This window comes from Parafrankia sp. BMG5.11, from assembly GCF_004337455.1.
In genome coordinates, this window is the sequence record NZ_SJXI01000041.1 from 1 (window position 1) to 89,904 (window position 89,904).

Sequence of the window (89,904 nt, forward strand, 5' to 3'; positions counted from 1 at the left end):
ACGCGGAACGCGACGTTGGTCGACCAGTCGGTGGTGTCGAAGGCCTTGCGGGCGGCCTTGACCGCGGCGGTGGTCTCTTCGACCGTCGCGTCCGCGGCCTGGCCGATGACTTCGCCGGTCGTGGGGTTGATCGAGTCGACCGTCCGCTCGGTCTCGACAAGCTTTCCGTCGATCAGTAACCGCTTCACAGCCGCTCCTCGTTGATCGCGTGGGCTCCTGGTGGGCCACGGGGGCGCGCCGCTGCCGGTGCGCCGCGGCATGAGCGCCGGGAGCTTTAGTGTCACTACAATAGTGACACTAATTGGACCGTCAACCGGCTTGCGTCGCTCCCGCTGTCCCCGCCACTCCCACTGCCCGGCGTCCGGTCCCGCCCCGGCGCGACAGCCCGAGGAGCCGCCATGAGCCTTCCGGTCGACCAGCACACGGACGGGAGCGATCCAGCCCGGCAGACGCGCCGCTACGACAGCCCGGTGCGCCGGGCGCAGACCGCGCAGACGCGGGAGCGCATAGTCGCCGCCGGGACGGCGCTGGTCCACTCGTTCCCGACCTGGGACTGGCGAGGCCTGACGTTCCGCGCGGTCGCCGAGCGCGCCGGCGTGAGCAAGCGGACCGTGCACCGCTACTTCGCCACCGAGGGCGAGCTGCACGACGCCATCCTTCGCAACCTCGAGAAGGAGGCCGGGGTCGTCTACGAAGGCCTCGACCTGGACAACCTCGCCGACACCGCGGCCGGCGGGCTGGCGACCCTGGACCGCTTCGCCGCCTCGCCGGGCCTGAGCGGGGAAGCCGTCGAGCCCACCCGCGCCGCCGACCGCCGCCGGCGCGAGGCGCTCGCCCGCGCGGTCGCCCCGCCGACGGCGGAATGGACCGACACCCAGCGGCGGATGGCGGCCGCGATCCTGGACATCCTCTGGACCGGGCACGTCTACGAACGGCTGGTCACCGCCTGGAAGCTCGACCTGGACGCGGCGACGGGCGCGGTCACCTGGGCACTGGACCTGCTGGCGGACGGCATCCGCGAGGACCACCGGCCGCAGCCGCGACCGCCCGCGCGGTAACCCGGCTGGGTCAGGCGGGCCGCAGCCGGGTGGCCAGGCCGGCGACGGCCAGCCACACCTCGTCGGACTCGGCGGCGAGCCGTGCGTTGACCTGACCGAGGCGGTCGGCGAACAGCCGCCCGGCGGCGGTCGGCGCCACCGCCCCCGACCCGACCTCGTCCGTCACCGCCACCACCCGCCGGCGCGTGGCGCGCCAGGCCTCGACGAGCCGGTCGACCGCCGCGCCGAAGTCCGGATCGTCCAGCCGGGCCGCCACCCACAGCGAGACGCTGTCGACGAGCAGCGCCGGCCCGGGGGAGCGCAGCAGCGGCTCCAGCTCCTGGGTCTCCACGGTGTGCCACCGGGCCGGCCGGCGTTCCCGGTGGACGGCGACCCGCGCGGCCCACTCGGGATCGGACCCGTCCGGCGCCCACCCGGTGGCGACGTAGACGACCTCGGGCTCTGCCCGCAGCCAGTCCTCGGCCTGGGCGGACTTTCCCGACCGGGTGCCACCGGTGATCAGTACCCGGCGTGGCGCCGCCGTGCTGCCGTCCGGGAGGGCCCCGCCGGGTGGGATCTCCAGGACGCTGCCGTCCGGCGGAGCCTCGGCTCCGATGCGGGCGAGCCGTGCCGTCAGCTCGCCACCGGGCGGGTTGCGGTGGCTGAGGTGGACGGCGAGCACCCGGGTCGAGGGCACGACCGCGCCCAGGCCGCGCAGCTCGGCGACCAGCTCGGCGAAGTCCGGGAGGTCGAGATGCTCCCCGAACCCGGGCCGGTCGCCGTTGTTCTCCTCCAGCAGCACGACGTCGAACGCGCGGCCGGCCAGCGCGGCGAGCGTCGCGGGCGGCAGCGGCACGGCGGTGTCGCACCCGTACAGCAGGCGTGCCCCGTCCGGCGCGGTGACGTCGTAGAGCACCGCCGGCCCGATGCTGTCGTCACCGTGCCGGGCCGCCACCGGGCGGACCAGGTAACCCGGCCCGCCGGGCCTGTGGGGCTCGCCCGGCTCGGTGGGCTCGCCCGGCCCGCCGAGCTCGAGGTGATCGCCGGCGACGGCCGGGAGCAGGCGCAGCGGGGAGCCCTCGCCCGGCTCGGTGCCCTCCCAGCGACACAGGAAGGCCCGGCACACCTCCAGCGCGGCCGGCGGCGCGACGACGTCCAGCGGCTGGTCGGCGACGGTCGACCAGGACCGCCACATCAGCGCCTCCGGGCCGAGGTGGTCGGGATGGGCGTGCCCGACGAGGACGTGGCGCAGCCCCGCCAGGCTCACCCCGAACCGGGACGCCGCCCGCGGCACGTCCGGACCGAAGTCGATGAGCAGCCGGTCGTCGACGAGCACGGCCGTCTGGCCGCGGGGCTCGTGCGCCCGGGCCCATGCGCAGGAGGCGCACTCGCACCACGGGTTCGGCCATCCGTCGGCCGAGCCCGTACCCAGCAGCGTGAGCCGCACCGCGCCGGACCCCGGGCGATCAGGAGTGCGAGTGCGGGTGGCGCTTGCGCTCCCACAGCGTCATCAGCGTCAGGACCACGGCGAGCGCCGCGATCGCGCCGAAGGTGAGCAGGCAGGCGGCCCACCAGACCATTCCCCCGTCGTGGTGCTCGGTTGTCTCGGCGAGTACCGCCGCGGCGGTGTAGGCGGGTGTCACTGGTGCCTTCCTTTCTCCGGGCTGAACCGTGCTGCTCGTGTGTCACTCGCGGGTCTCGACGTTACCGACCTTCGGGTCGCCGGTGCCTTGCTCGTGGGCCGATCCACGGGCTGGCGCGGATCCGTCCCGTCCCGCGGTGGGTCGCGCCGCGGATGAGTTGCTCATCGCCAGCGGCGCGGGACGGCCTCGCGTCCGGTCCGGACGCGCTTTGATGGTGTGGTGGGCATTTCCCGGGGTCGGTGGTGGCCCCGGCTCGGTGGCCGAGGCCGCCGGACGTCGGGAAGGACGTGGACCGTGAGCTGGACCTGGCGGTATGAGGGAGAGGACGGCTCGGTCGTGGCGGTCGGCGGCGCGGACGGGTCGGAGTCGTTCACCAGCCAGGGGGACGCCGAGACGTGGATCGGCGAGACCTGGCGAGAGTTGCTGGATCTGGGCGTGACGCAGGTGAGTCTGCTGGAGGCGGGCCGGCGCGTCTACGGGCCGATGAGCCTGCGCCCGGTGACCTGAGGGCCGTCTCCCCGGCTGCCAGGCCGGCCCCTGCCCGCGGGTAGCAGAGCCCGCGGACCAAGTCCCACCGAACGGGCCCGAACGGGTTGACACCCCCTCGGCTAACAGTGTTAGCCTTACCTCGTTGGCTAACGTTGTTAGCCAACAATCGGAGCCCGAGAAGACAGGGGAGATCACAATGGCGAGCAGCGGCGCGAACCCGATCGGCGACACCCGGGACGACGACGCCCGGCACTACCGGCGGCCCAACTGGTTCACGAACACGTTCCTCAACCGCCCGGTCGCGCTGGTCACCCGGGCCGGGCTGAGCCTGTGGGGGAGCCGGGTGCTCGAGGTCCGCGGTCGCACATCCGGCGAGACCCGGCGGTTGCCGGTGAACCTGCTCACGCTGGAGGGACGGCAGTACCTGGTCTCCGCGCGCGGGCACAGCCAGTGGGTCCGCAACGTGCGGGCCGCCGACGGCGAGCTGGCGCTCGTCGTGGGGCGCCGGCGGGTCCGCTACCGTGCGGCCGAGCTCGCCGGCGATGAGAAGATCCCGGTGCTGCGGGCGTACCTGAAGAAGTGGAAGGCGGAGGTCGGCGTGTTCTTCGACGGCGTGGGCCCGGAGTCGGCCGACGAGGAGCTGGGCCGGATCGCGCCGCGGCACCCGGTCTTCATCCTCGCCGCCGCCTGATGACGGACCTGCGGCTGCCGGCGGCGCCGCGGCCGGCGGACACGGGGCCACCTGCGGACACGGGACTGCCGGCGGACCCGCCGCGGCCGGCCGTGCCGGTTGAGCGGGTCGCGCTGCGCCCGACGCCGCCCACACGGTCGCCGCGGGTGACGGAGATCATCGGCGCGGCCCGGCGCCTGCTGGAGGACGAGGGCGTGGGGTCGCTCACGATGCGCCGGCTCGGCGAGGTGCTCGGCATCCGCGCGCCGTCGCTGTACAAGCATCTGCCGGGCAAGCACGCGGTCGAGGCGGCCCTGGTCGAGACCGCGCTGTGGGAGGCGGGGGACGCCCTGCACCGCGTGGTCGACGGGGCCGGCCCGGGCGACGTCGTCGGCCGGCTGCTGGCCGAGTACCGGCGGTACGCCCTGGCCCACCCCAACCTGTACCGGCTTACCGCGGTCGACCCGCTCGGGCGCGAGGGCCTGACGGCCGGCCTGGAGGACTGGTCGGGTGAGCCGTTCTACCGGGCCACCGGTGAGCCGTACGCGGCGCAGGCCCTGTGGGCCGCGGCGCACGGCGCGGTCGTGCTGGAGCTGGCGAACCGGTTCCTGCCCGGCTCGGACCTCGACCGGACGTGGGCGGCGCTGGCTGCGGCCTTCACCGCCCACTGAACCCCCGGGCGCCGCGCGGTGGCGGTCAGGCCTCCGGCTCGGTGGTCGCCACGCCGGCGAACACCTTGTCGATGCGGGCGAGCAGCTCCGGCTCCAGGACGACGCCGGCCGCCCTGACGTTGTCCTTGACCTGCTCGGGCCGGGAGGCGCCGACGATCGCGGACGCCACGTTGTCGTTCTGCAGGACCCAGGCGATGGCGAGCTGCGCCATCGTCAGGCCGGCCTCCGTGGCGATCGGGCGCAGGTGCTGCACGGCCGTCAGGACCTCGTCGGACATGAAACGGGCGATGAAGCCCGCGCCGGTCGCGCCGGTCGCCCGGCTGCCGGTGGGCGGCGGCTGCCCGGGCAGGTACTTGCCGGTCAGCACGCCCTGGGCGATCGGCGACCAGACGATCTGGGAGATGCCCAGCGTGCGGGAGGTCGGCACCACCTCGGCCTCGATGGTGCGCCACAGCATCGAGTACTGCGGCTGGTTGGAGATGATCCTGTCCAGGCCGAGCTCGGCGGCGATCCGCGCGGCGTCGGCGATCTGCGCCGCCGTCCACTCCGAGACGCCGACGTAGAGGACCTTGCCGGCGCGCACCAGGTCGTCGAAGGCGCGCAGCGTCTCCTCTAGCGGGACCGTCGGGTCGTAGCGGTGGGCCTGGTAGAGGTCGATGTGGTCGGTGCCGAGCCGGCGCAGCGAGTTGTGCGCGGACTCGATGATGTGCTTGCGCCCCAGGCCCTTGTCGTTCTCGCCGGGGCCGGTCGGCCAGAAGACCTTGGTGAACAGCTCGTAGGACTCCCGGCGGACCCCGGCCAGGGCCTCGCCGAGAACCGACTCGGCGCGGGTCTGGGCGTACACGTCGGCCGTGTCGAACGTGGTGATTCCCTCGTCGAGCGCAGCGTGCACGCAGGCCTTCGCCGTGTCGGCCTCGATCTGGTCACCGTGGGTGATCCAGTTGCCGTAGGAGATCTCGCTGACGGACAGTCCACTCCGCCCGAGGCGTCGATGCTTCACACCGGAACACTACGCACCAGCTCCCGGGCCCGGCCAACGTCCGGCCGTGCCTCGTAGTGCCCACCGCCGAGCCGCGAGCCGCCGGTCGCGAGCGACAGCTGTCGGCCGTCAGCTGTCGCCGCGGGACACCCGGGGGCGGGGCATCCGCCAGCGGCGCGGCAGCAGGGCCCGCTGCGCGGCGTAGGCACGCACGCGGACGCTGGAGTCCGGGTACTTCTCGGCCACCCGCCGGCTCACCTGCCGCGACAGCACGATCGAGTCGGCGACCACGGCAACGATCCCGAGCAGCATGACGTAGGTGGCGACGAGCCGGACGTAGGAGTTCGGCACCAGCCCGCCGACGAAGTACACCACCGCCGCGGCCAGGAAGAACGGGCCGATGTTGATCCGGGTGTCGACGAAGTCCCGGGCCAGGACGCGTTCCGGCGCCCGCTCGCGGGGCGGCAGGCGGCTGACGTCGCCGGCCATCATCGCGGCGCGGTACTGCTGGCTCTGCGCCCGCCGGTCCTCCCGCTCGATCTTGCGGGCGTCCTTGCGGTTCGCCGGGGTGCGCACCGCGCCGCCGCGGGTCCGCGCGGCGCGTGCCTCGGACCGCTTCGGGGTTGGCCGGCCCTTGCCGGCGGTGACCCGGGCGCTCGCGCCGGCGTCACCGTCGGCCTGGTCGACCGCGCCGGCGGACGGCTCCTCGTTCTCCGGGCCGGGCGCGGGCTCGGGGCTCCGCTTCTTCAGCAGCGCCATCAGGGCAGGGTCAACATCTGGTCTAGGGCCTTCCGGGAATAGGTCGCGACCTCGGGGTCGACGGTGATGCGGTTGACGGTCTCACCGCGCGCGAGCGCCTCGAGCGCCCACACCAGGTGCGGCATGTCGATGCGGTTCATCGTGGAGCAGAAGCACACCGTACGGTCGAGAAAGACGATCGTCTTGTCAGGATGGCGGTTCGCCAGCCGTTGTACCAGGTTCAGCTCGGTTCCCACGGCGAATGACGACCCGGGCGGGGCCTCGTCCACGACCTTGATGATGTACTCGGTGGAACCGACCAGGTCAGCGGCGCTCACGACCTCGCGCCGGCATTCCGGGTGCACCAGGACCTGTACCCCCGGCACCCGCTCGCGCACCTCGTCCACGCATTCCCGGGTGAACCGCCCGTGCACCGAGCAGTGCCCGCGCCACAGGATCATGCGTGCGTCGCGCAGCTGCGCGCGGCTCAGACCGCCGCCGGGCCGCCGCGGGTCGTAGACCACGCAGTCGGCCTCGGACATGCCCAGCTTGTCGATCGCGGTGTTGCGGCCCAGGTGCTGGTCCGGCAGGAAGATCACCCGCTGGCCGCCCCGCTCGCCGAAGGCCCAGTCCAGAGCCCGCTCGGCGTTCGACGAGGTGCAGATCGTGCCGCCGTGGCGGCCGGTGAACGCCTTGATCGCCGCCGAGGAGTTCATGTAGCTGACCGGCACCGTGCCGGTGGCGACGCCGGCGTCGAGGAGGTCGTCCCAGGCCTGCTCGACCTGCTCGGCGGTGGCCATGTCGGCCATCGAGCAGCCGGCGGCCAGGTCGGGGAGGATCACCCGCTGGTGGTCGGCGGTGAGGATGTCGGCGCTCTCGGCCATGAAGTGCACGCCGCAGAACACGATCGCGCTCGCCGCCGGCCGGGCGGCGGCCTGCTGGGCGAGCTTGAAGGAGTCCCCGGTCACATCCGCGAAGGCGATGACGTCGTCACGCTGGTAGTGGTGGCCCAGGATGAAGACGTCGTCGCCGAGCGCGGCCTTGGCGGCGGCGGCCCGCCTGGCGAGGTCGGGATCAGCGGCCGGGGGGAGATCGCCGGGGCACTCCACGCCCCGTTCGCTCCCCGGGTCGGCGTCGCGCCCGAGCAGGAGCATGGCGAGCGGTGAGGCGGTGACGCCCAGGCGTTCCAGGGCCGGGTTGGTGGTCATGTCCGCTCCTTCGGGCGACCGACCGGGGGCCCGGTCGCCTCGCTCGCTGCTCGTGGCCTCGCTGTGGGCCGCCTGCTAATGGTCGTTCAGACTCTAACTCCGGAACGCCTGGTCTGCGCGAACTTGGTCCGGTCGGGCCCCGGGGGCCTGGTCCGGTCGGGCCCCGGATGGCGGACGGATGTCACTTGCGCGTCGTGGCCGACCCGCGAGTCGCTGGCTACGATGGGAAGCGGATCCTGCCTCGCGGTGTTGAGCAGGAACGGCGGCACAGCAGGTGCCGCCCGTGGGGAGCCGTCGCCCGTTGGCGTCTCCTCGCGTAAGCCGCCTTGGGTACCAGCAAGCCTGGTGAACCAGGCACGTCCACAAGGGCAGGGAGCAGCCCCTATGACCGTGCAGGACACAACCGAGACCGAGACCAGGCCGAGCAGCGTCGTTCTCACCGACACGGCCGCCGGCAAGGTGAAGACCCTGCTCGAGCAGGAGGGGAGGGATGACCTCCAGCTCCGGATCGCCGTGCAGCCCGGCGGCTGCTCTGGCATGCGCTACCAGCTCTTCTTTGACGAGCGCCAGCTCGACGGCGACACGGTGCTCGACTTCTCGGGGGTCAAGGTGGCCGTCGACCGGATGAGCTACCCCTACCTCGGCGGCGCGACGATCGACTTCGTCGACACGATCGAGAAGCAGGGCTTCACGATCGACAACCCGAACGCGCAGGGCTCCTGCGCGTGTGGCGACTCCTTCCACTGATCGGGCGCGGGCGGGCGCGGGCCGTCCCGGTGGGCCGCGTCTCGTCTCCGGTCGGCGGGGGAGGTAGCTGATCCCTCGATACGGAACCCGGTGTGGTGCTTCTTGCCACACCGGGTTCCGCCATTTCCGCCCCTGTTCCGAACGCCCGCCCCTCTTCCGAAACGGTCGAAGGTCGGACGCAGGGTCACTGTGGGGCGACGTCCCTCCGGGGTGCGCGGGGGCTGCCGGTAGGCTGCTCCATCGTGCGTATTGCCGTGACTGGTTCCATCGCCACCGACCACCTCATGCGCTTTCCCGGGCGGTTCGCCGAGCAGCTGCTCGCCGACCAGCTCGAGCGGGTCTCGCTGTCGTTCCTCGTGGACGAGCTCATGATCCGCCGCGGTGGGGTCGCCGCGAACATCTCCTTCGGTCTGGGGCGCCTCGGCCTGCACCCGATCCTGGTGGGAGCGGTCGGGGAGGACTTCGCCGACTACCGCTCCTGGCTCGACCGGCATGGTGTCGACACCGCGTCGGTCTGGGTGAGTGAGATCGCGCACACCGCCCGCTTCGTGTGCACCACGGACAACGACCTCTGCCAGATCGCGTCCTTCTACCCGGGCGCGATGAGCGAGGCGGCCAGCATCGAGCTGCGCCCGGTCGCGGAGCGCCTGGGCGGGCTCGACCTGGTGGTGATCAGCCCCAACGACCCGCAGGCGATGGTCCGGCACACCGAGGAGTGCCGCGAGCGCGGATACTCCTTCGCGGCCGACCCGTCCCAGCAGCTCGCCCGGATGGAGGGCGACGACATCCGTTCGCTGATCGACGGCGCGGCCTACCTGTTCTGCAACGAGTACGAGAAGGCTCTGCTCGCGTCGAAGACCGGGTGGAACGACGAGGAGATCCTCGGCCGGGTCGGCGTGCGCGTCACCACCCTGGGCAAGGACGGCGTCGTCATCGAGGCGCCCGGCGCCGCGGCGGTCAAGGTGCCGGTGGTCCCGGCGCGCTGCACCCCCGACCCCACCGGGGTGGGGGACGCCTTCCGGGCCGGGTTCCTCGCCGGGCTGTCCTGGGAGCTGTCGCACGAGCGGTCCGCGCAGGTGGGATGCCTGCTGGCGACCCTGGTGCTCGAGACGGTCGGCACCCAGGAGTACAGCGCCGATCAGGACGACATCGTGAAGCGCCTCACCGAGGCCTACGGCCCGGAGGCGGCCGCGGAGGTCGCCGCGCGCCTGCAGGCGTTCTGACCCAGGTGTCTCAACCCAGGCGGCGGACGAGGTAGGAGCCCGGCCCAGCGCCGGGTGCGGCGGTGAGCAGGTCGTGGCCCCGCATCCGGCACCAGGCGGCCACGTCGGCCGCGGCGGCCGGGTCGTCGGCGAGCAGCTCGATGATCTCGCCCACATCGACGTCGCCGATCCGCCGCGCGAGCTCGATGATCGGGATGGGGCAGCGCCGTCCGCGCGCGTCCACGACCGCCACCGGCGAGCCGTCGTTCACAGGCCTGCCGCCCCGGCGCGCTCGCGGACGGCGCGCACGGCGGGCGGCAGCGCGTCGAGCAGCGCCTCCAGGTCGGCGTCGGTGGAGTCCCGCCCGAACGACACGCGGAGGTTGCCGTGGGTCAGCGCGCCCATCGCCACCAGGACGTGGCTGGGCGTCAGGGTGTCCGAGGTGCAGCTCGACCCGGAGCTGACGGCGATGCCGGCACGGTCGAGCTCGTCCAGGAGTGCCTCGCCCGCGACGTAAAGGCATGAGAAGGCCACGATGTGCGGCACTCCCACCGCCGGGTCGGCGCCGCCGGGGCCGAGCAGCTCGACGTCCTCGACGAGCTCCGGCAGGCGCCGGCGGAGGCGCTCGGTGTAGCCGGCGAGCCGGGGCGCCTCCGCGTCGATCTCGGTGGCGCGCACGGCGAGCGCGGCAGCCGTGGCGACGACGGCGGGAACGTTCGGGAAGCCGGGAACCCGCCCGTGCTCCCGCTCGTCCGCCGGCAGCGGGTTGGCCCACCTGGTGCCCGTGCGGACGGCGAGGATGCCCACCCCGGGCGGCCCGCCGAACTTGTGCGCGCTCGCGGTGAGCAGGTCCGCGCCCAGCGCGGCGAGGTCGACGGGAACCCGCCCGACCGTCGTCGCCGCGTCGGTGAGCAGCGGCACCCCGCGCCGGCGCAGCGCCCGCGCGACCGCCGCGACCGGCTGGACGGTGCCCACCTCGTGGTTGGCGTGCTGCAGGGCGGCCACGGCCGTTCCCGGGTGGGCGTCGAGCGCGGCCTCGAACGCGGCCGGGTCGGCGCGGCCGAGGCCGTCCACACCGATCGTGACGACCTCGCCGCCGGCACGTTCGTGGCGCTGCGCGGCGTGCAGGACGCTGGAGTGTTCCACGGCACTGACCACAACCACCCGCCCGGCGCGGCGGCGGGCGGCGGCGGTGCCGAGCAGCGCCTGGTGCGCCGCGGCCGTCCCGCTCGCGGTGAAGCTGATCTCGCTGGTCCGGGCGCCGAGGACGCCGGCGACGGTCTCCCGGGCGGCGTCGAGGAGCATCCGCGCGCGGCGGCCCTCGCGGTAGAGCCGTGCGGGGTCGGCCCAGCCGTCGTCGAGCGCGGCGAGCAGGGCCTCCCGGGCGACCGGATGCAGCGGCGTGGTCGACGCGTGGTCGAGATAGGCCGGCACGAGAGTGACGCTACGCCCGTCCCGGAGCAGCTGGCCGGACGTTGCGGGGCCGCGTGGGGGCATTCGCGCAGCCAGGCGGGGCGGCGGGGAAAGGGCTTGCGGGGTGCCGCGAACAATGCGGGTGGCGGATACGCCCGCCGGGAGCTGGAACGCGCCCACGGCGCGCCCGCCGATCTGCCCGGATCAAGGGCTCTCCGGCCCGTCCAGGATGCCCCGCGGGTCGTGTCTCACAGCTCCGGACGGGGCCTGCGGCGAGAAGCTCGTCCGCTGCTGGGATACGCTGCTGCCGCACCATCTACAGCGTGTCGAAGACAGTCGGAAGACGAAGCAGCGAGGCCGGTTGGACCGGCCGGCCCGCGAAGCGTTTACGCGGTCACGAGGCGGTGGCGGGGCTCAGATCTCCTCCGCCGGCCGCGCGGCCGCTAGTCGTGGGAGGCAGGACCTGGTGAGGAGATCCTTCGGTCGGACCCGGCCGTCGCTCGCGGATGTCGAGGACACGCCGATGGCCCCGGCTGACACCGCGGACGCGGACGCGTCGCCGAGCCGTCGGGTTGGGCACCGACGGCCGCGCCGGCGCCGCGTCAATGCGCGCCTGGGCGCCACGCTGGTGGCCGTCGGCCTGCTGGCGACCGCCTGCGACGTCCCCAATTTCGGATTCCCGGACGGTGTGACCAACCACACCCCGCGGATCCTGAACATGTGGCAGGGCTCGGTGATCGCCGCCCTGGCCGTCGGTGTGTTCGTGTGGGCCCTGATCTTCTACGCGGTCGTCGTGTTCCGGAAGCGCAGTGACGTTCTGCCGCGCCAGGTCCGGTACAACCTTCCCGTCGAGATCCTTTACACCGTCGTGCCAGTCGTGATCGTGGCGGGCCTGTTCTACTACACCGCTCGCGACGAGTCCGAGATCACCAAGCTCTCGGACAAGCCCGACGTGACGGTGAACGTCATCGGTTTCCGGTGGAACTGGCAGTTCCAGTACCTGGACACCGGCAAGACCCCCGGCAGCAACCAGGTCGAGGTCACCGGTCGTCCCGGCGAGGCGCCGGTGCTCGTCCTGCCCGAGGGCCGGTCCGTCCGGTTCGTGCTGACGTCACCGGACGTGATCCACTCGTTCTGGGTGCCCGAGTTCCTGTTCAAGCGGGACGTCGTCCCCGGGCGGGTCAACCAGTTCGAGCTCACCGCCACGAAGACCGGGACGTTCGTCGGGCGATGCGCCGAGCTGTGCGGCACCGACCACGACCGGATGACGTTCTACGTCAAGGTCGTGCCGGGTGCCGAGTACGACCGCTTCATCGAGGAACGGGAGAGCGCCGCGATCAGCGCGTCGCCGTCCTCCGGCGTCACCACCGGGAGTGTCCAGTGACCCTTCTGCACGAGTCGCCCGCCGGGCCGGCCGGGCACGCCCATGAGCCGGTGAACCATGAGAAGCCGGCGATCGCGAACCTGCTCGGGTACCTGAGGACGACGTCCCACAAGGACATCGCGATCATGTACTTCCTGACGTCGTTCGCGTTCTTCGTCATCGCCGGCATCCTCGCGGTCTTCATCCGTGGCGAGCTGGCCCGCCCGGGGCTGCAGTACTTCTCCAACGACCAGTACAACCAGTTCTTCACCATGCACGGCACGCTGATGCTGCTGATGTTCGCGACGCCGCTGGCGTTCGCGTTCGCCAACTACCTCGTGCCGCTGCAGATCGGCTCGCCGGACGTCGCGTTCCCGCGGCTGAACGCGCTGTCGTACTGGCTGTTCCTGTTCGGCAGCCTCACCGTGTTCGCCGGGTTCCTGAGCCCGGGCGGTGCGGCCTCGTTCGGCTGGTTCGCCTACGCGCCGCTGAGTAACCAGCTGTACTCGCCCGGGGTCGGCTCCGACCTGTGGGTGCTCGGCCTGACGGTGCAGGGGCTCGGCACGATCCTCGGTGCCGTCAACTTCATCACCACGATCCTGTGCCTGCGCGCCCCCGGCATGACGATGTTCCGGATGCCGATCTTCTGCTGGAACCTGCTGGTCACCTCGATCCTGGTGCTGGTGGCGTTCCCGGTGCTGGCGGCCGCGCTGCTGGCGCTCGCGGCGGACCGAAGGTTCGGGGCCCACATCTTCGACGCCGAGAACGGCGGTGCGATGCTGTGGCAGCACCTGTTCTGGTTCTTCGGGCATCCCGAGGTCTACATCATCGCCCTGCCGTTCTTCGGGATCGTCACCGAGATCATCCCGGTGTTCTCCCGCAAGCCGCTGTTCGGCTACAAGGGCCTGGTGTTCGCCACCATCAGCATCGGTGCCCTCTCCGTCGCGGTGTGGGCGCACCACATGTTCGTCACCGGCGCGGTGCTGCTGCCCTTCTTCGCCTTCCTGTCGTTCCTGATCGCGGTGCCCACCGGGATCAAGTTCTTCAACTGGATCGGCACGATGTGGCGCGGGCAGATCAGCTTCGAGGCGCCGATGCTGTTCGCGGTCGGCTTCCTGGTGACGTTCCTGTTCGGTGGTCTCACCGGCGTGCTGCTGGCCAGCCCGCCGATCGACTTCCACGTCAGTGACAGCTACTTCGTGGTCGGACACTTCCACTACGTCGTCGCCGGCCTGATGTTCGCGGCCTTCGCGGGTGTCTACTTCTGGTTCCCGAAGGTCACCGGCCGGATGCTGAACGAGAAGCTGGCCAAGCTGCACTTCTGGACGCTGTTCCTGGGTTTCAACGCCACCTTCCTGGTGTTCCACTGGCTGGGCACCCAGGGCATGCCCCGGCGGTTCGCCGACTACGGCCCGAACGACGGCTTCACCAACCTGAACACCCTCGCGACGGCGGGCTCGTTCCTGATGGGCCTGTCCACGCTGCCGCTGCTGTACAACCTGTGGTACTCGTACCGCAAGGGCCCGATCGCCGCGGTCGACGACCCGTGGGGCTACTCCAACTCGCTGGAGTGGGCGACGTCCTGCCCGCCGCCCCGGCACAACTTCCGGTCGCTGCCGCGCATCCGCTCCGAGCGACCCGCGTTCGACCTGCACTACCCGGCGGTCGTCGGTAGGGCGGATTACCACGCCACACCGGAACTCGGTCAGGGAGCCGCGCGATGAAGGTAGAAGGCTTCATCTTCAACTTCTTCGGCTTCTTCGCCGGAGCGATGGCCCTGGTCTACTGGTTCTGGGCGAAGGACCCGACCGGGACGGCGGCGCTCACCCTGTGCGCGGGCATGGGCTTCCTCGTCGGCGGCTACCTGGTCTTCACCGGCCGGCGGATCGGCATGCGCCCGCAGGACCTGCCGGACGCGGAGGTCGCCGACGGTGTCGGGGAGCTCGGGCACTTCACCCCGGGCAGCTACTACCCGTTCTTTCTCGCGGCGAGTGCCGCGGTGGCCGCGATGGGGCTGGCCTTCGGTATCTGGATGACCATCCTCGGCGCGGTCCTGACGTTCACCTTCGCCGTGTGCCTGGTGATGGAGAACTTCTGGAACCCGCCGATTCCCGAGGACTGATCGGTACCACCGGTCCGCGCCGCCAACCGGCGGCGCGGACGCGTCAGGGGCCGCGGTTCCAGGTGATGACCTGGAACCGCGGCCCCTGAGTCGTTTTCGGGCGGGTGGGGACGGCCCTGACGGGGCCCTGCTAGACGGAGCCGCTCAAGCCCCGGGCCGTCGCCGCGAGCTGGCTGGCCTCGGCCCAGCGGCTCAGCGCAGCCGCGGCGGCACCGGAGTCGACGGCCTCGGTGGCGCGCCCGAGCTGGGCCGCGATCTGCTCGGCCACCGGGGCGCCGGTGGGGCCGTCCACCGCGACCAGGGTCGCGGCCGCGGCGAGCAGCACCGCGTCGCGGACCGGCCCGGTCTCCCCGCGCAGCACGGCCCGGGCCACGGAAGCGTTGTAGGCGGCGTCCGCGCCCCGCAGCGCGGTCGTGTCCGGCCGGGCGAGGCCGAGGTCGCGAGGGTCGAAGTGCTCCGAACGAACCCGGGAGCGGCGCACCGCCGCGGCCTCCGACGCGCTCCCGGCCACGGAGCCGGCCGTGGAACCCGGCGTGCGGCTGGACGTGGGGTCGGGCGCCTGGACGACCCACACGGTCGACGTGGTGGCCGTGGTGAGTTCGTCCAGTCCGTCGTCGCCGCGGAAGACGAGGCCCCGGGTTCCCCGCTCGGCGAGCACGTCGGCGACGACCGGGGCCAGCCGCGCGTCGGCCACACCGATCGTCTGGGCGCCCGGCCGCGCCGGGTTCGCCAGCGGGCCGAGGATGTTGAACGCGGTCTGCACCCCCAGCTCCTTGCGGGTGGCGCCGACGTGCCGCATCGCCGGGTGGAAGACCGGGGCGAAGCAGAAGGCGATCCCCGCGGCGGCCAGGCACGCCTCCACTCCGGCCGGCGGCAGGTCGATGACAATGCCGAGCTCGGCCAGCACGTCGGCCGACCCGCTCGCCGACGACGCCGCGCGGTTGCCGTGCTTGACCACGGTGACCCCGGCGCCGGCCGCCACGATCGCGGCCATGGTCGACAGGTTCACGGTGTTCGAGCGGTCGCCGCCGGTTCCGCAGGTGTCGACCGCGGCGGCGCGCAGCTCCTCGCTGAGGGTGAGCGGCTCGGCGAAGCCGAGCATCGTGCGGACCAGCCCGCCGATCTCCTGGGCGGTCTCACCCTTGGCCCGCAGCGCCACCACGAAGCCGGCGATCTGGGACGGCGTCGCCAGCCCGCCCATGATCTGCTCCATGGCCCACGCCGTCCGGCCGGCGGTCAGCGCCTGCCCGGCGATCAGGTCGGTGATCAGATCCGGCCAGCTCTCGGCGGTGGCCCGGGCCCTCCCGGCAGCGGTGACGCCCGGGGAGGGGGACTCGGCCGGGGAAGAGGCGGCCGTCGGGAGGGGGGAGGCCGCGGCCGTCGTCGCCCGCGGCTCCGAGGCGGTGCTCGTCATGTCGTGTCCGTCTGCAGTCGTTGTTCGCGTGGGTCCGGTGGCCGGGCACGACCGCGTCGTCGCGCCGGCCGGGTGGTTCGGTGCGGCCTGGTGGATCGGTGCTGCCGGGCGTCAGTGGTGCCGGACGTTGACCACCGGGCGCCGGACGGCGACTCCGCCGGCCCGTGCGCGCAGCAGCCCGACGACCGCGTCGGTGAGCTCGCCCGGGTCGATCGGGTGGCCGACCACCGCGTCCGCCTGCGACCAGGTGGCCAGCCAGCGGTCGTCGCGCCGGGCGACGAGCAGCAGCATGGGCGGGCAGTCGGCGACCTCGTTCTTGAGCTGCCGGGCCAGCCCCATCCCGCCGGAGGGGGTGGCCTCGGCGTCGAGGATGCAGAGGTCCGCCTCGCTGTGGTCGATGGCGTCGATCAGCGTCTCCGCGTCGGAGACCTCGACAAGCTCGAGCTCGTCGAGGTCGGGTGCGGGACGGCGCCCGAGCGCGGCCAGGACGCGCTCTCGGACGTCGGCCTTGCTCGCGTACACGAGGACGGTGCTCATGGCGTCCACGGGCCTCTCGATGGGCGACCGCCGTGGTCGGCGATCGGGAACGACTGCCGGTACCGGCACTGCGCGGGCACCGGTCCCCGCCGGGCGGCCCCGGGCGTCGCCGCGGAGGCCCGGCGCGTGGCGGCGGGTGTCGCACCGTCCCGGTATCCGTCCCGAAGGCTATCTGCTCGCCGCCCGCCAGGCGCGACGCCATCCGGCTTCACGGGACGCGACGGGCGGTGGGTACGGTCATGCCGTTCGGGGGCGGACGCCCGTGGGGTTTGCCATCGGGTGGTGATGCACGCGATACTGAGACTCGTTCTCAATGTTTGTCCGAGCGCCAGTCCCGACGTTCGCCCGTTGCCGCGGACACACCGACACACGGCACCGGGACGCGGGACGAACGCCCCGGGCGGCGCCGACCGATGACGGACGTGATCGATGCCGGAGCGGACCGAACTACGTCTCACCCCCCAGCGCACCCGTGTGCTGGAGGTGCTGAAGGCCGCCGAGGACCATCCGACGGCGGCGGAGGTCTACGAGCGTGTGCGACTCGCGGCCCCCGGGATCGGCAGCGCGACCGTCTACCGCGCCCTCGCGTTGCTCGTCGAGACCGGGCACGCCCTCGAGCTCAACCTCGGGGACGGCGCGGCCGCCAGGTACGACGCCAACACCAGCCGGCACGACCACGCCGTGTGCGAGCGGTGCGGCCGGGCCGCGGACATCGACCACCCCGTCCCGGACGGCATGGTGGCCGAGATCGCGCGCCGGTCCGGTTTCACGATCACCGGGTACGACCTGCAGTTCAGGGGCCTGTGCCCGGAGTGTCAGACCGCCGGCGAGGGCAATCGCCCGGGCCGACGGTAGGACCCGACACCCATCACGTAGGAGGAGTACCGCATGCCGAAGCTTGACGGCACCAAGACCCACGAGAACCTCAAGGAGGCGTTCGCCGGCGAGAGCCAGGCCAACCGTCGTTACCTGTACTTCGCCCGCCGTGCGGACATCGAGGGCCTGACCGACGCGGCCTCCCTGTTCCGCGACACCGCCGAGGGCGAGACCGGCCACGCGTTCGGGCACATGGACTTCCTCGCCGAGGTCGGCGACCCGGCGACGGGCGAGCCGGTCGGCAACACGTCGAAGAACCTCGCCAGCGCCGTGGCCGGCGAGACCTACGAGTTCACCGCGATGTACCCGGGCTTCGCGAAGACCGCCCGCGAGGAGGGCTTCGAGGAGATCGCCGACTGGTTCTCGACGCTGGCCCGCGCCGAGAAGACCCACGCCGGTCGCTTCAAGAAGGCCCTCGACGCGGTGGTCGCCGAGGAGACCGCTGACGCCTGAGCGGCGCGCGGAGCGGGCCCGGGGTCACCCCGGGCCCGCCACCCGGCCCTCTCGGGGCCCCCGGGCATCCGGCACCTCGGCAACACCCGAAAGACCGTTACACCCCGGTACATCCGGTACTCCGGGGATACACCCAGTACGGCCGGACGGCCGTCGAGGTCGATGCGTCCTCGCGACGGGGAGGGAGCCAGCACGATGACGCTGCGCACGATGGCGTTCACCGCCGCCGACATCACCACCGACCACACGGCCTACTCCGCCCAGCGGGTCCAGGCCCGCTCGAGGATGCTCCCGATCCGCGCCGAGCGGCGCGTCCGGGTCGGTGACATCCTGCTCTTCGAGTTCGAGAACGCCGAGACGTTGCGCTACCAGGTGCAGGAGATGGTCTACACCGAGCGGCTCACCGCCCCCGGGGAGGTCGCCCACGAGGTCGAGGCCTACTCGCGGCTGCTGCCGTCCAGCCACGCCCTGACCGCCACGATGTTCATCGAGCTCAACCAGGTCGAGGCCGTGCGCGACGAGCTGGCCCGTCTCTCCGGCGTCCAGCGCCGGGTGGCGCTGGAGATCGGCGGGGTCACCGTGCCCGCCGTCGAGATCCCGGGCGTGGACGAGGACCCCGATCAGCCCAGCGAGACGGTGTCGGTCCACATGCTCCGGTTCCCGCTCACCGACGGCACCAGGGACGCGTTCCGCGACCCGGAGGTCACCGTGGAGCTGGTGGTCGATCATCCCGCCTACAGCGACGCGACCCCCATCGTCGGCGCCGTCCGCCGGAGCCTGATCGCGGATCTCGCGCTGCCGAGCTGACGGCCGCGGCCGCCCATCTCGGGCCGGAGCCGGGTACACGCGGGCGGAGCCGGGTATGCGAGGCCACAGAAGGCACGACTCCCGGATCGACAGGAGCCCGCTGTGACCGACGACGCCAACGACGGGACGACCCGGGCGGGCAATGCCCTGCACCGGCTCGCGCTTGACCACGACGACTCGGCCGCCCTGGGTGCCCTGGCCACCTCCGACGTCCTCGTTCCGGACGTCAGCGACCCGGCCAGGGACAACGGCGATGCCCGTGTGGTGCGGCTGCCCGTCGCCGAGCAGCCCGACGGCCAGCAGTTCGTCCCCACCTTCACCTCGGAGCGGCGCCTCGTCGACGCGCTGCCGAGCGTCGGGCGCTACCGCCGGGTGCCACTGGCCGCGCTGCTGCGGACGTGGCCCGCAGGTGATCTCATGCTTGCCGTCGACCCCGGAACGGAGGAGGGGATCACCCTCCCCGCGGAGGGTGTCCGGGCGCTCGCCGCCCTCGCGGACTGAGCCGTCCGGGCCACCCTCGGCGCGCCGCCCCGCCCTGGGTGAGGGACACAACAACGGGCGGGTTCCCGGGTTACCACCGGACGTGGCCGGCGTCTCGTCAGGTACCAGAACCTGCGTATTAGCAGGAGCTTCGACGCTGAGGAGCAAAATTTCCGGCCGCGCCGGGCCGCGATCCGGGCGTCGTCGACGCCGTGTAGTCCTACCGATTGTCGAACCTACGGTGGCGCGTGCGGCGTCACATGCCAGAATGACCGTCGTGGCCTCAGCCCCTGTCCTCGAGAAGGCTCCTCCAGCGCACCCGGCGGCCAACCGTCCCTCGATGGTCTCGGTCGGCACAGTGGTGTGGCTGTCGTCGGAGCTGATGTTCTTCGCGGCCCTGTTCGCGATGTACTACACGATCCGCTCGGTCAACAGCGGCAACTGGCCGCCGGTCACCGGCGACCCGGCCGGGTCCGAGATCGGGCCCGTGCACCTGCACGTCGCCTATGCGCTGTTCTTCACGGTGATCCTGGTCCTATCCAGTGTGACCTGCCAGCTCGGGGTCTTCGCCGCCGAGCGCGGCGACGTCATCGGCCTGCGCCGCTGGTACCTGATCTCGCTGCTGATGGGGATCGTCTTCGTCGGCGGCCAGGCCTGGGAGTACTTCAAGGAGAACGAGTTCACCCTGGCGTCGCACGGCTACGGGTCGGTGTACTACCTGACCACCGGCTTCCACGGGTTGCATGTGATCGGTGGGCTGGTCGCCTTCGTTCTGGTGCTGGCCAGGTCGACCTACGGGCGGTTCACGCCTGAGAAGGCGACGTCAGCGATCGTCGTGTCGTACTACTGGCACTTCGTCGACGTCGTCTGGATCGCCCTGTTCGCCACCATCTACCTCCTCCAGTGAGCGACATGACCACATCCAAGGCATCCGGAGCCGCGGCGTCCCCGACCTCGTCCGCGGGCGAGGCCGGCAGACCCCGGCTCATCTCGGTGAGGAACGCCGGGCGATCCCGGTCGACCTCCGCGCGCCGCCGACGGCGGTCGTCGTCCATCGTTCTTCTCCTCGGCCTGCTGGCGACGGGGGTGATGTGGACGGTGCTCGCTCCAGGCGGCAACGCGACGGAGACGCCGGACGCCAACGAGGCCGTGCGCCAGGGCCGCGCCCTGTTCCTGCAGGGTTGCGCGACCTGCCACGGGCTGAACGCCCAGGGCTCGACCGAGGGCCCGAGCCTGATCGGCGTCGGCGCGGCCGCGGTGGACTTCCAGATGTCCACCGGCCGCATGCCGCTCGCCGCGCCGGCGGCCCAGGCCGACCGCAAGCCCCCGTCGTACTCGGAGACCCAGATCGACCAGATCGCGGCCTACGTCCAGACCCTGGGCGGCGGTACGCAGGTGCCCGAGTTGACGGAGGCGGATCTCAACGACGCCGACCTCGCCGAGGGCGGTGAGCTCTTCCTCGCGAACTGCGCCCAGTGCCACCAGGCCGCCGGCGCCGGCGCCCCGCTCACCTACGGCAAGTTCGCGCCGTCGCTGAGCCAGGCCACGCCCGAACAGGTCGTCGAGGCGATGCGGACCGGCCCGGAGTCGATGCCGGTGTTCGGTCCCGGTCAGATCAACGATGACGAGGCCGTCGCGGTCGCCGCGTACGTCCGTCACCTCCAGGACACCCCGTCACCCGGTGGTTCCTCGATCGGTAAGTACGGGCCGGTCCCGGAGGGCCTGGTCGCGTGGGTGATAGGCATCGGCGCGCTGCTCGGCGTCTGCCTCTGGATCGGAGCGAGGCAGAAGCTGTGAGCGCCAACCAGGGCCTGACCGGGCCGGAGTCCGCGGACGGCGGCGAGCTGCCGCCGGACTCGCCGGAGCGGCGCATGCACTACGCCGGCTATCAGGGAGAGCCGGCCGACAAATCAGACCAGGACTCGATGAGCAGCATTTTCAAGAGGACCAAGCACCCGGTCGACACGGCCGGGCGCCCCAAGGACGCCACCGACCCCCGGGCCGGCGGCCCCGACGTCCCCGACGCGGGGCACGACGGGCCCGAGGTGCTCGGCACCCCCCCGCACCAGACCGACTCCTCCCGTATCCCGGAGACGACGGTCATGCGCTCGGGCGGGACGTCGACCCTGACCGCACAGGGCGCGGGCGGCGGCGCCGGTGGGGGAGTCACCCCCCGGGCCCCGCACTCCGCGGAGTACGACCGGCGGGCCTCCCGGCGCGCCGAGCGGCTCATCGCCTTCTGGTTCACCATCTCGGTCGTCGGCACGGTGGGCTTCATCGTCACCAACTTCGTCGGCGACAAGCACAAGCAGTACTACACCCCGGCGATGGGCAGCGCCCTCGGCCTGGCCGTCGGCGGCCTCGGCATCGGCATGATCCTCTGGGCCAAGCGCCTGATGCCGCACGAGCAGGCGGTGCAGGAGCGCCACGAGTTCACCTCCTCGCCGGAGGAGATCGCCGTCACCGAGGAGGAGGTCGCCCTCGGCTTCGCCGACACCGGCCTCGCCAAGTACCCGCTGCTGCGGCGCAGCCTCCTCGGCGCCGGAACGGTCCTCGGTGGCCTGCTCGTGGTCCCGCTGCTCAACCTGACCAACAGCAAGCCCGGCAAGAAGTTCGACCACACCCACTGGGTCAAGGGTGCTCGGCTGGTCAACCTGCAGGGCCGGTACGTCAAGCTCGGCGACATCGCGATCGGCGGCATCGAGACGGTGCTGCCGGCGGTGCCGGTCAAGGAGTCCGACGGCAGCATCTCCTACGAGCCCAAGCTGGACATCCACAGCAAGGCCGACAGCACCACGATCCTCATCCGTCTCGAGCCCGGCCTGAACAAGCCGCGCGAGGGCCGTGAGAACTGGGCTGTGGACGGCCACGTCGCCTACTCGAAGATCTGCACGCACGCCGGCTGCCCGGTCAGCCTGTACGAGCAGCAGACGCACCACCTGCTCTGCCCCTGCCACCAGTCGGTGTTCGACGTTCCCGACGGGTGCCGGGCGATCTTCGGGCCGGCCAGCCGCTCGCTGCCGCAGCTCGCCATCGCGGTGGATGACGAGGGCTACTTCATCGCCCGTGACGGGGACTACACCGAGCCCGTCGGCGCCGCGTTCTGGGAGCGCTCATGACCGCCGAACCCGCCTCCGTGACCACTCCGAAGTTCCAGAAGCGGCCGACGCCGGCGCGCAAGGCCAACCGGGCCATCGACGAACGGTTCGGGACGCAGGCGGCCATCCGCCGCAACCTGAACAAGGTCTTCCCGGACCACTGGTCGTTCATGATCGGTGAGATCGCGCTCTACAGCTTCGTCATCCTGCTGTTGACCGGGATCTACCTGACCCTGTTCTTCGACCCGTCGAACGTCGAGATCATCTACAACGGCTCGTACGTGCCGCTCAAGGGCGTCGAGATGAGCCGGGCCTACGCGTCGACGCTGGACATCAGCTTCGACACGCGGGCCGGCCTGGTGTTCCGGCAGATTCACCACTGGGCGGCGCTGATCTTCGCCGCCTCCATCGTGGTGCACCTGCTTCGGGTGTTCTTCACCGGCGCGTACCGCAAGCCCCGCGAGGTCAACTGGCTGATCGGCGTCGGCCTGCTGATGCTGGCCCTGGTCGAGGGCTTCGCCGGCTACTCGCTGCCGGACGACCTGCTCTCCGGCACCGGTCTGCGGATCGCGGCGTCGATCGCCCAGTCCATCCCGATCATCGGGACGTGGGCGTCGTTCCTGGTGTTCAACGGCGAGTTCCCGGGTGAGAACTTCATCCCGCGGCTCTACGTCGTGCACATCCTGCTCGTGCCGGGCGTGCTGCTCGCGCTGATCGGCGCCCACCTGGGCATCCTGTGGCACCAGAAGCACACCGACTTCCCCGGCCCGGGCAAGACCGAGCACAACGTGGTCGGCCACCGGGTGTTCCCGGTGTTCGCGGTGAAGTCCGGCGGCTTCTTCATGCTGACCTTCGCGGTGCTCGCGCTGCTGGGCGGCCTCGCCCAGATCAACCCGATCTGGACGTTCGGCCCCTACGACCCGGCCAAGGTCAGCTCGGCGTCCCAGCCCGACTGGTACATCGGCTTCCTGGACGGCTCCACCCGGCTCATGCCGCCGTGGGAGTTCCGCGGGTGGGGTCACACGATCCCGCCGCTGCTGTGGCCGACGGCGGTCCTGCCGGGCGTCCTGTTCACGCTGCTGGCGGTCTACCCGTTCCTGGAGGCGAAGTTCACCGGGGACAAGGCGTCGCACAACCTGCTGCAGCGCCCGCGGGAGGCACCGACCCGCACGGCGCTCGGCGCGATGAGCATCAGCTTCTACCTGGTGCTGTGGATCTCCGGTGGCAACGACATCATCGCCCACACGTTCAGCATCTCGCTGAACGCGATGACCTGGGCGGGCCGGATCGGGCTGATCGTCGTGCCGCCGATCGCCTACGTGGTCACCAAGAAGCTCTGCATCCACCTCAACGAGCGGGACGCGGAGATCGCCGCGCACGGCATCGAGACGGGCATCATCCGCCAGCTGCCCAACGGCGAGTTCGTCGAGGACCACCGGCCCAAGCCGCCGGCGGTGCCCGACTACCCGGTCGTGCCGAACGACCGGTTCGCGCTCACGGCCGGTGACGGCCACGGCAACGGGACCGGCCAGCACGGCACGGGCCTGGCGCGCCGGGCCGGCAAGGCCGTCGGCGGGTTCTTCACCGAGGAGTCGGAGAAGCCGGCGGACGGCGAGGGCGCAGACTCGGCGGTGGGCGGCGGTCAGACCAAGCACTGAGGTAAGCCACCAGGCTCGACCCGGAGGCACACTCGAGAACAGGCACGCTGAAGCACCGAGGGGCCGTTCCCGTCATCGACGGGGGCGGCCCCTAGCGCTGCGACCCTAGCGTTTCCGCGGCTCGCGGCCGCTCCGGCCGCTCCGGGGGCTGCTGGGCGCGCGCCCGCGTCGGGTGTCGGTGGGGGAGTCGAACCCGCGGTCGAACCCGTTGTCCAAACCGCCGTCGAAGCGGACGTCGAACCGCCGCGCCGCGCGGATCGCGCCGTGCGCCGGCCAGCTCCACTCGCCGTCCAGCCGGACCAGGCGCACGCCGGGCCCGGCCAGCCACCGCCCGATCCGCTCCGTCTCCTCGACCGAGGCGCACGGGGTGGGGCCGGGCAGCGGTCGGACGGTCTCCGCGCTGGCGACCACGGCGTCGACCCAGGGCCTCGGGTCGGTGCCGCGTGGCACCGACGCCGCGGAGACCAGCCGGCCACGGCGGACGACGGCGAGATCCCACCCGGCGTCGGCGGTCGGCGCGGCGGCGACCAACTCGTCGACGCAGGTCAGCGCCGTCAGCCGCTGCATGCGCGCGACGGCCCGCACGTAGGCCGCGAGCCGGTCGCGGACCCCGGCGGCCTCCTCGTAGCGCTGGTCGGCGGACAGTCGCGCGATGCGCCGCTCCAGCACGTCCACGACGGGCCGCGGATCGGCGGTCATCGCGCCGCGCGCCGCGGCGACGTGTTGGCCGTACTCGGCGACCCCCTCCCGGCCGTCGCACGGCGCGCCGCAGCGCCCCAGCTCGGCCAGCGCGCACGCGGCCGTCGGACGGCGCGGCGAGAGCCGGGTCGAGCACTGGCGCAGCGGGATCGCCTCCAGCAGCGCCGTGGCCGCCGACTCGGCCGCCGCCGCGCTGCCGAACGGCCCCAGCGACGTCACACCGTCGCCGACGGAGCGGACCCGGGAGAGCCGGGGGAACGGCTCGTCGGTGAGCCGCAGGTAGACGGCCCGCTCGGGGAACCGGGAGCGGCGGTTGTACGGCGGTTTGTACTCGGCGATCAGCCGCAGCTCGCGCACCTCCGCCTCGAGCGCGTGCGCGCACTCGATCGCGTCGACCCGCTCGGCGATCGCGACCATCTCCGCCATCCGGGTGCGGGGCTCGCTGGCCGTGAAGTAGGTACGCACCCGGGAGCGGACCGACCGGGACGTGCCGACGTACAGCGGGCGCCCCGTGCCGTCGCGGAACACGTAGACCCCCGGGCCGGTGGGCAGGTCGTCGGCGAGGTGCCGCTTGCGCCGCTGGGCGGGGGAGACCCGCGCGCTGTACTCGTGCAGATCCTCGATCGTGGTGACACCCAGGTTGCCCAGCCGCTCGAACAGCCCGTGCAGGACGTCCACCGTCGCGCGGGCGTCGGCCAGCGCCCGGTGGTTCGGCTGGGTCGCGCTACCGAAGAGGGCCGCCAGGGAGGACAGGCGGCAGTCGCGGGTCTCGTCGCGGCTGATGACGCGGCGCGCGATCCGCACCGTGTCGAGATGCTCCCAGGCCGGGGCCGGGTAGCCGCACGCCGTGGCGGCGGCGCGCAGGAAGCCGAGGTCGAACGGGGCGTTGTGAGCCACGAGCACCGCGCCCCGGGCGAACTCCAGGAACGTCGGCACGACCTCGCCGATGCCCGGGGCGGTGGCGACCATGGCGTCGGTGATGCCGGTGAGCACGGAGATGAAGGCCGGGATGGGGGCCGACGGCCGGACCAGGCTCGACATCTCACCGAGGATCTGGCCGCCCCGAACCCGCACGGCGCCGATCTCGGTGATCTCGCTCGTCGCCGGCGAGCCGCCGGTGGTCTCCAGGTCGACGACGACGAACGTCAGGTCCGACAGCGGCCGGCCGAGCTCTGCCAGGCTGGCCTGGCGCGGCACGCCGCCGGTCGGCGCAGGGACTGGGCACACGGCGACACCCTAGGCCGCGGGTACGACAGGATTCGTCCCCGGTCGGCCCGGCGCGGCTCAGGAGAACGGCCGGGCGAAGGCGGTCGGCCCGGCGTTCATCACGCGGAACTCGTTGCCCTCGGGGTCGCGCAGCACGAAACCGGTCTCCCCGTCGGCCTCGTACCGGGCGAGCTGGCGCGCGCCCAGCGACGACAGCCAGCCGATCACCCGCTCCGCGTCGACGGCGTACAGCTCCAGGTGCAGGCGGTTGCCGGCCTTGTCCGCGGTGTCCTGCTCCGGTTCCGGGCGGCGGCCGGCCCGGCGCGCCGCCCATCGTGGTGGTCGTTGCTCGCCTCGGGCGGCCCGCGGCTCGGGCCGCCGCCGGAGCAGGAGCTTGGGCCCGGCACCGGCGGGATGACGCAGGACGGCCGAGTCGCCGCCCTGCTCGGAGACCTCGTAACCGAGGGCGTTGGACCAGAAGCGGACCATCGTGTCCACATCGGTGCAGTCGACGCTGATACGGGCGACCCTGATGCCGTTCGTCTCAAACCACGCCACCCGGAGCATCATTCCGTATGGCCGGGTTTGTTGGCGCACCAGAGTGCTTCCGGCGTGTCCTCCTGGACCTCTTTGTGGGCTATGTTTCCTGTTAGTCGCTATTGCCCGCTATCGTATGGTTTCAAGTGTGATAGTGGATGGTGTGGTCCGCCTGCCGGCCGCGTTCACCAGAGGCTCCCCGGACCGACCGCGACCCCGGCGTCCGTGGTCGGGTGCCGCGCGGTCGATCTCGGTAGGGTCCGGCCATGGCCAGTGTCTTCACCCGGATCATCAACGGCGAGCTCCCGGGCCGCATCGTCTACTCGGACGAGTCGGCGGTCGCGTTCCTCTCCATCGCGCCCGTCCGCCCCGGGCACACGCTCATCGTGCCCCGCCTGGAGATCGATCACTGGATCGATCTGCCGGACGAGACGGTGCGCGCGGTGTGGAGTGCCGCGGCTGTCGTCGGGCGGGCCATCGACACGGTGTTCAAGCCACGGCGGGTCGCGGCGATGCTCGCCGGGATGGAGGTGCCGCACGCCCACATCCACCTGTTCCCGATCGACGCGGAGTCGCAGATGAGCTTCGCGCTCGCCGACCACAACCCCGATCCGGCGATGATGGACGACGTCGCCGAGCGCCTGCGGGCGGCCCTGGCGGAGCCGCGCCGGGTCTAGATCCGGCCACGCCGGGTCCGGAGCGAGCCGTGCCGGTTGTGGCGGAGCCGTGCCGGTTGTGGCGGAGCCGAGTCGAGCTCTGCCACGGGTGCCCCGCCGAGGCCCCGTCCGTGCCCGTTCACCGTGGAACGGGCACGGACGGGGCCCCCTGTCGTCAGAACTGGAACTTCGCCGGCTGCGTCGCGAACAGCGGCTCCCAGGACAGGATGTGGTGACCCGCCGGGGCGTCGATGACCACGTTGCCGCGCACCTTCTGACCGGCCTTCAGGTCGAGGGTGAACAGCTTCGGCTCGACCGTGGTGAAGGAGCCGTCGTAGCGGCTGCCGTCCGAGGTCTGGATGTAGAAGTCGTCCGGTGACGCGGTCGTCTCGCCGCGGATGGTCTCGACGGTCACGTTCAGGATGTAGTTGGCGCCCTGCACCGGCGGATCGGAGTAGTCGGCGGCCGGGCCGGTGGTGCTGCAGATGCTGTTCAGCGTCACCTTGGCCTCGAAGTCGCTGACCGACGAGCTCGCGGTGCCGACCACCGTGCCCGTCCCACCCAGGGTCAGGGTGCCCGCGGGCGGCGCGCCCTGCGGCACGACCGGCGTGCATCCGGCGGGGCCGGCAGGCTGCTGCGGGGCCGTCGTCGTACCCGGGACGGCGGGTGCCGTCAGGGTGGGCACGGTGCCCGGGCCCAGGTTCGTGACCGCCGGCGGCGTGGCCGTCGGCTTCGAGTCGTCGCCGCCGGCCGCGAGGGCGATCACCACCCCGAGGACGATGACCGCGACGACGGCCACCGGAATGATGATCATTGCCGGGTTCCGGCGGGGCCGGGCCGGTGGCGGGCCGCCGGGCTGCTGCCAGTTGCCCTGCTGCTGGGGGAAGCCCTGCTGGTAGCCAGGCTGCTGATAGCCGGGCTGCTGGTACCCCTGCTGCTGGTAGTCGCCTGGCTGTGGCTGGTAGCCGGGCTGCTGGTACCCCTGCTGCTGGTAGTCGGCGGGCTGCTGATACCCGGGCTGGTAGCCCTGCTGCTGGTAGTCAGCCGGCTGCTGGTAGCCCTGCTGGTACTGGCCCTGGGTGCCACCCTGCTGGTAGTCGGCGGGCTGCTGCCATCCGGTGCCGGGCTGGCCCGGCTGCCCCCAGGGCGTATCGGTGCCCTGCTGGGGCCACTGCTGTTGTCCCGCCCCGGGCCACGAACCGTCCGGGTTGGGCCCGCCGGCCGGTGGCGTGCCCCATCCGCCGCCCGCCCCGCCGCCCACGGGCGTGGTGGACGGCCATCCGCCGCCTTCCTGGCCCGGCGCGCCGGTGCCCCACTGCGGCACGGGCGCCGGCGGCGGGGTGGTGGACGGCAGGCCGCCCTGGCCCGCGCCGGGAGCGCCGGCCGCTGCGGGCGCTCCGCCCGCCTGGCCGCCGGCATCCGGTGGCTGTTGCCACGAGTTGTTGGGGGCCCTCCAGGTCTCCTGGTTCTCCGGACCGGGGGAGGGCTGGCCAGGAGGGGTCTGGTCGGTCAACGGGTGTCCTCTCGACGGCCATTGCCGTGTTTCTCTCGAAGTGAGGTATGTGCGGACGGACAGGGCGAGGCTACATAAGCCGGATATCACATGAGACAATGGCCGGCTGGCTCGCGAAATGCGGTAGATGCGGCGGTGCCGTGATGCCCCGGGCCCGCGCCGCCGTGTCCTGTGGCCTGCGGCAGCCCCTCGGCCCCGGCCCACCGGGGGCGAAACACCGCTTCCCGTTGGGATTCGCGGCCGCCGACGCGGACCCTGCGGCGGTGCGTGCCCGTTCGCGGTGGGCTGGGCACGGATTCACCGATGGTGTCCGAAGAGGTCGTGCTGGCCGACCGATACCCTGGACCGTCGCTGTCGTCGTTCGCTCCGGAGTCCCCCGTGCCAGTGGTAATGCCCCGACCACTCGGCCGGCCACGGGGAGTCGGCGTCCGCACCCCCGCCGGCCAGGCCGGGCCCGTCGCATGAACGAGACGCTGCCCGTGGACGTGCGGGCCCAGGTCGTGGTCTACGCCGCCGAGACCCTGGCCGACATCGCCGAAGCGGTCGTCCCCCCGAGCCTGGTCGCCGTGCGCCGGTTCAAGCCGTCGCGCCGGGCCCGGCTGGGCGCCGTCCCGCTGGCGGCCGCGATCGAGCACGACGCGCAGTTCCGCGGCCGGGTGGCCGAATGGGTGCGCCGCACCCACCCCGATCTGGTCGTCGCGATCACCGGGGAGGGCGGCCCGCCACCCGCCGCCCCACCCGCCCAGGTCGCGGCGGTCGCCTACATCCTCCGGCTCCCCGACTGGGAGCAGTTCGTCGAGGAGGCGGCCCGATCGTCCGAGCAGGCGGTCTCCACCGCGCGGCTCGTCGACGCCGAGCGCGAGATCGACCGCCTGCACCAGCAGATCGAAGCCGTCCGCCGGCTCGCCCGCACCGAGCAGGACCAGCTGCGCGGCCAGCTCGACCAGGCACGGGCCGAGGCGGAGGAGGCCCGCCGCCGGCTACGGTCCTCCGCGGACCGCGTCCGCCGCGCCGAGCTCGCCGCCCGGGAGGTGAGCCTCGCCGCCGAGGCCGCCCGGGACGCCGCGCTGGCCTCGGCCCGGGAGAGCGAGGCCGAGGTACGGCGGCTGCGCGCGCGGGTCGGTGACCTCGAGGCCGCCGCCTCGCTGACCCGCCGCGACACCCGCGAGTCCCGCGGCCTGGACGAGGCGCGGCTTCGGGTGCTGCTCGACACGCTGATGGCTGCGGCGAACGGGGTCCGGCGGGAGCTGGCGCTGCCGACCACCGTCGCGCGGCCCGCCGACCTGGTCGACCGCTCCGACAACGGAGCCGCCTTCGACCCGTTCTCCGCGGTCGGTGGCCGCGGGCGCTCCGCCGACGACCCGGCCATCATCGACGACGTCCTCGCCATCCCCGGCCTGCATCTGATCATCGACGGTTACAACGTCACCAAACGCGGCTACGGCACCCTGACCCTCCAGGCCCAGCGGGCACGCCTGCTGGCCGGCCTGGGAGCCCTGGCCGGCCGCTCCCTCGACACCGAGGTCACCGTCGTCTTCGACGCGACGGCGGTGGTGGCCCGGCCGGTCGGGGTCGCGATGCCCCGCGGCGTGCGGGTCGTCTTCAGCCAGCCCGGCGAGCTGGCCGACGACGAAATTGGACGTCTCGTGCGCGCGGAACCCGTCGGCCGACCGGTGGCCGTCGTGACCTCCGACCGCGAGGTGGCGGAGAACTGCGCCTCGCAGGGCGCCCGCACCGTCCCCTCGGACGCCCTCCTGGCCCGCCTCGACCGCTAGCTCTCCGCCGGCCCCGACTTACTCAGCCGCCACGGTTCGTTGACGCTTGGGTGGCGCCGGGTATGGGGGACGGGGTTCGGGCGTCCGGAACTGTCGGACCCCTCACCTAGCGTGGTTCGCGTCGAACTGGTGTCCGGTTCCGCGGTGGTCGACAGGGCTCGGTGATCTACCGGGTGCGGGGAAGACCAGGCGGATCCGGGCGGCGAACCGAGAGGTGAGCACGATGCTGATCGACTGTGATGCGTGCGCCGTGCGAGACGTCGCGTGCGCGGACTGCGTGGTGACCGTCCTGCTGGCCCCGCCGTCCACCGGCATGGAGTGGGACGAGGACGAGCGCCGCGCCCTCGCCGTGCTCGCCGATGCCGGGCTCATCCCGAGGTTGCGGCTTGCCCCCGGCGGGTCGCCGACCGGCCCGGAAACGCCCCGGCCCCTGCCACGCCGCCGCGCCGGTTGACGCCTGGCTGATGCGCTGCCCGGGGCGTGCCCGGGGAGCGGGCGGTGCGGCCGCGTCCGGGAGAGGGAGAGCGCTCTGTGTGCGGGCGGGGCGCTGCGGTGGTGTCCGCGTGGTTGGAGGCGTCCCACCTGCGTCTTGATGGAGGCGATGCGGGAACATGGCGGCGTGCGGGTGCTCGCTGTGACCAATGACTTCCCTCCGCGGCCCGGTGGCATCCAGGCGTATGTGCACAATTTCGCCTCGCGGTTGCCCGACGACGAGATCGTGGTGTATGCCCCTGCCTGGCGGGGGGCCGCCGAGTTCGACGCGGCGCAGCGGTTCCCGGTGGTGCGGCACCCGACGTCGCTGATGCTGCCCACGCCGGATGTCTTCCGTCGCGCGCGGGAGATCGCGCGGTCGGAGAAGTGCGACACGCTGTGGTTCGGCGCGGCGGCGCCGCTGGGCCTGCTCGGGGCGCGGCTGCGCCGGGATCTCGACGCCCGCCGGGTGCTGGCCAGCACGCACGGGCACGAGGTGGGCTGGGCCGCGTTGCCCGGCGCGCGGCAACTGCTGCGGCGCATCGGGGCGACCACCGACGTGATCACCTACCTCACGGACTACACCAGGGGTCGCCTCGGTCCGGCCTTCGGTCCGCATCCGGACCTGGCCCGGCTGCCCAGCGGTGTCGACCCGTCCCTGTTCCGGCCAGGGGAGGGGCGGGACGAGACCCGTCGTCGCTACGGGCTGGGTAGCCGTCCGGTGGTCGTCTGTGTGAGCCGTCTGGTTCCGCGTAAGGGGCAGGACATGCTGATCCGGGCGCTGCCGGCGTTGCGCCGGCGGATCCCGGGCACCGCGCTGCTGCTCGTCGGCGGCGGGCCGTACCGGCAGGAGCTCACCCGGCTGGCCAGGGAGAACGACGTCGCCGAGCACGTGGTGTTCACCGGGTCGGTGCCGTGGGCGGAACTGCCGGCCCACTACGCGGCGGGGGACGTCTTCGCCATGCCGTGCCGCAACCGGCGCGCGGGGCTCGAGGTCGAGGGCCTGGGCATCGTCTTCCTCGAGGCCTCGGCGACCGGGCTGCCGGTGGTCGCCGGCCGCAGCGGGGGAGCCCCCGACGCGGTCCTCGACCAGCGGACGGGGGTGGTCGTGGACGGCCGCGATCCGCGCGCGCTGATCCGGGCCGTCGGCGACCTGCTGGCCGATCCGAACCGCGCCCGCTCGATGGGGACCGCCGGGCGGGCGTGGGTCGAGCTCCGCTGGCGCTGGGACGTCCTGGCCTCGGACCTGCGCGACCTGCTGCTCGCCTGAGCCGCCCGCGGCCGCCCGGCCTGCGCCTGGCCCGGCCATGCTCGGCTGGGGCGTGCGGGGGATCAGGAGGCGGTCCGGGCCCCCGCGTAGATGGATTCCACGGCTGCCGCGTGGCGTTCCATGATGAGGTTGCGCTTCACCTTGAGACTCGGGGTGAGCTCGCCGCCGGCGACGGTGAAGTCGTTCGGCAGGATCACGAACTTCTTGATCGACTCGGCGTGGGAGACGGTGGCGTTCGCCGCGTCCACGGCCTTCTGGACCTCGGCCAGCAGTTCCGGGTCGGTGGCGAGGTCGGCGGGGGTCACCGTCGACGGGTGGTCGTGGGTGTCGCGCCAGGAGGCGAAGGCGTCCGGGTCGAGGGTGATCAGGGCGGCGATGAACGGCCGCTGGTCGCCGATCAGCATCGCCTGGCTGATCAGCGGGTTCTCCTGGATGCGGTGCTCGAGGGGCGCCGGGGCGATGTTCTTGCCGCCCGCGGTGACGAGCAGCTCCTTCTTCCGCCCTGTGATGCGCAGATGTCCGGTCTCGTCGAGGGAGCCCAGGTCGCCGGACCGCAGGAAGCCGTCGGCGTCGAGCGCCTCCTTGGCCGCCGTCTCGTCGTTGCGGTAGCCACTCAGGACCAGGTCGCCGCGGATGAGGATCTCCCCGTCGTCGGCGATACGGATCGTCACGCCGGGCAGCGGCAGGCCGACGGTGCCGATCTTCAGTGAATCGGGCCGGTTCACGGTCGCGGCCGCGGTGGACTCGGTGAGCCCGTACCCCTCGAAGATCGGAACCCCGATGCCCCGGTAGAAGTGGCAGAGGCGTGGGCCCAGCGGCGCGCCGCCGCTGATGGCGTGGTCGATCCGGCCGCCCATCGCGGCCCGCAGCTTGCTGTAGACGAGGCGGTCGAACAACGCGTGCCGGGCGCGCAGCAGGAAGCCGGGCCCGCCGTGGTCGAGGGCCTCGCTGTAGGCGATCGCGGTGGCCTCGGCGGCGTCGAAGATCCGGCCTTTCCCGTCGGCGTGGGCCTTGGCACGGGCGCCGGCGTGCACCTTCTCGTAGACCCTCGGCACCGCGAGCAGAAAGCTCGGGCGGACCTGGGCCAGGTCGGCCAGCAGCGTGGACGTGTCCGGCGCGTAGGCGATGCACCGCGCGCTGTTGATGATGGTGCACTGCATCGTCCGCGCCAGCACATGGGCCAGCGGCAGGATCATCAGCGTGGACGCGTCCTCGGTGAACAGGTCCGGCATGGTCGCCGCGGAGCTCATCGCGTTGAACAGCAGCGAGCGGTGGGCGAGCTCGCAGCCCTTCGGTCTGCCGGTGGTGCCGGAGGTGTAGATGATCGTGGCGATGCTGGCCGCGGTCACCCCGGCCCGCGCGGCGGCGAGCTCCTCCTCGCCGGTCCCCGCGGCGGCCCCGGCCTCGGCCAGGGTGTCGAGCGCGCCGCCGTCCAGGACGAGCACCTCGCGCAGGGTGGGAACCTGGTCGCGCACCGTGGCGACGAGTGCGGCGTTGGCCTCGGTCTCGACGACGGTGAGAACGGCCTCCGAGTCCGACAGGATCCACTCGATCTGGCTGGCACTGGACGTCTCGTAGACCGGCACGGTGACCGCGCCGGCGACCCAGACCGCGTAGTCGACGACCGTCCACTCGTACCGGGTGCGGCTCATGATCGCGACGCGGTCGCCGGGGCGCACCCCGCGGGCGGCGAGGCCGGCGGCCGTGCGGACCACCAGATCGCGGAACTCCCGCGCGGTCACGTCGGCGAACTGGCCGCCCGACTTGTGGCGGACGATGACCTTCTCGGGTGTCCGTGACGCGTTGGCGAACACGGCATCGCTGAGAGTCATGTCATCCGCCACGGTGACTCGGGCGGGAGAGGTGTACTCGCGCACGGGAACTCCTTGGCTGGCGGCGGGCCGTTCGGGGTGACGTGCCGGTGCGGCGCTGATCCGCGACGCTGCCTTCTGGTGCGGCGTGGCACTGAGGTGTGGCACTGATGGGAGGGCGGTCGGTGATCGGAGAGAAGTTGGTCAAGTGACGTTAGCCTGTGAGCGCGGCCACGGCGAGCCGTCCGCGCCCGCTTTTTTCGCCCCCGCCGCGCCGACCCGCCTGTGCGCTTTCGGGTACGGGTGCTGTGGAAGGCACGCGACTCGCCCTAAGCTCTCTCACGTGCGCGTGCATGTGGTGAGCGACGTTCACGGACGGTCGGACGCGCTCCCGGGCGCCGCCGCCGGTGCCGACGCCTTCGTCTGCCTCGGTGACCTGATTCTCTTCATCGACTACTTCGATCACGGCCGCGGGATCATGGGTGAGCTGTTCGGCGCCGAGGCGGTGGGCCGCATGATCGAACTGCGTACCGAGCAGCGGTTCGACGAGGCGCGGGAGTGGTCCAGGAAGCTCTGGGCGGGGGTCGACGGCGACCGGGCCGACGTCGTCGAGGCGGCCATCCGGCGGCAGTACGCGGCCATGTTCTCCGCGTTCCCGACGCCGACCTACCTCACCTACGGCAACGTGGACCTCCCACATCTCTACCCCGACTTCCTGCGCGACGGGATCACCCTCCTCGACGGCCAGACCACCGAGATCGGCGGGCTGACGTTCGGGTTCGTCGGCGGTGGGCTGCGCACGCCGATGAACACCCCGTACGAGATCGACGACGAGACCTACGCGGCGAAGGTGGCCGCGGTCGGCGCGGTCGACGTCCTGTGCTGCCACATCCCGCCGCACGTCCCGGAGCTGGTCTACGACACGGAGGCCCGCCGGTTCGAGCGCGGCAGCGTCGCGGTGCTGGAGGCCATCCACGCGACACAGCCGCGGTACGCGCTGTTCGGCCATGTGCACCAGCCCCTGGTCGCCGAGCTCGAGATCGGCGCGACCCGATGTGTCAACGTCGGTCACTTCAACGCGCGGGGCGCGCCGTACGTCCTCGAGTGGTAGGACACCCGGCCCCGCGCCCGGGTTCCGGTAGCCTCAACGATCGATCGGGTAATCGTCCGGCGGCCCGTGACACGGGTCGCCGAACGGGTGCCGAACGGCCCGCGGAGGCGGGCCGGCGGCACGGCCCGGACAGGACCGGCGGGTCCGACCAGGCCCCGCCGGGGCGATGAGATGTGGAGGTGCTGGCGGCTATGGCGGACCACGCGCAGTCGTCGATCGTCATCGATGCCAGGCCGGCCGTCATCATGGGGGCCATCGCGGACATCGCCGCCTACCCGACCTGGGTCGGCCAGATCGAACAGGCCGAGATCCTCGAGGTCGGCCCGGACGGCCGCCCGCGGCAGGCCCGGTTCCGGATCAACGCCGTCGTCGTGAAGGACGAGTTCGTCAACGAGTACACCTGGAAGGGCGACGAGCACGTCAGCTGGAGCCTCGTCTCCGGCGAGGCGATGTCGACCCAGGACGGTTCGTACACGCTGCGTGATCTCGGCGACGGCAGCACCGAGGTGACCTACGACCTCACCGTCGAGCTCAAGATCAAGATCCCCGGCCTGCTCCGTCGGAAGGTGCAGGGCGGCATCGTCGACGCGGCGCTCAAGGACCTCAAGAAGCACGTCGAGAAGCTCACCGAGAGCTGACCATCCGGTGCGGTGTGTGCTCCTGACGGGCAAGGGTGGTGGTGGGACCACGACGGTGGCGGCGGCGACGGCCACGCTCGCGGCCCAGCGCGGCCACCGGACGCTCCTGGTCTGCGCCGACCCGGCCGCCGGCCTGGCCGGCATCCTCGACCATCCGCTCGGCCCCGGTGAGGTCGAGCTCGAACCCGGGCTGTTCGGCCTCCAACTGGACCTGCGCCACGCGTTCGCCGAGCGCTGGCCGCAACTACGCGCGCTGATCTCGGCCGTGGCCCCCGCCGCCGGTGTCGACCTCCTGGAGGTCGAGGAGCTCGCCGGCCTGCCCGGCGCCCTCGAGGCGCTCACCCTGCTGGAGCTGCGCGACCGGCTCGAGTCGGACCGCTACGACGTCGTGGTCGTCGACGCAGGGCCGGCCAGCGCCGCGCTGCGGCTGCTGGCGAGCCCGGAGACGCTCGCGTGGGGCTGCCGCCGGCTCGGCTCCCCGGACGGCGCGCTCGCCCGCTGGATGCGCCCGTCGCTGGCGCTGCCGGGCCGTCTCACCGGGCGGGTGGCCGCGATCGCCGGGCCCGCCTACGAGGCGGTGTCGTGGCTGGCACGCCTGGCGCGTGACATGCGCGCCCTGCTTGCCGATCCCGTCGTGACCAGCGTGCGCCTGGTGCTGACCCCGGAGACGGCCGCGCTCGCCCAGGCCCGGCGGACCCTGAGCGCCCTGGCGCTGCACGGCATCGGCGTGGACGCGGTGGTCGCGAACCGGGTGATCGCTTCGGTCGGGGGCGACGCCTGGCGGGCCGGCTGGGCGGCGGCGCACCGTCAGCAGCTCATCGAGATCGGCGCGTTCGTCGCGCCGCTGCCCGTCCTCACCGCCGCCTACCGGGCCGGTGAGCCGCTCGGGCTGGAGGAGCTCGCCGCCTTCGGCGCCGCGGCCTACGGAGACCGCGACCCGGCTGCGGTGCTCAGCGTTCACCGGTCCGGCGAGGGGGCGGGCCCGCGGGTCGAGCGCACCGAGGGCGGCTACGCCATGTCGTTCGGCCTGCCCTTCGTCGACCGGTCGGAGGTCGACCTCGCCCGGGTCGGTGACGACCTCATCGTCAGCGTCGGCCCGCACCGGCGGCTCGTCCCGCTGCCCGCCGCGCTGCGCCGGTGTGATGTGTCAGGCGCCCGGCTGGCCGAGGAGCGCCTCGTCGTGTCGTTCGTGCCGGACCCGGCCCAGTGGGTGCGCGCGTGAGCACGTCGGACGGGGTGCCCCGGGAGGTCGTCGGCTCGCTCGCCCAGGAGGCGGCGCTGCTGGCGGCGGCCGTCCGGGACTGGGCGGCGGCCAACGGCGGCCCGGACGCCGCGGACGGTCATTTCGACACCGCTGACGGGCAACCCGCCGGCACGGCACCCACCGGCACGGCACCCACCGGCGCAGCCGCCAACGCCACAGCCCCCGGCGCCGCGGGATCGGACGCGCACGGCGGCCGGGACGGCTCCTGGCCATGCTGCGCCTGCCCGGTCTGCCGGGTTCTCGCCAGTGTCCGGGAGGAGCACGTGGAGGTCGCGGGCCACCTGGTCGACGCGGCAGTGTCACTGAGCGCGGCGGCGCGTGCCGCCTGGACGGTCTGGGGCGCCAGCGGGCACCGCGGCCAGGCCGCGGGCGAACCTGCCGACCCGGCCGGACCGCGACATGGTGCAACCGGCCGGGAGCGTAGCGAAGCGGCCGCCGGGGATCGGGTTCGTCCGGCCGAGACGGGGCACGGTGGCGGCGCAGACCGTCTTCCCGGGCAGGCGGCGGCACCGTACGACAGCGGCGGCCCGGCCGCCCGGGAACGGGGAGCCGGGACCGACCGCGATCCCTTCCCCGCGCCGGGCTTTCCACCACCAGGCTTCCCACCACCAGGCCGGGGCCGTGAGACGGGCGCCGGCCTTACAACGTCCGCGGGGTCGCCCCGACCCCGTGTCCAGAAGATCGATGTGAGGTGAGCGCACAGTGACCACCGGGTCAGCGACCGCCCCCGAGGGGGACGGCGACCTGGCGATCGGAGTCGACGTCGGCGGGACGAAAGTTGCCGCCGGTGTCGTCGACGCCCAGGGCAGGATGCTGGCCTCCGCCCGACGGCCCACCCCGAGCCATGCCCCGGCCGAGGTCGCCGACGCCATCGCCGAGCTCGTCGCCGGGCTCCGCCAGGAATACGACGTCCGCGCCGTGGGCATCGGCGCGGCGGGATGGATCGACCGCGACCGGTCGACCGTCCTCTTCGCCCCGAACCTGGCCTGGCGCGACGAGCCGCTGCGCGACGTCGTGGCGGAGCGGGTCGGCCTGCCCGTGGTCGTCGAGAACGACGCCAACGCGATGGCCTGGGCCGAGTACCGCTTCGGCGCCGGGCGCGGCCAGGCCGACCTCGTCTGCGTCACCGTCGGCACCGGTATCGGCGGCGGCATCGTCCTGGACGGCCGGCTGCACCGCGGCGCGTTCGGTATCGGCGCCGAGATGGGCCACATGCAGGTGGTCCCGGGCGGCCACCTGTGCGGCTGCGGGAACCGCGGCTGTTGGGAGCAGTACGCCAGCGGACGGGCCCTCGTCCGGGTCGCCCAGGAGATGGCCACCGCGTCCCCGGAGGCCGCCCGCACGATGCTGGCCGGTCGCTCCGTCGAGGAGCTGAGCGGGCCGGACGTCACCGCCGCCGCCCAGGACGGCGACCCGGCCGCGGTGAAGTGCTTCGAGGAGATCGGCCACTGGCTCGGCCAGGGCCTGGCGAGCCTGACGGCGATCCTCGACCCCGGCCGGTTCGTCATCGGTGGCGGAGTGTCGGACGCGGGGGACCTGCTGGTCGGGCCCGCCCGCGCCCAGTACCGGGCGGGGCTGTCGGGCCGCGGGCACCGGCCGGAAGCCGACGTGGTGGTGGCCACCCTCGGCTCCTCCGCCGGCATCGTCGGCGCCGCCGACCTCGCCCGCCGGTAGCCGCCGGCCGGCCGGGCACCGCGGGGGCATCGGGGCTCGGTTGGGCCCCGGTCGGGGCTGAAAGCGATAAATATTCGTACCGCCCCGGCCGCTATGCACGGCAGCCGAGGAACCGTGGCCGTTGAGTGACAGCCACGACTCACTCAACGGCCACACTTCGCCCGGCGGCGGAGCCGGCCGTGCATAACAGCTGGTGGTGCGGTTCGGGGGGAGAGGGGGAGAGGGGAGAGAGGGGGAGGGGGAGGATCCGGCAACGCCGTGGTCCCTGTCGCCCACCGACCTCGCCCACATTCCAGCCGGCACCCGTCTGGTCCTGCCCTCGCCGAACGGCGCCGCTCTGCCAGCCGCAGCAGCCGACATCGGGGCGACCCTGATCGCTGGATGCCTGCGCAACGCGGCGGCGGTGGGTAACCTGCTCGCGGACGAAGTCGCCGCAGGCCGGTACATCGCGGTCATCGCCAGTGCCGTCGACGCGGGTGCGCTGCCCCGATCACGGGTCTCCCCGGAGGCCCGAGCTGCCATGGCCGCCTTCCGTTCGGCCGAGCCCGACCTTCACGACGAGCTACGTGGGTCCGTCTCCGGGCGGGAGCTGTTGAACCTGGGCTGGGACGACGACGTCGCATCCGCCGCGCAGCTCAACGCCGACCCGATCGTGCCCGTTCTGCACAGCAGCGCGTTCTCGTCCTCCGCGGATCAGGTCTGGTAGTCGGGGACGAGCTCGGTCGCGAGCTGCTCGAGGAACAGCCCGGCGTCTGCGACGACTCCGAGGGCCTGGGCCGAGGTGCGGTCGGTGAGGCCGGAGACGATCGACGGGTTCGTGTCGACGCAGGCCACCGGGACCGACGCCGGCAGGATGTTGCCGGTCGCGACCGAGTGCAGGGTGGTCGCGACCATCACCGTGAAGCCGACGCCGCGCAGCGCGGCCCGCATCGCCCGCTGCCCGGCGACGACGTCGGTGTGGACGTCGGGCAGCGGGCCGTCGTCGCGGACCGAGCCGACGAGGACGAACGACTTGCCGGCCTTCACCATCGCGTGCATGACACCCTTGGTGACCAGGCCGGACTCGACCGCGGCCCGGATCGACCCGGCCCGGCGGATCGTGTTGACGGTGCGGATGTGCTGCTCGTTGCCACGCTGCACCCGCCGGCTGTGCGGCGAGCCCAGGCCCAGCGCGCTGCCGAACAGGGCGCGCTCGAGGTCGAGGGTGGCCAGCGCGTTCCCGCCGAACAGCACGTCGACGTAGCCCGCCTCGACCAGGGCGGTCAGCGCGCGGGAGGCGCCGGTGCTGACCACCGCGCGCCCGGCCACCCACAGCACCTGGTAGCCCTCGGCCTTGACCTCGCGGATCTGGCGGGCGATCGCCTTGACCAGGACGGCCTGCGGCTGGGCCGCGGTGGAGCTGAACGTCGACATCGACGCGAACTCGCCGTGCAGCCGGGTCGAGTGGTCCGAGACGGGCAGGACGACCTTGACCCCGTCGATGCCACAGACGATCACGTCGCCGGCGCGGACGTCGGCCACCGGGACGGTGCGCACCCGGCCGCCGGAGACGATCAGCCCACAGTCCATCTCCGGGTGCTCGACAGGCACCCACTGCCCGTCGAGGTGCACGACGGTCTCCAGGTTCGTCGTCGAGTAGAAGTCCTCCGGGAAGACGCCGTCCGCGTCGGCCACGCACATCCGCGCCTCGCCGGGGACGAGCTTGTTCACCCCGTGCACCTGCACCCGCATCAGGATCCGGGCCAGCCTGGACGCCGACTCCGCCCCGACCGTGACCACGGCGTGCGACTCGTCGTCGTGGGTCCGGCCGAGGTCGATCTTGTCGACCCGGTAGTCACCGCCGTAGGCCAGGACGTCGTCCAGCACCCGCGCCAGCACACCGGTGTCCATCAGGTGCCCGTGCACCTCGACCTGCTCGTGGAAACGCACGCCGCCGTCCTTCCGCCGTCATCTGTCGGTCGCCGTACCCGACGCCGCGCCGGCAGGTCGGGCTGGTTGGAGCAACGCCGACGGACCGGACGCGCCTGGGGCGCGTCCGGTCCGTCGGCGCGATCAGACGACCGCGCCGTCGTCCGGTCCGTCGAAGTCCGTCGGCGGCCGGTCGCCCATGCGGGCCACGAGCGTCCCGACGCCTCCGAGAATGAGCAGGACGCCCGCGACGTCCTGGGAACGTGAATGGTTGAGCCCGATCAGGGTCGGGACCACCAGGATCGCGACGCCGAGCGCGATGGAGCCCAGCGCCCAGCGGGTGACCGGCCGCAGCTTCGGGACCGGCGGTGGTGGCGGCGGCACGTAGTGATCGTCGTCGTCCGCGCCCGGATACTCGGGAGCGTCGCGACCCGCGGTGCCGAAGGCGGCCCGCACGGCGGCGTCGAGCCCCGCGATGCCGTCGAGCGGGGAGCGGTTGTCCCGCCCGCGGCTGTTTCCCGCGCGGTCCGCTTCGTCGGCGGCCCCGGCCTCGCCCCGGCCGCCGCCCTGGCGGCCCGTGCCTGCGTTCCCGGCGCCCGTGCGGTCGGTGCCGGTGCGGTCGGTGCCGGTGCGGTCGGAACCGGTCAGGCCGGCGTTGGGGCGGTCCTCGCTCGACCCGTCGAGATCCACCGGGGCGGCGCCGTCCGTGCGGCGGCCGAGCGGGGACGCCGGCTCGGTGCGCTCGGTGCCCGGGTCGGTGTCGTCGCCGGCGAGGTGGCGCCCGTCCGGCGGCATGCCGTCGGGCTGCCGACCCGCGGGCCTGATGATGATGACGGACGGCCGTCGGGGCTCGTCGACGTCCTCGGCGGCCGGCCACAGCCGCTCGCCCGGCGGCGGCTCCTGGTCGAACCGGGCGATCAGCTCGAGGAAGGCCGCCTCGTCGGCGGCCGGTGAGCGGCGCTCCCGGGGGGTCCGCCGGCCCGCCGCGCCCGCCCCGCTGTCGGTCAGGCTCGGTGAGGCGGTGTCGGCGCGCGTGGCCCCCCGGTCCGGGGAACCAGCCGTGTCCGGACCAGCCGCCTCCGGGGAACCAGCCGTATCAGGGGAACCAGCCGCCTGCGGCGAACCGGCATCCGGTGCCGTGCCGTCCTCTCGTCCCTCGCCAGAGCCGGCGGCTCCCGCTTCCGCGTTCGGCGACTCCACCGGACGGCCTGAGCCGGGGGCTCCCGCGGAGCCCGAACCACCGGCAGCCGCTTGATCCGCCGCCGCTGCCGCGGGGGGTGACGTCGGCTCGGTGGGGATCTCGTCGGGGTCAGCGTCCGGCTGCCCGAAACCCGCCGGGTTCTCAGGCATGACGGCCCGGCCTCGGCTCGGGCTGGCCGGAGCCGGCCGGCCCCGGTGTCGCGGTGACGAAGTCGATGCTCCCCTTGAAGATCGTTTCCTTGTCGTGGTCGAGGGTGGCCACGTGGTAGCTGTAGTGCAGCAGCTGTTCCTCGGCGGGCGCGGACGTGAGACCCGCGAGCAGCAGACGCCCGGACGTCGGCTCGACCACATGATCGGTCACGCTGCGGTAGGCCAGCACCGGGCACACCACCCGGCCGAGGTCCGCCAGGGTCACCGCCCACAGCTCGCGCAACGAGGCGAACGCCCTGGTCGGAACACGCGAGTAGCCGACCTCCGTCGCGGCGGGATCACGGATGTCGTTCGCGACCCCGGGCACCGTCGGCAGGATCCGCCACAGCAGCGGCGCCAGCGCGGCCGTCCGCCGGTCCGTGCCGAGGCTGGCGTTGACGGTGACCGCTCCCGCGACCTTGTCGCCGTGCTCCTCGGCGAGGCGCAGCGTGAGCGTCCCGCCCATCGACAGGCCCATGACGAAGACCCGGTCGCAGGAGGCGCTCAACCGGCCGAAGGCCGCGTCGGCGGCGCCGTACCAGTCCTGCCAGGTCGTGCCGGCCATGTCCTGCCACCGGGTGCCGTGCCCGGGCAGCCGCGGGCAGCTCACGCGCAGGCCGGCCGCGGCGAGGTGGTCCCCCCACAGTCGCATGCTCTGCGGCGAGCCGGTGAAGCCGTGGACGAGCAGCACGCCCACGCCGTCGACACCGCCGCCGTCGAGATCGAAGGGCTCGGCGCCGGGCAGGATCGCCGGCTCCGGGACTCCCGCCATGGTGATCCGCTCCCTCCGCGTCGAGCGCCCGCGACGCGCCCGCCGCGGTTCATGACGTGGGCGCCTCCGTGACCGTGCGTGCGCCGGCTGGCGTCGACCGCCGGCCCGCATCGCCTGTCGGCCCGCATCGCCTGTCGGCCGGCAGCGACCGCCGGTCACCCGACTGTCACCTGCCGTCCGTCGCCGTGCTGGGAAACGACGCCGACCTTCGCATGCTCGCACGCCCCGGGCCGACTGGCCATGGCCGTGTGCCTTTCCATCATCCTGGACGAACCGGTCGTTGTCGGAGTGTGTTCCCTCCGGTGCGCTCTGCGTGCTCCCGGCGCGTTCCCGCTGGCACCGGCCGGCAGGATGTCGGCGGGACGTCTCCGCGACGTCGGCGGGATGTCGGGGTACGGGATGTCGGGTGAGGTCGGTGGGATCGATGGAGATCCGCCCGCCCGGCGTGGGCCGGGCCGGCTCTCGCCGTGGCCCGCGGCGGGCCCGCTCCCGGCTCACCGGGCCCGCGCCGGACAATGACACACCGACGTCTGTGCCGCGTGGGTGGACGACGTCGTGAGGGGTCCATATGGTCACCCCGGGCAACCCGTTCATGTCCGATCCCCGTCCCGGGGTCGTGGCGCTCGCCCTGACTCACCGTGTCGGGCACGCGTCCGGCCGTCGGGTGGGTTCGGGCGCGGACGTCCGGGAATGCCGCCAGAGGGCGGTAGGTGCGACGAAGCGGGGAGCTTGCGTGTTGTACTGGGTCGTCAAGGCCATCCTGACGCCGATCCTGCGGGTGTTCTGGCGTCCGTGGGTCGAGGGTCTCGAACACGTGCCCGCGCGTGGGCCGGTGATCCTGGCGAGCAACCACCTGAGCTTCCTCGACTCCTTCTTCCTGCCGCTGGTCGTGCCGCGGCGGATCACCTTCCTCGCGAAGAGTGACTACTTCACCGGTGTCGGGCTGAAGGGCTGGAGCAAGCGGAAGTTCTTCTCCGGCGTCGGCCAGGTGCCGATCGACCGCAGCGGCGGGAAGGCGAGCGAGGGCGCGCTGCGCACGGGCGTGCGGGTGCTCGGCAACGGCGAGCTGCTCGGCATCTACCCGGAGGGGACCCGCTCGCCCGACGGCCGGCTCTACCGCGGCAAGATCGGCGTGGCCCGGATGGCGCTGGAGGCCGGGGTGCCCGTGATCCCGGTCGCGATGATCGGCACGTTCGAGGTCCAGCCGCTGGGCCGGCTCGTCCCGCGGATCCGCCGGGTCGGCATCCGGATCGGCCGTCCGCTCGACTTCAGCCGGTACGCCGGGATGGCCGATGACCGTTTCGTGCTGCGCTCCATGACCGACGAGATCATGTACGAGCTGATGTCCCTGTCGGGCCAGGAGTACGTCGACATGTACGCGCAGCGGCGGAAGGAGGAGCTCGCCGCGGCCCGCGAGGCGCAGGCCGCCTCCGCCGCGCCGGCCGACCCGCGCCCCGAGGCCGGCACCCGCTCCGAGCCGGACCCGCGGCCCGACACCGGCTCGCGTTCCGAGACCGCCGCGCGCTCCGAGACCGGCCCGCGGTCCGAGAACGGTCCGCGTCCGCTGCAGGACCGGCGCGCGGGGGACTCTTCTCCCGGCGTACCCCCTGCCGGTGAGCCGCCGGTCCGCAGGGCGGTCTGAGCGGTTCCGCGCAGGCACGGCAAGATTGCAGGGTGCGCGGCTTTGCGGGTGGTTCGCGAAAGGGAGACGGCCGCCGGGGCGGCCGCCCGGCCAGGTGGGCGACGGTGGTGCTCACGGCCGCCCTCGTCGCCGTCCCCCTCCCGTCCTACGTCGGGATAGGCCCGTCCGGCCGGGCCGCCGCCACGACCGCGCGGGTCTCGACGTCCACCCCGGCCCAGCCGCCGGCGTCCGTGCCCGGCGGTGCCGGCGCGCCGACCGCCGTGGCCCCCCAGGTCCCGTCGGGCACCGTGACGCGCACCGGCACCCACCTCACCGACAGCGCCGGACGGGTCGTCCTGCCCCGCGGTGTCACCGTCCCGGCCGGGCGGGTCCCCACCGCCGGCGAGATCGCGCAGTGGCTCGACTTCGGCTTCACCGGCCTGCGCCTGGAGATCCCGATGACCCGTGGCGGGCTGTTCCCGCCGTCGGGCGAGGCCCCGCCACCGGGCGACCGGGAGCTGGGCGGCCTCGACCAGGCGGGCATGGTCGTCCGGGAGCTGACCGGCCGCGGGTTCACCGTGGTGCTGCGGATCGTCCCGGGCGCCGCCGGCTACACCCCCTCGGCCGCGGATCTGACGTCCGGTCTGACCCGCCTGGCCGGCCGTTTCGGCGGGGTGGCCGGGCTGATCGGCTACGAGGTGCCGGCCGGGGTCGGCTCGGCCGATCTCGCCGGCGCCGTGCGGGCCGTCGACACGAACCACACGCTCTGGGTCGAGCAGCCGGCGCCGTTCGACCCCGCGGCGCGGGTCGCGGCCGCCGAGGGGGCCGGGTACGTCACCGGCTGGGTGGACGGCTCCGCGCGCCGGGCCGCCGCGCTGGCCGACGCCGGGGACGCGTTCGGGCTTGGCTGGTTCTTCGACGGCCCGGCCGTCGAGTCCTCCGCGACCGGCATCGGGCCGGGTGAGGTGCGGGCGCTCACCGCGCCCCCGGCGGAGATCGTGCGGCCCTACCCGGCCGCCGTGGCGGGCGCGCCGGAGTCGTTCAAGCGCGACGGCGCGGGCGTCTTCCGCCTCGTCTACCAGCCGTCCCGGGCCGGCGGCGGGACGTTCGCCCCGGGCACGGCGACGGCGGTCGTCCTGCCCGCGTGGGCCTATCCGTCGGGCTACCAGGCGCGGGTCACCGGTGGCCAGGTCACCTCCCCGCCCGGAGCCGGGGTGCTGTGCGTGGTCGCGGGGGCGGGCGCGACCCGGGTCAGCGTGGAGGTGACGCCTGCCGCCGGCGCGCCGGCGCCGGTCGCGCCCACCCGTGCGGGTGCCGTCAACTGCGCCGCCGCCCCGGGAGCGGGGCCGGGGAGCGCCGGCGCGGCGGCGGGGCAGCCGCCGTCCGGGGCGCCCGCGGCGACCTCCGCGGCCGACGACTCCGACCCCGTCCTGCTCCTGCTGGTCCTTCCGCTGCTGGGCGCCGCCGCGGCGGCCGCCGTGCTCGGCCCCGTCTTCGTCCGGCTACGCCGCCGCTGACCGGCGCCGCCCCCGGCCCCTGGCCGGCGCCCCGGCCGGGCGGAGCACACTGGGGGTGTGGGCGGCCGTTTCTTCTATGACACCGAGTTCATCGAGCGCGACGACGGCGGCCATCACTGGCTCGACCTGGTCAGCATCGGGATCGTCAGCGAGGACGGGACGAGGGAGCTCTACGCCGTCTCGACGGAGTTCGACCCCTCGCACGCCGTCCCCTGGGTGCGCCGCAACGTCCTGGACCGCCTGCCATCGCCGTCCAGCCCGGCCTGGATGTCGCGGGAGCGGATCCGGGACGAGGTGGCGCAGTTCCTCACGGCGGACGGCTCGCCGGAGCTGTGGGCCTGGTACGCCGCCTACGACCACGTCGTGCTCTGCCAGCTCTTCGGGAAGATGCCCGCGCTGCCGCGCCGGTTGCCGCGGTTCACCCGAGACCTGCGCCAGCTCTGGGAGGACGTCGGCAGCCCCAGCCTGCCGCCGCCGCCGCCCGACGCGCACGACGCGCTGGCCGACGCGCGGCACAACCTGGCCCGCTGGGCCGTCCTCGCGCCGCTGCGCGCCGAGCTCGCCCCGAAGGCGCCGGGGCACTCCGCCAACCGACGGAACGATCGGTCGACGGAACGTGTTTGATTGGCCACGCCGTGTTTACGGTGAAGGGCTGGTCGGGGTCTCCGGGGAGCTAGGCTGCCGCCGGCAGATGTGCCGCAGATCGGGGGCGACTCGAACAGAGAGGGCCCTGGGGCGTGAAGATCGGTGTGCTGACCGGCGGTGGCGACTGTCCTGGTCTGAACGCGGTGATCCGTGCCGTCGTACGCAAGGGCGTCGGCGTCTACGGGCACAGCTTCGTCGGGTTCCGGGACGGCTGGCGCGGACCACTGGAGAACGACACCGTCCCGTTGGACGTGACGGCCGTGCGCGGCATCCTGCCCCGCGGCGGGACCATCCTCGGTTCCAGCCGGACGAATCCGTTCGCCTCGGCGGACGGTCCGTCCCGCATCCGGGAGACCCTTGACCGCACCGGCGTGGACGCCATCGTCGCCGTCGGCGGCGAGGACACCCTCGGCGCCGCCGCGCGCCTGCACGCCGAGGGCATCCCGGTCGTCGGGGTGCCGAAGACGATCGACAACGATCTCTCCGCGACCGACTACACGTTCGGCTTCGACACCGCGGTGAACATCGCGATGGAGGCCATCGACCGCCTGCACACGACGGCGGAGAGCCACCACCGCGTCCTCGTCGTCGAGGTGATGGGCCGCCACGCCGGGTGGATCGCCCTGCACAGCGGGATGGCGGCCGGCGCGAACGTCATCCTCATCCCCGAGCGGCCCTTCGACATCGACAAGGTCTGCGCCTTCGTCGAGCAGCGCTTCGCCACCCGCTACGCGCCGATCATCGTGGTGGCCGAGGGCGCCCGGCCGATCGCCGGCACCGCCATGGCCAGGGAGGGCGAGCTGGACGCCTTCGGTCACGTGCGCCTGCAGGGCATCTCCGGCCTGCTCGAGACCGAGATCCGCGGCCGGACGGGCCGGGAGACCCGGGCGACGGTGCTCGGCCACGTCCAGCGCGGCGGGACGCCGACCGCCTTCGACCGCTGGCTGGCCACCCGGTTCGGGCTGCACGCCGTCGACGCCGTGCACGAGGGCGACTTCGGGACGATGGTCGCCCTGCACGGCACGCGGATCGACCGGGTTCCGCTCAGCGAGGCGACCGGCGAGCTCAAGACCGTCCCCGAGCACCTCTACGGCGAGGCGGAGGTCTTCTTCGGCTGACGCACCGGTGGATGAGGGGAGCGCGACCGGCCGGCGCAAACCGCAGGAGATGTCGGCGCCGTAGCCGTACCCTGGTGACTCGTGAGCAACGACCTGGACATCTGGCGGAGCCTCCCAGCCAGGCAGCAGCCCTCCTGGCCCGACCAGGAGGAGCTGGCGGCAGCGTTCGCCGAGCTCTCGGCCCTGCCGCCGCTGGTGACCGCGCCGGAGGTGCGCTCGCTGACCGACCGTCTCGCGATGGTGGCCCGCGGCGAGGCGTTTCTGCTCCAGGGCGGTGACTGCGCGGAGACCTTCGCGGCCAACACCGCGGACAAGATCCGCGACAAGGTCAAGACCCTGCTGCAGATGGCGGTCGCCCTGACCTACGGCGCCAGCACGCCGGTGGTCAAGGTGGCCCGCATCGCCGGCCAGTACGCCAAGCCGCGCTCGGCCGACATCGAGGCCTCGACCGGGCTGCCCTCCTACCGGGGCGACGCGGTGAACGACATCGCGCCGAACGCGCAGGCCCGCCGTCCGAACCCGAAGCGGATGGTCGACGCCTACCACCAGAGCGCCGTCGCGCTGAACCTGGTGCGGGCGTTCGCGACCGGCGGCTTCGCGGACCTGCACAAGGTTCACGAGTGGAACAAGGCGTTCGTGCGCGACTCGGCCGCCGGCCGCCGCTATGAGCTGATGGCCGTCGACATCGAGCGGGCGCTGGCGTTCATGGCCGCCTGCGGCATCGACCCGGACCGCACGGCGGCCCTGACCGGTGTCGAGATGTTCACCAGCCACGAGGGCCTGCTGATGGAGTACGAGCGGGCGCTCACCCGCACCGAGGAGTCGACCGGCGAGGTCTACGACCTGTCGGCGCACATGATCTGGATCGGCGAGCGCACCCGTGACCTCGACGGTGCCCACGTCGACTTCCTCTCCCGGGTCGGTAACCCGATCGGCTGCAAGATCGGCCCGACGGCGACGCCGGACGAGGTCGTGGCGCTCACCGAGCGGCTCAACCCCGACCACATCCCCGGCCGGCTGACGCTGATCGCGCGGATGGGCGCCAAGCGGGTGCGTGACGCCCTCCCACCGATCATCGACAAGGTGAACGCGGCCGGGCATCCCGTGGTGTGGTCATGCGACCCGATGCACGGCAACACCCGTGACGTCGGCGGCGTGAAGACCCGGCACTTCGACGACGTCCTCGACGAGGTCTTCGGGTTCTTCGAGGTACACAAGGGGCTCGGGACGCACCCCGGTGGCCTGCACATCGAGCTGACCGGCGAGAACGTCACCGAGTGCCTCGGCGGCGCGGAGATGATCGGCGAGGCCGACCTCGGTGGCCGCTACGAGACGGCCTGCGATCCGCGGCTGAACACCGGCCAGGCGCTCGAGCTGGCCTTCCTGGTGGCCGAGTCGCTGCAGCAGGCCCGCGTGGAGCGCGACACACACACCCACTGACCGGTGTCCCGCCCGCCCCTGGCACAGGCCCGGGGCGGGCGGTCACGGCTGCCCGGCCGGCGCGTTCCCTCCGGTGACGTCCTCGGTGGCCTCGGTCGTCGGGGTGGCTGCCGCGCTCGCTGTGGTCTTCGGGGTGACCGCGGTTCCGCCGGTCGGTGGCGTCGTGTTGGTCGGCGTCGTCCCGGCGGTCGGGGCCGTCTTTCCGTTCGGGGCTGTCTCGGGGCTGGGTGGTTCCGCGCTGTCCGGGGCGGCCTCGGCCGCCCACTCCCCGAAGACGGCCTTCTCCGCCAGCGGGTCGTCCGACGCCGCCGGTGACGGCTGAGCGACGGGGGACACCTCGGGCCGCGGACCGTCCGACCACGAACCGTCCGCCGGAGTCTGCTCGGCCCCGCCACCGGCGGGATCGTCGACCGCGGGGTCACCGGCGGGGCCGTCGCCGGGGCCGACCGCCTTCGCGGGCGCGTCGAACGTCTCGAGGACGTCCGGCGGCGTCGTGGGGGAGGACTGTGCCGACGTGCCGCCGCCGGGATGCCCGCCCGTCGGCGGCGGTGCCGACGGCTCTGGTTCCAGAACAAGCGGGAGATCGGGTGCCGACCGGTCCGCCGGCGGGGCGCCCGGATCTCCGGGAACCGTGCCGGGCGGCGGCGATGCGGGCGTGGGTGTCGACGCCTGCCCGGATGCCGCTGGCTGGACAGGTGCCGACGGCTTGTCGGACGTCGATGGCTGGTCAGGTGTCAGTGACTGTGCCGGTGTGAGGAAGGGTAGGCCGGGGAGGAACCCGCCGGCCATGCCGCCGATCGCCGCGGGGACGGTCGGCACGGGCGCCGTAGCCCGCGGCCCGGTGGACTGTCGCTGGAAGTCGCCGCGCTCAGTGACCGTCGGGCTGGTCATCCCGTCGGCCGAACGTGCCCGGCTGGTCGGGTCAGGTGAGGTGCCGCCGCTCGCCGTCCCGGCCGTCGTGCCGCCGCGCCCCGCCGCGGTGCCGGCCCCGGACGGCCCGTCGGCCTCCGGGGCGGTGACGGCCAGCGTCGAGTCGACGTCGTGGATGATCCGCCGAGCCTTGTGCGCGCCGGATACCGAGCCGGTCGGCAGCGCGTCGAACAGCGCCTCGAGGCGCGTCGACTGGTCCGCGGCGAACTCGTTCAGGGTCGCCCGGGCGTCGCGGCTGCCCGCGAGCGCCTCCTCGATCAGGACCGCGCTCCCCGCCCCGGCCTCGTCGCACCAGTCGCGCAGCAGCCTGGTCACCGTGCCGATGTCCCCGTCCGCGGCCGGACGCCCCCCGGGCGCCGCGTGGCTCGGGGAGGAAACGGCCGGATCGGGGGTCGCGGCGCCCGCCGGCACCGATCCGCCCGTTCGCACCAGGCCGCCCGCGACCGGGTCGCCCGTCTGCTCTGGCGCCGCCTCTGTCGGCGGTACCCCGGCAGATCCGGGGCCGGGGGTCGTTGCTGGAAGTGGCTGGCCCGAGGGCGATGCGGCGGCACCGCCGCCGGCCGGGTCGCCGTTGGCTGCGTCGCCGTCAGTCGGGCCGCCGTCAGTCGGGCCGAGGCCAGCCGTGGTTCCGCCGGTGGCGGGGGAGTCGGTGCGCGTGCTGGCCGGTGGCCGGGCTGCCGGATGGACGACCGCGGCGAGCTCGTCCATCCGGTTCCGGGCGACGGAGAGCTGGATCTTGGCGCGATCGACGCGGTTGCCGGCCAGGCTGACCTGAATCTGCTCGACCTGCCGCTTCACTCCGTAGAGCAGCTCACCGGGCAGGGCCTGCTCGGCGCTCACGGCGACGCCCACCGTCGCGACCGAGACGGCCAGCGCCCCGACCAGGGCCGGCCGGGCGGCGCGCAACGCCTGCCGGACGCCCATCCCGCCTGGCCGGGTGACGAGCGCGGCGGGCCGAGGAACCGGTCGGGTCGGTCGGGTCGGCTGTGCCCGCCGGGTGCTCTCAGCCGCGCCGACGGTTTCCCTGCCGTTGCCCTCACCAACCTCGTGGGTGCCGCGGGCGCCGATCGGCTCGGCGAGGAGCATCGCCCGGATCTCGGCGCGGACCCGGGGGGACATCGCCGGCGCGGGCAGCGCACCGGGCAGCGCCCGCAGGGTCGCGACCGCGTGCGCCAGTTGCAGCTCGGTCTCGTCGAGGGGCTCACGCCGGCCGTCGAGCACCTCGGCGGTGCGTCCGGCCCGCCCCCCGCGCCAGCGCCCCCCGCGCCAGCGCGGTCCGCGCCCTGCCGCCACGTCGCCCCCCGCGCTCCTCGTTCCCCTGCCCCGGCCCGCGGTCCCGGTGAAGATCGACCGTACCCGATCGTGGGTGCCGGTAACCGCGATCCCGGGCGTGTCTCGTCACGGGGACGAGTGGCCTCCTCACAGCGTGCCGCAATCGGTTCCAGGTGGAACTCACGCGGTGCCAGGTGGAACTCACACTCCGGCCCGCACCCGGCCCAGGGATCAGTTGCCTACGCGGAACTCCGTCTTGAGATGGACGGTGCTGCCCTTCTCGATCTTGCGGCCGGCCTTGGGGCTCTGCCCCGTGACCCGCTCCGCGAACCAGTTCGACCGGTCGGCGTTGAGCCCGAGGCGGTTGAGGATGCGCTCGGCGTCCGGCCAGGACTTGCCCACCACGTTCGGGACCGTGACCATGACGCCGCTGCCGTCGCCGTCGCCGCCGTCGTCGTCGGCCTCCTGGGCGACGAAGAGCGTCACCGCCCCGCCGGCGTTCACCCGCTGGCCGGGATCGGGCGACGAGCGGACCACATGACCGGGATCCACGCTGTCACTGGCGACATTGCTCTGCTGGACCGTGAGGTTGAGGTTCAGCGAGTCGAGGCGCGCCTTGGCCTCGTCGAAGGTCATCCCGATGATGTCGCTGGGGACGGCGACCGAGGACGGCCCGCTGCTGAGTACGAGCTTCACCGACGTGCTCGGGTCGACGACCGCCCCGGCCGCGGGCTCGGTGCGGACGACCTGGCCCTGCGGCACCGTGTCGCTCGCCTCGCTGCTGCGCCCGCCGTCCGCCAGCTTCGCCTCGGTCAGCTTCGGCAGTGCCTGGTCGACGGTCAGGCCGGCGAGGTCCGGCACGGTGGCCTTGGGGACGCCGGAGCTCAGCCGCAGCGTCACGACGGCGCCGTCGCTGACCGCGGCACCGGTCTTCGGGTCCTGCTCGACGACGTGCCCCTGCGGGATCTGGGTGCTGGCGATCTCCGCGCCGTAGGTGAAAGCCAGGCCGACGTCCCGCAGGTCCTGCTCGGCGTCCGCCTTGGCCAGGCCGATCAGCAGCGGCACCTCGGGCTTCCCGCCGCCGACGAGCGCCCGCAGCATGAGGACCCCGAGCACGAGGCACACGACGACCACCCCGGCGATGACGGCCGGGCCGACCGGCAGCCGCGAGCCGGGCCCCGTCCGCTGCGCCCGCCGCCGTCCACCCGAGGACGAGCCGGAGCCCGTGCCCAGCATGCTGGTCGGGGCGACCTGCGGCCCGGCGGGCGGCCGGGGCGGTGCCGGACGCGGCGGCGCCGCCAGCGGGCCGGTGAAGCCGGAGTGGTACTCCTCACCGGCGTCCGGCGCCGGCAGGTAGGGCAGGATCGCGCGCAGCTCGGCCAGCAGCGCGGCGCCGTCGGCCGGCCGGTGGTTCGGGTCGCGGGCGGTGGCCCGCAGCGTCAGCGCGTCCAGCTCGGCGGGGACGTCCGGCACGACCGTGGACGGCGCCGGCACGTCACCGTGCACCGACTGGTAGGCGACCGACATCGGCGTCTCACCGGTGTGCGGCAGGTTACCGGTGATCATCTCGAACAGCATCACGCCGGCCGCGTAGACGTCGCTGCGCATGCCCGCGGTGCCGTGCGTGACCTGCTCGGGGGCCAGGTAGCCGACCGTCCCCATCACCACTCCGCCGGTGAGGGCCGCCGTGGGATTGGTGACCGGCCGGGCCAGGCCGAAGTCGGCGACCTTCACCCGGCCGTCGTCACCGAGCAGGATGTTCTCCGGCTTGATGTCGCGGTGGATGATGCCGGCCGCGTGCGCCGCGGCGAGTGCCTCGGCCACCGGCTCGAAGATCTCGACGACCTCGGCGACGGTGAGCCGCCCGCGCATCCCCAGGTGCTGGCGCAGCGAGCGCCCGCGGACCAGCTCCATCACCAGGTAGTGCAGGACACCGGCCGGGCTGGTGTCGGACCCCTGGTCGAGGATCGAGACGGCGCACGGCGTGTTCAGCCGCGCGACCGCGTTCGCCTCCCGGTGGAACCTGGCCACGAACTCCGGATCGTGGCTGAGGTTCGGATGCATGATCTTGAGGGCGACGAACCGGTCGAGCCGGTTGTCATGGGCGACGTACACCGTCGCCATCCCGCCGACGGCGAGCCGCTCCTGGGCGGTGTACCGCCCGTCCAGGAGACGACCTATGACGGGGTCGGCCACGGTGGAATCCACATGCACAGTTTACGATCGGCCGCCCGATCGGCCAGACAGTGGTCTTACTGCGCATTTGGCCGTGAGATGTACCCGAACGGGCGGGATGTTCGTCACAAAATCTGGAATTCGATCCGCGTGCTCGATCTCGGGCCCGCTCGGCGGGAGCCCGGTCGATCCCGGCCCGGGTGAGCTCCCGGACGCCGTACCGGGACGCGTTGTCTGTCCGGGTTCGCCGGAGCCGCTGGTCCGCCGCGCGCGGCGGCTTAGACTGTGGCGTGACCGGGGAGCCCGCGGACGCGGGCTGAGAGGCCGGCCAGCATGCCGCCGGCGACCCGCATAACCCGATCGCGGTCATGCGCGCGTGGGGAGGAACCATCTGATGACACAGCGGGTCACCGAGGTCCGACGCGAGCCGGACAACTCCGACCATCCGGAGTCCGACCATTCGGAGCGCGGTCATCCCGACCCGTTCCGGATCGCCGGCACCGTCTACGCCAGCCGGCTCCTCGTCGGCACCGGCAAGTTCGCGAGCCATCCGGTCATGCGCGACAGCCTGGTCGCCTCGGGGGCGGACATCGTCACCGTCGCCCTGCGCCGGGTCGACCTGAGCCGCGCGGGGGAGGGCGACGTGCTCGACTTCGTCCCGGCCGGCATGACGCTGCTGCCGAACACCTCCGGCGCGCAGGACGCGGCCGAGGCGCTGCGGCTGGCCCGGCTCGGTCGCGCGGCGACCGGGACGTCCCTGGTGAAGCTCGAGGTCACGCCGGATCCGCGCACCCTCGCGCCGGACCCGATCGAGACGCTGCGCGCCGCCGAGCTGATGGTCGCCGACGGGTTCACCGTGCTCCCGTACTGCTCGGCCGACCCGGTGCTGGCACGCCGGCTCGAGGAGGCCGGCTGCGCCACGGTGATGCCGCTGGGCAGCTGGATCGGTTCCAACCGCGGCCTGCGCACCCGCGACGCGATCGAGGCGATCGTGGAGACCGCCGGGGTCCCGGTGGTGGTGGACGCCGGCATCGGCGCGCCCTCCGACGCCGCCGAGGCGATGGAGATCGGGGCGGACGCGGTGCTCGTCAACACGGCGATCGCGATCGCCGCCGACCCGGTCGCGATGGCCCGGGCCTTCGCGCTCGCGACCACCGCCGGGCGGATGGCCCACCTCGCCGGCAGGCCGCGGGCGGGCAGCGCCACCGTGGCCGAGGCGTCCTCTCCGCTCACCGGTTTCCTGGGCGCGGTGCCCGGCGGTCTGCCCGGCGGGGCCGGCTGATGGCCAGCCCGGCAGGGCTGTTCGCCCGCGAGCTCGCCGCGCTCGACATCCCGGCGCTCGCCCGTGTCTCGGTCGAGGCCGACGAGGCGAGGGTCGACGCCGTCCTGCGCCGGGCCGTCGCCGCCGGGCGGCCCGACGCCGGCGGCCGGCTGGACATCGCCGACCTCGCCGTCCTGCTGTCGCCGGCCGCGACCGGGCGGCTGGAGGAGCTGGCGCAGGCGGCACGGGAGACGACGCTGCGCCGGTTCGGCCGGGCGGTGCGGCTGTTCGCCCCGCTGTACGTGTCGAACGCCTGCCTGTCGTCCTGCACCTACTGCGGGTTCGCCAAGGGGCTGGAGGTGGCCCGGCGCACCCTGACGGTCGACGAGGCCGAGGCCGAGGCGCGCCTGCTGGCCGACCGCGGCTTCCGGCACATCCTGCTGGTCTCCGGGGAGCACCGCGTCGAGGTCTCCGCCGGGTACCTGGTGGACGTCGTCGAGCGGCTGCGACCGTTCGTCCCCTCGATCTCGGTGGAGACCCAGACCTGGTCGGACGACACCTACAGCCGGCTGGTCGCGGCCGGGCTCGACGGCGTCGTCCACTACCAGGAGACCTACGACCGGGAGCGCTACGCGCAGGTGCACGTGGCCGGGTGGAAGCGCGACTACGACCGCCGGCTGTCCTCCTTCGAGCGGGCGGCCCGCGCCGGCGCCCGCCGCCTGGGCCTCGGCGTCCTGCTCGGCCTGGCGCCGGACTGGCGGGCCGACGTCCTCGCGCTCGCCGCGCACGCATCCTTCCTCGCCCGCCGCTTCTGGCGGACGGAGGTCTCGGTGGCGCTGCCGAGGATCAAGCCGAGCGCCAGTGGCTTCCCACCGACCGTCGTCGTCGGCGACGCCGAGTTCGTCCAGGCGCACGCGGCGCTGCGGCTGTTCGAGCCGGACGCGGCGATCTCACTGTCGACCCGCGAGCCGGCGGCCCTGCGCGACGGCCTGGTCCGCATCGCGGTGACCACGATGAGCGCGGGCTCGTCCACCGAGCCCGGCGGGTACGGCCGGCCCGGGACGGCGCAGGAGCAGTTCTCCATCTCCGACGAGCGCTCCCCGGCGGACGTCGCCGCGATGCTGGTCGGCGCCGGCTACGAGCCCGTGTGGAAGGACGCCTTCCCGCTGGTCGACGCCACCGGCTGACCGGCGATCCTCCGTCGCGGCGAGTCCGCGCCGCCCGCCGTTGTGGGCAGCGCGACTAGCGGGCGACACGGGACAGACCTGCCCAGTAGCCTCTCGGCCCATGGAGCGGGTGGGCTGATGGATCGCGTCGTCGTCGTCGGTGGCGGGCTGGCCGGAGGGCGAGCGGTCGTCGAGCTCCGCGCCCAGGGCTTCGCGGGCACGATCACGTTGGTGGGCGCGGAGGAGCATCGGCCGTACGACCGGCCGCCGCTGTCGAAGGCGGTGCTGTCGGGGCGGACGGACGACACCACGCTGCCCTTCGACCTCGACGGCGTGGAGCTCCTGCTCGGCCGGCACGCGACCGGGCTGCGCCCGGGTGTGCTGGAGACCGACGGCGGCGCCGTCGAGTTCGACGGGCTGGTGCTCGCGACCGGCGCCGCCCCGGTGCGGCTGCCCGGCCCCGGCGAGCAGCGGGTGCTGCGCACCATCGACGACGCCCTCGCGCTGCGCGAGGCGCTGACCCCGGGTATCCGGCTGGCCATCGTCGGCGCGGGCTGGATCGGCGCCGAGGTCGCCACGCACGCGGCGTCCGCCGGCGCGGCCGTGACCGTCGTCGAGGCCGGCTCCGCGCCGCTGCTCGCGCTGGGTGCCGAGATCGGCGGGTACACGGTCCCCTGGTACGCCAAGGTGGGGATCGACCTGCGGCTCGGTGCCGCGGTCGACGAGATCCGGGCGGACGGGCTCGCGCTGGCCGGGGGCGAGTTCGTGCCTGCCGACGTGGTGGTCGTGGGAGTCGGCGTCCGCCCGGACGTCGCCTGGCTGGAGTCGTCGGGTCTGCCGCTGGACCGCGGCGTCGTCGTCGACGAATGGCTGTCGGCGGTGCCCGGCGCCAGGGCGGCCGACGCCGGCGGGCCGGGCACGGCCGACGGGGCCGGCGGCTACCGGCCGGATTCGGTCGTCGCGGTGGGGGACTGCGCCGCGTGGTGGTCCCGGCGCTACGACCGCCGGTTGCGCGTCGAGCACTGGGAATGCGCCCAGGAGTCGCCGCGGGTCGCCGTGGCCACCCTGCTGCGTTCGCTGGCCGGCGGTGACGGGCCGGCGCAGGCCGGCGACCAGGCCGAGATCTACGATCCCGTCCCGTACTTCTGGTCGCAGCAGTTCGGGCGCATGATCCAGTTCGCCGGGATGCCCGGCGCGGACAGCACGCTGGTGCTGCGGGGGGATCCGACCGCCGTCGCGCCGGAGGGCGCGAAGCGGGCGCCGGGCTGGTCGGCGGGCTGGTTCGCCCCGGACGGCGAGCTGGTCGCTCTGGTGACCGTCGCCCGACCACTGGACATGGTCGCCGGCCGGCGGATGCTGCTCGCCGGCGTGGCGCCGGACGCCGAGCGGTTCGCGGACCCCGCGGTCGCGCTGAAGGAGCTCCAGCCCGCGCAGCCGGTGTGAGACGGGCGCCGCCGGCCGCTCCGAGCGGCCGGCGGTCTTTGCCATGCCCGCAGTTGACTACTTTCCGTAAAAGTATTGTTTACTTTTTGTCGTGGAGTGCGTGGCGTGCTCGCGTGTCGTGAACCCACTGTTCCCGTCCGGGTGGGTTCTGACTAAAGTGCCCCCCGTGCCACGCATTCACCTGGTGTCGAACCTTCCCGGCGTGAATGCGCTCGGTGATCATCTACGGGCCGCCGGGCTCGGGCCGACGTCGGCCCGCTCGGCCGACGCGCTGCTCGTCCTCATCGACCGCCCGCTCGACCACGTCGAGCAGGAGCTGCTCGACCGGGCCCGGCAGTCCGTGCCCGTCCTGCTGGCCGGGCCGACCGTCCGGTCGCTGTCGCCGGACAGCCCGCTCATCGACGCCTCCGGGCTCACCCCCGGCCGGGTGACGCCCCTCTACGACCTGCCGCTGATCCCCGGTCCGGACGGCGCCGCCGTGGCCGCCCGCCTCGGGGACTTCCGGCCCCGGGAGTCCTGGGTCATCCCGGAGAAGGTGGCCGAGGACGTCGAACGGCTGCTCATGGTGCGCCACGAGATGGGGGAGCACCCGATCTGCACCTGGCGGCCGTCCACCGGCCTGGGCATCTTCACCCTCGGGGCCGGCGAGGAACTGCTCGCCGATCCCCGCTACCAGCGGCTCGTCGGCCGCTGGCTGCGCCACGCGCTCGGCGTGACCGACGCCGGGCCGGTCAAGGTCGGGCTCATCGGCGCCCCGGACGTCTTCGGCGTGCACATCGACGCCGTCGACGCCGTCGAGGGCCTGGAGCTGGCCGCCCTCTGCGACGGCGGGATGGCCCGCCCGCCCGGCCAGGACACCGACCGGCCGGCCCGCCGGGTCGACGACCCCGACGACCTGGTCAACGACCCCGAGCTCAACCTGGTGATCGTCGCGACCCCCACCCACACCCATGTCGAGTGGGCCCGCCGCGCGCTCGAGGCCGGCAAGCAGGTGGTCGTGCACGCCCCGATGTGCCTGTCGACCCACGAGGTGGACGAGCTGACCGAGCTCGCCCAGAGCCGCTCGCTGCTGCTCGCCGTCTACCCCGACGGCCGGGACGACCCAGGTCACCGGGCGATGCGCACGGCCGTGCACCGCGGGGACGTCGGCGAGGTGATGTGGATCGACGTCTTCTCCGGTGGCCTGCGGCGGCCCACCGGCACCTGGCACGACGACGAGCGGATCAGCGGCGGGCTGATCTTCGACCGGGGCGCCGTGCAGCTCGGCCGCGTCCTCGATCTCGTCGACGACCAGGTCGAGTGGGTCAGCGCCTTCGGGCACAAGCGGGTGTGGCACCACGTCACGAACGCCGACCACGCCCGGGTGCTCCTCCACTTCGCCGGCGGCTGCGAGGCCCAGGTGACGATCTCGGACGTGGCCGCCGCCGCGCGGCCCGGCACCCAGGTGCTTGGCAGCATCGGCTCGTTGCTCGCCCGCGACGCCCGCGACGGCCACGACGCCCGCGACGCCCGCGACGCCCGCGACGCCCGCGACGCCCGCGACGGCCACGGCGGGGCGCCGCGGTCACCGCGGCTGCTCGCCCACGACGGGACGCGCACCGCGCTGTCGACCGGGCCGCACGACGCCACGAGGTTCCATCGCGAGCTCGCGGACTGCCTGGTCGCCGGCTGGCCACTGGCCGAGCAGCAGCCGGAGGACGCCCGCCGGCTGGTCGCGGTGCTCGAGGCGGCCCGCAGGTCGGCGGCGGCCGGCGGCGCGCAGATGGCGCCCGGCTGACCAGCCCGGCGCAGGGGTCAAAGCAAACCGGAACGCAACGGTGTTTACTGTTGACCATGGATTGGCTGAACGTGCCCGACGTGGCCGAGAGTCTGGGAGTGCCCGTCACCCGGGTGCGCCAGATGGTGCGCGACCGCACCCTTCTGGCCCGGCGGGTGGACGGCGTGCTCAAGGTGCCCGCGGCGTTCATCCAGGACGGCGCGGTGGTCAAGGGCCTGCCCGGGTTGCTCACGCTGCTCTTCGACGCCGGCTACAACGACGACGAGGCCCTCGACTGGCTGTTCCGGGAGGATCCGAGCCTGCCGGGCACCCCGGTTCAGGCGCTGGCCGAGAACCGCGGCAAAGAGGTCAGGCGGCGCGCGCAGGCGCTGGGGTTCTGACCGGGCCGGCCCGCCGAACCCGCCCGGCCAGGGGCGCCCGCTCCCGTAGGGTCGGGTGCATGGCCGATCGTCCGAACCGGGCGGAGCTCGATCCGTCCCCGGGACCAGCAGCCGTCAGCACCGCCCCGGCCGGTGGCCCGGGCGTCGCGCGGATCGTCGTCAACGGGCAGCCGCGGGAGGTGCCCGCCGGGCTCGCCCTGCCGGACCTGCTCGTCCAGCTCGGGCTGCGGCCCGGCTCGGTGGTCGTGGAACTGCGCGGCACCGCACTCACCCCGTCGGAGATGCCTTCGGTCCACCTGGCCGACGGCGACACCCTGGAGATCGTCCGTGCCGTCGCCGGGGGCTGAGTCGCTGCGCGCGCGTCGGATGGCCCGCCTCCTCGACGCCCGCCTCTACCTGTGCACCGCGCGTCGCGGCGACGAGGGAAGCTTCCTCGAGGACGTGCTCGGCCTGCCGGGCGCGCCCGCCGTCGACCTCGTCCAGCTCCGGGAGAAGGGGCTGGAGTGGCGCGAGGAGCTCGCCGGGCTGGCCCGGATGCGGGAGGCCGCGGACCGGGTCGGTGCCCTGGTCAGCGCCAACGACCGGGCCGACGTCGCCGCCTTCGCGGGCGTCGACATCCTGCATGTGGGGCAGGATGACATCCCGCCGCGGCTGGCGCGGACCATCGTCGGGGCGGACGCGCTCATCGGGCTGTCCACGCACGATCCCGAGCAGTTCCTGGCCGCGCTCGCGGACCCGGACGTCGACTACGTGTGCGTCGGCCCGGTGCACGCCACGCCGACCAAGGAGGGCCGTCCACCGGTCGGGATGGGCCTGCCGCGGCTCGCCGCGCGGCACGCCCCGCCGTTCGAGCCGGGGGCCAAACCCTGGTTCGTCACCGGCGGTGTGGACGCGCGGACCCTGGACGCCATCCTCGAGACCGGCGCGCGCCGGGTCGTGGTGGTGCGGGGCATCACCGAGGCCGCGAATCCGGGAGCCGCCGCCACCGCGCTCGCCGAACGCCTGCGCTCGGCCTGACCGGGGGAGGGCGTCCGCGGTGAGCCGCCTCGGTCACTTCGGCGGTCTGGGCCACTTCAGCTACCTCGCCGTGCTGCTGGGGTGCCTGGTGGCGACGGCGCCGCTGGAGATCCTGCTGCGGACGAGGGTGTATGCGCGCCCCCGCCGCCTCCTGCTGTCGGTGGCGCCGGTGCTGGTCGTCTTCGTCGGGTGGGATCTGTACGCGATCGCGCGCGGCCACTGGGCGTTCGACCCGCGGCGCACCACCGGGGTGCTGCTGCCCGGCGGCCTCCCGCTCGACGAGGTCCTCTTCTTCGTCGTGGTCCCCGTGTGTGCCGTGCTCGCGCTGGAGGCCGTGCGCGCCGTCACCGGCTGGCAGGCGGGCGACGAGCGGGCTGGCGCCGAGCAGGTGGACGGCGAGCAGGTGGACGGCGAGCGTGCCGGCGACAGGCCGGCGGACGGGGCCCGCGGGCCGGGATGAGCTACACCGCGCTGGCCGTCGTGGGCGTCGTCGTGAGCGTGCTGCTGGACCTGCGGATCCTGCGTACCCGGCTGCTCACCCGCCGGCTGTTCTGGACGGCCTACGCGATCATCGTCTTCTTCCAGCTCGTCACGAACGGCATCCTGACCGGCTTCGACATCGTCGTGTACGACCCGGACGCGATCGCCGGGCCCCGCCTCGTGTTCGCGCCGGTCGAGGACCTGCTGTTCGGGTTCGCGTTGGTAACCCAGACGCTGGTGTGGTGGGTTTGGTGGGGACTTCGTCACGGAAACGAGTGAATCGGGGTCCTGTATCCACTTTTGGGCCTACGCTCGGACCCAATGGAACAACGGATGGCGGACGAGATCAGTCCCGCTGGCCGGCACCGTTCTCCCTGGGGGCGCTCCAAACGGATCCTCCCCATCCGGTGGGGGCGGGTCGCGGCCGCGGTGGGGGCCGCGGCGGCCCTGGCCACGACCCTGTTCCTGATCCACAACAGCGGGTCGGGGCCGGCGTCCGCGGTGCGGGACCCGGCCGGTGCGCGGACCAGCATCGTCGTGTCGACCTCCGTCGCGTCCCCGCCGGTTCCCTCGCCGACGGCGAACGGCCCCGTCCCCGTCGGGGCGTTCGGGGCATCCGGGCCGCCCGAGCCCGTGGAGAGCTCCGGGGTCTCGGCGTCTCCCGAACCGTCCCAGGCGGGCGGCACGTCCGCGCCGGCTCGCCCGGGAGCGGGCACGGGCGGCCCGCGCGGGACCCCGCCGGCCGGGCCGGCGATCGGGCTGAGCCGCACCGACGTCGACTTCGGCGAGGTGGAGTCGACGATCAGGCTCGACGTGCTCGGCGTCGGGACGTCACCGGCGCGCGTGCGCGTTGGCGACACGCCCGGGTGGGTCAGCGTCGTCCCGGGGCAGGACGTCGTCGGTCCGGGCGCGCAGGTGCCGCTCGTGGTCACCCTCGACCGGGCGGTGGCTCCGCCGGGCTCGATCGACCTGGACGTCCCGGTCTCGGCCGTCGACGGCTCCGGCGGCGGGAACCTGCGGATCACCGCGCGGGTCTCCGGGGCACCGGGGCTCAGCGGCGTCTCGGCCGCGCCGACCACGATCCTCCCCAGCGGCTGCGCCGGTGATCAGGGCACCACACAGGCGACAGTGACCGCCACGGTCGTCGACCCGACGGGCGTCCTCGGCGTCGAGGTGCGCACCCGGGCGCCGGACGGACAGGCCACCACCACCCCGCTCCAACTGGGCACGGCGGTGGACGACCGGTCGACCTGGTCCGGGCCGATCGGGCCGGTGCCGGCGGCGGGGACGATCACCTACACCGTGGTGGCGACCGACCTCGACGGCCGGAGCTCGACGACCGACGGGTCCGTCGAGGTGCGCCCCTGCCCGGCAGGCTGACCGCCGGAGGCCTGCGGCTGACCGCCGGAACGGCGCCGCCCGGCTCGGGGGGTGCCGGGCGGCGCGGGCTCATGGTCTCATCCGCCGGGCGCGGGACCAAGGCTCGGTGCGGACTCGATGCTCACGGTCCCGTATGCGCGTTCGCGGCGGCGGGATCGGACCGGTCCCCGTTCGTGGCGGCGATGGCCTCCCGGCCGGTCCCGGCCGGCGCTGATCTCGTGGCTGGCACTGATGCCGTGGCCGGCGGGCCGGGTGCTGTCCGGCGGAACAGGCGGCTGGCGGTGATCACTCCGGCCGCGCCGCCCGCGGCGACGTCCGGCGGGGTCAGTCCCGGGCGCAGTCGTTCCTGTACCCGCAGATACTTCATCCCGGCCCGCAGGTCGGCGTCGTTGCGGAGCCGGATGACGAGGGTGAAGGCGCTCAGCGCGGTGGTGTCGAACAGGCCGGTGGTGTAGATCAGCTGCACTCCGAGCCGATCGGCCACCGCGAGCTGCAGGTCCAGCAGGTAGGCGGCGCTGGCCCGTCCGATCGGGTTGTCGAGGAAGAGGACGCCGGCGTGCCGGGCGCGCAGCCGTCCACGGTCGTTGGCCCGCAGCGCGGCCATGGTGCAGTACAGGATGATCGCCGCGGTGAGCTGCTGGCCGCCGGAGAACACGTCGCCGAGCTGGGAGACCCGCACCCGCTCGGTGCGCAGCACCGCGTCCGGCTTGAGGATCTCGACCCGCACCCCGCCCGGGAGCGCGGCGCGGACGCCGCGCAGCAGCAGCGTCATGCCGTCCCGGCGGGCCCCGGCCGTACCGGGCCCGCCGGGGGAGACCGCGACGGTACCTGTGGACGCCGGCCCTGGGGTGGCCGAACCGCGCGCGGCGGCGTCCACCACCTCGCCGAGCGCGTCGGTGAGCGCCACCGGGTCCGGCTCGGCGAAGGTGATGCGCAGGAACTCCTGGCCCGACCAGTCGCCGAGCCGGTCGGGTAGCCGGGACAGCCGCTGCGCCGAGCGCAGCGTGCCCAGCGAGGCCCGCACCATGCCCTCGAGCCGGGCCACGATCGCGGCCCGGTTGCGGCCGATGTGCGCCAGGTCGTCGTCGAGGCTGCGCAGGCGCGGCGCGAGAGCCGCGGCCCAGTCGGCGGCGTTCGCGGCCACGGCGTCCCGGCCGGCCCGCACCATCTGCCGGCGGGCCGGCGAACGGACGGACTCGAACCGGTCGGTGGCGGCCCAGGCCGCCACGGCGTCGGCGGCGGCCCGCACCCGTCCCGCCGCCTCGCCGTGCGCCGCCACCGCCTGCCGCCAGGACGACCGCAGCTCGCGGGCCATCGCCGTGGCCGCGGCCGTGTCCCCGTCGAACGCCTCCACGCCGCCCGGCCATCCGGCGGAGCCAGCCGGCGCGGCAACGGCGCCGTTGCCGCGTCCGACGCTGGTGCCCGTGGCGTCTCCGGCATTGGTGCCCGCGCGGCCTCCGACGTCGGAGGCCGCACGTTCGCCGACGCCGGTGTCGGAACGCTCGCCGGCACCCGTGCGTTCGCTCGTGCCGGCTACGGCCGACTCGGCGTCCGCGCGCAGCTCGGACAGCGTCTCGGCGACGAGACCGAAGGCGTCCACCTCACGTTCGTGCGCCGCGGCGTGGCGCTCCAGCTCGTCCAGCGCGTCCCGGGCCGCCCGGACGGCGGCCTCCGACTCGTGCAGCGCCTCGACGGCGGCCCGGTGCGCGTCCCGCGACTGCTCCATCGTGGCGGGGCCCTCGTCCCGCGCGAGTGGCCGCGCTCCGGCGTCGGTCACCTCGGCGGCGGTGTGGCGCAGCTCCTGCCGCAGTCCGCCGAGCCGCTCCCGCGCCGCGTCGAGCTCGCGGCCGAGGTCGGCCGCGACGCGCCGGGACGTGGCCTGGGCGGTCGCCCGCGCTGCCGCGTCGCCGCTGTTCGGACCGGCCAGCAGCGCCGCCGAGCGGGTGCGGACGGCGGCGGGCAGCCCCTCCACGGCACCGCGTGCCGCCGCCTGCGCCCGCCGCGCGCGATCCAGTTCGCCGCGGAGGTCCGCACCCACCTCGACCTGCGCGTACGCCCGCTCGGCCGACTCGTAGACAGCGCGCAGCAGCGGAACCTGCGGCGGCGGCCCGCCCGCTCCGGGCCCGGCTCCGTAGCCTCCGTGGCCGTCCCCGGCGCCGTCCGCGCCGTGGATGTCGCTGTCGATGTCGCCGCTGTCGATGTCGGCGCTGTCGATGTCTCCGCCGCCGACCACCTCGGCCGACTCCGCCCGCGCCACCCGGGCGTTGCGCGCGGCGTCGTCGGCCCGCCGCAGCGCGTCCTGCGCCGCCGCCCGCGCTGCCGCGGCCCGGGCGCGGTGCTCCTCGGCCTCGGTGGACCGCTCGGCCGCGGTCGCCTCCAGCCGCGTGATCTCGCTGTCGGCTCCCACCGACTCCCCGACGGCGCGGACGAGCAGGTCGAGCGCGGCGGCGCGGGCCGTGCGCTCCTCCTCCACCGCACGCAGGCGTTCGATCTCGGCGACCGCCCGCTCGGCGGCGCGGACGGCCTCCCCGACCAGCTCGCGGGCGGCCGCCAGCGCGTTCTCGGCGACGTCGACCGCGTCCTGGCCGGCGCGGGCGGCGGCACGCAGCCCCGCGACCCGTCCCGGCGGGTTGGACCGGCGCCAGCCGGCGACCGCCGCGGCGAGCTCGCGGTCAGCCCGCGCCCGCGCGCTCAGCTCGGCCGCCTGCGCGCTGCGCTCCTCGTGTCGACGCCGGACGGACTCCCGCTCGGCCGCGGCGGCGGCCCGGTCGTACAGCGCCGGGTTCGGCGGGACGAGGAACGCCCGCCCGCGAAGAGGGCCCGCGGGGTCGGCGTTGTCAGGGTGGTCGGCGTTGTCAGGGTGGTCGGTGTGGCTGGGCGACGCCGCGTCCGACAGCAGCTCGGCGGCACCGACGACGATCGCGCAGTCGGGGAGCAGCCGAGCCGCGGCCAGCGCGGCGTGCGCCGCGCCGACGTCCCAGCCGGCCGGCACGACGACGCCGTCCACCAGATCGGGGCGGGCCGCGAGCACGCGCTCGCGTTCGGTCGCGGCGACCGCCCGGGAGAGGTGCTGCCATCCGGAGACCGCGGGGATGCCGGCCCGGGTCAGCACCGCGAGGACGTCGCCGACCGCCGGTCGCGCCGGCCGCAGGTCCCCGTCACCGAGCGCGTTGAGCACCCGCAGGTCCGCCTCCGCGTCGACGGACAGCGCCAGCTGGCGTTCCTCGGCGGCCAGGACCGCCGCCGCGAGCGCGTCCAGCGCGGCGGGCGCGTCGGTGTCCAGGTCCACCGCGTCGAGGTGGCGTGCGGCATCGAGCTGGTCCGGCTCGTCCGGTCCGGTACCGAGGCCCAGCAGGGCGGCGATCCGGCCGTCGGCGGTCAGCGCGCGTGCCCCGGCCAGTGCCTGCTCGAGCTCGCTCGTGAGCCGGGTGAGCTCGGCGCGCGCGGTGTCCAGCTCGCGTTCGGCGGCGCGGGCGCCGTCCTGGGCCTGTTCCCGGTCCGTGGAGCGGGTCGCGGCCGCGAGCGCGTCCTGGACGGCGGCGCGCGCCTCCTCCGCCGCCCGCGCGGCCTCGGCGGCCGCCGACTGGGGATCGATGTCAGCGGAGGGGAGCAGGCCGTCCCGGACCGCCTCGGCCAGCACCCGCGCGGACCGGGCGCGTCGCTCGCGCAGCGCCGCCGCGCCCGCGCGTGCCGTGGCCGCTCCGTCGGCGGCGACACGGTCCGCCGCCGCGGCCGACTCGGCGGCCAGATCGTGGGCCGCGGCGGCCGCGCGCGCCCGGCTCTCCTCCGCATCGGAGGCGGCCGCGAGCCGGGACAACCCGACGACCAGGGCACGGGCGGCGGCGTCCCGGTCGGCCAGGGCCGGCGCCGAGCGGGACTCGGCCTCCTCGACGAGCCGGGTCAGCCGCCCGGCCTCGCTCGAGGCGGCCGCGTGCCGGAGGACGTCCTCGGCGGCGCGCCACGCGTCCAGCTCCTCGTTGGCCTCCGCGAAACGCTCGACGAGCTCGTCGCGGGTCGCCTCGGCCTCGGCCAGCCGCAGCTCGGAGACCCGCAGCCGCGCCGCGAGCTCGGTGTCGACCGCGCGCCGCCGGGCCCGCTCGGCCTCCTCGACGGCGTCCCGGCCGGACTGGCCGCGGGCATCCAGCTCGACCGCCCCCACGCGGTCGAGCGCGATCCGCGCCTCGACGGCCCCGGCCGCGCCGCGCACCGTCGTCAGCAGCGTCCGCAGCCCCGCCGCGGACTCCACGCGCGCCCCGACCGCCTCGACCAGCGGGTCGAGCCGTTCGAGCGCGCCGGCGACGAACTCCCGCTCGGCGTCGAGTGCCGCCCGCTCGGCGAGCTTCGCCGCGTAGCCGTCGACGACCTCGGCGACGCCGGCGGGATCCTCCGGCGGGGTGACGGCGCGTAGCAGGAAGTCGACGAACTGCTCGTCGCTGTTGAACGCGAACGCCTCCGCGGCCTCTCCCTCGCCCGCGTTCATCGCCCGCTGGTAGCGGAACAGCTCCGGGTCCAGGCCGATGGCGTCGAGGTTCTCGCTCCAGGCGCCCTGGTTCGTCTCCCAGGTCATCGCCAGTTTCGGGTCCGCCGCGCCGGCCTCGGCCAGCCGGGTGCGGAAGCCGGCGAGCGTGATCAGCCGTCCGTCGCGGACGAGGGGGAGGCTGGCGATGTCCAGCTCCGCGCTCGGCCGGAAGGAGTACCAGGCCTCGGCGAGGCGGGACGCGTCCCCCGTCGCCCGCCCGCGCCACTCGCTGACCTTGCCGGTGACGACCCGTTCCCCGGTGACGGCGTGCTGCCACTCGCAGACGACATGCCCGCAGTCCCGGGCGAGGACGAAGTTGTCCAGCACACGGCCGTTCGAGGTGCCCACGACCTGCCGCCGGCCGGGGAGCACCACCGAAAAGATCAACTTCATCAGGACGCTCTTGCCGCCGCCGTTCTCCAGGAACAGCACAGACGCGGGCGACGGCCGGACCGGGCGGCTCGACTGGCCAGCCTGACCAGGCTGAACGGCCGGTACGGCGGTGTCGGTCACCCCGCCGGCAGCGACAGCGCCGGGAGTCCTCAGGCTGGGTGCGCTCCCGTCGGACGGGGGCGCGCCGCCGGCCCGTTGTGCCGTGTCCTCACTGTTACCGTCCGTCTCCGGGATGGCCACGCCGGCGCTGAAGAGCGCATCCTGGCGGTGTCCGGTGACCGGCGCTCCTACCCCGGAGAAGTCGAGAAGAACATCGCCGAACCGCGCCCCGGGCGGCCCGATCGAATGGAGTCGCACCCTGGAGAGCTCAAACATCGTCCGCCTCCGGTGCCACGCGCTGTGGCCCGCTCGTTCTGCCTGCCTCGGTTCCGGGCAGGACGGGCTCGGCCGCGAGCACCCGGACACCCCCCGAGCCGTCGGCCACCGTCACGACGCCGAGGTCGAGCAGTTCCTCGAGCGCCGCGTCGGCCGCCAGCTCGCGCACCTGTATCTGGTAGCGCGCCGTGGTGCGAAACGTGCCGCCGGCCTGCTCACTCACCGGCACCAGGCAGCCGGAGTCGGCGAGGAAGCCCATCGCCCGGGCGATGATCCCGGTGGTCGACCCGGCGAGCCGGCGGGCGTCGCGGGTCGTTCCCGCCGCCGGGCGGCGCGAGTACAGGCGCCAGGCGGCCTCGAGCGTCCGTCGGCCGTCCCCCGGGTCGGTCTCGGTGTCCGGGTCGGCGGCGACCCGCTCCTCGAGCAGCCGGCAGGCCTCGCGGACGAACGCGTCCACGCCCTCGACACTGACCCGGCCCACATAGGAGTCGTCGAGCAGATCGGCCGGGCGGGGGAACGCGAGCGCGGCGACGGCGAGCTGCGCGACCGCGTGCAGGAGGCGCTCGGCCGACCGGTGTTCCCCGCCAGCCCGCCGCGCGTAGTCCGTCATCCGGACGGTGAAGGCGGAGTCCTCAGCTCCCGCGACCACCAGGCCCGCCCGCTCCGCCACGTCCAGGACGACCAGCCCGAGACCACCGGCGACAGCCTGGGTCAGCGCCGCGAACTCCTGGTCCCGCAGATGCCGGCGCACGAGCTCGGCGTACGTCCCGTCCCGTGCCGGCACCAGCTTCGGCCGCAGGCCGTAGGCGATCAGGCGGGCCGCGTCGAACGCGTCGCCGTGCTCGCGCCGGGCATCCCGCTCGGGGGCAGTGGGGGCCTCGAGACGAGGGCTGGCCGCGCCCGGGGTGTGCTCCAGCGCGGCGATGGGCTCATGGGTGGCTGTCACGACTATTTCCGGATCATGGTGGGTGGGGGAGCGGAGCTGCCGGCATCGGTGCCCTCGGCGCCGATGCGCACCCGGCCGACGAGGAGGTCGGAGCCACCGAACCAGGGGTCATCCAGTTCGACGCCGTCGTCGACGGCGACCGACACGACGTCGTCACCCTGGCGCGCGGCGGCGGAGACCTGCGGGCTCAGCGCGTGCGCGGCGAGCAGCACCACCAGCTCGGCCACGTCCGCGCCACCCGCCCGCCTGGCCTGCGCGAGGAGCTCCGACAGTCGCCGCGGCGCCTCCGGCGCGATCTCCAGGATGGCCGTCGCGGCCGACCAGGTCTCGTCGTCGAACCGTGCCGGCTCGCGCAGCGAGACCAGGTCCGCCTCGACCACCGGAGGCCCGAGCACCTCCTGTTCGGCGGGTGGCGCCAGAAGCCCGTCGACCAGATCGACGAGGCGCACGGCCCGAGGCGTGCGCACTCCCACGGCTGCCGGGAAGAAGGCAGTGGCCGGAGCCGCCGCCGTAGCCACCGGCAGAGCCAGGACGGGCATCAGGACCTGCGTGTAGAGGTCGATCCCGTCGCGCGCGGGAACATCCGCGAACTGCTGGCGGTCCTGCTCGGCGCGGAAGACCGCGCCCGCCTCGAGCAGCCGCGCCTGGAGCTGGGTGTGGCGGCGGACGCAGTCCGCCACGATCGCGACCAGCTTGGCGGCCTGCCGCTTGTGATCGGCGTCGTCGGCCGCGTCGCGGTACCGCCGAATGTGGGTCAGGATCGCGTTCTCGTGCCGGTACCGCTGCTCGACGTGGCTGAGTGCCTCATCCAGCAGCACCGGTACCGCGCGCAGCCAGTCGACCGCCAGCACGTTGCGCCGCGTCGCGTCGAGCTGTCGGCGCAGCTGCTCGGCGTACTGGACGGTCCGGTACCGCGCCGATTCCGCCGCCGTTCTGGCGTCGGCCAGCCGGCCGCGGCGGATCAGGTTGTCCAGCGTCACCTCGGCCGCGATCTGCGCGGAGGTCACGTCCGTGTCCAGCGCGCCGACGAGGACGGTCACCGCCTCGTCCGTGGCGCGCAGATACAGCTCGCCGCCGCTGCCCGTCAGCTCGACGAGCAGCTTGAAGTCGAACCGCCGGCGCACGTAGCGGCCGTCGGCCCGGTAGGTGCCGTAGATGACGTCGAACCCGCGGTCGACGCTGCCGACGTTGATCAGGTTGCTCAGCACCCACCGGGCGACCCGCTCGTGCTCGGCGCGGGGCCGGTCGGGTGCCTGGTCGGCGGCCAGCGGGACGAGCTTGCGTAGCACCTGCTCGTGGTCCGCGCCCCGGTCGAAGTCCATGGCCACGGTGACCAGGTCGATGGCGTGCAGCGCGAGCTCGGCCATCGCGTAGACGTCGAAGTCGGCGCCCTCCAGGTACGACTTCCTGGCGTCCAGGTCGTGCAGCGGCTGGGTGAGCGCGAGCGCCTTGCGGCGCCGGGTCATCCCGGTGTCGGCGACCGCCGCGGGCGCGACGGTCGCGATGGTTCCGGGGTTCATCGACTGGCCCGGTCCCGGCCGACCAGGTGACGCGGCACGACACGGGCCGTCCCGGCCGAGTCCGGCGGCGCCTGGCGGATCTCCATCTCTGGCACCCTAGCCGGGCGCCGATCCTGCCCCGCGCGGGCAGGTGTGGTCCTGGCCAGGGCATGCGCGAACCAACCCACCGGTGCGTGCGCCGGCCTGAATCCGGGGCGGCACAACGAAGTGAGGTCGGAACGAGACAAGTACGGGGAGGGGATGCCGCGGGCCCGAGCTCGGGACTACGCTCACGACATGTCATCGGTGTCGCTGTCCAAAGGCGGCAATGTCTCGCTCAGCAAGGTCGCGCCCAACCTGACGGCTGTTACCGTCGGTCTCGGTTGGCAGGTCCGTCAGACCACCGGCGCGCCGTACGACCTCGATGCCTCGGCGATCGTCGTGGGTGATTCGGGCCGTGTGCTGTCGGACAGCCACTTCGTGTTCTTCAACAACCTGGTCAGCCCGGACGGCGCCGTGACCCACCTGGGGGACAACCTCGTAGGCGGCGGTGGGGGCGACGACGAGCAGATCAACGTCGATCTCCGGATCCTCTCCCCGCAGGCCAGCAAGGTGGTCTTCGCGGTTTCGATCTACGACGCGGACGCCCGGCGGCAGACCTTCGGCCAGGTCCGCGAGGCCTTCATCCGGGTGGCGGACGCGACGACCGGCGCCGAGGTCGCCCGGTACGACCTCACCGAGGACGCCTCGACCGAGACCGCGATGATCTTCGGTGAGCTCTACCGCTACGGCGTTGAGTGGAAGTTCCGGGCCGTCGGGCAGGGCTACGCGTCCGGCCTGCGCGGAATCGCGCTCGACTTCGGCGTCAACGTCTCCTAGCAGGCTGTCCCGGCGTCTGCCGGCGGGCCGCTCCCCGGGCTGCGGGAAGCCGGGAGCGGCCCGGCGGCGGCGCCCGGTGGCTCGCCCCTGGGCGTCCGCGCCGCGGGCGGGTCGTTTGTCGAAAAGCAGTCTGCCGTGCTGCGGTCTCTGGCACGATGGCCGCATGGTGTCTGGAGAGACTCCGAGGCGGCCTGCCGCCGTGCAACTCGGCCCGCGCGGGCTTGCGCGAGGCTTGCCGCCACTGCTGGCCCGGCTGATCGTGTGCGGCCCGGATCTCCGCTCTCGGCCCCGCCACCACCCCCTATTCACGAGTGGCCCGTAACCGTCACGTCGCGGGTCGGCTGTCACTTCTCTCGAGCGACTGTCGCGGTGCTTCCAGCGGGCGTTGTCGCGTGTTTGTTTCTCTGCGTCCGGCCGTCTCGAATGTGGCGCGGGGCGAGCATTTCGGAGGTAGTCTGCGGGTGAATGTAATTCTGCGGTAATTCCCGGATTTTCCCTCGGGATCCGGGTAATTGGCCGAGAGCAAAGCGCCATCAAAACTCCGGGCTACCGGTTGAGGCAATCAGTGTTGGACCAATGCTGGAATAGTCGCTATTCTTGCCTCCGGATCTTCTGAGGAGGAACATTGATCGAGGTCATCGGTGTGGGTTTCGGGCGCACCGGAACGCTCTCGCTCAAGGCTGCTCTCGAACAGCTCGGCCACGGCCCCTGCCATCACATGGACGAGGTCCTCTCCCGCCGGGAGACGGTTGCCGACTGGATAGCGGCGGCAGAGGGCGGCGCCGCGGACTGGGATGCCCTGTACCGCGACTACCGGTCGACGGTCGACTGGCCGGGAGCCTTCTTCTGGCGCGAGCTCGTCGCGCACTACCCGTCGGCCCGGGTCATCCTGACGGTCCGGGATCCCGGGAAGTGGTACCAGAGCGTCTCGAACACGCTGTTCCGGGCCGGCTCGGCGCGGCCGACGGTCGCGAACCCCGAGGCGACGCGGGTCATGAAGATGATGGACCTGATCGTGTGGGACGGCGTCTTCAAGGGCCGCTTCCAGGACAGGGAACACGCACTGCAGGCGTTCGAGGAGCACAGCGAGGCGGTACGCCGTGAGATTCCGGCCGACCGCCTGCTGGTTTTCGACATCGCCCAGGGCTGGGGTCCGCTGTGTGAATTCCTCGACGTGCCGGTGCCCGCCGGTGAGTTCCCGCGGCTGAACGACCAGGAAACCTACGCGGCGAAGCACCGCGCGCGGCTCGCCGCGGCGATGAACCGGGGCGCCCCGCCCGCGTGAAAATACCCAGCTAGGCCGGTCGATCCGGTGGCGGAGCGCTCAGGGGTGACAGATCCCTGCGCGCGGCCACGGGCGGGAATGGCGGCGTCGGCGGGCATCGTCCCGTGGGCGAGCGAGAAACAACGAAGCCGCCCGGTCGGCGTGTCGCCGATTCGGGGGGCCGCCGTTCTCAGAATGGCAGCCGGGACGGGGTGTGTCGGCGTCCGACAATCATCACGCGTACCGTCCGTGTGTTCGCGTCCACCCGGTACAGCACCCGCCAACCGCGCCCCGTCGCCTCGAACATGCCCACCTGGCTCTCGCCGGCGAGCGGCGTCCCAGCCTTACGGGGATCGTTGCGCAGCGGCCCGTCCAGGAACCGGCGTACCTCGGCGCTGAGCAGCTCGGGCAGCTTCGCCAGATCCCGCTCCGCCGAGGGGGAGAGCGTCACCTCGTGCTTGTCGCTCATCCGCGGACGTCGGCCGGGGCAGGGCGGCGTGATGCGGCCTGGGCGTAGGTGACCTGGCCGTGGGCGGCGTGGGCGAACGCGGCCTGGCCGGCTGCCGCCTGGGCGGATGGCGAGGGGATCGACGTCTCCGGGCCGGTCCGCCGGCACCCGGCAGGCGCTGGAACGCTGTGCGCGTTGTGCATTTCCTGACCTTAACGTTTCGGGCTCGCCGATCGCCGGGTCATGTCACACCGGCAGGCACGGCCCCGCCAGGAGGACACGGCCCCGCCAGGGGGAGCGGCCCGGCAGGATGGGCGGGTGGCTCTCCCTCCCGCGCCGGTCACCGTCCAGGCCGTCATCTTCGATCTCGACGGTGTGCTGATCGATTCTGAGCAGGTGTGGGACGAGGTCCGGCGGGCCTTCGTGGCCGAGCGCGGGGGCCGCTGGGCGGCCGACAGCACCGCCCTGATGATGGGGATGTCCACCGCGGAGTGGTCCGGGTACCTGCTCGAGCTGGGTGCCGGTGACAGCGCGGAGGAGATCGCGGCCGAGGTACGCAGCCGGGTCGCGGCACGCTACGGCGACGCGCCGCCGCTGCTCCCGGGCGCCGTGGCGGCGGTGCGGGCGCTCGCGGAGCGCTGGCCACTCGGCGTGGCGAGCTCGTCCCCGCGGACGCTCATCGAGCTGGTGCTGGACCGCGCCGGCCTGGCGGGGGAGTTCCGCCAGGTCGTCTCCTCCGAGGAGGTCGCCCGGGGCAAGCCCGCGCCCGACGTGTACCTGGAAGCCGTCCGCCGGATGCGGGTGCCGGACGGCACGGCGGCCGGTGTGGTGGTCGCCGTCGAGGACTCGGCGAACGGCCTGCGGGCGGCCTCGGCCGCGGGCCTCGCCGTCGTGGCCGTCCCGAACGAGCACTTCCCGCCCGACACGGACGCTCTGGCGCTGGCGTCGGCCCGCGTCGACGGAGTCGCGGGGCTCACCGCCCAGGTCGTCCTCGCCGCCGCGGAGCACCACACGACCCGCACCTGACCGGCCTGTACGACGGCCGGCCTGTACGACGACTTTCCTGACCGGCCCGGACGGCGGCTGATCTGACCGGCCTTGCCGGCGCGTCGGCGAGGCCGCGGGATTGTCCGTGCTGGCCCAGGGGTTGGAACGTCCATGACGGAGAACACGGATGCGGTCAAGCGCAGGGTCCTCGCCGACACCGAGGTCTGGGCGGTTGTCGGGCTGTCCGAGAACACCTCGCGCGCGGCCTATGGCGTGGCCGGGTACCTGCGCAGACACGGGAAGCGGACGATCCCGGTGCACCCGTCGGCGCCGGTGGTCGCCGGCGAGCAGGGGTACGCGACGCTCAGCGAGATCCCGTTCCCGGTGGACGTGGTGGATCTCTTCGTCCGTTCCGACCTGGTCGGCGAGGTCATCGACGAGGCGGTGAAGATCGGCGCCGGTGCCGTCTGGACGCAGCTGGACGTCCGGGACGAGGCCGCGCAGGCACGCGCCCGTGACGCCGGGCTCGACGTGGTCGTGGACGCCTGCCCCCGCATCGACGGGCCCCGTCTGCTGGGCTGGCGCTAGCCAACACCGGCAACCGGCCCACAGCGGCACCATGCCTGGCCGGGCACCCGGCCTGATCTGGTCGGGCACCCGGCCTGATCAGTCAGGATGATCAACCGGGGAACGTCGGATCGTCCCCGGCGTCGGGCTCGACCTTCGTGGGCGGCGCCGTCGGGTCGTCCCAGGCGTTCGCCGCGGCCGGGCCGCGCGCCGCGGGTCGGCTGCCCGGGGTGGGCATCCGGGCGTCCGGGCCGAGGCTCACGGGCCGGCGTTGCGGCGTGCTTCGTCCGGACGGCGTCTCAGGGGCGGCCCCGCCGGCCGCGGCGGGACGCGATCGGCGGTTCCTCGCCTCGAGCGTGACCCCGGGCGCACGTTTCGGCAGCGGCGGTGTGCCGGACGGGTTCTGCCGCCGCGCCGCCGCCGCGCCCGGGTTCGGCCCGCTCCGGAGAGGGGCCGGCCTGGCCGACGCCGCCGGCGGGATCGGATCCGTCGGCGGAATCGGCGCTGGCGGGTTCGGTGCCGGTGGGTTCGGTGTCGTCGGCGGGATGGGTCTGGCCGGCGTGGCCGGCCTCGTGGGCCCGCCCTCGCGATGATCGCCGTGGCCAGCCGGGGCCACGCGGCCCGGCGGCGCGCCGAGACCGCCGAGGCTGAACGGGGCGTCCGGATCGGCGCGATCGCCTGGCGCGCCGAAACCGGTCGCGCCGCCGCCGTCAGGGCCGGTCTCGGTGGCGCTGAGCGTGCCAGCACCGGTCGGGTCACCGTCGGTGTCAGGGTCGGCCGCGCCGAGGCCGGTCGGGCCGGGAGGCGTACGCCAGGGGGTCTCGGCGGCCTCGCGCCGCTCACGCCACGCGACGACCAGCAGGTGGCCCTGGTGGACGGCGAGCGCGGCTGCCGGCGGCAGCAGGAACAGCGCCGGCAGCAGATACCGGTAGTCGAAGCAGACGGTGGCCGCCGGCACGATGATCATCGTTGCCCCGGCGGCGACCAGGAACAGGCAGTCGGCGCCGGTGCGCCGGCGTTCCGCGGTCAGGTCGTGCCAGCGGGCACGCCCGTCACCCCCACGCAGGCCCGCCGGGACGACCCGCGGCAGCGCGGCCAGGCAGGAGAGCAGGCCGAGGACACCGGCCACGGCGAGGGCCGGGCCGGGGGTGAAGCCCCGGCTCTGGTAGGCCCGCAGATAGCCGGCCCACGGCTCGATCACGGTCCGATCCGGCCGGTCGGCCTCCCCGTGCAGGCCCAGCAGCGGCTCGTCGTTGTGCAGGTAGCGGGGCTCGTCCGCGGTCGGGAAGCGCCAGGTGGCGTCCGGCCAGTCCCGGGGCCCGACGCGGCGTCCCGGCTCGAAGTAGTGCGCGATGTCGGAGCCGACCATGCGCAGGTAGTCAACGGGCTGCCGGGTGATGACCTGCCGCGAGAAGTCGTTCAGCAGCCGGTCGCGTTCGTCGACGGGGACGTCGAGCTGATTGCTCGGGCTGTTGCGGTCCCACACGTAGTAGCTCGGGTCGGGCCGCTCGCCGACCGGGTGCGGGGAGCACAGCGAGAGCTGGCTGGGCTCGAGGTCGAGCTGGCCGCAGTCGGCGATCGGGGCGACCCGGCCGTACAGCCAGGCGGCGTCGCCCCCGGTGAGCCCGATCTTCCCGTGCGAGGACTGGAACCAGGACGCGTACGCGATCAGCGGCGCGGCCAGGAAGACGGCGAAGACCCCGAGCCGCAGCCAGCCGACCCGGCGCAGCACCACGTAGCCGAAGGCCAGCAGGCCGATGGCCACGCCGATCGTGCGCACCAGGCCCGACGCGCCGAGGAGCAGGCCGGCCAGGGCGAACGCCCATACCGACGGCCGGCGCGACCACATCAGGGCGACGACCGCGGCGACGAGGAGGACGGCGAAGAGCGTCTCGGCCATCACGAAGTGCTCGATCACGATCTGGTAGGCGTCGAGCAGGATCGGTGCGGTGGCGAGCGCGGCGATCGGCGGGGCCACCCTGCGGTGGACGAGCAGCACGTAGAGGGCCGTCGCGAGCAGGATCCCGAGCACGTGCTGTACCAGGGGGACAACCCACAGGTCGGCCCCGGTCTCGGTCAGTGCGCGCAGGAACGCCGGGTAGCCGGCCGGGCGCATCGGGTCCGGTTCTGACAGCCGGGTAAGTCGGATGTACGCGTACGAGTCGCCGTTGAACTCGAAGACGGGCCGGTAGGCGTAGGTGGTGACGAGCCGCAGCACGACGCCGGCGAGCAGGAAAACTCCGAACACGGAGTGCCGGGCGAGCGGGGAGCGCCGTCCGGTAGCTGACCGCCGGCGGAAGCGCCCGCGCCGGTTCAGCCCGGAGCGGGGCTCGGCCTCGAAGCCGGGCTCGAGCCCGAAGCCGGGCTCAAGCTCGGACGGGCCCGCGGCCGGCCCCAGGGCGGCGTGGCGGCCGGAGCCGCCCTCGTCGTCACCGGTAGCCGGGCTCACGGCGGGCGTGGTCCAGGCGTCGCCGTCGCCGGGTCGGGATCGGCCAGGGGCCTCCAGCGCGCCGCGGGGTCCGGAGGCGTGGAGCTGTCCAGGTGCCGTCACGGCACCCATGGTCCACGATCGTTCCGCGGAATTGTCCAAATGGTCCCCTTTGGGCCCCCGATTGTGTATGTGGATCACGGTAAGACCCGATCGGAGTGGTCAGTGCTGGTGGGCGGGAATTCCACCGAGGACAGGTGCGGGCGCGGCGAGGAACGCCGCATCCTCGTCGCTCTCATGACTTTCCGGGCCCGTGCGGGTAGCCGGACCGGCTCCGCCGTCTGGCGTCGGCGTCCCGACCGGGCCCGGCGCCCCGACCGGCTCGGGGGCGCGGTCACCGGCCGCCGCGTCGTCGCCCGGCTCGGCCGCCACCGGCCTCGCGGCCGGCGGGGCCGCGGCTGGCGGGGGATCGGCCGGCGACGCTGAGGACGGCGAGACTGCGGATGGCGACGCGCCGGTGGCCGCGGCTGAGACGGCGGGTCCGGTCGCGGGTGCCCAGCCGGCCCGGCGGTGGCCGCCGCTCGGCCCGGCCGTCACCAGCCGCAGGAAGAACGACCCGAAGGCGGTCTGCGCGCCGAGCACCATCAGCGACATGGCGAGCAGGGCGGGGCGCAGCTCGTTGAGCGGCCCCATCGAGTTCGCCAGCCATCGGGCGAGTATGACGCAGTCGATCGCGAAGCCGACGGTGAACAGGATCCCGCCGGCCGCCAGGCCCCGCTCGAGCGTGAAACGCCGGTGGATCGACGTCAGCGGCCAGCGGCGGCGCTCCTGCCACCCCGCGGCATGGTTGTGGACGTCGGCGAAGACACCGAGAAGCACCAACTGCCAACCGAGGATCGCGATCAGCGCGAACAGCACGGAGAAGTGCAGGTCGAGCCGGTGGAACCCGACATCGAGCGAACCGGGCAGGAGCGCCAGCTGGCCGGCCGTGCCCAGCCCGAACAGGACCAGACCCGGCAGGACGAACAGGTGCCTGGGCGCCAGCAGCAGCATGAACCGCAGGTGGCGCCAGCCGTCCCGCAGTGAGTGGAGCTTCGACGCCCCGACCCGCGGGTGGTAGGTGATCGGCACCTCCTCGATCCGCAGCTCGGCTCGACGGGCGGCGATGACGAGCTCGGAGGCGAGCTCCATGCCCTCGCAGCGCAGCCGCATCCGCCGGTAGGCGTCCTTGGTGAAGGCCCGCATCCCGGAGTGGGCGTCGGACGAGCGGACGTCGAACAGGCGGTTGAGGATGCCGGTGAGGAGCGGGTTGCCGACGTATCGGTGCAGCCAGGGCATGGCGCCGGGCAGGATCTCACCGGCGAACCGGGAACCCAGCACGTAGTCGGCGCGCCCGGCGCGCAGCGGGGCGAGCAGCGCGCCGAGGTCGGCGAAGTCGTAGGTGTCGTCGGAGTCGCCCATGACCAGGAACCGGCCGTGCGCGGCGGCGAAGCCGGCGAGATAGGCGTTGCCGTAGCCACGCCGTGACTCGGCGACGACGCGCGCGCCGGCCGCGGTCGCCACCGCCGCGGAGCCGTCGGTCGAACCGTTGTCGACGACGACGACCTCGCCGACGACTCCGGCGGCGGCCAGCCCGGCCAGCGCCTTGCGGACGCAGACGCCGACCGACTCGGCCTCGTTCAGGCACGGCATGACGACGGAGACGTCGAGGCGGTCGGCGGGATCACCGTCATCGGCGGAGTCGGCGACGGCAGTGCCGGTGACAGCGGTGCCTGCGACGGCTACATCGGCGACGGTGGCATCGGCGCGGGCGCCGTGGAGGCCGCCGGCGGCGAGCGGGCCGGCGGTCTCCGGCAGCGGACCGCCGGTGGTGCGCGAGTCGTTCACCATGCGTGACCCCCCACAGGCCAGGAGCAGACGTGCGCCGGGCCGAACTTGATGGTCCGCATCCCGGACCGGCCCGGCCGCGACGATCGATCGACGAAGCGGGCCCCGCCTGTCGGCTCGGACCAATCCTCCGGTCCGAGCAGGTCGAACGCTCGGCGTCGGGCTGCAATCTACCCATATGCGTGAGCGCCGGGCAGCGGCCCTCGCCTACGGCCACGGGGAGATACGCCCCGGCCTACCGGACGCCCACACCCGCCCCCGGCTGGCCGCGTACGGCGTGACACGCCGGTGGGCGCACGGGCGCCCCCGTGTGACGTGCCTAACGGAGAGGCGTAACCTCTGGTGCTCGTGCACCAAGGAAGTGTTTTCAACCTGGCCCCGGCCCTGCCGGCGCCCACCACAGAGGCGGAGCCGTCCGGCGACCCCGCCTCCGCCTCCCCCGTCGCGCGGCGGAGGTGTCCGCACAGTCCGCCCTGCCCGGCGGCCGACAGCGCCGACCACGACGCGGCGAGAGTCACCAGCAGACACTGTGACCAGGGCTGGAGTCTGCTCTGCAACGGGGTGATCCTCTTCGAGGACACGGGGGAGATCCTGCCCACCGGGCGCACCGTGGAGCCGCGGCGACCGTTGCCGAGGCCCGGGTGCGTGCCCCGGCCGCCCGCGCCGCGTCGAGGGGCGGTCGCCGCGCCGACACCGGTCTGACCCGCCACGTCCCGCCGCCCGGCTGGGCGGTGCGGCGCGCCCCGGCACCGTCCGGCCCGGGCCGGGGTTCCGCCCTGGCCTGTGCCGGCACCGGGGGGCACGGCCGGCACCTGTGAGCGGTGCCGTGCGCGCTGCGGATGCGCCGCGGGTGCCGCTGGGACGGCGGCGCGGGGGTCACCGGGCCGCTCCGCGCGCCGGCACGACGGACCAGGCTGACGACGTGCTGATGCCGGTCCGGCCTGTGCGAATCACCTGAACGTGGTCCTCCCGGCAGTGAGAGGACCACGTCGCGGGCCACCATGCGCCAACCCGGCACCTCGCCCCGACCCGGTGTCCCGCCCGCCCGCCCGGACCCGACCCGGTGCCCTGAGCCGGCGTTCCGCCTTCCCGGCGGATCGCCGCGCGCGCCCGCCCGCACACGGGACGAACGGGTACGGTTCCGGCGTGACGTCCATGCGGCGGATTCCGCGGCCCGTTCACCGTTCCCGCACCCGTGACCGTGACCGTTCCCGCGACCTGGTCGGCGAGAGCGATCTGCCCCGCGTCGGCGACCTGGCCCGCCTGCTCGTCCGGCACGACGTCGCGATCGGCCGGCGTTTCGTGCACACCTTCATCACGGTCGACCGCGCGATGTTCTCCGCCATCGCCGGCGCCCGGCCGCTGGTGGACCCGCTGCTGCCCCGGCTCTCCCACGCGGCCGACCACGGCATGCTCTGGTGGGGGGTGGCGGGCGCGCTGGGCGCGACGAAGGGCCGCCGCCGCCCGGCGGCGATGCGCGGCCTGCTCGCCCTGGGCGTCGCCAGCGCCGTCGCCAACGGCCCGGCCAAACTCCTGTTCCGCCGGGGCCGGCCGCCGACACACGGCATCCCGCCGTTGCGCCGGCTGCGCCGTGACCTGACGACCTTCTCGTTCCCGTCGGGGCACTCGGCCTCGGCGGCCGCCTTCGCCACCGGTGTCGCGCTCGACGCGCCCGCGGCGGCCGTCCCGGTGGTCGCTCTGGCGTCCGCGGTCGCCTTCTCCCGGGTCTACGTCGGTGCCCACTACCCGGGCGACGTGGTGGCCGGCGCCGCGCTCGGCATCGGCGCCGGGCTGCTGACGACGAAGGTGATGCCGCGGCGCCCCTGGTCGCCGGCACGGGCCCGGCCGGCGTCCGCCTGGGCCCCGGCCCTGCCGGACGGGACGGGCCTGGGTGTGGTCGTCAACGCCCGGTCCGGCGCCGGTCACCACGCCGAGCTCGTCGCCGTCCTGCGTGCCGACCTGCCCGGCGCGCAGGTCGTCGAGGTCGGCCCCGACCAGGACGTCGCCGAGGCCCTGGACCGCGTCGCCGCGCACAGCCGGGTCCTCGGCGTCGCCGGCGGCGACGGGACGGTCAACGCCGCGGCCGCGGCCGCTCTCGCCCGGGGCCTTCCGCTCGCGGTGTTCCCGGCCGGCACCCTCAACCACTTCGCCGCCGACGTCGGCCTGAACAGCGCCGGCGACACGATCAAGGCGGTCCGCGAGGGCACGGCCGTCGCGGTGGACGTCGGCAGGGTCGACGGCATCGGCGCGGCCGACTCCCGGTTCAGCCGGATCTTCGTGAACACCGCCAGCCTCGGCGGCTACCCGGACATGGTCGGCATCCGGGAGCGTTTCGAGCGCCGGATCGGCAAGTGGCCGGCGATGATCATCGCGCTGAGTCGGGTGCTGTGGAGCGACCCGCCGTTCGACGTCGAGATCGACGGCGTCACCCGCCGGGTCTGGCTCGTCTTCGTCGGCAACGGCCGCTACCTGCCCGACGGGTTCGCCCCGACATACCGGACCCGCCTCGACGAGAGCCTGCTCGACCTGCGGGTCGTCGACGCGACCGCGCCGCTGGCCCGGCTCCGCCTCGTCGGCGCGGTGCTGACCGGACGTCTCGGCCGGTCACGGGTCTACGAGCAGCGGACGGTGGAACGGGTGCGGATCTCCTCCAACCAGCCGTCCCCGCTGCCGTTCGCCAGCGACGGCGAGGTGACCGAGGGGATCCGCCGGATCGCGGTCACGACGAGCGGTGCCCGTCTCATCGTCTACCGGCCCGGGTAGACCCGGACGACGGGGGCGGTGCCCCGGGGGCGGCACCGGGTGCCGGGTCAGTCCCCGGGAGGGCTCTGGAGCGGCACCAGTGCGCGCAGCGGGGTGGTGAGCCGGGCGAAGACCTCGGGGTCGAGCAGGTCCTCGACGAGCAGCGCGCAGGCCAGGTCGGCGCACAGCTCCATGACCCGCTCGTCCGAGGACGAGTCCGGCGCCGTGGCGAGCCGGCGGCAGGCCGGGCACAGCCGCCAGAACCCCTCGGCGGCGCTGCGGCGGACCAGCGTCCACACCCGCCGTCGCCCGGTCAGGACGGCGCTGTCGAAGGCCCGCTCCATCGCGATCTGGTGGGCGTCGTCGTCGCGGGTGAGCACGGTCGTGAGCAGGCCGTCGAAGACCTCGAGGCTGGCCTGGTCGTGGCAGCGGCGGGCCAGCCGCGGCAGTGTGGCCAGCACCCGTTTCACGTCGGCGGCGGCCGGGCCCAGATCCGGCTCGTGCGAGCGGACCCGCGGGTACACGGTGCGCCACGGCCGCAGCAGCGCCGTGTACTCGGAGCGGTTCAGGATCGGCTTCGCGTAGGCGCCGGCGAGCGCGTCGCGCATCGCGCGCAGCGCGGTCGCGGTGATCGCGGGGTCGAGTGTGACGTACTCCGCGCCGGCCAGATCATCCGCGTAGATGGCGGAGAGGGCGTCGAAGGCCGCCAGGACCTCGACGATCAGCGGGGAGTCGGGGGCGAGCGCCTTGTCCCGGGCCGAGGCGAGCTGACCGGAGTTGCGCCACAGCGAGGCCAGTGCCACCAGCTCGCTGTCGGAGGTGTGCACGAGTTGCGCCAGGATGCCGAGGATCCCGCGGAGGTTCGGATGCTCCTCCAGCCGCTCGATGCGGCGGGCCCGGAGGATCATGCCTGCCGGCCCGGCTGGCGGGTGGCCGCCATGATGGCGGCCGGACCGGTGGTCCTCGGGACACGCGTCACGTGCTCCTCCTCGATCTCGTGGCGACCAGGTCGCGACGGGCCCCACCGAGCGCCGTCCGGATCACCGGACGGCCGCGGGCTCCGCGAACCGGATGCTCCGCGTTCCGGCCACGCGACGCCGGCCACGCTCCTGCCCTCGACGGGCCGGTGCCGCGGCACGGTGCCGTGCGCCGTGGGGGACGTCCCGCGGCGGTTGGCCGACCCTTGGCCGACGCGCGACAGCGTCGCCTGGCCGTCGGCCGTGGATGTCACTCCCGAGACAATAGTGTCGCCGGTGACGATCCGGAACCGATTGCCGGTGACAGCTTGTCACACGGAGTGCTGTGCTGGTGGCACCGTTGGAGTACAGATGGTAGCCGGTGCGCGGCCGGAGCTCCGTGAACACGAAGAGTTAGTGCCACATTCGGTTACACACAGTGGTGTCGAGGGTGGCGAACGTCGTCACGCCGTGTCGCGGGCGGCACGTCCGCCACCGGTGCCCGCGGGGCCCCGAGTGTCTCGGAAGCCCCGCGGGCCAGGTCCGGGCGGCCGCCACAGGCCGCTCCCAGCCGCCGCCACGGGCCGTCCAGCCGCCGTGGACCGGGCAGGCCGCTGAGGCCGCGGCCGGCTGGCCGGCCGCGCCCGGTCAGCCGGAGACCGGCTGGTCGTCCTCCTCCACGGCGCCGCTGCCGAGAGCGGTCTCGCCGGCGCCGTCCTTGCGCAGCCCGTACCGGCGGATGGCGTCGTCCACCGTGGCCTGCTCGACATCACCCGTTCGTGCCAGCGCCTCCAGGGTCGCCACGACCACAGACTCGGCGTCGACGTTGAAGTGGCGCCGCAGGGCCGCCCGGGTGTCGGAGCGGCCGAAGCCGTCGGTGCCCAGCGAGGTGTACTGCTGCGGCACCCACCGCGAGATCTGGTCGGGGACGGCGCGCATCCAGTCCGAGACCGCGACGACCGGGCCCGGCGCGCCGTCCAGGATCTGGCTGACGTAGGGCACGGCCGGCGGCTGCTCGGGGTTGAGCAGGTTGCGTCGCTCGCACACCAGCGCCTCCCGGCGCAGTTCGTTCCACGAGGTCACCGACCACACGTCGGCGGCGATGCCGTAGTCGGCCGCCAGCATCTCCTGGGCGGCCAGCGCCCAGCGCATGCCGGTACCGCTGGCCAGGAGCTGCGCCTGCGCCGTGGTGGAGCTCTCGGCGGCCGTGGCGGGCGTCCCCTCGCCGCCGGTGAGCGCGTCGGCGGTACGGAACCGGTACATGCCGGCGATGATCTGGGCCGGGTCGACCCCGGTCGGCTCGGCCGGCTGCGGGACCGGCTCGTTGTAGACGGTCAGGTAGTAGAAGACGTTCTCGTTCCGCTCGCCGTACATCCGGTCAAGCGCGTCGCGGACGATGTGGGAGATCTCGAACGCGAACGCCGGGTCGTACGACACGCACGCCGGGTTCGTGGATGCCAGCAGCAGCGAGTGGCCGTCCTGGTGCTGCAGGCCCTCGCCGTTCAGGGTCGTGCGCCCCGCGGTGGCGCCGAGCAGGAAGGCCCGGCCGAGCTGGTCGCCGAGCGCCCACATCTGGTCGCCGGTCCGCTGGAAGCCGAACATCGAGTAGAAGACGTACACCGGGATCATGTGCTGGCCATGGGTGGAGTACGCCGTCGCGGCGGCGATCACCGAGCCCATCGAACCGGCCTCGCTGATGCCCTCGTGCAGCATCTGGCCGGACTCGGACTCCCGGTAGGAGAGCAGCAGCTCCCGGTCGACGGCCTCGTAGCGCTGCCCGTGCGGCGAGTAGATCTTCGCCGTGGGGAACATCGCGTCCATGCCGAAGGTGCGCGCCTCGTCCGGGATGACGGGCACGAACCGGGCGCCCATCTCCTTGGTCTTCATCAGGTCCTTGAGCAGGCGGACGAAGGCCATCGTCGTCGCCACCGGCTGCTTGCCCGAGCCCCGCCGCAGCTCGTCGAAGATCGACTTCGGCGGCTGGGAGAGCGAGCGGGCCCGCACCACCCGGCGCGGGATCGATCCGCCGAGCCCCGCCCGGCGCTCCCGCATGTACTGGATCTCCTCGGAGTCCGGCCCCGGGCGGTAGTACGGCGGGAGGTTGCCGTCCAGCGCCGAGTCGGGGATCTCCAGGTAGAGCCGGTCGCGCAGCTCCTTGAGCTCGGTCTTGGTGAGCTTCTTCATCTGGTGCGTGGCGTTGCGGCCCTCGAAGTCCTTGCCCAGCGTCCAGCCCTTGATCGTGTGGGCGAGGATCACGGTGGGCTGACCGGCATGCTCCGTGGCCGCCTTGTAGGCCGCGTACAGCTTGCGGTAGTCGTGCCCGCCGCGGGAGAGCTTGCTGAGATCCTCGTCGGCCAGGTTGGCGACCATCCGGCGCAGCCGGGCGTCGGCGCCGAAGAAGTGCTCCCGGATGTAGTCGCCCGACGAGGTCGAGTAGGTCTGGAACTGGCCGTCGGGTGTGGTGTTCATCCGGTGGACGAGGACGCCGTCGGTGTCCTTGGCGAGCAGCGGGTCCCAGTCACGGCCCCAGACGACCTTGATGACGTTCCAGCCGGCGCCGCGGAACAGCGACTCCAGCTCCTGCATGATCTTGCCGTTGCCGCGGACCGGCCCGTCGAGGCGCTGCAGGTTGCAGTTCACCACGAAGATGAGGTTGTCGAGCTCCTCGCGGGCGGCGACCCCGAGGGCGCCGATCGACTCCGGCTCGTCCATCTCGCCGTCGCCGAGGAACGCCCACACCTTGCTGCGGGAGGTGTCCTTGATCTGGCGGTTGAGCAGGTAGCGGTTGAACCGCGCCTGGTAGATGGCGTCGATCGGGCCGAGGCCCATCGACACCGTCGGGAACTCCCAGAAGTCCGGCATCAGCCGCGGGTGCGGGTAGGACGACAGGCCGCCCGGCTCACCCTCGCGGCGGAACGCGTCCAGCTGCGCCTCGGTGAGACGGCCCTCGAGGAACGCGCGGGCGTAGATGCCGGGGGAGGCGTGCCCCTGGATGAAGATCTGGTCCCCGGAATCGCTGCCGGGGGAGGAGGTCAGGTGGTCCTTGCCCCGGAAGAAATGATTGAAGCCGACCTCGTACAGGCTCGCGCTCGAGGCATATGTGGCGATATGGCCGCCGACATTATATTCCGGACGGTTCGCGCGGCTGACCATGATGGCGGCGTTCCACCGGATGTACGCCCGGATCCGCCGTTCGACGTGCTCGTCGCCCGGGAACCAGGGTTCCTGCTCGGGGGGGATCGTGTTGATGAAGTCGGTGCTGGTCAGGCCCGGTACCCCGACCGCCTTCTCGCGTGCCCGTTCGAGGAGCTTGAGCATGAGGAACCGTGCCCGGCCTCGCCCGGACTCCTCGATCACCGCGTCGAGCGACTCGAGCCATTCGCTGGTTTCGGACGGATCGATGTCCGGCAACTGGCTCGGGAGCCCGTCGGTGATGACCGAGAACTTCCGCGTTGTGTCCTGCGCCACGCCTACTCCTGCTCTCCGTTAGCTCCTGTGCCGATGCCCTCTCACTATCGTGCTCCGTCTCGACACGGTCGTCACGCACGCCCTGCCTACTGTGCGGTAGGGAAACTGGATCGGCACACGCGGTTGTTCGCGGTCTGTCCCCGAGGTGGTGGCGCGCCGGTGAACACGCCGCGACGGCCGTCTGAGCAGCACCTGGACGCAGCCCTCGGACCCGGACGGCCACCCAGGCGTCGGGGTGGCGTGCAGGCGGTCGCACCGGCAGGTGCGGGATGGTTGGGATTACGTGCGCCCGGGTTGTGGACGCCCGCCGAGGGAGGGACGCCACCGTGGAGACGAAGACGATGACGGTGCGGACGGGGCGCGACGAACGGGTCGTCGACCTCACCGAGCCGGCGGCCGAGTTCGTCGCCGGCCGGGGCGACGGGCTGCTGTCCGTCTTCATCCCGCACGCGACGGCGGGCGTGGCCATCCTCGAGCTGGGCGCCGGCAGCGACCGACCTCCTCGCCGCCCTGGCCGCCCTGCTGCCCGCCGACGACCGCTGGCGGCACGCCCACGGCTCGCCCGGGCATGGCCGCTCACACGTGATGCCAGCCATCATCCCGCCGTCCCTGACCGTTCCCGTCCTGGACGGGCGGCTCGCGCTCGGTACCTGGCAGTCGGTGGCGCTTGTCGACCTAAATGTGGACAACCCCGAGCGGACCGTCCGGTTCTCCTTCCTGCCGGGCTGACCGGGCCGGTCGGCCCCGTCCGGCGGGCAAAGTCCGGCCAGTGCGCCCACCCCGGTGCCGGACCTGGGATCATCGGAACGGCCAGGAGACGTCCGACATCACATACCCGCAGGTTGGACTGATGGTGGGATCATGTCGGCGGGTTTCGTACGACGGGTTGACGAGGCGGCCCCGGGGTAGCGAGATTGTGTCAGCGGAGATCGTTGTGGAACGGCCGGCATCCCCCTGCTTGTCCACAACCCCCGGCGTGGCACTTGCGCACCCACCGCATGGTCCGGTGGACTAGGCCCACGGCGGGTCGCGCGAGCGGATCGTCGCCGAACCGGTCCGCCCACGACCGGGGCGCCTCGCGACCGCGGAGCGTCGTGTAGACGAGCAGGAGGTAGCGGAGGGTGAGTCCGACCGCGGCGAACGCCGAGGGTCAGCGCCGTGCGGAACGTCTGGGAGTCATGGCCGGCACCTTGGTCCAGTCGCTCAACGAGGACGACGACATCGCCCAGGATCTCCTGGACGCGGTCACGACCTCGAGTGGCACCGACCTCGTCCCGGAGGACTCCGACGACGTGGTAGACGTCGTGCTCCTCTGGTGGCGCGAGGATGACGGTGATCTTGCCAACGCCCTCATCGACGCGCGTAGGCAGTTGTCCGAGGACGGCGTGATCTGGCTGCTTACCCCGAAGGCCGGCCGTGACGGCCACGTCGAGCCCAGCGACGTCCTGGACGCCGTGCCGACCGCCGGCCTCGTCCAGACCAGCACCGTCAGCGTCGCGGCCGAATGGGCCGGAATGCGGCTGGCCGCCCCGAAGTCCCAGCGGGTCCGCCACCGCTGAGGCCCCGGGCGCCCGCGCGCGTCCGAGGCCTCAGCGGCGGCGATCTCCCCAGTCGGGGTCGCAACCGATCGGTGTGACGTGCTTGCCGACGGTCCTTCCGCCATGCCCAGCGCCAGGTCCGTGTGCCGCCCGCCCGGCCGGCATCCGCACTTGAATGATCAGCGGTACGGCACCGCGGGCCGTCACAGCCCGCGGTGCCCCGTTTCTCGTCCGCTGCGCCGTGCGGCTCAGCGGCTCAGCGGCACCTGCTGGCCTTCGACCGCGCCGGGGTAGCGGTTCCAGATCTTGTTGATCTCGAACTGGAGATAGAGCGGCCCACCGCCGATCAGCCACAGCAGGAACGCGATCCCCGGGCTGATCTCCGGCAGGCCCGCGGCGCGCTGCGCCTCCGCTGTCCGCGTCCCCAGCCGCCACGCCGCCACGAACGGCGGGACGATCAGCACCCAGCCGATCAGGAAGGCCAGCAGCGACAGCGTAGGGTTGACCTTGATCCGCGAGTTGTAGGCGGCAAGCTCTTTGTTGGTCTTGTACACCCAGACGAACCCGTAGATCCCGAGAGTGATCAGCGGAAGGCCGAGCCACACCCCGAACGGATTGCGCCGTTTACCGAGGACGCCGGCTCCGACCGGCGGCACACCGGCCGGCGGCGGCCCGTATCCGGGCGGCACGGGATAGGTCTGCCCGGCCCCGGGATGGGGCGGGTAGGGATTCGAGCCCTCCCGGGGGAACGGCGGGTAGCCGCCCGGACCACCCGGGGCCGGACCGGGCGCACCCGCCGGCCCGGCCGCGCCGGCGAACCCGCGCGGGCCTCCGGGCGGTGCTCCAGGAGGGCCGTCCGGGAACGATCCGAAGGCACCGCCGGGCCCGGGCGGCTGTCCGCCGGGGCTTCCGTGGCCGCCCGGGCCCCAGCCAGGTGGGCCGGACGGCGGCATGTGATCGGTCAAGGTGGTCACGACCTCCCTGCTGTCGGCATCCGCGGGACGCCCGACGCGCCACTGTGCGGCCCCGTCCGCGGCGTGGCCGCGAGCCGGGGCAACGGCCGGAAAAAGCACACTCCGCCCGGTCACCTCTGTCGTTGTCCGGCACGACTAGCTCGCCGCGGTCGTTGACCGGTCAGACTAGGGCACCAGAGTCCCGGAAACCGGCTCCCGCGCCTTCCTGTGGCTTCGCTGACCGGAAAAGTGCCATCCGCGGCCGGCCGGGCACGCCTTGGAGCCGTTTCGGGTCTCTACATCTTCGAGTGCCGTTGCCGAGTACCCGCCCCGATGTGTTCCCCCTGTGTGCTCATCCTGTTCACCATCGCATCCGTGTCGTAGCGCCGCCGCTGCCCACCGCCCCGGCCTGCCCGCGGGATCCGGCACACCGGCCGCAGCCGGAGCGCAAGGCCGTGGCCGACGGTGGCATGCTGGCGGAGAGGACCGACAGGTCGCGAAGACCGAGAGGTCGAACAGCACCGCAGGACGCGAAAACCAACCGCAATCGAGAGGAAGAGCTCGTGACCGTCGACGTCGGAGCCGTCGCCCCCGACTTCTCGTTGAAGGACCAGAACAACGAGGTCGTCACCCTGTCCGACTTCCGGGGCCGCCGCAACGTGGTGCTCCTGTTCTACCCGCTGACCTTCACCGGCGTCTGCCAGGGCGAGCTGTGCTCCGTCCGGGACGACCTGGCCTCCTTCCAGAACGACGACGTGCAGGTGCTGGCCATCTCCGTCGACTCCTCCTTCGCGCACAAGGTCTGGGCCGACCAGCAGGGCTACGAGTTCCCGCTGCTGGCCGACTTCTGGCCGCACGGCGAGGTGGCGAAGGCCTACGGGGTCTTCAACGAGGAGAAGGGCATCTCCCTCCGCGGAACCTTCATCATCGACAAGGAGGGCAAGGTGCGCTGGAAGGTCGTCAACAACATTCCGGACGCACGCGACCAGGCCGAGTACCTCAAGGCCCTCGCCTCGCTGTAGTCCCGGCGAGCGGCGGGCCGGGTCGCCTCGCCCGTCGGACCCCCGCGAGGTGTTCCCGAGTCAGGGACACCTCGCGGGGGTCCCGGCGTGGCATGGCACGGGCGACGTGCGCCGCCGGTCTTCGAGGACGGGGAACCTTATGCCGTGTTTCCGCTGCAGTACGCGACAGACCGACCCAGTCCGGGGCGCGAGCCCCTGGCAACGCGCGGTCGTCGGCGGCGAACAGGTCCTGGTCTGCCCGACCTGCCGCCCCTCCCCGGAGTGGGAGAAGATCCTTGACCGCTGCGACCGCTGCGCCTCGACCCACCTGGCGAAGGCCCTCGGCACGGTGTTCTGCCGGGCCTGCGGCGCGCGGAAATCCTCCGAACAGCAGCCCGCCGGGCGCTCGCCAGCCCCTGAACCGCCCTCATCGGCTCGCGAACCGTTCTCAGCCACGCCCGGACTGTCCTCACTCATCCCCGAACCGTCGCGGACCGCCTCCGACGTGCCAGAGACCACAACCGGTGCTCTGCGCCCGCCGGCCGCAGGATCCGCCAGGGGCGTGCCGGCCGCCACAGACACTCCCAACGCCTCCGCGGGACGTCATGGCGGGGAACCAGCCGTGGAGGGGCCTGAGCGTGCCCTCAGCGGCGACCTCGCCGCCGATGTGGACGCAGCCCTCACCCGCATGTTCGGGCGACCGCGCCCGGTTTCCTGACCCACGATCCGGGATCATCCGCTAACGTTGCGACCGGGCACGGTCACCTCACCGATCCGGCGATCGGCCGTGCCACCGGACGGACGATGCCTGCGTAGGCTGGGCATCCACCCCGGGCGCGTAGCTCAGCGGGAGAGCGCTCGCCTTACAAGCGAGTGGTCGCAGGTTCGATCCCTGCCGCGCCCACGCGCTGGTTCCGCGTGTTCACTTGATTCTTGATCAAGCTCGCGACCAGCTGCTATGTCTCCTTGGTGGACGATCCTCGAACGCCTCGACGCATGAAGAGATCGTTGCGTAGGCCCGCACGCAGAGCACAGCGTTCAGACGCAACGCAAGTGCTCGATCATGAGGGCAGACGCATGGCCATCGCGGATCTTCTCATCGAGTTGCGCACTAGGGTCTGTTCCAAGTTCGG

78 protein-coding genes, 1 tRNA gene, 1 pseudogene and 1 riboswitch are annotated in these 89,904 nt (G+C 73.5%); of the genes and pseudogenes, 52 read left to right on the forward strand and 28 right to left on the reverse strand.

The features are described 5' to 3' along the window. The coding region (locus E0504_RS26815; RefSeq protein WP_131626049.1) for an aldehyde dehydrogenase family protein at positions 1-188 on the reverse strand (188 nt) is incomplete at its 3' end. Positions 189-398: 210 nt separating this feature from the next. On the opposite strand from E0504_RS26815, the gene E0504_RS26820 reads away from it, so the two are divergent. After that, on the forward strand, positions 399-1,058 hold the full coding sequence (locus E0504_RS26820; protein WP_112105670.1) for a TetR/AcrR family transcriptional regulator: 660 nt from the start codon (positions 399-401) through the stop codon (positions 1,056-1,058). 10 nt (positions 1,059-1,068) lie between these two features. Here the strand turns inward: E0504_RS26820 and E0504_RS26825 are convergent, their stop codons facing one another. Together E0504_RS26825 and E0504_RS50515 are read right to left on the reverse strand one after the other, a co-directional pair. Continuing rightward, a complete protein-coding gene (locus E0504_RS26825) occupies positions 1,069-2,484 on the reverse strand; it encodes a bifunctional adenosylcobinamide kinase/adenosylcobinamide-phosphate guanylyltransferase (protein ID WP_112105671.1) in 1,416 nt (471 codons plus the stop codon). A gap of 19 nt (positions 2,485-2,503) precedes the next feature. After that, entirely contained in the window at positions 2,504-2,680 is a 177-nt protein-coding gene (locus tag E0504_RS50515) for a hypothetical protein (protein WP_165938622.1), read from the reverse strand. A 294-nt stretch (positions 2,681-2,974) separates the two neighbouring features. On the opposite strand from E0504_RS50515, the gene E0504_RS26830 reads away from it, so the two are divergent. The 3 genes from E0504_RS26830 (at position 2,975) to E0504_RS26840 (ending at position 4,510) form a co-directional block, all read left to right on the forward strand. Then, positions 2,975-3,187: a hypothetical protein gene (locus tag E0504_RS26830; protein WP_020459398.1), complete on the forward strand. Its 213-nt coding sequence runs from the start codon at positions 2,975-2,977 to the stop codon at positions 3,185-3,187. A gap of 178 nt (positions 3,188-3,365) precedes the next feature. Continuing rightward, positions 3,366-3,860, forward strand: coding sequence for a nitroreductase/quinone reductase family protein (locus tag E0504_RS26835; protein WP_071061964.1), 495 nt, complete (start codon positions 3,366-3,368; stop codon positions 3,858-3,860). After that, entirely contained in the window at positions 3,860-4,510 is a 651-nt protein-coding gene (locus E0504_RS26840) for a TetR/AcrR family transcriptional regulator (protein WP_071061962.1), read from the forward strand. Before E0504_RS26835 ends, E0504_RS26840 begins: the two co-directional genes overlap by 1 nt. 25 nt (positions 4,511-4,535) lie before the next feature. On the opposite strand, the gene E0504_RS26845 is transcribed toward E0504_RS26840, so the two are convergent. The 3 genes from E0504_RS26845 to nadA all read right to left on the reverse strand — a co-directional run bounded on the left by E0504_RS26845 (position 4,536) and on the right by nadA (position 7,435). Beyond that, positions 4,536-5,510, reverse strand: coding sequence for an aldo/keto reductase family protein (locus tag E0504_RS26845; RefSeq protein WP_112105672.1), 975 nt, complete (start codon positions 5,508-5,510; stop codon positions 4,536-4,538). 108 nt (positions 5,511-5,618) lie between these two features. After that, the gene (locus E0504_RS26850; protein WP_071061957.1) at positions 5,619-6,248 is read right to left on the reverse strand and encodes a DUF3043 domain-containing protein; all 630 of its coding nucleotides are present in this window, start codon (positions 6,246-6,248) and stop codon (positions 5,619-5,621) included. Then, the gene (gene nadA / locus E0504_RS26855; RefSeq protein ID WP_112105673.1) at positions 6,248-7,435 is read right to left on the reverse strand and encodes a quinolinate synthase NadA; all 1,188 of its coding nucleotides are present in this window, start codon (positions 7,433-7,435) and stop codon (positions 6,248-6,250) included. Before nadA ends, E0504_RS26850 begins: the two co-directional genes overlap by 1 nt. A gap of 384 nt (positions 7,436-7,819) precedes the next feature. Between nadA and erpA the strand changes: the two genes are divergently transcribed. Together erpA and E0504_RS26865 are read left to right on the forward strand one after the other, a co-directional pair. Beyond that, a complete protein-coding gene (gene erpA / locus E0504_RS26860; protein ID WP_020459404.1) occupies positions 7,820-8,182 on the forward strand; it encodes an iron-sulfur cluster insertion protein ErpA in 363 nt (120 codons plus the stop codon). A gap of 242 nt (positions 8,183-8,424) precedes the next feature. After that, positions 8,425-9,405: a carbohydrate kinase family protein gene (locus E0504_RS26865; RefSeq protein WP_071061952.1), complete on the forward strand. Its 981-nt coding sequence runs from the start codon at positions 8,425-8,427 to the stop codon at positions 9,403-9,405. Positions 9,406-9,415: 10 nt separating this feature from the next. Here the strand turns inward: E0504_RS26865 and E0504_RS26870 are convergent, their stop codons facing one another. Continuing rightward, positions 9,416-9,655, reverse strand: coding sequence for a sulfurtransferase TusA family protein (locus E0504_RS26870; protein WP_112105674.1), 240 nt, complete (start codon positions 9,653-9,655; stop codon positions 9,416-9,418). Beyond that, on the reverse strand, positions 9,652-10,818 hold the full coding sequence (locus tag E0504_RS26875; RefSeq protein ID WP_112105675.1) for a cysteine desulfurase family protein: 1,167 nt from the start codon (positions 10,816-10,818) through the stop codon (positions 9,652-9,654). Before E0504_RS26875 ends, E0504_RS26870 begins: the two co-directional genes overlap by 4 nt. Before the next feature lie 502 nt (positions 10,819-11,320). Here E0504_RS26875 and coxB point away from each other — a divergent pair. From coxB to E0504_RS26890, 3 genes are read left to right on the forward strand one after another with little or no spacing between them, the layout of a single operon-like run. Then, positions 11,321-12,181 carry a cytochrome c oxidase subunit II gene (coxB, locus tag E0504_RS26880; protein ID WP_071061947.1) on the forward strand — a complete coding sequence of 287 codons (861 nt, stop codon included), beginning with the start codon at positions 11,321-11,323 and terminating at the stop codon, positions 12,179-12,181. After that, the gene (gene ctaD / locus E0504_RS26885) at positions 12,178-13,884 is read left to right on the forward strand and encodes a cytochrome c oxidase subunit I (protein WP_071061944.1); all 1,707 of its coding nucleotides are present in this window, start codon (positions 12,178-12,180) and stop codon (positions 13,882-13,884) included. Before coxB ends, ctaD begins: the two co-directional genes overlap by 4 nt. Next, complete coding sequence (locus tag E0504_RS26890; protein ID WP_020459410.1) at positions 13,881-14,282, forward strand: cytochrome c oxidase subunit 4; 402 nt, start codon at positions 13,881-13,883, stop codon at positions 14,280-14,282. The genes ctaD and E0504_RS26890 overlap by 4 nt, the downstream gene beginning before the upstream one ends. Before the next feature lie 130 nt (positions 14,283-14,412). Here E0504_RS26890 and trpD read toward each other — a convergent pair whose 3' ends face one another. Together trpD and E0504_RS26900 are read right to left on the reverse strand one after the other, a co-directional pair. Then, a complete protein-coding gene (gene trpD / locus E0504_RS26895) occupies positions 14,413-15,696 on the reverse strand; it encodes an anthranilate phosphoribosyltransferase (protein ID WP_131626050.1) in 1,284 nt (427 codons plus the stop codon). 111 nt (positions 15,697-15,807) lie between these two features. Further along, positions 15,808-16,233 carry a hypothetical protein gene (locus E0504_RS26900; protein WP_071061994.1) on the reverse strand — a complete coding sequence of 142 codons (426 nt, stop codon included), beginning with the start codon at positions 16,231-16,233 and terminating at the stop codon, positions 15,808-15,810. Positions 16,234-16,662: 429 nt separating this feature from the next. Between E0504_RS26900 and E0504_RS26905 the strand changes: the two genes are divergently transcribed. From E0504_RS26905 to E0504_RS26940, 8 genes are all read left to right on the forward strand, one after another. Then, positions 16,663-17,088 carry a Fur family transcriptional regulator gene (locus tag E0504_RS26905; RefSeq protein WP_112105420.1) on the forward strand — a complete coding sequence of 142 codons (426 nt, stop codon included), beginning with the start codon at positions 16,663-16,665 and terminating at the stop codon, positions 17,086-17,088. A 33-nt stretch (positions 17,089-17,121) separates the two neighbouring features. After that, positions 17,122-17,562, forward strand: a complete 441-nt coding sequence (locus tag E0504_RS26910; RefSeq protein WP_020459414.1) for a rubrerythrin family protein — start codon at positions 17,122-17,124, stop codon at positions 17,560-17,562. 210 nt (positions 17,563-17,772) lie between these two features. Next, positions 17,773-18,369: a DUF3501 family protein gene (locus E0504_RS26915; protein WP_131626062.1), complete on the forward strand. Its 597-nt coding sequence runs from the start codon at positions 17,773-17,775 to the stop codon at positions 18,367-18,369. Positions 18,370-18,471: 102 nt separating this feature from the next. Next, entirely contained in the window at positions 18,472-18,870 is a 399-nt protein-coding gene (locus E0504_RS26920) for an SseB family protein (protein WP_041253891.1), read from the forward strand. A gap of 247 nt (positions 18,871-19,117) precedes the next feature. After that, positions 19,118-19,756 carry a heme-copper oxidase subunit III gene (locus E0504_RS26925; protein WP_020459416.1) on the forward strand — a complete coding sequence of 213 codons (639 nt, stop codon included), beginning with the start codon at positions 19,118-19,120 and terminating at the stop codon, positions 19,754-19,756. 5 nt (positions 19,757-19,761) lie between these two features. Next, complete coding sequence (locus tag E0504_RS26930) at positions 19,762-20,646, forward strand: c-type cytochrome (protein ID WP_071061991.1); 885 nt, start codon at positions 19,762-19,764, stop codon at positions 20,644-20,646. Next, positions 20,643-21,968, forward strand: coding sequence for a ubiquinol-cytochrome c reductase iron-sulfur subunit (locus E0504_RS26935; protein ID WP_112105421.1), 1,326 nt, complete (start codon positions 20,643-20,645; stop codon positions 21,966-21,968). Before E0504_RS26930 ends, E0504_RS26935 begins: the two co-directional genes overlap by 4 nt. Next, complete coding sequence (locus E0504_RS26940; protein ID WP_020459419.1) at positions 21,965-23,605, forward strand: ubiquinol-cytochrome c reductase cytochrome b subunit; 1,641 nt, start codon at positions 21,965-21,967, stop codon at positions 23,603-23,605. The genes E0504_RS26935 and E0504_RS26940 overlap by 4 nt, the downstream gene beginning before the upstream one ends. Positions 23,606-23,710: 105 nt before the next feature. Here E0504_RS26940 and E0504_RS26945 read toward each other — a convergent pair whose 3' ends face one another. Together E0504_RS26945 and E0504_RS26950 are read right to left on the reverse strand one after the other, a co-directional pair. Further along, positions 23,711-25,531 (reverse strand): DEDD exonuclease domain-containing protein, encoded by a 1,821-nt coding sequence (locus tag E0504_RS26945; RefSeq protein WP_131626051.1) that lies wholly within the window; start codon positions 25,529-25,531, stop codon positions 23,711-23,713. A gap of 57 nt (positions 25,532-25,588) precedes the next feature. After that, positions 25,589-26,080: a VOC family protein gene (locus E0504_RS26950; RefSeq protein WP_041253893.1), complete on the reverse strand. Its 492-nt coding sequence runs from the start codon at positions 26,078-26,080 to the stop codon at positions 25,589-25,591. 233 nt (positions 26,081-26,313) lie between these two features. Between E0504_RS26950 and E0504_RS26955 the strand changes: the two genes are divergently transcribed. After that, positions 26,314-26,724: an HIT family protein gene (locus E0504_RS26955; RefSeq protein WP_112105423.1), complete on the forward strand. Its 411-nt coding sequence runs from the start codon at positions 26,314-26,316 to the stop codon at positions 26,722-26,724. A 154-nt stretch (positions 26,725-26,878) separates the two neighbouring features. On the opposite strand, the gene E0504_RS26960 is transcribed toward E0504_RS26955, so the two are convergent. Next, entirely contained in the window at positions 26,879-28,216 is a 1,338-nt protein-coding gene (locus tag E0504_RS26960) for a DUF4352 domain-containing protein (protein WP_112105424.1), read from the reverse strand. 461 nt (positions 28,217-28,677) lie between these two features. Here E0504_RS26960 and E0504_RS26965 point away from each other — a divergent pair, with 461 nt between their 5' ends. The 3 genes from E0504_RS26965 (at position 28,678) to E0504_RS26975 (ending at position 31,732) form a co-directional block, all read left to right on the forward strand. After that, entirely contained in the window at positions 28,678-29,991 is a 1,314-nt protein-coding gene (locus E0504_RS26965) for an NYN domain-containing protein (protein WP_112105425.1), read from the forward strand. Between the two features lie 223 nt (positions 29,992-30,214). Further along, a complete protein-coding gene (locus E0504_RS26970) occupies positions 30,215-30,445 on the forward strand; it encodes a hypothetical protein (protein WP_112105430.1) in 231 nt (76 codons plus the stop codon). Between the two features lie 147 nt (positions 30,446-30,592). Further along, complete coding sequence (locus E0504_RS26975; RefSeq protein WP_198541241.1) at positions 30,593-31,732, forward strand: glycosyltransferase family 4 protein; 1,140 nt, start codon at positions 30,593-30,595, stop codon at positions 31,730-31,732. A 62-nt stretch (positions 31,733-31,794) separates the two neighbouring features. On the opposite strand, the gene E0504_RS26980 is transcribed toward E0504_RS26975, so the two are convergent. Beyond that, on the reverse strand, positions 31,795-33,609 hold the full coding sequence (locus E0504_RS26980; RefSeq protein ID WP_112105426.1) for a long-chain fatty acid--CoA ligase: 1,815 nt from the start codon (positions 33,607-33,609) through the stop codon (positions 31,795-31,797). A gap of 277 nt (positions 33,610-33,886) precedes the next feature. Between E0504_RS26980 and E0504_RS26985 the strand changes: the two genes are divergently transcribed. The 6 genes from E0504_RS26985 (at position 33,887) to E0504_RS27010 (ending at position 38,936) form a co-directional block, all read left to right on the forward strand. Then, complete coding sequence (locus tag E0504_RS26985; protein ID WP_071061920.1) at positions 33,887-34,654, forward strand: metallophosphoesterase; 768 nt, start codon at positions 33,887-33,889, stop codon at positions 34,652-34,654. Between the two features lie 191 nt (positions 34,655-34,845). Then, the gene (locus E0504_RS26990; protein ID WP_020459429.1) at positions 34,846-35,292 is read left to right on the forward strand and encodes an SRPBCC family protein; all 447 of its coding nucleotides are present in this window, start codon (positions 34,846-34,848) and stop codon (positions 35,290-35,292) included. 7 nt (positions 35,293-35,299) lie between these two features. Then, positions 35,300-36,514 carry an ArsA family ATPase gene (locus E0504_RS26995; protein ID WP_373693939.1) on the forward strand — a complete coding sequence of 405 codons (1,215 nt, stop codon included), beginning with the start codon at positions 35,300-35,302 and terminating at the stop codon, positions 36,512-36,514. Continuing rightward, positions 36,511-37,251 carry a hypothetical protein gene (locus E0504_RS27000; protein ID WP_131626053.1) on the forward strand — a complete coding sequence of 247 codons (741 nt, stop codon included), beginning with the start codon at positions 36,511-36,513 and terminating at the stop codon, positions 37,249-37,251. The genes E0504_RS26995 and E0504_RS27000 overlap by 4 nt, the downstream gene beginning before the upstream one ends. A 7-nt stretch (positions 37,252-37,258) precedes the next feature. Then, the gene (locus E0504_RS27005; protein WP_112105428.1) at positions 37,259-38,230 is read left to right on the forward strand and encodes an ROK family glucokinase; all 972 of its coding nucleotides are present in this window, start codon (positions 37,259-37,261) and stop codon (positions 38,228-38,230) included. A gap of 193 nt (positions 38,231-38,423) precedes the next feature. Continuing rightward, a complete protein-coding gene (locus E0504_RS27010) occupies positions 38,424-38,936 on the forward strand; it encodes a 2-phosphosulfolactate phosphatase (RefSeq protein WP_306769270.1) in 513 nt (170 codons plus the stop codon). On the opposite strand, the gene E0504_RS27015 is transcribed toward E0504_RS27010, so the two are convergent. The 3 genes from E0504_RS27015 to E0504_RS27025 form a co-directional block, all read right to left on the reverse strand. Next, positions 38,924-40,159 carry a TIGR00300 family protein gene (locus E0504_RS27015; RefSeq protein ID WP_112105924.1) on the reverse strand — a complete coding sequence of 412 codons (1,236 nt, stop codon included), beginning with the start codon at positions 40,157-40,159 and terminating at the stop codon, positions 38,924-38,926. The two genes, E0504_RS27010 and E0504_RS27015, sit on opposite strands and share 13 nt — an antisense overlap. A 123-nt stretch (positions 40,160-40,282) precedes the next feature. Next, the gene (locus E0504_RS27020; protein ID WP_131626054.1) at positions 40,283-41,488 is read right to left on the reverse strand and encodes a hypothetical protein; all 1,206 of its coding nucleotides are present in this window, start codon (positions 41,486-41,488) and stop codon (positions 40,283-40,285) included. Continuing rightward, positions 41,481-42,299: a carboxylesterase gene (locus E0504_RS27025; protein ID WP_112105922.1), complete on the reverse strand. Its 819-nt coding sequence runs from the start codon at positions 42,297-42,299 to the stop codon at positions 41,481-41,483. The genes E0504_RS27020 and E0504_RS27025 overlap by 8 nt, the downstream gene beginning before the upstream one ends. Before the next feature lie 733 nt (positions 42,300-43,032). Here E0504_RS27025 and E0504_RS27030 point away from each other — a divergent pair. The 5 genes from E0504_RS27030 to E0504_RS27050 all read left to right on the forward strand — a co-directional run bounded on the left by E0504_RS27030 (position 43,033) and on the right by E0504_RS27050 (position 48,640). Then, positions 43,033-43,941: a 1-acyl-sn-glycerol-3-phosphate acyltransferase gene (locus E0504_RS27030; RefSeq protein ID WP_112105921.1), complete on the forward strand. Its 909-nt coding sequence runs from the start codon at positions 43,033-43,035 to the stop codon at positions 43,939-43,941. Positions 43,942-44,045: 104 nt separating this feature from the next. After that, positions 44,046-45,437, forward strand: coding sequence for a hypothetical protein (locus tag E0504_RS27035; RefSeq protein WP_235013885.1), 1,392 nt, complete (start codon positions 44,046-44,048; stop codon positions 45,435-45,437). A 57-nt stretch (positions 45,438-45,494) separates the two neighbouring features. Beyond that, complete coding sequence (locus E0504_RS27040; RefSeq protein WP_112105919.1) at positions 45,495-46,061, forward strand: polyadenylate-specific 3'-exoribonuclease AS; 567 nt, start codon at positions 45,495-45,497, stop codon at positions 46,059-46,061. Between the two features lie 113 nt (positions 46,062-46,174). Then, positions 46,175-47,200 carry a 6-phosphofructokinase gene (locus E0504_RS27045; protein WP_020459439.1) on the forward strand — a complete coding sequence of 342 codons (1,026 nt, stop codon included), beginning with the start codon at positions 46,175-46,177 and terminating at the stop codon, positions 47,198-47,200. Between the two features lie 81 nt (positions 47,201-47,281). After that, entirely contained in the window at positions 47,282-48,640 is a 1,359-nt protein-coding gene (locus E0504_RS27050) for a class II 3-deoxy-7-phosphoheptulonate synthase (protein ID WP_112105918.1), read from the forward strand. A gap of 42 nt (positions 48,641-48,682) precedes the next feature. Here the strand turns inward: E0504_RS27050 and E0504_RS27055 are convergent, their stop codons facing one another. Both E0504_RS27055 and pknB read right to left on the reverse strand, forming a co-directional pair. Next, positions 48,683-50,863 (reverse strand): DUF5667 domain-containing protein, encoded by a 2,181-nt coding sequence (locus E0504_RS27055; RefSeq protein ID WP_131626055.1) that lies wholly within the window; start codon positions 50,861-50,863, stop codon positions 48,683-48,685. A gap of 210 nt (positions 50,864-51,073) precedes the next feature. Then, positions 51,074-53,038: a Stk1 family PASTA domain-containing Ser/Thr kinase gene (gene pknB, locus E0504_RS27060; protein ID WP_243657633.1), complete on the reverse strand. Its 1,965-nt coding sequence runs from the start codon at positions 53,036-53,038 to the stop codon at positions 51,074-51,076. Between the two features lie 264 nt (positions 53,039-53,302). After that, positions 53,303-53,417: riboswitch (TPP riboswitch) on the forward strand. Here pknB and E0504_RS27065 point away from each other — a divergent pair. The 10 genes from E0504_RS27065 to E0504_RS27110 all read left to right on the forward strand — a co-directional run bounded on the left by E0504_RS27065 (position 53,412) and on the right by E0504_RS27110 (position 61,921). Continuing rightward, complete coding sequence (locus E0504_RS27065; RefSeq protein ID WP_235013883.1) at positions 53,412-54,299, forward strand: thiazole synthase; 888 nt, start codon at positions 53,412-53,414, stop codon at positions 54,297-54,299. Its footprint overlaps the riboswitch before it by 6 nt. After that, positions 54,299-55,465, forward strand: a complete 1,167-nt coding sequence (gene thiH, locus E0504_RS27070; RefSeq protein ID WP_112105915.1) for a 2-iminoacetate synthase ThiH — start codon at positions 54,299-54,301, stop codon at positions 55,463-55,465. The genes E0504_RS27065 and thiH overlap by 1 nt, the downstream gene beginning before the upstream one ends. A gap of 117 nt (positions 55,466-55,582) precedes the next feature. Beyond that, positions 55,583-56,887 (forward strand): NAD(P)/FAD-dependent oxidoreductase, encoded by a 1,305-nt coding sequence (locus E0504_RS27075; RefSeq protein WP_131626057.1) that lies wholly within the window; start codon positions 55,583-55,585, stop codon positions 56,885-56,887. Positions 56,888-57,053: 166 nt separating this feature from the next. After that, complete coding sequence (locus tag E0504_RS27080; RefSeq protein ID WP_131626058.1) at positions 57,054-58,664, forward strand: Gfo/Idh/MocA family protein; 1,611 nt, start codon at positions 57,054-57,056, stop codon at positions 58,662-58,664. Between the two features lie 56 nt (positions 58,665-58,720). Further along, positions 58,721-59,044 (forward strand): Rv2175c family DNA-binding protein, encoded by a 324-nt coding sequence (locus tag E0504_RS27085; RefSeq protein ID WP_041253898.1) that lies wholly within the window; start codon positions 58,721-58,723, stop codon positions 59,042-59,044. A gap of 59 nt (positions 59,045-59,103) precedes the next feature. Continuing rightward, on the forward strand, positions 59,104-59,391 hold the full coding sequence (gene thiS, locus E0504_RS27090) for a sulfur carrier protein ThiS (protein WP_112105912.1): 288 nt from the start codon (positions 59,104-59,106) through the stop codon (positions 59,389-59,391). Beyond that, the gene (locus E0504_RS27095) at positions 59,372-60,061 is read left to right on the forward strand and encodes a thiamine phosphate synthase (protein WP_112105911.1); all 690 of its coding nucleotides are present in this window, start codon (positions 59,372-59,374) and stop codon (positions 60,059-60,061) included. Before thiS ends, E0504_RS27095 begins: the two co-directional genes overlap by 20 nt. Positions 60,062-60,080: 19 nt before the next feature. After that, positions 60,081-60,521 carry a lycopene cyclase domain-containing protein gene (locus E0504_RS27100; RefSeq protein WP_112105910.1) on the forward strand — a complete coding sequence of 147 codons (441 nt, stop codon included), beginning with the start codon at positions 60,081-60,083 and terminating at the stop codon, positions 60,519-60,521. Next, complete coding sequence (locus tag E0504_RS27105; protein WP_071061876.1) at positions 60,518-60,820, forward strand: lycopene cyclase domain-containing protein; 303 nt, start codon at positions 60,518-60,520, stop codon at positions 60,818-60,820. The genes E0504_RS27100 and E0504_RS27105 overlap by 4 nt, the downstream gene beginning before the upstream one ends. A 54-nt stretch (positions 60,821-60,874) precedes the next feature. Then, the gene (locus E0504_RS27110; RefSeq protein WP_243657634.1) at positions 60,875-61,921 is read left to right on the forward strand and encodes a hypothetical protein; all 1,047 of its coding nucleotides are present in this window, start codon (positions 60,875-60,877) and stop codon (positions 61,919-61,921) included. Positions 61,922-62,042: 121 nt separating this feature from the next. Here the strand turns inward: E0504_RS27110 and E0504_RS27115 are convergent, their stop codons facing one another. Genes E0504_RS27115 through E0504_RS27125 form a run of 3 tightly spaced genes read right to left on the reverse strand, consistent with a single transcriptional unit; the run spans position 62,043 to position 69,674 of the window. After that, positions 62,043-67,208, reverse strand: coding sequence for a hypothetical protein (locus tag E0504_RS27115; protein ID WP_131626060.1), 5,166 nt, complete (start codon positions 67,206-67,208; stop codon positions 62,043-62,045). Further along, the gene (locus E0504_RS27120) at positions 67,201-68,154 is read right to left on the reverse strand and encodes a hypothetical protein (protein ID WP_071061870.1); all 954 of its coding nucleotides are present in this window, start codon (positions 68,152-68,154) and stop codon (positions 67,201-67,203) included. The genes E0504_RS27115 and E0504_RS27120 overlap by 8 nt, the downstream gene beginning before the upstream one ends. A 2-nt stretch (positions 68,155-68,156) precedes the next feature. Then, positions 68,157-69,674, reverse strand: coding sequence for a hypothetical protein (locus E0504_RS27125; protein WP_112105907.1), 1,518 nt, complete (start codon positions 69,672-69,674; stop codon positions 68,157-68,159). Between the two features lie 276 nt (positions 69,675-69,950). Here E0504_RS27125 and E0504_RS27130 point away from each other — a divergent pair, with 276 nt between their 5' ends. Next, on the forward strand, positions 69,951-70,532 hold the full coding sequence (locus E0504_RS27130; protein ID WP_071061866.1) for a TerD family protein: 582 nt from the start codon (positions 69,951-69,953) through the stop codon (positions 70,530-70,532). A 625-nt stretch (positions 70,533-71,157) separates the two neighbouring features. Next, a complete protein-coding gene (locus tag E0504_RS27135) occupies positions 71,158-71,817 on the forward strand; it encodes a sulfotransferase family protein (RefSeq protein ID WP_112105906.1) in 660 nt (219 codons plus the stop codon). Positions 71,818-71,986: 169 nt separating this feature from the next. On the opposite strand, the gene E0504_RS27140 is transcribed toward E0504_RS27135, so the two are convergent. Continuing rightward, the gene (locus E0504_RS27140; RefSeq protein ID WP_071061863.1) at positions 71,987-72,265 is read right to left on the reverse strand and encodes a type II toxin-antitoxin system RelE/ParE family toxin; all 279 of its coding nucleotides are present in this window, start codon (positions 72,263-72,265) and stop codon (positions 71,987-71,989) included. 297 nt (positions 72,266-72,562) lie between these two features. Here E0504_RS27140 and E0504_RS27145 point away from each other — a divergent pair, with 297 nt between their 5' ends. Together E0504_RS27145 and E0504_RS27150 are read left to right on the forward strand one after the other, a co-directional pair. Next, complete coding sequence (locus E0504_RS27145) at positions 72,563-73,270, forward strand: HAD family phosphatase (protein WP_071061861.1); 708 nt, start codon at positions 72,563-72,565, stop codon at positions 73,268-73,270. A gap of 132 nt (positions 73,271-73,402) precedes the next feature. Next, positions 73,403-73,819 carry a CoA-binding protein gene (locus tag E0504_RS27150; protein WP_112105905.1) on the forward strand — a complete coding sequence of 139 codons (417 nt, stop codon included), beginning with the start codon at positions 73,403-73,405 and terminating at the stop codon, positions 73,817-73,819. Positions 73,820-73,910: 91 nt separating this feature from the next. Here the strand turns inward: E0504_RS27150 and E0504_RS27155 are convergent, their stop codons facing one another. Together E0504_RS27155 and E0504_RS27160 are read right to left on the reverse strand one after the other, a co-directional pair. Next, positions 73,911-76,358: a hypothetical protein gene (locus E0504_RS27155; protein ID WP_235013880.1), complete on the reverse strand. Its 2,448-nt coding sequence runs from the start codon at positions 76,356-76,358 to the stop codon at positions 73,911-73,913. Positions 76,359-76,448: 90 nt separating this feature from the next. After that, positions 76,449-78,116 carry a glycosyltransferase family 2 protein gene (locus E0504_RS27160; RefSeq protein WP_112105903.1) on the reverse strand — a complete coding sequence of 556 codons (1,668 nt, stop codon included), beginning with the start codon at positions 78,114-78,116 and terminating at the stop codon, positions 76,449-76,451. Between the two features lie 345 nt (positions 78,117-78,461). Between E0504_RS27160 and E0504_RS52265 the strand changes: the two genes are divergently transcribed. Together E0504_RS52265 and E0504_RS27170 are read left to right on the forward strand one after the other, a co-directional pair. Next, the gene (locus E0504_RS52265) at positions 78,462-78,815 is read left to right on the forward strand and encodes a DUF5999 family protein (RefSeq protein ID WP_235013886.1); all 354 of its coding nucleotides are present in this window, start codon (positions 78,462-78,464) and stop codon (positions 78,813-78,815) included. Between the two features lie 453 nt (positions 78,816-79,268). Continuing rightward, positions 79,269-80,876 carry a bifunctional phosphatase PAP2/diacylglycerol kinase family protein gene (locus E0504_RS27170; RefSeq protein ID WP_112105279.1) on the forward strand — a complete coding sequence of 536 codons (1,608 nt, stop codon included), beginning with the start codon at positions 79,269-79,271 and terminating at the stop codon, positions 80,874-80,876. 47 nt (positions 80,877-80,923) lie between these two features. Here E0504_RS27170 and E0504_RS27175 read toward each other — a convergent pair whose 3' ends face one another. Together E0504_RS27175 and aceE are read right to left on the reverse strand one after the other, a co-directional pair. Then, positions 80,924-81,763 carry a hypothetical protein gene (locus E0504_RS27175; protein WP_071061852.1) on the reverse strand — a complete coding sequence of 280 codons (840 nt, stop codon included), beginning with the start codon at positions 81,761-81,763 and terminating at the stop codon, positions 80,924-80,926. Between the two features lie 696 nt (positions 81,764-82,459). Beyond that, a complete protein-coding gene (aceE, locus tag E0504_RS27180; RefSeq protein WP_112105268.1) occupies positions 82,460-85,279 on the reverse strand; it encodes a pyruvate dehydrogenase (acetyl-transferring), homodimeric type in 2,820 nt (939 codons plus the stop codon). A gap of 341 nt (positions 85,280-85,620) precedes the next feature. On the opposite strand from aceE, the pseudogene E0504_RS27185 reads away from it, so the two are divergent. Then, positions 85,621-86,008, forward strand: a pseudogene (locus E0504_RS27185) (YjbQ family protein). A gap of 392 nt (positions 86,009-86,400) precedes the next feature. Next, positions 86,401-86,838, forward strand: coding sequence for a DUF3052 domain-containing protein (locus E0504_RS27190; protein WP_020459468.1), 438 nt, complete (start codon positions 86,401-86,403; stop codon positions 86,836-86,838). Positions 86,839-87,065: 227 nt separating this feature from the next. Here the strand turns inward: E0504_RS27190 and E0504_RS52270 are convergent, their stop codons facing one another. Then, positions 87,066-87,791 carry a DUF4234 domain-containing protein gene (locus E0504_RS52270; protein ID WP_235013748.1) on the reverse strand — a complete coding sequence of 242 codons (726 nt, stop codon included), beginning with the start codon at positions 87,789-87,791 and terminating at the stop codon, positions 87,066-87,068. 542 nt (positions 87,792-88,333) lie between these two features. On the opposite strand from E0504_RS52270, the gene E0504_RS27200 reads away from it, so the two are divergent. Further along, positions 88,334-88,792 carry a peroxiredoxin gene (locus E0504_RS27200; protein WP_020459470.1) on the forward strand — a complete coding sequence of 153 codons (459 nt, stop codon included), beginning with the start codon at positions 88,334-88,336 and terminating at the stop codon, positions 88,790-88,792. A gap of 811 nt (positions 88,793-89,603) precedes the next feature. Continuing rightward, positions 89,604-89,675, forward strand: a tRNA-Val gene (locus E0504_RS27210). The last annotated feature ends 229 nt before the right edge of the window (positions 89,676-89,904 follow it).

Coding starts and splice junctions, on each gene's coding strand:
- E0504_RS26820 (WP_112105670.1), top strand. CDS start 399: ATGAGCCTTCCGGTCGACCAGCACACGGACGGGAGCGATCCAGCCCGG.
- E0504_RS26835 (WP_071061964.1), top strand. CDS start 3,366: ATGGCGAGCAGCGGCGCGAACCCGATCGGCGACACCCGGGACGACGAC.
- E0504_RS26840 (WP_071061962.1), top strand. CDS start 3,860: ATGACGGACCTGCGGCTGCCGGCGGCGCCGCGGCCGGCGGACACGGGG.
- E0504_RS26850 (WP_071061957.1), bottom strand. CDS start 6,248: ATGGCGCTGCTGAAGAAGCGGAGCCCCGAGCCCGCGCCCGGCCCGGAG.
- nadA (WP_112105673.1), bottom strand. CDS start 7,435: ATGACCACCAACCCGGCCCTGGAACGCCTGGGCGTCACCGCCTCACCG.
- erpA (WP_020459404.1), top strand. CDS start 7,820: ATGACCGTGCAGGACACAACCGAGACCGAGACCAGGCCGAGCAGCGTC.
- coxB (WP_071061947.1), top strand. CDS start 11,321: ATGGCCCCGGCTGACACCGCGGACGCGGACGCGTCGCCGAGCCGTCGG.
- E0504_RS26890 (WP_020459410.1), top strand. CDS start 13,881: ATGAAGGTAGAAGGCTTCATCTTCAACTTCTTCGGCTTCTTCGCCGGA.
- trpD (WP_131626050.1), bottom strand. CDS start 15,696: ATGACGAGCACCGCCTCGGAGCCGCGGGCGACGACGGCCGCGGCCTCC.
- E0504_RS26900 (WP_071061994.1), bottom strand. CDS start 16,233: ATGAGCACCGTCCTCGTGTACGCGAGCAAGGCCGACGTCCGAGAGCGC.
- E0504_RS26905 (WP_112105420.1), top strand. CDS start 16,663: ATGCCGGAGCGGACCGAACTACGTCTCACCCCCCAGCGCACCCGTGTG.
- E0504_RS26910 (WP_020459414.1), top strand. CDS start 17,122: ATGCCGAAGCTTGACGGCACCAAGACCCACGAGAACCTCAAGGAGGCG.
- E0504_RS26915 (WP_131626062.1), top strand. CDS start 17,773: ATGGCGTTCACCGCCGCCGACATCACCACCGACCACACGGCCTACTCC.
- E0504_RS26925 (WP_020459416.1), top strand. CDS start 19,118: ATGACCGTCGTGGCCTCAGCCCCTGTCCTCGAGAAGGCTCCTCCAGCG.
- E0504_RS26930 (WP_071061991.1), top strand. CDS start 19,762: ATGACCACATCCAAGGCATCCGGAGCCGCGGCGTCCCCGACCTCGTCC.
- E0504_RS26940 (WP_020459419.1), top strand. CDS start 21,965: ATGACCGCCGAACCCGCCTCCGTGACCACTCCGAAGTTCCAGAAGCGG.
- E0504_RS26950 (WP_041253893.1), bottom strand. CDS start 26,080: ATGATGCTCCGGGTGGCGTGGTTTGAGACGAACGGCATCAGGGTCGCC.
- E0504_RS26955 (WP_112105423.1), top strand. CDS start 26,314: ATGGCCAGTGTCTTCACCCGGATCATCAACGGCGAGCTCCCGGGCCGC.
- E0504_RS26965 (WP_112105425.1), top strand. CDS start 28,678: ATGAACGAGACGCTGCCCGTGGACGTGCGGGCCCAGGTCGTGGTCTAC.
- E0504_RS26970 (WP_112105430.1), top strand. CDS start 30,215: ATGCTGATCGACTGTGATGCGTGCGCCGTGCGAGACGTCGCGTGCGCG.
- E0504_RS26975 (WP_198541241.1), top strand. CDS start 30,593: ATGCGGGAACATGGCGGCGTGCGGGTGCTCGCTGTGACCAATGACTTC.
- E0504_RS26990 (WP_020459429.1), top strand. CDS start 34,846: ATGGCGGACCACGCGCAGTCGTCGATCGTCATCGATGCCAGGCCGGCC.
- E0504_RS27020 (WP_131626054.1), bottom strand. CDS start 41,488: ATGCCTGAGAACCCGGCGGGTTTCGGGCAGCCGGACGCTGACCCCGAC.
- E0504_RS27025 (WP_112105922.1), bottom strand. CDS start 42,299: ATGGCGGGAGTCCCGGAGCCGGCGATCCTGCCCGGCGCCGAGCCCTTC.
- E0504_RS27065 (WP_235013883.1), top strand. CDS start 53,412: ATGACACAGCGGGTCACCGAGGTCCGACGCGAGCCGGACAACTCCGAC.
- thiH (WP_112105915.1), top strand. CDS start 54,299: ATGGCCAGCCCGGCAGGGCTGTTCGCCCGCGAGCTCGCCGCGCTCGAC.
- E0504_RS27075 (WP_131626057.1), top strand. CDS start 55,583: ATGGATCGCGTCGTCGTCGTCGGTGGCGGGCTGGCCGGAGGGCGAGCG.
- E0504_RS27085 (WP_041253898.1), top strand. CDS start 58,721: ATGGATTGGCTGAACGTGCCCGACGTGGCCGAGAGTCTGGGAGTGCCC.
- thiS (WP_112105912.1), top strand. CDS start 59,104: ATGGCCGATCGTCCGAACCGGGCGGAGCTCGATCCGTCCCCGGGACCA.
- E0504_RS27105 (WP_071061876.1), top strand. CDS start 60,518: ATGAGCTACACCGCGCTGGCCGTCGTGGGCGTCGTCGTGAGCGTGCTG.
- E0504_RS27110 (WP_243657634.1), top strand. CDS start 60,875: ATGGCGGACGAGATCAGTCCCGCTGGCCGGCACCGTTCTCCCTGGGGG.
- E0504_RS27115 (WP_131626060.1), bottom strand. CDS start 67,208: ATGTTTGAGCTCTCCAGGGTGCGACTCCATTCGATCGGGCCGCCCGGG.
- E0504_RS27125 (WP_112105907.1), bottom strand. CDS start 69,674: ATGAACCCCGGAACCATCGCGACCGTCGCGCCCGCGGCGGTCGCCGAC.
- E0504_RS27130 (WP_071061866.1), top strand. CDS start 69,951: ATGTCATCGGTGTCGCTGTCCAAAGGCGGCAATGTCTCGCTCAGCAAG.
- E0504_RS27140 (WP_071061863.1), bottom strand. CDS start 72,265: ATGAGCGACAAGCACGAGGTGACGCTCTCCCCCTCGGCGGAGCGGGAT.
- E0504_RS27150 (WP_112105905.1), top strand. CDS start 73,403: ATGACGGAGAACACGGATGCGGTCAAGCGCAGGGTCCTCGCCGACACC.
- E0504_RS27155 (WP_235013880.1), bottom strand. CDS start 76,358: ATGGGTGCCGTGACGGCACCTGGACAGCTCCACGCCTCCGGACCCCGC.
- E0504_RS27160 (WP_112105903.1), bottom strand. CDS start 78,116: ATGGTGAACGACTCGCGCACCACCGGCGGTCCGCTGCCGGAGACCGCC.
- E0504_RS27170 (WP_112105279.1), top strand. CDS start 79,269: ATGCGGCGGATTCCGCGGCCCGTTCACCGTTCCCGCACCCGTGACCGT.
- E0504_RS27175 (WP_071061852.1), bottom strand. CDS start 81,763: ATGATCCTCCGGGCCCGCCGCATCGAGCGGCTGGAGGAGCATCCGAAC.